The 112,520-nt window shown below is 52.6% G+C and carries 112 protein-coding genes, 5 tRNA genes and 15 pseudogenes (1 of these 132 only partly in view); 77 read left to right on the plus strand and 55 right to left on the minus strand.

Annotated features, from left to right (window positions below; translation table 11 throughout):
* From pta to nudB, 11 genes and pseudogenes are all read right to left on the minus strand, one after another.
* A protein-coding gene (gene pta / locus HT085_RS01430) for a phosphate acetyltransferase (protein ID WP_010357022.1) crosses the window boundary here: on the minus strand, positions 1-716 show its 5' end (the start). 787 nt of this gene lie to the left of the window's left edge; 716 of the gene's 1,503 nt are visible here — the first part of the coding sequence; its start codon is at positions 714-716; the stop codon falls past the left edge of the window.
* A 184-nt stretch (positions 717-900) separates the two neighbouring features.
* Entirely contained in the window at positions 901-1,959 is a 1,059-nt protein-coding gene (gene fbpC, locus HT085_RS01435) for a heme ABC transporter ATP-binding protein FbpC (protein WP_003687540.1), read from the minus strand.
* A gap of 20 nt (positions 1,960-1,979) precedes the next feature.
* Positions 1,980-3,497: a heme ABC transporter permease FbpB gene (gene fbpB, locus HT085_RS01440; protein WP_010357027.1), complete on the minus strand. Its 1,518-nt coding sequence runs from the start codon at positions 3,495-3,497 to the stop codon at positions 1,980-1,982.
* 67 nt (positions 3,498-3,564) lie between these two features.
* Positions 3,565-4,560 carry a heme ABC transporter substrate-binding protein FbpA gene (gene fbpA / locus HT085_RS01445; protein ID WP_003687545.1) on the minus strand — a complete coding sequence of 332 codons (996 nt, stop codon included), beginning with the start codon at positions 4,558-4,560 and terminating at the stop codon, positions 3,565-3,567.
* Positions 4,561-4,811: 251 nt separating this feature from the next.
* A pseudogene (locus HT085_RS01450) lies at positions 4,812-5,292 on the minus strand (DMP19 family protein).
* Between the two features lie 57 nt (positions 5,293-5,349).
* Complete coding sequence (argH, locus tag HT085_RS01455; RefSeq protein WP_003690712.1) at positions 5,350-6,726, minus strand: argininosuccinate lyase; 1,377 nt, start codon at positions 6,724-6,726, stop codon at positions 5,350-5,352.
* Positions 6,727-6,744: 18 nt separating this feature from the next.
* A complete protein-coding gene (galU, locus tag HT085_RS01460; RefSeq protein ID WP_003687550.1) occupies positions 6,745-7,614 on the minus strand; it encodes a UTP--glucose-1-phosphate uridylyltransferase GalU in 870 nt (289 codons plus the stop codon).
* Between the two features lie 27 nt (positions 7,615-7,641).
* Positions 7,642-8,241, minus strand: a complete 600-nt coding sequence (rdgB, locus tag HT085_RS01465) for an RdgB/HAM1 family non-canonical purine NTP pyrophosphatase (RefSeq protein WP_003690713.1) — start codon at positions 8,239-8,241, stop codon at positions 7,642-7,644.
* A complete protein-coding gene (locus HT085_RS01470) occupies positions 8,234-8,467 on the minus strand; it encodes an NGO_0222 family membrane protein (protein ID WP_003687552.1) in 234 nt (77 codons plus the stop codon). The genes rdgB and HT085_RS01470 overlap by 8 nt, the downstream gene beginning before the upstream one ends.
* Before the next feature lie 107 nt (positions 8,468-8,574).
* Positions 8,575-9,108 (minus strand): inorganic diphosphatase, encoded by a 534-nt coding sequence (locus tag HT085_RS01475; protein ID WP_003687553.1) that lies wholly within the window; start codon positions 9,106-9,108, stop codon positions 8,575-8,577.
* A 101-nt stretch (positions 9,109-9,209) separates the two neighbouring features.
* Positions 9,210-9,668: a dihydroneopterin triphosphate diphosphatase gene (gene nudB, locus HT085_RS01480; protein WP_003687554.1), complete on the minus strand. Its 459-nt coding sequence runs from the start codon at positions 9,666-9,668 to the stop codon at positions 9,210-9,212.
* Between the two features lie 210 nt (positions 9,669-9,878).
* Between nudB and HT085_RS01485 the strand changes: the two genes are divergently transcribed.
* The 9 genes and pseudogenes from HT085_RS01485 (at position 9,879) to HT085_RS01530 (ending at position 14,276) form a co-directional block, all read left to right on the plus strand.
* Positions 9,879-9,955, plus strand: a tRNA-Pro gene (locus HT085_RS01485).
* Between the two features lie 262 nt (positions 9,956-10,217).
* Positions 10,218-12,103 (plus strand): annotated as a pseudogene (gene mafB, locus HT085_RS01490) (polymorphic toxin MafB class 2).
* A 30-nt stretch (positions 12,104-12,133) separates the two neighbouring features.
* A complete protein-coding gene (locus HT085_RS01500; protein ID WP_002232153.1) occupies positions 12,134-12,553 on the plus strand; it encodes a hypothetical protein in 420 nt (139 codons plus the stop codon).
* Between the two features lie 77 nt (positions 12,554-12,630).
* Positions 12,631-12,714: pseudogene (locus tag HT085_RS12235) on the plus strand (polymorphic toxin type 17 domain-containing protein); the annotation flags it as partial.
* The gene (gene imm31, locus HT085_RS01510; protein WP_002232149.1) at positions 12,711-12,953 is read left to right on the plus strand and encodes an Imm31 family immunity protein; all 243 of its coding nucleotides are present in this window, start codon (positions 12,711-12,713) and stop codon (positions 12,951-12,953) included. The pseudogene HT085_RS12235 and the gene imm31, both read left to right, overlap by 4 nt.
* A gap of 77 nt (positions 12,954-13,030) precedes the next feature.
* Positions 13,031-13,276 (plus strand): HNH endonuclease, encoded by a 246-nt coding sequence (locus HT085_RS01515; RefSeq protein WP_002237787.1) that lies wholly within the window; start codon positions 13,031-13,033, stop codon positions 13,274-13,276.
* A 2-nt stretch (positions 13,277-13,278) separates the two neighbouring features.
* Entirely contained in the window at positions 13,279-13,665 is a 387-nt protein-coding gene (locus HT085_RS01520; protein WP_002245502.1) for a hypothetical protein, read from the plus strand.
* An 86-nt stretch (positions 13,666-13,751) separates the two neighbouring features.
* A pseudogene (locus HT085_RS01525) lies at positions 13,752-13,883 on the plus strand (HNH endonuclease); the annotation flags it as partial.
* 2 nt (positions 13,884-13,885) lie between these two features.
* Positions 13,886-14,276: pseudogene (locus HT085_RS01530) on the plus strand (hypothetical protein).
* Between the two features lie 39 nt (positions 14,277-14,315).
* On the opposite strand, the gene HT085_RS01535 reads toward HT085_RS01530, so the two are convergent.
* From HT085_RS01535 to ampD, 8 genes are all read right to left on the minus strand, one after another.
* Entirely contained in the window at positions 14,316-15,773 is a 1,458-nt protein-coding gene (locus HT085_RS01535; protein ID WP_003687562.1) for a TrkH family potassium uptake protein, read from the minus strand.
* A gap of 14 nt (positions 15,774-15,787) precedes the next feature.
* Positions 15,788-16,618, minus strand: a complete 831-nt coding sequence (locus HT085_RS01540; RefSeq protein WP_003687564.1) for a symmetrical bis(5'-nucleosyl)-tetraphosphatase — start codon at positions 16,616-16,618, stop codon at positions 15,788-15,790.
* Positions 16,619-16,694: 76 nt separating this feature from the next.
* Entirely contained in the window at positions 16,695-17,084 is a 390-nt protein-coding gene (locus tag HT085_RS01545) for a RidA family protein (protein ID WP_003687566.1), read from the minus strand.
* 146 nt (positions 17,085-17,230) lie between these two features.
* Entirely contained in the window at positions 17,231-17,758 is a 528-nt protein-coding gene (gene nspA / locus HT085_RS01550) for an outer membrane beta-barrel protein NspA (RefSeq protein WP_003690719.1), read from the minus strand.
* A 442-nt stretch (positions 17,759-18,200) separates the two neighbouring features.
* Entirely contained in the window at positions 18,201-19,376 is a 1,176-nt protein-coding gene (gene hemW, locus HT085_RS01555; protein WP_003690720.1) for a radical SAM family heme chaperone HemW, read from the minus strand.
* Positions 19,377-19,432: 56 nt separating this feature from the next.
* Positions 19,433-21,904 (minus strand): NAD-dependent DNA ligase LigA, encoded by a 2,472-nt coding sequence (gene ligA, locus HT085_RS01560; protein ID WP_012503417.1) that lies wholly within the window; start codon positions 21,902-21,904, stop codon positions 19,433-19,435.
* 133 nt (positions 21,905-22,037) lie between these two features.
* On the minus strand, positions 22,038-23,324 hold the full coding sequence (locus HT085_RS01565) for a cell division protein ZipA C-terminal FtsZ-binding domain-containing protein (protein WP_003687577.1): 1,287 nt from the start codon (positions 23,322-23,324) through the stop codon (positions 22,038-22,040).
* Positions 23,325-23,517: 193 nt separating this feature from the next.
* A complete protein-coding gene (ampD, locus tag HT085_RS01570; RefSeq protein ID WP_003687579.1) occupies positions 23,518-24,090 on the minus strand; it encodes a 1,6-anhydro-N-acetylmuramyl-L-alanine amidase AmpD in 573 nt (190 codons plus the stop codon).
* Positions 24,091-24,173: 83 nt separating this feature from the next.
* Here ampD and mltG point away from each other — a divergent pair, with 83 nt between their 5' ends.
* From mltG to accD, 12 genes and pseudogenes are all read left to right on the plus strand, one after another.
* Positions 24,174-25,169, plus strand: coding sequence for an endolytic transglycosylase MltG (mltG, locus tag HT085_RS01575; RefSeq protein ID WP_003687581.1), 996 nt, complete (start codon positions 24,174-24,176; stop codon positions 25,167-25,169).
* 59 nt (positions 25,170-25,228) lie between these two features.
* Positions 25,229-25,849: a dTMP kinase gene (tmk, locus tag HT085_RS01580; RefSeq protein ID WP_003690722.1), complete on the plus strand. Its 621-nt coding sequence runs from the start codon at positions 25,229-25,231 to the stop codon at positions 25,847-25,849.
* A 221-nt stretch (positions 25,850-26,070) separates the two neighbouring features.
* Positions 26,071-27,351 carry a malic enzyme-like NAD(P)-binding protein gene (locus HT085_RS01585; protein ID WP_003690724.1) on the plus strand — a complete coding sequence of 427 codons (1,281 nt, stop codon included), beginning with the start codon at positions 26,071-26,073 and terminating at the stop codon, positions 27,349-27,351.
* A 401-nt stretch (positions 27,352-27,752) separates the two neighbouring features.
* The gene (lpxK, locus tag HT085_RS01595) at positions 27,753-28,784 is read left to right on the plus strand and encodes a tetraacyldisaccharide 4'-kinase (RefSeq protein WP_003687587.1); all 1,032 of its coding nucleotides are present in this window, start codon (positions 27,753-27,755) and stop codon (positions 28,782-28,784) included.
* 205 nt (positions 28,785-28,989) lie between these two features.
* On the plus strand, positions 28,990-29,523 hold the full coding sequence (locus HT085_RS01600; RefSeq protein ID WP_010357100.1) for a DUF2059 domain-containing protein: 534 nt from the start codon (positions 28,990-28,992) through the stop codon (positions 29,521-29,523).
* Positions 29,508-29,615, plus strand: a pseudogene (locus tag HT085_RS01605) (IS5/IS1182 family transposase); the annotation flags it as partial. The gene HT085_RS01600 and the pseudogene HT085_RS01605, both read left to right, overlap by 16 nt.
* Before the next feature lie 129 nt (positions 29,616-29,744).
* A complete protein-coding gene (locus HT085_RS01610; RefSeq protein WP_002221286.1) occupies positions 29,745-29,927 on the plus strand; it encodes a Trm112 family protein in 183 nt (60 codons plus the stop codon).
* Positions 29,924-30,685, plus strand: coding sequence for a 3-deoxy-manno-octulosonate cytidylyltransferase (kdsB, locus tag HT085_RS01615; RefSeq protein WP_003690726.1), 762 nt, complete (start codon positions 29,924-29,926; stop codon positions 30,683-30,685). Before HT085_RS01610 ends, kdsB begins: the two co-directional genes overlap by 4 nt.
* Before the next feature lie 22 nt (positions 30,686-30,707).
* Positions 30,708-31,223, plus strand: a pseudogene (locus HT085_RS11650) (3-deoxy-manno-octulosonate cytidylyltransferase).
* Positions 31,224-31,379: 156 nt separating this feature from the next.
* A tRNA-Ser gene (locus tag HT085_RS01630) sits at positions 31,380-31,472 on the plus strand.
* Between the two features lie 273 nt (positions 31,473-31,745).
* On the plus strand, positions 31,746-32,531 hold the full coding sequence (gene trpA, locus HT085_RS01635; RefSeq protein ID WP_003694852.1) for a tryptophan synthase subunit alpha: 786 nt from the start codon (positions 31,746-31,748) through the stop codon (positions 32,529-32,531).
* A gap of 36 nt (positions 32,532-32,567) precedes the next feature.
* On the plus strand, positions 32,568-33,440 hold the full coding sequence (gene accD / locus HT085_RS01640) for an acetyl-CoA carboxylase, carboxyltransferase subunit beta (protein ID WP_003687594.1): 873 nt from the start codon (positions 32,568-32,570) through the stop codon (positions 33,438-33,440).
* Positions 33,441-33,499: 59 nt separating this feature from the next.
* Here the strand turns inward: accD and HT085_RS01645 are convergent, their stop codons facing one another.
* Positions 33,500-34,111, minus strand: a complete 612-nt coding sequence (locus HT085_RS01645) for a CNP1-like family protein (RefSeq protein WP_003690729.1) — start codon at positions 34,109-34,111, stop codon at positions 33,500-33,502.
* 107 nt (positions 34,112-34,218) lie between these two features.
* On the opposite strand from HT085_RS01645, the gene HT085_RS01650 reads away from it, so the two are divergent.
* A complete protein-coding gene (locus tag HT085_RS01650) occupies positions 34,219-34,443 on the plus strand; it encodes a sulfurtransferase TusA family protein (protein WP_003690730.1) in 225 nt (74 codons plus the stop codon).
* A 30-nt stretch (positions 34,444-34,473) separates the two neighbouring features.
* Positions 34,474-34,857: pseudogene (locus HT085_RS01655) on the plus strand (NMCC_0638 family (lipo)protein); the annotation flags it as partial.
* Positions 34,858-34,860: 3 nt separating this feature from the next.
* Here the strand turns inward: HT085_RS01655 and HT085_RS11535 are convergent.
* Positions 34,861-35,669, minus strand: a pseudogene (locus HT085_RS11535) (transposase); the annotation flags it as partial.
* Between the two features lie 237 nt (positions 35,670-35,906).
* Here HT085_RS11535 and HT085_RS12120 point away from each other — a divergent pair.
* Together HT085_RS12120 and pyrC are read left to right on the plus strand one after the other, a co-directional pair.
* A pseudogene (locus HT085_RS12120) lies at positions 35,907-36,104 on the plus strand (NMCC_0638 family (lipo)protein); the annotation flags it as partial.
* A 60-nt stretch (positions 36,105-36,164) separates the two neighbouring features.
* Entirely contained in the window at positions 36,165-37,199 is a 1,035-nt protein-coding gene (pyrC, locus tag HT085_RS01670) for a dihydroorotase (protein ID WP_003690734.1), read from the plus strand.
* A gap of 78 nt (positions 37,200-37,277) precedes the next feature.
* Here the strand turns inward: pyrC and nusB are convergent, their stop codons facing one another.
* The 3 genes from nusB to HT085_RS01685 all read right to left on the minus strand — a co-directional run bounded on the left by nusB (position 37,278) and on the right by HT085_RS01685 (position 38,627).
* A complete protein-coding gene (gene nusB / locus HT085_RS01675) occupies positions 37,278-37,703 on the minus strand; it encodes a transcription antitermination factor NusB (protein ID WP_002241285.1) in 426 nt (141 codons plus the stop codon).
* Positions 37,704-37,780: 77 nt separating this feature from the next.
* Positions 37,781-38,257, minus strand: coding sequence for a 6,7-dimethyl-8-ribityllumazine synthase (ribH, locus tag HT085_RS01680; RefSeq protein ID WP_003687601.1), 477 nt, complete (start codon positions 38,255-38,257; stop codon positions 37,781-37,783).
* Between the two features lie 46 nt (positions 38,258-38,303).
* Positions 38,304-38,627 (minus strand): DUF2185 domain-containing protein, encoded by a 324-nt coding sequence (locus HT085_RS01685; RefSeq protein ID WP_002238889.1) that lies wholly within the window; start codon positions 38,625-38,627, stop codon positions 38,304-38,306.
* Positions 38,628-38,794: 167 nt separating this feature from the next.
* On the opposite strand from HT085_RS01685, the gene rnc reads away from it, so the two are divergent.
* The 3 genes and pseudogenes from rnc to lbpA all read left to right on the plus strand — a co-directional run.
* Positions 38,795-39,514: a ribonuclease III gene (rnc, locus tag HT085_RS01690; protein ID WP_012503422.1), complete on the plus strand. Its 720-nt coding sequence runs from the start codon at positions 38,795-38,797 to the stop codon at positions 39,512-39,514.
* A gap of 46 nt (positions 39,515-39,560) precedes the next feature.
* Positions 39,561-40,484 carry a GTPase Era gene (gene era, locus HT085_RS01695; RefSeq protein WP_025455773.1) on the plus strand — a complete coding sequence of 308 codons (924 nt, stop codon included), beginning with the start codon at positions 39,561-39,563 and terminating at the stop codon, positions 40,482-40,484.
* Between the two features lie 154 nt (positions 40,485-40,638).
* Positions 40,639-42,942: pseudogene (gene lbpA / locus HT085_RS01700) on the plus strand (lactoferrin/transferrin-binding protein LbpA); the annotation flags it as partial.
* Between the two features lie 473 nt (positions 42,943-43,415).
* Here the strand turns inward: lbpA and HT085_RS01705 are convergent.
* From HT085_RS01705 to rsmA, 12 genes are all read right to left on the minus strand, one after another.
* Positions 43,416-44,042, minus strand: coding sequence for a phosphoribosylanthranilate isomerase (locus HT085_RS01705; RefSeq protein ID WP_003687611.1), 627 nt, complete (start codon positions 44,040-44,042; stop codon positions 43,416-43,418).
* 58 nt (positions 44,043-44,100) lie between these two features.
* Positions 44,101-44,592 carry a transcription elongation factor GreB gene (greB, locus tag HT085_RS01710; protein WP_003687613.1) on the minus strand — a complete coding sequence of 164 codons (492 nt, stop codon included), beginning with the start codon at positions 44,590-44,592 and terminating at the stop codon, positions 44,101-44,103.
* A 99-nt stretch (positions 44,593-44,691) separates the two neighbouring features.
* Positions 44,692-46,236 (minus strand): amidophosphoribosyltransferase, encoded by a 1,545-nt coding sequence (purF, locus tag HT085_RS01715; RefSeq protein WP_003690741.1) that lies wholly within the window; start codon positions 46,234-46,236, stop codon positions 44,692-44,694.
* A 193-nt stretch (positions 46,237-46,429) separates the two neighbouring features.
* On the minus strand, positions 46,430-46,927 hold the full coding sequence (locus tag HT085_RS01720) for a CvpA family protein (RefSeq protein WP_003687616.1): 498 nt from the start codon (positions 46,925-46,927) through the stop codon (positions 46,430-46,432).
* Positions 46,920-47,960 carry a cell division protein FtsN gene (ftsN, locus tag HT085_RS01725; protein ID WP_003690743.1) on the minus strand — a complete coding sequence of 347 codons (1,041 nt, stop codon included), beginning with the start codon at positions 47,958-47,960 and terminating at the stop codon, positions 46,920-46,922. Before ftsN ends, HT085_RS01720 begins: the two co-directional genes overlap by 8 nt.
* Positions 47,961-47,973: 13 nt before the next feature.
* Complete coding sequence (gene folC / locus HT085_RS01730) at positions 47,974-49,248, minus strand: bifunctional tetrahydrofolate synthase/dihydrofolate synthase (protein ID WP_003687619.1); 1,275 nt, start codon at positions 49,246-49,248, stop codon at positions 47,974-47,976.
* A 30-nt stretch (positions 49,249-49,278) separates the two neighbouring features.
* A complete protein-coding gene (locus HT085_RS01735; protein ID WP_003687622.1) occupies positions 49,279-49,719 on the minus strand; it encodes a protein YgfX in 441 nt (146 codons plus the stop codon).
* A gap of 4 nt (positions 49,720-49,723) precedes the next feature.
* Entirely contained in the window at positions 49,724-50,083 is a 360-nt protein-coding gene (locus tag HT085_RS01740) for a hypothetical protein (protein ID WP_003687624.1), read from the minus strand.
* 72 nt (positions 50,084-50,155) lie between these two features.
* Positions 50,156-50,884, minus strand: a complete 729-nt coding sequence (locus HT085_RS01745) for an amino acid ABC transporter ATP-binding protein (protein WP_010357138.1) — start codon at positions 50,882-50,884, stop codon at positions 50,156-50,158.
* 41 nt (positions 50,885-50,925) lie between these two features.
* Positions 50,926-51,381, minus strand: coding sequence for a hypothetical protein (locus tag HT085_RS01750; RefSeq protein WP_003690747.1), 456 nt, complete (start codon positions 51,379-51,381; stop codon positions 50,926-50,928).
* Between the two features lie 111 nt (positions 51,382-51,492).
* The gene (locus HT085_RS01755) at positions 51,493-52,062 is read right to left on the minus strand and encodes a nucleotidyltransferase family protein (RefSeq protein WP_003687630.1); all 570 of its coding nucleotides are present in this window, start codon (positions 52,060-52,062) and stop codon (positions 51,493-51,495) included.
* Positions 52,063-52,076: 14 nt separating this feature from the next.
* Positions 52,077-52,856: a 16S rRNA (adenine(1518)-N(6)/adenine(1519)-N(6))-dimethyltransferase RsmA gene (rsmA, locus tag HT085_RS01760; protein WP_003690749.1), complete on the minus strand. Its 780-nt coding sequence runs from the start codon at positions 52,854-52,856 to the stop codon at positions 52,077-52,079.
* A gap of 344 nt (positions 52,857-53,200) precedes the next feature.
* Between rsmA and HT085_RS01765 the strand changes: the two genes are divergently transcribed.
* Both HT085_RS01765 and trpB read left to right on the plus strand, forming a co-directional pair.
* Positions 53,201-53,761: a uracil-DNA glycosylase family protein gene (locus HT085_RS01765; RefSeq protein ID WP_231592910.1), complete on the plus strand. Its 561-nt coding sequence runs from the start codon at positions 53,201-53,203 to the stop codon at positions 53,759-53,761.
* 82 nt (positions 53,762-53,843) lie between these two features.
* On the plus strand, positions 53,844-55,046 hold the full coding sequence (gene trpB, locus HT085_RS01770) for a tryptophan synthase subunit beta (RefSeq protein ID WP_003690751.1): 1,203 nt from the start codon (positions 53,844-53,846) through the stop codon (positions 55,044-55,046).
* Positions 55,047-55,121: 75 nt separating this feature from the next.
* Here trpB and HT085_RS01775 read toward each other — a convergent pair whose 3' ends face one another.
* Together HT085_RS01775 and HT085_RS01780 are read right to left on the minus strand one after the other, a co-directional pair.
* The gene (locus HT085_RS01775) at positions 55,122-59,903 is read right to left on the minus strand and encodes a S6 family peptidase (protein WP_106274935.1); all 4,782 of its coding nucleotides are present in this window, start codon (positions 59,901-59,903) and stop codon (positions 55,122-55,124) included.
* A gap of 78 nt (positions 59,904-59,981) precedes the next feature.
* Positions 59,982-60,257: a hypothetical protein gene (locus HT085_RS01780; protein ID WP_153707850.1), complete on the minus strand. Its 276-nt coding sequence runs from the start codon at positions 60,255-60,257 to the stop codon at positions 59,982-59,984.
* A 31-nt stretch (positions 60,258-60,288) separates the two neighbouring features.
* Between HT085_RS01780 and HT085_RS01785 the strand changes: the two genes are divergently transcribed.
* Complete coding sequence (locus HT085_RS01785) at positions 60,289-62,508, plus strand: DNA internalization-related competence protein ComEC/Rec2 (protein WP_154236097.1); 2,220 nt, start codon at positions 60,289-60,291, stop codon at positions 62,506-62,508.
* 69 nt (positions 62,509-62,577) lie between these two features.
* On the opposite strand, the gene HT085_RS01790 is transcribed toward HT085_RS01785, so the two are convergent.
* Positions 62,578-63,381, minus strand: coding sequence for an outer membrane protein assembly factor BamD (locus tag HT085_RS01790; RefSeq protein WP_003687645.1), 804 nt, complete (start codon positions 63,379-63,381; stop codon positions 62,578-62,580).
* On the opposite strand from HT085_RS01790, the gene rluD reads away from it, so the two are divergent.
* Positions 63,380-64,504: a 23S rRNA pseudouridine(1911/1915/1917) synthase RluD gene (gene rluD / locus HT085_RS01795; RefSeq protein WP_172763932.1), complete on the plus strand. Its 1,125-nt coding sequence runs from the start codon at positions 63,380-63,382 to the stop codon at positions 64,502-64,504. The genes HT085_RS01790 and rluD overlap by 2 nt on opposite strands.
* A gap of 152 nt (positions 64,505-64,656) precedes the next feature.
* Here the strand turns inward: rluD and HT085_RS01800 are convergent.
* Both HT085_RS01800 and HT085_RS11540 read right to left on the minus strand, forming a co-directional pair.
* Positions 64,657-65,604: pseudogene (locus HT085_RS01800) on the minus strand (bile acid:sodium symporter family protein).
* 76 nt (positions 65,605-65,680) lie between these two features.
* The gene (locus tag HT085_RS11540) at positions 65,681-65,905 is read right to left on the minus strand and encodes a hypothetical protein (protein WP_225577482.1); all 225 of its coding nucleotides are present in this window, start codon (positions 65,903-65,905) and stop codon (positions 65,681-65,683) included.
* A gap of 152 nt (positions 65,906-66,057) precedes the next feature.
* Here HT085_RS11540 and pgeF point away from each other — a divergent pair, with 152 nt between their 5' ends.
* The 5 genes from pgeF to HT085_RS01825 all read left to right on the plus strand — a co-directional run bounded on the left by pgeF (position 66,058) and on the right by HT085_RS01825 (position 69,499).
* A complete protein-coding gene (pgeF, locus tag HT085_RS01805; protein WP_003690756.1) occupies positions 66,058-66,837 on the plus strand; it encodes a peptidoglycan editing factor PgeF in 780 nt (259 codons plus the stop codon).
* Positions 66,838-66,888: 51 nt separating this feature from the next.
* Entirely contained in the window at positions 66,889-67,368 is a 480-nt protein-coding gene (locus HT085_RS01810) for an LPS-assembly lipoprotein LptE (RefSeq protein ID WP_003690758.1), read from the plus strand.
* A 1-nt stretch (position 67,369) separates the two neighbouring features.
* Complete coding sequence (gene holA / locus HT085_RS01815; protein WP_003690761.1) at positions 67,370-68,368, plus strand: DNA polymerase III subunit delta; 999 nt, start codon at positions 67,370-67,372, stop codon at positions 68,366-68,368.
* Between the two features lie 120 nt (positions 68,369-68,488).
* Positions 68,489-68,908 (plus strand): hypothetical protein, encoded by a 420-nt coding sequence (locus tag HT085_RS01820; protein WP_002217668.1) that lies wholly within the window; start codon positions 68,489-68,491, stop codon positions 68,906-68,908.
* Between the two features lie 75 nt (positions 68,909-68,983).
* Complete coding sequence (locus HT085_RS01825) at positions 68,984-69,499, plus strand: RDD family protein (RefSeq protein ID WP_033908763.1); 516 nt, start codon at positions 68,984-68,986, stop codon at positions 69,497-69,499.
* Between the two features lie 90 nt (positions 69,500-69,589).
* Here HT085_RS01825 and HT085_RS01830 read toward each other — a convergent pair whose 3' ends face one another.
* Positions 69,590-70,474 carry a YicC/YloC family endoribonuclease gene (locus tag HT085_RS01830; RefSeq protein WP_003687657.1) on the minus strand — a complete coding sequence of 295 codons (885 nt, stop codon included), beginning with the start codon at positions 70,472-70,474 and terminating at the stop codon, positions 69,590-69,592.
* A 99-nt stretch (positions 70,475-70,573) separates the two neighbouring features.
* Between HT085_RS01830 and HT085_RS01835 the strand changes: the two genes are divergently transcribed.
* On the plus strand, positions 70,574-71,050 hold the full coding sequence (locus HT085_RS01835) for a TIGR00645 family protein (protein ID WP_003687659.1): 477 nt from the start codon (positions 70,574-70,576) through the stop codon (positions 71,048-71,050).
* Between the two features lie 156 nt (positions 71,051-71,206).
* Here HT085_RS01835 and rpoH read toward each other — a convergent pair whose 3' ends face one another.
* From rpoH to HT085_RS01850, 3 genes and pseudogenes are all read right to left on the minus strand, one after another.
* Positions 71,207-72,070 carry an RNA polymerase sigma factor RpoH gene (gene rpoH, locus HT085_RS01840; RefSeq protein ID WP_014580118.1) on the minus strand — a complete coding sequence of 288 codons (864 nt, stop codon included), beginning with the start codon at positions 72,068-72,070 and terminating at the stop codon, positions 71,207-71,209.
* Between the two features lie 263 nt (positions 72,071-72,333).
* The gene (gene lnt, locus HT085_RS01845) at positions 72,334-73,872 is read right to left on the minus strand and encodes an apolipoprotein N-acyltransferase (RefSeq protein ID WP_003687663.1); all 1,539 of its coding nucleotides are present in this window, start codon (positions 73,870-73,872) and stop codon (positions 72,334-72,336) included.
* Positions 73,873-73,940: 68 nt separating this feature from the next.
* Positions 73,941-74,681, minus strand: a pseudogene (locus tag HT085_RS01850) (DUF808 family protein).
* 203 nt (positions 74,682-74,884) lie between these two features.
* Here HT085_RS01850 and HT085_RS01855 point away from each other — a divergent pair.
* The gene (locus HT085_RS01855) at positions 74,885-76,606 is read left to right on the plus strand and encodes a potassium/proton antiporter (protein WP_033909013.1); all 1,722 of its coding nucleotides are present in this window, start codon (positions 74,885-74,887) and stop codon (positions 76,604-76,606) included.
* Here the strand turns inward: HT085_RS01855 and HT085_RS01860 are convergent.
* The 3 genes from HT085_RS01860 to tgt form a co-directional block, all read right to left on the minus strand.
* Entirely contained in the window at positions 76,603-77,070 is a 468-nt protein-coding gene (locus HT085_RS01860) for a cytochrome c2 (protein ID WP_003690768.1), read from the minus strand. The two genes, HT085_RS01855 and HT085_RS01860, sit on opposite strands and share 4 nt — an antisense overlap.
* Before the next feature lie 190 nt (positions 77,071-77,260).
* Positions 77,261-78,343, minus strand: coding sequence for a ferrochelatase (gene hemH / locus HT085_RS01865; RefSeq protein ID WP_003690770.1), 1,083 nt, complete (start codon positions 78,341-78,343; stop codon positions 77,261-77,263).
* 9 nt (positions 78,344-78,352) lie between these two features.
* Positions 78,353-79,468, minus strand: a complete 1,116-nt coding sequence (gene tgt / locus HT085_RS01870; protein WP_003690771.1) for a tRNA guanosine(34) transglycosylase Tgt — start codon at positions 79,466-79,468, stop codon at positions 78,353-78,355.
* Positions 79,469-79,646: 178 nt separating this feature from the next.
* Between tgt and HT085_RS01875 the strand changes: the two genes are divergently transcribed.
* From HT085_RS01875 to HT085_RS02010, 29 genes and pseudogenes are all read left to right on the plus strand, one after another.
* Positions 79,647-79,723, plus strand: a tRNA-Val gene (locus HT085_RS01875).
* A gap of 52 nt (positions 79,724-79,775) precedes the next feature.
* Positions 79,776-81,689: a threonine--tRNA ligase gene (gene thrS / locus HT085_RS01880; RefSeq protein WP_003700993.1), complete on the plus strand. Its 1,914-nt coding sequence runs from the start codon at positions 79,776-79,778 to the stop codon at positions 81,687-81,689.
* A gap of 17 nt (positions 81,690-81,706) precedes the next feature.
* Entirely contained in the window at positions 81,707-82,228 is a 522-nt protein-coding gene (infC, locus tag HT085_RS01885) for a translation initiation factor IF-3 (protein WP_010951024.1), read from the plus strand.
* 146 nt (positions 82,229-82,374) lie between these two features.
* Positions 82,375-82,572, plus strand: coding sequence for a 50S ribosomal protein L35 (gene rpmI, locus HT085_RS01890; protein WP_002232040.1), 198 nt, complete (start codon positions 82,375-82,377; stop codon positions 82,570-82,572).
* A gap of 12 nt (positions 82,573-82,584) precedes the next feature.
* The gene (gene rplT / locus HT085_RS01895) at positions 82,585-82,944 is read left to right on the plus strand and encodes a 50S ribosomal protein L20 (protein WP_002214103.1); all 360 of its coding nucleotides are present in this window, start codon (positions 82,585-82,587) and stop codon (positions 82,942-82,944) included.
* 240 nt (positions 82,945-83,184) lie between these two features.
* Entirely contained in the window at positions 83,185-84,174 is a 990-nt protein-coding gene (gene pheS / locus HT085_RS01900; RefSeq protein WP_010951025.1) for a phenylalanine--tRNA ligase subunit alpha, read from the plus strand.
* Between the two features lie 16 nt (positions 84,175-84,190).
* Positions 84,191-84,604 (plus strand): very short patch repair endonuclease, encoded by a 414-nt coding sequence (locus tag HT085_RS01905; RefSeq protein ID WP_003690774.1) that lies wholly within the window; start codon positions 84,191-84,193, stop codon positions 84,602-84,604.
* Positions 84,605-84,710: 106 nt separating this feature from the next.
* Positions 84,711-84,920, plus strand: a pseudogene (locus HT085_RS11655) (DNA cytosine methyltransferase); the annotation flags it as partial.
* Positions 84,913-85,203, plus strand: coding sequence for a hypothetical protein (locus tag HT085_RS01915; RefSeq protein WP_003704415.1), 291 nt, complete (start codon positions 84,913-84,915; stop codon positions 85,201-85,203). The pseudogene HT085_RS11655 and the gene HT085_RS01915, both read left to right, overlap by 8 nt.
* Before the next feature lie 5 nt (positions 85,204-85,208).
* A complete protein-coding gene (locus tag HT085_RS01920; protein ID WP_003706646.1) occupies positions 85,209-85,958 on the plus strand; it encodes an HNH endonuclease in 750 nt (249 codons plus the stop codon).
* Positions 85,959-86,048: 90 nt separating this feature from the next.
* Positions 86,049-88,412, plus strand: coding sequence for a phenylalanine--tRNA ligase subunit beta (gene pheT / locus HT085_RS01925; protein ID WP_003687684.1), 2,364 nt, complete (start codon positions 86,049-86,051; stop codon positions 88,410-88,412).
* A gap of 73 nt (positions 88,413-88,485) precedes the next feature.
* Entirely contained in the window at positions 88,486-88,788 is a 303-nt protein-coding gene (locus tag HT085_RS01930; RefSeq protein WP_003687686.1) for an integration host factor subunit alpha, read from the plus strand.
* Entirely contained in the window at positions 88,772-89,080 is a 309-nt protein-coding gene (locus HT085_RS01935; RefSeq protein WP_003690777.1) for a hypothetical protein, read from the plus strand. Before HT085_RS01930 ends, HT085_RS01935 begins: the two co-directional genes overlap by 17 nt.
* A 175-nt stretch (positions 89,081-89,255) precedes the next feature.
* Positions 89,256-89,741, plus strand: a complete 486-nt coding sequence (locus HT085_RS01940; RefSeq protein WP_003687689.1) for an FxsA family protein — start codon at positions 89,256-89,258, stop codon at positions 89,739-89,741.
* A gap of 191 nt (positions 89,742-89,932) precedes the next feature.
* On the plus strand, positions 89,933-90,157 hold the full coding sequence (locus HT085_RS11660; RefSeq protein ID WP_003687691.1) for a hypothetical protein: 225 nt from the start codon (positions 89,933-89,935) through the stop codon (positions 90,155-90,157).
* Positions 90,158-90,374: 217 nt separating this feature from the next.
* Positions 90,375-91,676, plus strand: a complete 1,302-nt coding sequence (gene bioA / locus HT085_RS01945) for an adenosylmethionine--8-amino-7-oxononanoate transaminase (RefSeq protein ID WP_003687694.1) — start codon at positions 90,375-90,377, stop codon at positions 91,674-91,676.
* Complete coding sequence (gene bioD / locus HT085_RS01950; protein ID WP_003690778.1) at positions 91,673-92,320, plus strand: dethiobiotin synthase; 648 nt, start codon at positions 91,673-91,675, stop codon at positions 92,318-92,320. Before bioA ends, bioD begins: the two co-directional genes overlap by 4 nt.
* A gap of 14 nt (positions 92,321-92,334) precedes the next feature.
* The gene (locus HT085_RS01955; protein ID WP_010357240.1) at positions 92,335-92,811 is read left to right on the plus strand and encodes a chorismate--pyruvate lyase family protein; all 477 of its coding nucleotides are present in this window, start codon (positions 92,335-92,337) and stop codon (positions 92,809-92,811) included.
* 19 nt (positions 92,812-92,830) lie between these two features.
* Positions 92,831-92,926, plus strand: coding sequence for an HNH/endonuclease VII fold putative polymorphic toxin (locus tag HT085_RS12240; RefSeq protein ID WP_157147422.1), 96 nt, complete (start codon positions 92,831-92,833; stop codon positions 92,924-92,926).
* 8 nt (positions 92,927-92,934) lie between these two features.
* On the plus strand, positions 92,935-93,342 hold the full coding sequence (locus tag HT085_RS01965) for a hypothetical protein (protein ID WP_003687699.1): 408 nt from the start codon (positions 92,935-92,937) through the stop codon (positions 93,340-93,342).
* On the plus strand, positions 93,332-94,222 hold the full coding sequence (gene ubiA / locus HT085_RS01970; RefSeq protein ID WP_003687700.1) for a 4-hydroxybenzoate octaprenyltransferase: 891 nt from the start codon (positions 93,332-93,334) through the stop codon (positions 94,220-94,222). Before HT085_RS01965 ends, ubiA begins: the two co-directional genes overlap by 11 nt.
* Positions 94,223-94,406: 184 nt before the next feature.
* Positions 94,407-94,856 (plus strand): PTS IIA-like nitrogen regulatory protein PtsN, encoded by a 450-nt coding sequence (gene ptsN, locus HT085_RS01975; protein WP_003687701.1) that lies wholly within the window; start codon positions 94,407-94,409, stop codon positions 94,854-94,856.
* 3 nt (positions 94,857-94,859) lie between these two features.
* Positions 94,860-95,822: an HPr(Ser) kinase/phosphatase gene (gene hprK / locus HT085_RS01980; RefSeq protein WP_003687702.1), complete on the plus strand. Its 963-nt coding sequence runs from the start codon at positions 94,860-94,862 to the stop codon at positions 95,820-95,822.
* Positions 95,803-96,657, plus strand: coding sequence for an RNase adapter RapZ (rapZ, locus tag HT085_RS01985; protein ID WP_003687703.1), 855 nt, complete (start codon positions 95,803-95,805; stop codon positions 96,655-96,657). Before hprK ends, rapZ begins: the two co-directional genes overlap by 20 nt.
* Before the next feature lie 80 nt (positions 96,658-96,737).
* Positions 96,738-97,679, plus strand: a complete 942-nt coding sequence (gene ylqF, locus HT085_RS01990) for a ribosome biogenesis GTPase YlqF (protein ID WP_003687704.1) — start codon at positions 96,738-96,740, stop codon at positions 97,677-97,679.
* A 100-nt stretch (positions 97,680-97,779) separates the two neighbouring features.
* Entirely contained in the window at positions 97,780-98,382 is a 603-nt protein-coding gene (gene scpB, locus HT085_RS01995) for an SMC-Scp complex subunit ScpB (RefSeq protein WP_002235622.1), read from the plus strand.
* A gap of 183 nt (positions 98,383-98,565) precedes the next feature.
* Positions 98,566-100,239, plus strand: a complete 1,674-nt coding sequence (gene recN / locus HT085_RS02000) for a DNA repair protein RecN (protein ID WP_003687706.1) — start codon at positions 98,566-98,568, stop codon at positions 100,237-100,239.
* A 110-nt stretch (positions 100,240-100,349) separates the two neighbouring features.
* Positions 100,350-100,426: transfer RNA gene (locus tag HT085_RS02005), tRNA-Arg, on the plus strand.
* A 17-nt stretch (positions 100,427-100,443) separates the two neighbouring features.
* Positions 100,444-100,518 (plus strand) — tRNA-Glu (locus HT085_RS02010).
* Between the two features lie 521 nt (positions 100,519-101,039).
* On the opposite strand, the gene mnmC1 is transcribed toward HT085_RS02010, so the two are convergent.
* The gene (gene mnmC1, locus HT085_RS02015) at positions 101,040-102,659 is read right to left on the minus strand and encodes an FAD-dependent 5-carboxymethylaminomethyl-2-thiouridine(34) oxidoreductase MnmC1 (protein ID WP_003687708.1); all 1,620 of its coding nucleotides are present in this window, start codon (positions 102,657-102,659) and stop codon (positions 101,040-101,042) included.
* Positions 102,660-102,778: 119 nt separating this feature from the next.
* Here mnmC1 and HT085_RS02020 point away from each other — a divergent pair, with 119 nt between their 5' ends.
* The 3 genes from HT085_RS02020 to HT085_RS02030 all read left to right on the plus strand — a co-directional run bounded on the left by HT085_RS02020 (position 102,779) and on the right by HT085_RS02030 (position 104,626).
* The gene (locus HT085_RS02020; protein ID WP_003687709.1) at positions 102,779-103,147 is read left to right on the plus strand and encodes a gamma-butyrobetaine hydroxylase family protein; all 369 of its coding nucleotides are present in this window, start codon (positions 102,779-102,781) and stop codon (positions 103,145-103,147) included.
* A gap of 42 nt (positions 103,148-103,189) precedes the next feature.
* A complete protein-coding gene (gene ubiE / locus HT085_RS02025) occupies positions 103,190-103,927 on the plus strand; it encodes a bifunctional demethylmenaquinone methyltransferase/2-methoxy-6-polyprenyl-1,4-benzoquinol methylase UbiE (RefSeq protein ID WP_003687710.1) in 738 nt (245 codons plus the stop codon).
* 219 nt (positions 103,928-104,146) lie between these two features.
* The gene (locus tag HT085_RS02030; protein WP_003687711.1) at positions 104,147-104,626 is read left to right on the plus strand and encodes an NGO0322 family iron-responsive protein; all 480 of its coding nucleotides are present in this window, start codon (positions 104,147-104,149) and stop codon (positions 104,624-104,626) included.
* Between the two features lie 127 nt (positions 104,627-104,753).
* On the opposite strand, the gene folK is transcribed toward HT085_RS02030, so the two are convergent.
* The 5 genes and pseudogenes from folK to HT085_RS02055 all read right to left on the minus strand — a co-directional run bounded on the left by folK (position 104,754) and on the right by HT085_RS02055 (position 107,697).
* Complete coding sequence (gene folK, locus HT085_RS02035) at positions 104,754-105,248, minus strand: 2-amino-4-hydroxy-6-hydroxymethyldihydropteridine diphosphokinase (RefSeq protein ID WP_003687713.1); 495 nt, start codon at positions 105,246-105,248, stop codon at positions 104,754-104,756.
* A gap of 9 nt (positions 105,249-105,257) precedes the next feature.
* On the minus strand, positions 105,258-105,632 hold the full coding sequence (locus HT085_RS02040; protein ID WP_003687714.1) for a SirB2 family protein: 375 nt from the start codon (positions 105,630-105,632) through the stop codon (positions 105,258-105,260).
* A 53-nt stretch (positions 105,633-105,685) separates the two neighbouring features.
* Positions 105,686-106,252, minus strand: a pseudogene (mnmM, locus tag HT085_RS02045) (tRNA 5-(aminomethyl)-2-thiouridylate-methyltransferase MnmM).
* A gap of 84 nt (positions 106,253-106,336) precedes the next feature.
* Positions 106,337-106,630: an RNA chaperone Hfq gene (hfq, locus tag HT085_RS02050; protein ID WP_003687717.1), complete on the minus strand. Its 294-nt coding sequence runs from the start codon at positions 106,628-106,630 to the stop codon at positions 106,337-106,339.
* Positions 106,631-106,758: 128 nt separating this feature from the next.
* Entirely contained in the window at positions 106,759-107,697 is a 939-nt protein-coding gene (locus HT085_RS02055; RefSeq protein WP_003687718.1) for a serine hydrolase, read from the minus strand.
* 320 nt (positions 107,698-108,017) lie between these two features.
* Between HT085_RS02055 and HT085_RS02060 the strand changes: the two genes are divergently transcribed.
* The 5 genes from HT085_RS02060 to HT085_RS02075 all read left to right on the plus strand — a co-directional run bounded on the left by HT085_RS02060 (position 108,018) and on the right by HT085_RS02075 (position 110,156).
* Positions 108,018-108,458, plus strand: coding sequence for a peroxiredoxin (locus HT085_RS02060; RefSeq protein WP_010357251.1), 441 nt, complete (start codon positions 108,018-108,020; stop codon positions 108,456-108,458).
* Between the two features lie 51 nt (positions 108,459-108,509).
* Positions 108,510-109,385, plus strand: a complete 876-nt coding sequence (xerD, locus tag HT085_RS02065) for a site-specific tyrosine recombinase XerD (RefSeq protein ID WP_003690783.1) — start codon at positions 108,510-108,512, stop codon at positions 109,383-109,385.
* Between the two features lie 171 nt (positions 109,386-109,556).
* On the plus strand, positions 109,557-109,757 hold the full coding sequence (locus tag HT085_RS02070; protein ID WP_002214037.1) for a bacterioferritin-associated ferredoxin: 201 nt from the start codon (positions 109,557-109,559) through the stop codon (positions 109,755-109,757).
* A 13-nt stretch (positions 109,758-109,770) separates the two neighbouring features.
* Positions 109,771-109,905, plus strand: a complete 135-nt coding sequence (locus HT085_RS12010) for a hypothetical protein (protein WP_255294322.1) — start codon at positions 109,771-109,773, stop codon at positions 109,903-109,905.
* A 17-nt stretch (positions 109,906-109,922) separates the two neighbouring features.
* Positions 109,923-110,156: a glutaredoxin family protein gene (locus HT085_RS02075; protein WP_003687723.1), complete on the plus strand. Its 234-nt coding sequence runs from the start codon at positions 109,923-109,925 to the stop codon at positions 110,154-110,156.
* Positions 110,157-110,526: 370 nt separating this feature from the next.
* On the opposite strand, the gene rfbD is transcribed toward HT085_RS02075, so the two are convergent.
* On the minus strand, positions 110,527-111,390 hold the full coding sequence (gene rfbD, locus HT085_RS02080) for a dTDP-4-dehydrorhamnose reductase (RefSeq protein ID WP_003687726.1): 864 nt from the start codon (positions 111,388-111,390) through the stop codon (positions 110,527-110,529).
* A gap of 192 nt (positions 111,391-111,582) precedes the next feature.
* Between rfbD and HT085_RS02085 the strand changes: the two genes are divergently transcribed.
* Entirely contained in the window at positions 111,583-112,446 is an 864-nt protein-coding gene (locus HT085_RS02085) for a phosphoribosylaminoimidazolesuccinocarboxamide synthase (protein WP_010359866.1), read from the plus strand.
* The last annotated feature ends 74 nt before the right edge of the window (positions 112,447-112,520 follow it).

Here is a 112,520-nt window from a genome sequence, read left to right on the forward strand (position 1 = left end):
TCGGGCAGGCTGATGCCGCGTTCTTTGGCAACGGCTTCGACTTCTTCGCGTTTGGCAAGCAGGACGCAGCGGGCAATGCCTTTTTCGTGGCAGATGGCGGCGGCTTGGACGGTGCGGGGTTCTGCGCCTTCAGGCAGGACGATGCGTTTGCCGGCTTGGCGGGCGAAGTCGATCAGGTTGTAGCGGAATTGCGCCGGCGACAGGCGTTTTGCTTCGCGGCCTGCCAATACGGATACGTCTTTCAGCGCGTCGCTCGAACCGAAGAAGGTCAGGCCGGTTTTCTCGGCTGCCGCTTCGGCAACGGAGGCTGCCGCACCGTCCACGACAAAACCTTCCAATACGCCCGGCGCGGCGGCGAAGAACTGTTTGGCAAGGTTCAATTGGTGTGCCAGCGCGTCGGCATCGGTATTGTCGGAACGGACGGCGAAGACGGCTGCCGCGTCAAGGGACAATGCCAGTTCGACGTTTTTGCCTGCGAGATAGATTTTGTCGGCATCGGGCGCGATGCCTTCGATGACGAGGTTGGCGGCATCGAGTGCGGCAACTTTGCCGACCAGTGCGTCGAACCAGTCGTCGCTTTTGCCTTGCGCGAGCAGGGTTTCGGCGGTTGCGTCAACGGCTTGGAAAACTTGTGCGTCCAGTGCTTTTGCAAAGGCTTGTGCGGCGGCGGAGGTGTTCAGTCCGGCAGATACGGGTACGACGAGTACTTTTGCCATAATATATCCTTTCGTATGCTGCGGTGTGCGGCATATGTGGTTGGAAGGGGCGGCATATGGGCAGAAACGGCTGCCTGCGTGCCGTGCGTGCCGTGTTTGGCTTGGGGCGCGCAGGTTGAATATAGCAAACAAATTCTGTTTCCAACAAGATAAATATCCGCAGGCTTGTGGATGCTGCCGCCTTTCAGAGGGTATTTCCGGGGAAGAACAGGGCGGGACCGTCCAAATGGAGGACGGCGGAAATGCCGTCTGACAGGGTGGGGGCGGAAGGGAGGTTGAGCGTGAGGACGGTTTGTCCGGCCCTGAGGCTGATTTCGGTATGCCGCGCTTTGGGCGTGGTTTTGAGAACCACGGCGTGAATGGAGGCGGCGGGTGCGGAATGGGGGTGAAGGCTGAACTGTTCCGGACGGATGAGCAGTGTACCGCGCGTGCCTGCGGGTGCGCCGCTTTGGACGGGCAGGCGGCCCAATCTGCAATCGGCGGTGCCGTCGGCGTTGAGCGCGGCGGGGAACACGATGCCTTCGCCGATAAACAGGGCGGCATCAAGGTCGGCAGGTTGTCGGTACAATTCGTGAGGGCTTGCGGTTTGGAGGATGCGCCCCTGTTTCATCACGGCAATCCGGTCGGCGTATTGCAGGGCTTCTTCGCGGTCGTGGCTGACAAAAACGGCGGATTTTCCGTTGGCGCGCAGGGCGGCAATCATGTCTTCGCGAATCTGGCGGCGCAACTGTTCGTCCAGCGCGCTGAAGGGTTCGTCCAACAAAATCAGTTCGGGGTCGGGGGCGAGGGCGCGGGCGAGGGCGACGCGCTGTTGTTGTCCGCCCGAAAGTTCGTGCGGATAGCGTCCGGCAAGTTCGGAAATGCCGGTCAATTCCAACATGGCTTCGATGCGCTGTCGCTCTTGCGCCGTCCTGCCTTTGCCGTTGCCGAGACCGTAGGCGATATTGCGGTAAACGGTCAGGTGGGGGAACAGCACGCCTTCCTGTACGAGGTAACCCAAACGGCGTTCGCGGACGGGAAGGTTGGTATTTTTCGAGAAGATGGTTTTGCCGGAAAGCGAAATTTCGCCGGAATCGGGTTGTTCGAAACCGGCAAGGCAGCGTAAAAGGGTGGTTTTGCCGCAGCCGGACGCGCCGATGATAAAGAGAATTTCGCCCGGGTCGAGGCTGAGCGAAATGTCGTTTAAAACCGGGGTGTTTTGAAAACTTTTGGACAGGTGTCCGATGTGCAGGGCGGCGGTCATAGCGGTGCTTCCTCAAGCTGTTATTTGAAGGCGTATTTCTTCAGCAGGAATACGGGTATGCCGGAAAATAATACCAGCATCAGCGCGTAAGGGGCGGCGGCGGCGTATTGTGCGTCCGATGTGTATTCCCAAACGGCGGTGGAGAGCGTGTGGACATCGTCGGCGGTCAGCAGCAGGGTGGCGGTCAACTCTTTCATCAGCTTGAGGAAGACGAGTGCGAATGCGGCGGTAATGCCGGGCAGGATGGACGGCAGTACCAACGTCCTGAAAATAAAGAAGTGTCCGCGCCCCAATGTTGCGCCGACCTGTTCCATCCCTTTGGGGAGTTGTTCCAAGGAAGTCCTCAGGGTGGTTTGCGCCATCGGCAGGTAAAGCATGAAATAGGCAAGGATGACGACGATAAAGGTTTGGTAAACGGCAGGGGTGTAGTTGATGCTGAAATAAACCAAGGATAGGGCGATAACCAAACCGGGGACGGCGTGCAGTAAAAACGGCAGCCTGTCTATCCAAACGGTTAAAAAATTGCGATAGCGAACCGATGCCCAAACAAGGGGCAAGGCACATAATATAGTCAAAATCGCACCTAAAGCCGATACGCTTAAGGAACGGATAAAGGCATCAAATACGGATACGAGCGCGAATGTGCCGGAAGTGCCGACCATCATCCAATGTATCAATACGCCAAAGGGGATAATAATGCCCAAAATCAACAAGCTGCTTAAAAAAACAATCGCGCCGATCTGACCGGGCAGTTTGAGGGTTTTGACGGGATAAGGACGGGCAACGCCTTTGCCGCTGTGGTAAATCTTGGCTTTGCCGCGAAATATGCTTTCTCCAAATACGACGATGCCGCACACCGCCGTCAAAACAGCGGAAAGCAGGGCGGCGGTATTGTTGTTGTAGGACATTTCGTATTCTTGGAAAATGGCAGTGGTAAAAGTGGGGTAGTTCAAAATGGATACCGCGCCAAATTCGACCAGCATATGCAGGGCGATCAGTAACACGCTGCTGCCGATGGCGGGTTTGAGCTGTGGGAGGATGGCGGAAAAAAAGGTTTGCAGGCGGCTTTTGCCCAAGGACAGGCTGACTTCTTCGTAAGACAGGCTGATGCGTTTGAGTGCCGCCTCGACGGGCAGGTAGGCGAGCGGAAACGAGGACAGGCTCATAATCATCACTGTCCCCCAAAAGCCTTCGACGCGGAAGGTCAGGCTGATCCAGGTGAAACAGCTGACAAATGCGGGGATGCACAAAGGCAGGGTGATTGCCGTCTGAAAAAAGGTTTTGCCGAAGAAGCGGTAACGTTGGAACAAAAGGGCGCAGGCAATGCCCAAAACAATGGAAATCAGGGTAACGCCCGCCATCATCGTCAAGGTGTTGGAGAGCAAATCCCACATACGCGGGCGGAACAACAGTTCGACGGCGCGGTTGATGCCGACCTGCCACGAACGCATAGCGACATATAAAAAAGGCAGGGTAAGCGGCAGGGCGATCAGTAGGATGAGGCCGGTAAGCCAAATGGGTATTTTTTTAGGAGACATAGTGTTTTTCATCGGCAAAACGGGCGGACAGTATAAATGTCCGCCCGTTTGACAATCCGAAAACGGCTTATTTCATACCGGCTTGCTCAAGCAGCCGGGTGGCGTGTTCTTTTTCGGAAACAGTGGTGGCGGACACTTGGGGTGCTTCCAACTTGGCGATGGGTTCCAAATTGAAGGTGGATACCACGTGCGGATTCAAAGGATATTCGGCACGGACGGCGGTCAGGGCGCGCTGTCCTTCCTTGCCGGCGAGGAAGGCGACGAATTTTTTCGCCTCATCCTTGTTTTGGGAGGATTTTAACACGGCTGCGCCGGAATAGGTAACGAGTGCGCCGGGATCTCTGTGGCGGACGAAATTCAGGCGGGTGTGGACATTTTGTACGCCTTTTTCACGCGCGAAAGCGTGCCAGTAGTAGTTGTTGATGAGGGCGGCATCGATTTCGCCGTTTTCAACCGCTTGAAGGGCGACGGAGTTTTTAGCGTAAGGCTTGCCGTATTCTTTCAGGCCTTTGAGCCATTTCAATGCGGCCGCTTCGCCTTTCAGTTTGACGATGGCGACAATCTGTTCCAAGAACGCGCCGGAAGTGGGGACGTAACCGATGCGGTTTTTCCATTTCGGCGTGGCGTAATTCAGGACGGATTTTTCCAAATCTTTTTCAGACAGTTTGCGGGTGTCGTAAACGACGACGCGCGAACGTCCGCTCAGTGCCACCCAGTCTTTTTTGGCGGCAACCGGCACGCCTTTGCCGCGTGTTTCGTTGATGGTGGAGGCGGGCAGGGGCTCTAGGAGGTTGGCTGCGGAAAGGGTGGCGAGTGCCGGGATTTGTTCGGAATAGAATACGTCGGCGGGGCTTCGGCTGCCTTCTTCTTTGATTTGGCCGGCAAGCTGGTCGCCTTTGGCACTGTTGAGTTTGACTTTGATGCCGGTAGCCCGGGTAAAGGCATCTGCAACGGCTTGTGCCGCTTCTTTGTGTTGGCCGTTGTACACGGTAATGTCTGCCAGCGCGGGGGTGGCGGCGGTCAGGGCTGCGGCAAGCAGTGCGTATCGGATAGATGTTTTCATATCGATTTTCTCCTAAATGAATGAGGGTGTATACCTTGTTAAGACATAACGGGGTGTAGTGTATTCCTTCTTTTTTATAAATGCAAATAATTATTTTTTAAATTTGTTATTATCCGATCCGGTTATTGTTTGTTCTGACTTGTATTTTTTCCGTGCATCGCGCCCGTAAGGCGGAAGCGGCGGGCAATGCGTGGCGGAATGTGGGTAAAGGCGGCATTTTGATTTGTCGGAATGCTGGAGAACCTCTCCCTTTAAAACGCCGTCTGAACAAGGTTGCCGGAATAGTATTGCCATCCCGGCAGATACAGTTTGTCGGGATCTTGCCAATATTGTTCATCCAGACTGTTCGGCAGCGAGGCGGTTTTGTTGTCGAGATGTTTTGTTAATCCACTATATATCCCACATTTCTTTTAGGTTTTTACCTTCCGATTGGAGGTGGCGGATTTCTTTTCCCAATGCGTCTGCCGCCCGATGGATCAGCATTGCGCTGTGTACCGCGCCGATTTTTTTCAGAACGGAACAAGTCTTTTCGGCGGCGGGAAAACCCCAGTTGCAGACAAATTGCAGTATGCCGCCGTTGCCGATGTCGGCTTCCGCCCGCCAAATCAAAACCAGCTCCTGTTCCCGTCCGTCCATGCTTTCGAGTTTGCCGTCATGCTGTTCAAAAAGTTTGTCCACCGCCTGCCGCATCATCTGCTCGAAGCGGTCGGCTTGGGTATCCGTATCGGTCATAATATTCTTGCCTTTTAAAAATGCCGTCTGAACATTTCTTCAGACGGCATTTGGGGGTTAAGCTGACATTTCCCGCCAGCGTTTGACTTGGAGGCGTACCTGTTCGGGCGCGGTGCCGCCCAAGTGGTTGCGCGCGTTGAGGCTGCCTTCGGGTGTCAGAACGCCGTACACGTCGTCTGAAATCAGCTTGCTGAAGCCTTGCAGGGCTTCGAGCGGCAATTCGCTCAAATCAACGCCGGCTTCATCGGCGTGGCGCACGGCTTGGGCAACGACTTCGTGGGCATCGCGGAAGGGCATACCTTTTTTGACCAGATAATCCGCCAAGTCGGTGGCGGTGGCAAAACCCTGCATCACGGCGGCGCGCATATTGCCGGGTTTGACGGTTACGCCGCGCATCATATCGGCGTAAATCCGCAGCGTGTCGATGAGCGTGTCGGCGGTGTCAAACAGCGGTTCTTTGTCTTCCTGATTGTCTTTGTTGTATGCCAAGGGCTGCGATTTCATCAGGGTAATCAGGCCGATAAGGTGTCCGATGACTCGGCCGGATTTACCGCGCACGAGTTCGGGTACGTCGGGGTTTTTCTTTTGCGGCATGATGGACGAACCCGTACAGAAGCGGTCGGCGATGTCGATAAAGCCGAAACGCGGACTCATCCACAAAATCAATTCTTCAGACAGGCGGCTCAAGTGAACCATAACCAGCGAGGCGGCGGCGGTGAACTCAATGGCAAAATCGCGGTCGGATACGGCATCGAGCGAGTTCTGGCAGATTTGTTCGAAACCCAACAATTCGGCGGTGATTTCGCGCTGAATCGGATAGGTCGTACCGGCAAGGGCGGCAGCGCCGAGCGGCATACGGTTGACGCGTTTGCGACAGTCGGCCATGCGTTCGAAATCGCGTCCGAGCATTTCGACGTAGGCGAGCATGTGGTGTCCGAAGCTGACCGGCTGGGCGACTTGCAGATGGGTAAAACCGGGCATGACGGTTTCGGCGTTTTGTTCCGCCAAATCCAATAATGCCGTCTGAAGGTTTTGAATCAGGTTTTGGATAACGGTAATCTGGTCGCGCAGCCAAAGGCGGATGTCGGTGGCGACTTGGTCGTTGCGGCTGCGGCCGGTGTGCAGGCGTTTGCCCGCGTCGCCGATTTTGTCGGTCAGGCGGCGTTCGATGTTCATGTGGACATCTTCCAAATCGAGCGGCCATTCGATTTTGCCGCTGCGGATTTCTTCGAGGATTTCCGACATGCCCCGACGGATGTCGGTCAGATCGTTTTCACTCAGCACACCCGACCGGGTCAGCATCTGCGCGTGGGCGAGCGAGCCTTGGATGTCCCATTCGGCAAGGCGTTGGTCGAAACCGATGGAGGCGGTGTATTGTTTGACGAGTTCGGAAACGGGTTCGTTGAAACGTCCGGACCAGGTTTTGTCGTGCATAAGGATTCCTTGATGGGGTTATTCGGTGCGGTATTTTTCCAAAAGGCGGCGGAAGGGTTCGCCGGTTTCGGGGTGTTTTAAACCGTAGGCGACGGTGGCTTCGAGATAGCCGAGTTTGCTGCCGCAGTCGTAGCGCGTGCCTTCAAAGGGGTGCGCCAAGACAAATTCGTGATCGAGCAGCTTGGCGATGCCGTCTGTAAGCTGGATTTCGTTGCCCGCGCCGCGCGGCAGGCCGGTTAAAAGGTCGAAAATGCGCGGGGTGAGGATGTAGCGTCCGACAACGGCAAGGTTGGAGGGCGCGTCTTCGGGCTTGGGTTTTTCGACAATGCCGGTAATGCGTTGGAACTGTTTGAGCTGTTCGGTTTCGACGATGCCGTATGAGCCGGTTTGCGACGGTTCGACGGTTTCTACGCCCAAAATGCTGTTACCGCTGCGCCCGTACACTTCGACCATTTGTTTGAGCGCGCCTTTGGGCGCATCGATTAAGTCGTCGGCAAGGATGACGGCGAAGGGTTCGTCGCCGATGGCGGCGCGGGCGCACAAGACGGCGTGTCCCAATCCCAGTGCTTCCGCCTGACGGATGTAGAGGCAGGTAATGTTCGGCGGCAGGATGTTGCGGACGTGTTCCAACAATTTGTCTTTATGGCGCATTTCCAACTTAGTTTCGAGTTCGTATGCCTTGTCGAAATGGTCTTCGATGCTGCGCTTGTTGCGCCCGGTAACAAACACCATTTCCGTGCAGCCGGCTTCCACGGCTTCTTCTACGGCGTATTGGATCAGCGGCTTGTCGACGATGGGCAGCATTTCTTTCGGGTTGGCCTTGGTGGCGGGCAGGAAGCGGGTTCCCATCCCTGCAACGGGGAAGACGGCTTTTTTTATCGGTTTCATTCTTTTTCCTTTGTATTGTTTTGATGTTTAAAGGGCGAGTTTGCGGATTAAATCGGCGAGTGCCTGCGCGCGGTGGCTTTCGCGGTTTTTGACCTCCGAATCCAATTCGGCGGCGGTTTTGCCGTGTTCGGGCAGATAAAAATACGGGTCGTAACCGAAACCGTTTTGCCCGAGCGGCGTGTCGTGCCATTGTCCGTGCCATATGCCCTCGGCGATAATCGGGCGCGGGTCGTCTTTATGACGGACAAAAACCAATACGCAGACATAAGAACAACTTTTGTCGGCCTTGCCGGCAAGTTCGGCGGCAAGTTTCAGGTTGTTGGCGGTATCGGATTTGGGATTGCTGCCGGCGTAACGTGCGGAATGGATGCCCGGCGCGCCGTTTAGGGCGGCGGCACAGATGCCGCTGTCGTCGGCGAGTGCGGGCAGCCCGCTGTGTCCGGCGGCGTGCCGGGCTTTTGCCAGCGCGTTTTCGACAAAGGTGGGATAGGGTTCGGGGCATTCGGGTATGCCGAATGGGGATTGCGGCAATACGGTGATGCCGTAAGGTTTGAATAAGTTGCCGAATTCTTTGAGCTTGCCGGCATTGCCGCTTGCCAAAACGATTTTTTCCGGTTTTTCAGACATAGCGGTTTCCCTGTGATGAAGATGGGGCGGCGCGTAGGGATTTGTGCCGCAGGTAGAGGGCGAGTGCGCCGATTTGCCCGAACAGCGCGCCGAATGCGAAAAGGAAGGACGCGACGGCGAAGGCTTTGCTGCCGGCGGTCAGCAGATAAGCACCCAAGAGGACGGGCAGCATAAATGCCAGTGTGAACAAGGCAACAGACAACAGATAGATTTTTCGGCGGTTCATGGCGTTCGGTCGGAAACGGGATGTTCGGATTATAGCCGATTAGGACGGCATTCCCTAGAGGCTGGAAAAATGCCGTCTGAAGCGGCGTTCAGACGGCATGGCGGGCATTATGCCTGTTTGTTCCAACGTTCGATGGATTCTTTGATGACTTTTTTCGCTTCTTCCGCACCGCCCCAGGATTCGACTTTGGTCGTACCCGCTTTTTTCAGGTCTTTGTAGTGGTTGAAGTGGAACTCGATTTGTTTGATGAGCTGTTGCGGCAAATCGGACAAAGTTTTGTAGGCGTTGCCGTTATTGCGGTCGTCGGCAGGTACGCAGACGATTTTGTCGTCCACTTCGCCGTCGTCGACGAATTTCATCACGCCGATAACGCGCGCTTCCAAGAATACGCCGGTTGCCAGAGGTTGTTCGGTAACGAGCAACACGTCCAATTCATCGCCGTCTTCGTCCAAAGTTTGGGGGATGAAGCCGTAGTTGGTCGGTTTGGCGAAGATGGCGGGTTCGATGCGGTCGAGTTGGAATGCGGCGAGTTTGCGGTTCCACTCGATTTTGTGGTTGCTGCCGGCGGGGATTTCGTTGACGACGTTGATGATGCCGCCGTCCACGTCGCCCGGGGTCAGGATTTGGTTGAAGTCTGCCATTTGGTTTCCTTTATTTGGGAAGGTTTGAAGTTTGAAAGTATAGCACAAACGTCCGGCTGGAAATGCGTCCGATGCCGTCTGAAAGGGAAACCGGGCGCGTGTTACCGTTTGCCCAAAAACCTGCCCAGTTCCAAAATCGCGCGCCTGTTGGACGGGGAAAACACTTTTTCCGCCGCTTCTTCCAAGCCGAACCAGCCGTAGGAGACGTGTTCCTCGGGTTGCAGGACGACGGGCGTATCGCGCGGGATTTCGGCCCGGAAGACGTGTTCGCGGTTTTCAAACACGCCTTTGGGGTAGCGGTGCCGCCAGTGGTGGTAGATTTCGTAAACCGTGCTGTCGTGCCGGTCTTGGAGCTGCCCGTCCTCCAGCAGGATGCCGGTTTCTTCCCAAACTTCGCGCCTTGCCGTTTGGGCGACGGTTTCGCCCGGTTCGAGGCTGCCGGTTACCGACTGCCAAAATCCTTTCGGATGCGTGCGTTCGATGAGCAGGATGCCGCCGTCCCCGCTATAAAGGACGACCAGTGCGGAAACGGGGTATTTGAGCGGTTTTGCCATCGGCATCTTTCGGCGGGCTGCGGTAATGAAGGGGCGGATTATAGCAAACGCCGCACGTTATGGCGTTTATCCTTTTCCGTATCCTTTTTTCTGCACGGATGGGACGCGCCGGTGTTTGCCGGTAAATTTTCCTTTGTGTCAAAAAGATAAGGGCGGTTGTGATTTTAATGCTTGCCAAAGTGACGGGCGGAAACTATAATCCGCGACTTACCGAGTCGGAGTGTGGCGCAGTCTGGTAGCGCACTTGCATGGGGTGCAAGGGGTCGAAGGTTCGAATCCTTTCACTCCGACCAAAAATTCCGAAAGCCGCTTTCAAAAGCGGCTTTTTTGCCGTCCGTATGATTATGATGTAGAGTACGCGGCGACAGACATTCAAATGCCGTCCGAAAACCGTTCAGACGGCATCTCTTTATCTTAATAGTGGATTAACAAAAATCAGGACAAGGCGACGAAGCCGCAGACAGTACAAATAGTACGGCAAGGCGAGGCAACGCCGTACTGGTTTAAATTTAATCCACTATAGTTTCATTCCGTACCATCTTAAGGAACATCAAATTGGGCATTTCCCGCAAAATATCCCTTATTCTGTCCATACTGGCAGTGTGCCTGCCGATGCATGCACACGCCTCAGATTTGGCAAACGATCCCTTTATCCGGCAGGTTCTCGACCGTCAGCATTTCGAACCCGACGGGAAATACCACCTATTCGGCAGCAGGGGGGAGCTTGCCGAGCGCAGCGGCCATATCGGATTGGGAAACATACAAAGCCATCAGTTGGGCAACCTGATGATTCAACAGGCGGCCATTAAAGGAAATATCGGCTACATTGTCCGCTTTTCCGATCACGGGCACGAAGTCCATTCCCCCTTCGACAACCATGCCTCACATTCCGATTCTGACGAAGCCGGTAGTCCCGTTGACGGATTCAGCCTTTACCGCATCCATTGGGACGGATACGAACACCATCCCGCCGACGGCTATGACGGGCCACAGGGCGGCGGCTATCCCGCTCCCAAAGGCGCGAGGGATATATACAGCTACGACATAAAAGGCGTTGCCCAAAATATCCGCCTCAACCTGACCGACAACCGCAGCACCGGACAACGGCTTGCCGACCGTTTCCACAATGCCGGCGCTATGCTGACGCAAGGAGTAGGCGACGGATTCAAACGCGCCACCCGATACAGCCCCGAGCTGGACAGATCGGGCAATGCCGCCGAAGCTTTCAACGGCACTGCAGATATCGTCAAAAACATCATCGGCGCGGCAGGAGAAATTGTCGGCGCAGGCGATGCCGTGCAGGGTATAAGCGAAGGCTCAAACATTGCTGTCATGCACGGCTTGGGTCTGCTTTCCACCGAAAACAAGATGGCGCGCATCAACGATTTGGCAGATATGGCGCAACTCAAAGACTATGCCGCAGCAGCCATCCGCGATTGGGCAGTCCAAAATCCCAATGCCGCACAAGGCATAGAAGCCGTCAGCAATATCTTTACGGCAGTCATCCCCGTCAAAGGGATTGGAGCTGTTCGGGGAAAATACGGCTTGGGCGGCATCACGGCACATCCTGTCAAGCGGTCGCAGATGGGCGCGATCGCATTGCCGAAAGGGAAATCCGCCGTCAGCGACAATTTTGCCGATGCGGCATACGCCAAATACCCGTCCCCTTACCATTCCCGAAATATCCGTTCAAACTTGGAGCAGCGTTACGGCAAAGAAAACATCACCTCCTCAACCGTGCCGCCGTCAAACGGAAAGAATGTCAAACTGGCAGACCAACGCCACCCGAAGACAGGCGTACCGTTTGACGGTAAAGGGTTTCCGAATTTTGAGAAGCACGTGAAATATGATACGAAGCTCGATATTCAAGAATTATCGGGGGCGGTATACCTAAGGCTAAGCCTGTGTTTGATGCGAAACCGAGATGGGAGGTTGATAGGAAGCTTAATAAATTGACAACTCGTGAGCAGGTGGAGAAAAATGTTCAGGAAACGAGAAGAAGGAGTCAGAGTAGTCAGTTTAAAGCCCATGCGCAACGAGAATGGGAAAATAAAACAGGGTTAGATTTTAATCATTTTATAGGTGGTGATATCAATAAGAAAGGCACAGTAACAGGAGGGCATAGTCTAACCCGTGGTGATGTACGGGTGATACAACAAACCTCGGCACCTGATAAACATGGGGTTTATCAAGCGACAGTGGAAATTAAAAAGCCTGATGGAAGTTGGGAGGTGAAAACGAAAAAAGGTGGGAAAGTGATGACCAAGCACACCATGTTCCCAAAAGATTGGGATGAGGCTAGAATTAGGGCTGAAGTTACTTCGGCTTGGGAAAGTAGAATAATGCTTAAGGATAATAAATGGCAGGGTACAAGTAAATCGGGTATTAAAATAGAAGGATTTACCGAACCTAATAGAACAGCATATCCCATTTATGAATAGTAATATTTATGAAAAATTAGGAGATTAATGATGAAAAGAATTAAGTGCTTTTGTGATAAATTTCCATCAGGAGATACATTTAGAATGTGTATCATTCTGGATGACTATGATAATAGGGTTGATTATTATGTAGGAATATATGATTACATTACGTCTACCTTAATGAGCGATATTTACTATCGATCCACGATTGATGAGCATTTCAAGATTATAGAATTAATAGAAAATAATCCAAATGAAATTTATGATGATGGCGGTGGTCAACAATTTTGCCTAGAATTTCATCATGATAAGGTCATTTTTTATCACAATGAATTTGATGAAGAAGATGGTTATCCAGTATTAAGCTGTTCGCTGCATACTTTTAAAACTGCTTTAATTGCTTGGAATGCTTTTTTGCAATTGCCTAAAAGTATTCATTCGGTGGTGGAGACTGTGATTGAGGAATAAGCATAATTAGCTTAATGAATAGAATCAGCGATATAGATTGGACTGCAAATCCACGCTTATACGCTGTGCCATGATTAACAGGAAGAGAGCAACTTGGATGGGCTAGTAGGGATGGTAAGCATTTAAATATATCAATTGATGGAAAGATTACACACAAATGACTAATTTAAAATTAGATTTCTACTCTGAAGTTATTATAAAAGATTCTTGCCCTAATGATTTGTTAGAAAATGGTGAGACTATTAAAGGAAAAAAAGGAGTGGTATTAGGTATAAGCGAAGAAGATGGTATAATCTATGGCTATACTATTTTACTTTTTGATATAAAATATTGTATATATATAGATAAGAAATATATTATACCGACTGGAAAAAAATTCTCTCGCGATGATTTTTATTAGCTAATTTAAGTAATTTAAGCAAGTTTTTTAGATACTGAAACTGGTAATTATGTTTATGTAAGCATAAGGAGTTCAGATTGAAGGATTCTACAGGGCAAATGAGGCTGGCAACCAAGGATTTGGCGGAAGCCATTAAACGAGGAGAAGTACGTAGTTCTGCTTTTACAACAAAGCAACTAAAGGCAATCGAAAAAGGCAAAGACAAAATCCCTAGCTACACTTGGCATCATCATCAAGATACAGGGAGAATGCAGCTTGTGCCTGAATGGGAACATTCTAAAACCGGTCACATAGGAGGGACGGCAATGGGGAAGGGTAAATAATTATGTGGAAAATTTATAAAGAAAATAGCACCGACTTAAATTTTGCCATAGGCAGTATATATTGCCAAGCAATCAATCTTACCGAATTTAAAATGTGGGTCGAAAAAATCATAAGGGAAGTGGATTTAGATGAAATTCCAAATTATTTTTTTGATTTGATAGATTTTCAATCACTATACGATCTGATTGATATTATAGGATTTGTTCCCGAAAATAACTTATCAAAAAATCAGGATAATGCATTAACCGGTATTGCTTTTTTAAGGGGGATAGATGTCTACGATCCTCCCATTTCAAAAGAAAAAGCATTAAAAGCCTTAGAAAAACATCCTGAAATTTATCAGAAGTTTCAGCATTTCTTTCCGTTTGTAGAGCTGCCTCCGCTTTAAACAGTCAAAATGCCGTCTGAAACGATATTCGGCTTTCAGACGGCATTTTTGATATAAAGCGGATAACCAAAGAAATGTTTGACGGCAAAGGAACATCTGAAATACCAAATTACACTTGGCATCATCATCAAGATACAGGAAGGATGCAATTGATTCGTGAAGACTCGCATCATGATACCGACCATATCGGTTGGAGAGCGATGAGTAAAGGAAAGTAACTATGTGGAAAATCATAAAAGAGGATAGTGATGATTTAGGATTTGCAATTAAATGCTTATTCTCTCAATCTATTGATTTAAATGAATTCAAGTTATGGATTGAACAAGTAATACGCGATATGCCCATCGAGGACATCCCTTTTTATATTTTTGACTTGGCGGATTTCAATGGGGGAATTGGAGACATTGACAATATTGTAGGTTTTGTTTCGAGTTACAGCCTATCAAAATCGAAAAAAAATGCCTTGACAGGCATTGCCTTCTTAAGGGGGATAGATGTCTATAGACCCTCCCGTTTCAAAAGAAAAAGCATTAAAAGCCTTAGAGAAATATCCTGAAATTTATCATAAATTTAAACGGTTCTTTCCTTTTGTAGAGCTTCCGCTTCTTTAAAGGACAATATGCCGTCTGAAAAGTTTTCAGACGGCATTTTTATTTCTTCCAGTAGGCGGGGGTGAAGAGGATGAAGACGGTGAAGATTTCCAGCCTGCCCAAGAGCATTGCGGTAACGCAGATCCATTTCTGCATCACGTCCAAACCGGCGTAATTGCCGGCGGGCCCGACTTCGCCCAGTCCGGGGCCGGCGTTGGTAATGCAGGCGATGACGGCGGTAAAGGCGGTGGTAAATTCCATACCGCTCGCCATCAGCAGGAAGCTGAAGAGGACGACGGTCATAAAGTAGATGAAGATGAAGGACATAACGGTCAGCGCGAGGCGGTCGGGTATGGCTTTGCCGCTGATTTTGACGGTGCGGACGGCTTTGGGGTGCAGCAGCACCATCATTTCGCGCAGGCTGAATTTGAACAGGACGAGGGCGCGTATGGTTTTGATGCCGCCGCCGGTCGAGCCGGAGCTGGCGAGGATGTTGGCGAGGAAAAACATCCACAGGGAAATCAGGAGCGGCCATTGTGCGAAGTCGGTGTTGGACAGCCCGTTTGCCAATCCGATGGAGACGAAGTTGAAGGCGGTGTAGCGCAGGGATTCGCCGAAGCCGGCGTAATGGCCGGTGTGCCACAGGTACAGGGCGGCGGCAAGGATGCTGCCGGAGAGCAGCAGCAGCATCGTCCGGCATTCTTCGTCTTTCCAATAGGTTTTGAGGCTGCGGCTGTTGAGGGCGGCGAAATGGCTGGCAAAATTGATGCCGCCGAAAATAGTGAAAACGATGATGACTGCTTCGATGAGGGGGGAGTTGTAATAACCGATGCTGGCATCGTGGGTGGAAAACCCGCCCAGCGAGAGGGTTGCCAGCGCGTGACAGACGGCATCGAACCAACCCATCCCGGCAAAATGCAGGCAGGCTGCCGCGAGGATGGTGATCAGGGTGTAGCCGAACCAGAGTTTTTTCGCCACTTGGGAAATGCGCGGCGACATTTTGCTTTCTTTGTCAATGCCGGGGATTTCGGCTTTGAATAACTGCGTGCCGCCTACGCCGAGCATAGGCAGGATGGCGACGGCAAGGACGATGATGCCCATCCCGCCCAGCCAGTTGAGCATATGCCGCCAAAAGTTGACGGAGGGGGCGAGCCCGTCGACGTGGGGGATGACGGTCGCGCCGGTGGTGGTCAGTCCCGACATCGATTCAAAAAATGCGTCGGTAAAGCCCATATTCGGGAAATACAGGTACATCGGCATCGCAGCCATAGCGGCAAACGCCAGCCACAACATCAGGACGAGGGTGAAGCCGTCGCGCGGGCGCAGTTCGCGCCTGAACCGGAGGGTGGCGAGCCGGACGATGCACGAGCCGGAAAGGGTAACGGTCGCGGTGGTGGCGAATGCGGTGTACGCGCCGTCCGAAAAGGCGTAGGAAAGGGCGGCGGGTATCAGCAGGATAAAGGAAAACAGCATACCCAGTCGGGAGAGGACGTGGGCGATGGGCAGGATTTTGTGCATAGTGGGGCGGTCCGTTATTTTGCGAAGCTTTTCCAGTCTATGCCGCCGGCGGCTTGGACTTGGGTAATTTCTTCCGTTTCGAGGTTGACGGCGGTCAGCTGCCCGCCCCACAGCGCGCCGGTGTCCAGCGAGATGACGTTGTCGGCATTCGTGTAGCCCAGCGAGGACCAGTGTCCGAAGATGATGGTGTGGTCGAGGTTTTGCCGATCGGGGGCTTTGAACCACGGGCGCAGGTAAGGCGGCATTTTTTTCACTGTGGATTTGTAGTCGAAATCCAGTTCGTTTTTAAAGGTCAGGGCGCGCATCCGCGTGAAGGCGTTGACGATGAAGCGCAGGCGGGCATAGCCTTCCAAACCTTCGTCCCATGCGGCCGGTTTGTTGCCGTACATTTTGGAGAAGAATTTGACGTATTTTTTGCCGCGCAGTTCGGCTTCGGCTTCTCCGGCGAGCGATTCGGCTTTGGCTATGCGCCATTGCGGCAGGATGCCGGCGTGTATCATCACGCGGCCGCCCTCGCGTATCAAAAGCGGTTGCGCGCGCAGCCAGTCGAGCATTTTTCCGCCGTCGGGGTGTTTGAGTATGGGTTCGATTGTGTCGCTGCGTTTGAGCGCGCCTTCGCCGCAGCCGACGGCGAGCAGGTACAGGTCGTGGTTGCCGAGGACGATTTGCACGCTGTTTTCGTGCCGGATGCAGAATTGCAGCGTTTCGAGGGATTTCGGGCCGCGGTTGACGATGTCGCCCGTCAGCCAGAGGGTGTCCGTGCCGTGGTTGAAGCCGATTTTGCCGAGCAGCGCGGTCAGTTCGTCGAAACAGCCTTGGATGTCGCCGATTGCGTAATGTGCCATTGCGGGTGTTGTGAAGTGGGAAAGTGTTGCGGTTCGGACGGCACGGTTGGAAATCTTATGCCGTCCGAACGTGGAATTATGCGTTCAAAACGAGGACGGCTTCCGCTTCGACCTGCACGCCTTTGGGCAGCGAGGCAACGCCGACGGCGGCGCGGGCGGGGAACGGCTCGGTGATAAATTCCGCCATCACTTCGTTGAAGACGGCAAAATTGCCCAAGTCGGTCAGGTAGGCGTTGAGTTTGACGATGTCGTCCAGCGAACCGCCTGCCGCTTCGGCGACGGCCTGCAGGTTTTGGAACACTTGGCGCGCTTCGGTGTGGAAATCGCCGTTGCCGACCACAGTCATCGTGGCGGGATCGAGCGGAATCTGACCGCTCATGTAAACGGTGCCGCCGGCGCGCACGGCCTGGCTGTATGCGCCGATGGCGGCGGGGGCTTTGTCGGTATGGATGACGGTTTTGGACATTTCGGATTCCTCAAAAAATAGGGCGGCAGAAGCCGCAGCGTTCGGGATTATCGTACAAAACCGCCGGCTTGTGTAGTTTTAGGCGGTATATGTGCCGGAAACAAAAAACCGCCGAAGGCTCGGCGGTTTGCGGAATAACGCGTATATCAGAATTTGACGCGCACGCCGGCGGACAGTTCGCCGGAACGGACGTTTTTGACATTGTTGACTTTGCCGATGTAGTTGTAGCGGTAGCCGGCATCCAGATCGACATTGGGTGTAACGGCATAGCTTACGCCCGCCAATACGCCGAGGCCGGCGGAGGTTTTGCTGAAGCTGTCGCTGCCGCCCAAGTGGGCGGAAGCGCGGTTGAGGCTCAAGCGCGCGCCGAAATACGGTTTGACGGGCGATTGGGTGTCGAAGTCGTAAATGACGGACGCGCCGATGCTGTAAAGTTTGAAATCGGTGGATGGGGCTTGTTTATAGTTTTTGTAGCGCGTGTAATCGACGGCGAAGCGGAGGTCGTTGATGCGGTAGCCTGCGGAGATGCGCGGGCTGAAGCCTTTGGCAGAACCTAAAGAGCTTGAGGCTTTGGCGTGTGCGGCATCGGCTTGGACGTAAAAGCCGGATGCGCCTTCCGCCAGTGCGGCGGCCGGGAGTGCGAGGGCAATCAGTGCGGCAAGTGCTTTTTTCATATTTTGGTTCCTTTATGGTCAGGGAGAAAAATTGTTAATAATCCGTTAAAGAATCCTGCCGTATTATACTGAAATTTTCTTTTTGCATCGTAATATTTTCAATGCCTCAAGATACGCGGCGGCATCCGGCTGCTTTGCCGACGGCAAAGCCGTTAACCCGCGCGTTGCCCTTAAACGGCGGCATCACGCGGCGGATGGGTGAAACTTGCAAACGGTTTGGAAAAAACCGCAAAGGCGGGGCGGCGGCATTTGTCAGATTGTTGCAGGCGCAGGCGTACGGTTTTTTGTGTGCGGCGTTACCTTAGGCGTCGGACATTTCCGGCGGCGGCTGTGCCGTCTGAAACGCCCGGCGGGGGATGCGGCTGCGTTTCCCATCGATAGGCATATTTGCCGGCCGCGTTCGGGGCGGGTTTTACCCGGGCGGCCGCCGATTTGTTTGCGCTTATAAAAAACACTGCAACAAATCGTTTAAAAACAAGCGTCCTTTTTCGGTCGGGCGGAATACGGTCGGGTCGGTTTCCAGCAGGCCTTTTTGCCTTGCCGTTTCGATTTGCACCATGATTTTGGCGGCGGGTACGCCCGTGCGCTCCTGCAACATCGCGGCGGGTACGCCGTCGGTCAGGCGCAGGGCGTTCATCATGAATTCGAACGGCAAATCTTCGGCGGCGACGGTTTTGCGTTCGACGGCTTCGCCCGGCTGACTTTGCATTAAGGCGAGGTAGTCGTTGGGGTGGCGGCGGCGGACGGTGCGCTCGATGCGGTCGGGATAGGAGATTTTGCCGTGCGCGCCCGCGCCTATGCCCAAATAATCGCCGAACTGCCAGTAGTTCAAATTGTGGCGGCACTGCATGGTGGGTTTCGCAAAAGCCGATGTTTCGTAGTGGATAAAACCCGCGCCTTCCAGTGTGCCGTGTACCGCGTCTTCGATGTCGAGCGCCGCTTCGTCTTGCGGCAAACCTTTCGGCGGCGTATGACCGAACGGCGTGTTCGGCTCCATCGTCAGATGATATGCGCTGATGTGGGTTGCGTCTGTGGCGATGGCGGTTTGCACGTCGTCCAATGCCGTCTGAACGGTTTGGTTCGGCAGGGAGTACATCAAGTCGATATTGACTTTATCAAATAATTTTAAGGCGGTATCGATAGCGGTTAAGGCTTCTTTGCCATTGTGGACGCGCCCCAGCCTTGAGAGCATATCGTCGTTGAAACTCTGTACGCCGATAGAAAGCCGCGTGATGCCTGCGTCTTTAAATCCTTGAAACTTCTCGATTTCAAATGTACCCGGATTGGCTTCCAACGTAATTTCCGCTTCGGGCTGCAAGCGCAACAGCGAACGCACGCCGCTTAACAAACGGTCAATCGATTCCGCCTGAAACAGGCTGGGCGTACCGCCGCCGAAAAATATCGTTTCCACCGGCCTGCCCCAAATATTGGGCAATTCAAGCTGCAAGTCGGTCAGCAGCGCGTCGATATAGGCGGCTTCGGGCAATCCGTTTTTCAGGCTGTGGGAATTGAAGTCGCAATACGGGCATTTTTTGATGCACCACGGGATGTGGATATAGAGCGACAGGGGCGGCAGGGCGGTGAGTCGGGTGCGGTTTGGAAAGGAAATGGTGTGCATGGTGCGGTTCGGAAAAGTGGACGATGCCGTCTGAAGGCGGTTCGGACGGCATGGGTTCAGCAGAGCAGGGTAAGCAGTTCGGCTTCGCTGAGGACGGAAACGCCCAAGGCATTGGCTTTTTCCAGCTTGCTGCCCGCGGCTTCTCCGGCGACGACGTAGTCGGTTTTTTTGGACACGCTGCCGGACACTTTGCCGCCTGCGGCTTCGATTAGGGCTTGGGCTTGGTCGCGTTTGAAGGTGGGCAGGGTGCCGGTTAACACAAAGGTTTTGCCTGCCACGGCTTTATTGATGCCGTCTGAACCTTGCGCCGCCTCGTCTTCAGACGGCATTTGCGCGAAGAAGGTTTTTAGGTTTTCGAGCAGGGCGGTGTTTTGCGCTTTGCTGCGCCACGCCTGCCAGTCGGCAGGGAGGGCTTTGTCGTTTTGCAGTCCTTCTATACTTTGTCCGGCGAGTTCCCATAAGGCTTGGGCTTTGTTTTCGCTGATTTTGAAACCGGGCAGGCGGGTAATCCAGCGTTGCGGCCCGGCATATTGTGCGGCAGGCAGGCTGACGGCTTGGGCTTGCGGGGCAACGCCTGCGGCGAGCAGCTCGTCTATCATCGCCTGCTGTTCGGCTTGGGCGAAGAAGTGGGCAATGGAACGCGCCACTACCGTGCCGATGTCGGGCAGGCAGGCGAGGACGGGTTCGGGGGCGCGGCGGACGCGTTCCAATGTGCCGAATGCCTGCGCCAGCGTTTTGGCGGTGCGTTCGCCGACGTGGCGGATGCCGAGCGCGAACAGGAAGCGGGCAAGTTCGGGCGTTTTGCCGGATTCTATGCCTGCGAGGATGTTTTGCGCCCACTTGGTCGGTTGTTTTTTGCCGTTTTGGGTATTGTATTTAGACAGGTCGCCTGAAACCGTTTCTGCGTCGCCGTTTTCGTTTTCAGATGACCCTTTATCCGCCGTTTCCTTCATTTTTTGCAGGGTCGGAATATCGATGCGGTAGAGGTCGGCGAAATGGCGGACGAGGTCTTGGGCGACCAGCTGTTCGATTTGTTTTTCACCCAAGCCGTCGATGTCCATCGCTTTGCGCGAGGCGAAGTGGATTAAGCCTTGCGCGCGTTGTGCCTGACAAAGCATACCGCCGCTGCATCGGGCGACGGCTTCGCCTTCTTCGCGTTCGATTTCGCTGCGGCAGATGGGGCAGCGGGCCGGCAGGCGGTAGGGCTTATGGAGCGGAACGGATTCGGTTTGCTTGGCGGACGGTGTTTCGGCAAACAGGTCGTCCTGCTGATGCCCGATGCCGTCTGAAACGGCAACGGCGGTTTCCTGCATCGGGCGGCGTTCGAAAATCACGCGCACGACTTCGGGAATCACGTCTCCGGCGCGGCGCACGACGACGGTATCGCCGACGCGCACGTCTTTGCGCGATACTTCGTCCTGATTGTGCAGGGTGGCGTTGGTAACGGTTACGCCGCCGACGAATACGGGTTGCAGGCGGGCAACCGGCGTTACCGCGCCCGTCCTGCCGATTTGCACGTCAATCGCTTCGACAATGGTCAGGGCTTCTTCGGCAGGGAATTTGTGGGCAACCGCCCAACGCGGCGCGCGGGAGATGAAGCCGAGTTCGCGCTGTTGCGCCAAGCTGTTGACTTTGACCACCATGCCGTCGATTTCGTAGGGCAGTTCGGGGCGTTTTTGCTGCATGTGTTCGTAAAACGCCAATACTTCGCCGATATTTTTGAAACAGCCGAAATTGCCATTGGGCAGACTGAAGCCGAGTTCTTGGAAATAGGCGAGTTCTTGGATGTGTTCTTCAGCTTCGAAACCGCCTTGCTGACGGGCAATCGAATAGGGGAAAAAGTGCAGTTTGCGTTGCGCGGTGATGCGCGAATCGAGTTGGCGCAGGCTGCCGGCGGCGGCGTTGCGCGGATTGGCAAAGGGTTTTTGCCCGTTTTCGGCTTGGCGTTTATTGAGCCCGGCAAAGTCGGCTTTGAGCATCAGCACTTCGCCGCGTACCTCGATGAGTTCGGGCACGTTTTCGCCGTGCAGCCGCAGGGGGATGTTGGATACGGTTTTGACGTTTCGGGTAACGTCTTCGCCCGTCGTGCCGTCGCCGCGCGTTGCCGCCTGCACCAATACGCCGTCGCGGTAGAGCAGGCTGATGGCGAGGCCGTCGAATTTGGGTTCGATAACGTATTCGGGATTGCCGCCGTCCAAGCCGTCGCGCACGCGTTGGTCGAAGGCGTACATTTCGGCATGGTCGAACACGCCGTTTTCATCTTGCGGGGAAAAGGCGTTGGTCAGCGACAGCATCGGCACTTCGTGGCGCACTTCGGCAAAGCCTGCCAAAGGCTCGCCGCCGACGCGCTGGGTCGGGCTGTCGGGCAGCTTGAGCTCGGGATGGTTTCGTTCCAACGCTTCGAGTTCGCGGAACAGGCGGTCGTATTCGGCATCGGGTATGCTGGGCGCGTCGAGGGTGTAGTATTCGTAGGCGTAGCGGTTGAGGAGGTCGGTGAGTTCGTGTATGCGTTGTGCGGTCGGGTTCATGGATTCGTACAGGTTCAGACGGCATGGACAAATGCCGTCTGAACGGTAAAACGTGTTGGAAATGGTCGGATTTTACCTGAAAACAAAAGGCGGATGCACCGTTGCCGATGTATCCGCCTTTGTGTTTGCGGAGTTATGAAAACAGGCGCAGGGCGGTTTTGCCGCCCGGTTCGATACCGACTTTGAGCATCTCGGACTGACGCGCCAATACATAAGTGCGTACGTCTTTGAGCCATTGGGTCGAAACTTCTTCCATTTTGTCGTTGACCAGATTCAGGTTCAACTGACCGGACAGGCGTACCGCCAAATCCATAAACAAATCGTCGAAGGTTTTTTCGCCTGCCGGAGAGTGCGGGATGTCGAGCAGCATACTGAAGCCTTTGTAGGACTGGTTGTCCAAAAGGGCATTGGTAAACGGCTCGTTGTTGAGCGAGCAGATGGAGAACATGGTCGAGCCCGACGTGTCGGTATAGTGGAACGCGCCGTCGTCTTCCAAAACGAAACCCACGCCCGTTACGGCGGAACGCAGTTCTACGCCGCTGATGCTGGTCGGCGAAACCAAATGGATGGCGATGGTCTGGTCGACGCGCGCGCAGAATGCGTCCAGTGCGGAAGCCACTTCGATAAAGGCGGCAAGGTCGGTGTGCAGCGTCTGACCGCCCATGCTTTGTGCGAATGCGTCCGCCTGGCGGTTGAATGCGGAGAGTTCTTCCTGCGAGGCAAGTCCGTTGCGGCTGACTGCCTGGATACCCACGATAAATGCCTGATAGCGGATGCCCGGGATGGGTTCGGCAATCTGGAAATGGTCGTCCATGGTGCAGCCGACAATCTGGTAGCGGCAGCGGTTGGAAAGGCGCGGCAGTGCGTGCAGTTCTTTGGCTTCGGTCAGCGCGATATAGGAGATGAAGTCGAAGCGCACGTCAAACCAGGGCAGCTCGACCTTCGACAGCTCTTTGAGCGTAATCAGCGGTTTTGCCGGCGTTTGCGGAACGGGAACGGGTTTTGCCGGCGCGTCGGCAGGTTTCGGTGCGGAATGTCCGGTTTGGGGTTCGGAAACGGTGTGGGCGGAGTTGCCGATAATGCCGATTTCTTCCAAGGCGGTTTCGATTTCGGTTTTGAACGGGGAGGCTTTTGCCTGTTTCTGCTTGGCGATGTAGACGGCATCCTGTTCTTGCAGGTTGCGCATGGCGGAGTCTTGGGGTTTGGCCGGTTTTTTGACCGCCGGTTGGGGTTTCGGCATCATGACTGGCCCGCCGGACGGTTTGCCGTCGCGGACATGGCTGGTTTTGCTGTTGAGCAGGGCATCTTTGTCGGAGTGTCCGAACTGGTCGCGCACTTTTTTGCGGTATTGGTTTTCCTGATACATATTGTAGGCGACAACGGCGAGGACGGCGGCGAGGAACAGTACGATGTAAATCATGGCAATCACTTTAAATTTCGGGATGCAGGATGCGCAAAGTGCGGGTACTGCGGTTAAATCGGGCTTGCGTTTCCGGCAGTCTGACGGAACGGCCGGTTATAACGTTTGAATTATAACGAAAATTGCAGGGTCTGACAGCAGTGTGTCGAAATAAGCGGAAATTTTCCGAAATGCCGTCTGAAATCTGTGGTTTTCAGACGGCATTTCTGTCCACGGGAAACCCTTTTTCCCGTATCCGCCGCCAGTCGAAAAAATGGCCGGGGTCGGTTTTGCGGCCGGGTGCGATGTCTTGGTGTCCCGTTACCGCCGTGATGGGGTAGCGGCGGCAGAGGGCTGCCAACAGTGTTTCGAGCGAACGGTATTGCGCTTCGGCAAACGGTTCGAAATCGCAGCCTTCCAGTTCGATGCCGATGGAAAACGCGTTGCACTTCTCCCGCCCCCGAAACGAGGATGCGCCGGCGTGGTACGCCATGTCGCCGCATGATACGAACTGCACCGTTTCGCCGTCGCGTGCAATCAGGAAATGGCTGGACACGTGCAAAGTGTGTATCAGGCTGAAGAACGGATGTCCGTCGGGGTCGAGCCGGTTGGCAAACAGCTTTTCCACCGCATCCGTGCCGTATTCGAACGGCGGCAGCGAAATGTTGTGCAGCACGATCAGGGAAACCGTTTCTCCCGTTTCCCTCGGGCTGAAATTGGGCGACGGGGTATGGCGTATGCTTTGAAGCCAGCCGTTTTGCCAGTGTGCTCCGGCGTGATTGTCCATGATGTTCTTCCTGTCCGGCGGGCAATTTGGGTTATACTGTCGCCCGAATTTTAAGACGTATTCCGAATGCTGGGAATCCTACCATGTTGAAAAAAATGTTGAAATGGACTGCCGTTTTTTTGACCGTATCGGCAGCCGTTTTCGCCGCGCTGCTTTTTGTCCCTAAAGACAACGGCAGGGCATACCGAATCAAGATTGCCAAAAATCAGGGTATTTCGTCGGTCGGCAGGAAACTTGCCGAAGACCGCATCGTGTTCAGCAGGCATGTTTTGACGGCGGCGGCCTACGTTTTGGGTGTGCACAACAGGCTGCATACGGGGACGTACAGATTGCCTTCGGAAGTGTCTGCTTGGGATATCTTGCAGAAAATGCGCGGCGGCAGGCCGGATTCCGTTACCGTGCAGATTATCGAAGGTTCGCGTTTTTCGCATATGAGGAAAGTCATCGACGCAACGCCCGACATCGGACACGACACCAAAGGCTGGAGCAATGAAAAACTGATGGCGGAAGTTGCGCCCGATGCCTTCAGCGGCAATCCTGAAGGGCAGTTTTTTCCCGACAGCTACGAAATCGATGCGGGCGGCAGCGATTTGCAGATTTACCAAACCGCCTACAAGGCGATGCAACGCCGCCTGAACGAGGCATGGGCAGGCAGGCAGGACGGGCTGCCTTATAAAAACCCTTATGAAATGCTGATTATGGCGAGCCTGATCGAAAAGGAAACGGGGCATGAGGCCGACCGCGACCATGTCGCTTCCGTCTTCGTCAACCGCCTGAAAATCGGTATGCGCCTGCAAACCGACCCGTCCGTGATTTACGGCATGGGTGCGGCATACAAGGGCAAAATCCGTAAAGCCGACCTGCGCCGCGACACGCCGTACAACACCTATACGCGCGGCGGCCTGCCGCCAACCCCGATTGCGCTGCCCGGCAAGGCGGCACTCGATGCCGCCGCCCACCCGTCCGGCGAAAAATACCTGTATTTCGTGTCCAAAATGGACGGCACGGGCTTGAGCCAGTTCAGCCATGATTTGACCGAACACAACGCCGCCGTCCGCAAATATATTTTGAAAAAATAAACCATGCCGTCTGAAAAGTTTGTGTTTTCAGACGGCATACCCTTACCGGAACTGCAAGCATGAAACCGCAATTCATCACTTTGGACGGCATAGACGGTGTCGGAAAATCCACCAACCTTGCCGTCATCAAGGCATGGTTTGAACGGAGGGGGCTGCCCGTGCTGTTCACGCGCGAGCCGGGCGGAACGCCGGTCGGTGAGGCCTTGCGCGAAATCCTGCTCAACCCTGAAACCAAAGCCGGTTTGCGTGCGGAAACACTGATGATGTTCGCCGCGCGTATGCAGCACATCGAGGAAGTCATCCTGCCCGCGCTTTCAGACGGCATCCATGTCGTGTCCGACCGTTTTACCGATGCGACCTTCGCCTATCAGGGCGGCGGGCGGGGGATGCCGTCTGAAGACATTGAAATTTTGGAACATTGGGTGCAGGGCGGTTTGCGCCCCGATTTGACCCTGCTGTTGGATGTGCCGCTGGAAGTATCGATGGCGCGTATCGGACAGGCGCGCGAGAAAGACCGGTTCGAGCAGGAGCAGGCGGATTTCTTTATGCGTGTGCGCGGCGTTTATCTCGACCGAGCCGCCGCCTGTCCCGAACGGTACGCCGTTATCGACAGTAACCGCAGCTTGGATGAAGTCAGAAACAGCATAGAAAAAGTGTTGGACGGACATTTCGGCTGTTGATGCGGCAAATATTGAAACAAGCGCATCCGCCCGCGCCGAAAACCAAACGGCAGTGCCGCAGGTGAAAATGGCGGTATGCGCCAAACTTTCGGCATGATAGAATTACGCTCGGTTACAAGGCAGGATGCGTCGGCAATATTAACGAACCGCCCGTAACATGATGACCCGAAAGCGTTTCGGACAGTTCGATTCAAATCTTTTTCTCGCAACAGGATTGACACATGGAAAACTCATTGAAAGAAGCCGCCCTCAAGTTCCACGAATTACCCGTTCCGGGCAAAATTTCCGTTACCCCGACCAAATCTCTGGCGACCGACAAAGATTTGGCGTTGGCGTACTCTCCGGGCGTAGCCGCCCCCTGTATGGAAATCCATGCCGATCCGCAAAATGCCTACAAATACACCGCCAAAGGCAACTTGGTCGCCGTCATTTCCAACGGTACGGCCGTTTTGGGCTTGGGCGACATCGGCGCGCTGGCGGGCAAACCCGTGATGGAAGGCAAAGGCGTATTGTTCAAAAAATTCGCCGGTGTGGACGTGTTCGACATCGAAATCGACGAAAAAGACCCGCAAAAACTGGTGGACATCATCGCCGCTTTGGAGCCGACCTTCGGCGGCATCAACCTCGAAGACATCAAAGCACCCGAGTGTTTCTACATCGAACGCGAATTACGCAAACGCTGCAAAATCCCCGTATTTCATGATGACCAGCACGGCACGGCCATCATTACCGCCGCCGCCGTATTGAACGCCCTGCGTTATACCGGCCGTAAAATCGAAGAAGCGACTTTGGTGTGCTCCGGCGCAGGTGCCGCCGCGATTGCCTGCCTGAACCAACTGCTGGATTTGGGCTTGAAACGTGAAAACGTAACCGTTTGCGACTCCAAAGGCGTGATTTACCAAACCCGCGAAGACAAAGACCGCATGGACGAATCCAAAAAATTCTACGCCGTTGAAGACAACGGCCGGCGCGTACTTGCCGATGCGGTTAAAGGCAAAGACATCTTCTTGGGCCTCTCCGGCGCAAACCTGCTGACGCCTGAAATGTTGAACACGATGAACGAAAAACCCATCGTGTTCGCCATGGCCAACCCGAATCCGGAAATCCTGCCGCCGCTGGCGAAAGAAACCCGTCCGGACGTGGTTATCGGTACCGGCCGCTCCGACTTCCCGAACCAAGTGAACAACGTATTGTGCTTCCCGTTCATCTTCCGGGGCGCGTTGGATGTCGGCGCAACCACCATCAACGAAGAAATGAAACGCGCCTGCGTGTATGCTTTGGCAGATTTGGCGATGGAAGAAGTAACCGAAGAAGTGGTTGCCGCTTACGGTAAGAAATTCGAATTCGGCGCGGAATACCTGATTCCTACTCCGTTCGATTCCCGCCTGCTGCCTCGCGTCGCTACGGCTGCCGCCAAAGCAGCGATGGAAAGCGGCGTGGCAACCCGTCCGATTGCAGATTTGGAAGCTTACGCTGCCAAGTTGGGCGAATGGAAGCTGTAAGCCGTTTGTGGTTAAAATGCCGTCTGAACTGTTTTCAGGCGGCATTTTGTTGTCAGATTGATAAATGAAAGATACTGGAAAATGAAAGAGATGAAACCTGTCCGTTATCATATTGGCGATATACCCGAAACTTCAAAACAAACCGCCCCCGGTCATGACGACAGGGCAGTGGGTGTTGACGATGATTGTTTTCATGATTCCTTTGGTCAATATCGTTATGTTTTTTGTTTGGGCGTTCGGCAGAGGCAACCCCAACCGTGCCAATTTCTGTAAAGCACTGTTCTTATTTACCTTGTTGGTTCGCTTATCGGTTTGATTTTCATATTGCTTATAGGTGGGTCTGCATCGGGTACGCATTATTAATGTGCCGGCTGATTCTGCTTCGAAGATTTGTATCGAATATGCCAAATTTTTTTAAATTTCATACCGTTATCGAACGGCATTGGCAAAAACCTTATCCGGTTTTGTCTTTTCTGCTCAAGCCGCTTTCCGGGCTGTTTGCCAAAATTGCGGCAAAATGGCGGGCGGATTTTTTATCGGGAAAACGGCAAAGCGAAAAGCTGTCCGTGCCTGTGGTCGTGGTCGGCAACATCCACGCGGGCGGGACGGGCAAAACGCCGATTGCCGCCGCGCTGGTGTCGGGCTTGCAGGAAAAAGGTGTCAAGGTCGGCATCATCAGCCGAGGCTACGGGCGCAAGAGCAAGGCGGTTTATGTATTGAATGCCGCGAGCCGTGCGGAAGATGCGGGCGACGAGCCTTTGCTGCTGTTCCGTAAAACAGGTGCGCCGACGGCAGTGGGCAGCAGCCGTGTGGAGGCAGGCAGGGCGTTGCTGGCAGCGCATCCGGAGCTTGAATTGATTGTGGCGGACGACGGTTTGCAGCATTACGCCCTGCAACGCGATGTGGAAATCGCGGTGTTTCCGGCGGCGGATACGGGGCGTACGGATTTGGACTTGCTGCCCAACGGCAATTTGCGCGAACCTTTGTCGAGATTGGAAAGCGTGGATGCGGTGGTGGTCGGCGGCAGGGCGGCGGATGGTTTTATGCCGTCTGAACATTTGTTCGGCAGCCGTATTGAGGCGGGTGCGGTTTACCGTTTGAACCGTCCGTCTGAAAAACTGGATATTTCGACATTGTCAGGGAAGCGCGTCGCAGCGGTTGCCGGTATCGCCAGGCCGCAGCGTTTCTTCGATACTCTGACACACATGGGCATCCGCCTTGACCAAACGGTTGCTCTGCCCGACCATGCCGATATTTTCAATCGGGATTTGCCGCCTGCCGATGTGGTGCTGGTAACTGAAAAAGATGCGGTCAAATTTTCAGACGGCATTTGCACCGATAATGTTTGGGTGCTGCCGGTTTGTGCGATAATCGAACCTGATTTGGCGGAGTTTGTGCTGGAGCGGTTGGAGGGTGTACCGAAGGCCGTCTGAAAGCGCGGTTTGGACGAAGTGATAACGGACTGGAATAAGAACGCCCTACGCCGTCATTCCCGCGCAGGCGGGAATCTAAGTCTCGAATTTTCAGGAATGCCTAGGAGACTTCAGAAATCCCAAATCTCCGGATTTCCACTTGGGCAGGAATGAGAAAGCCGGTTGTATTTTTTATCTGCATTAATCATTCGTTAAAGGAGTGGATATGAAGCTGAAAACCTTGTTATTGCCCTTCGCCGCACTGGCATTGTGTGCCAACGCATTTGCCGCCCCGCCCGGCGACGCGTCGTTGGCACGTTGGCTGGATACGCAGAATTTCGACCGGGATATAGAAAAAAATATGATTGAAGGCTTTAATGCCGGATTTAAACCGTATGCGGACAAAGCCCTTGCCGAAATGCCGGAAGCGAAAAAAGATCAGGCGGCAGAAGCCTTTAATCGTTATCGTGAGAATGTTTTGAAAGATTTGATTACGCCCGAAGTGAAACAGGCTGTCCGCAATACCTTATTGAAGAATGCCCGTGAAATATACACGCAAGAAGAAATTGACGGCATGATTGCCTTTTACGGTTCGCCTGTCGGTCAGTCCGTGGTTGCCAAAAATCCGCGCTTAATCAAGAAATCGATGAGTGAAATAGCGGTATCTTGGACTGCATTGTCAGGGAAAATCGCGCGACATCATCTGCCCGAGTTTACGGAAGAGTTACGGCGCATCATCTGCGGCGGTATAGTGGATTAAATTTAAATCAGGACAAGGCGGCGAAGCCGCAGACCGTACAAATAGTACGGCAAGGCGAGGCAACGCCGTACCGGTTTAAATTTAATCCACTATAAAAATCCCGATGCGGGCTGCAAGCAGGCCGGACAGCTTGGGAAAAGGTATCAGAAGTAAATAATAGCCGCCTGAAATATTGCGGAGGGCATCCGATTGATTAAACCATCAAACCCGAAAGCAACCTTATGGAAAAAAAATTCTTAGACATCCTCGTCTGCCCCGTTACCAAAGGCAGGCTGGAATATCATCAGGACAAACAGGAATTGTGGAGCCGTCAGGCGAAGCTTGCCTATCCGATTAAAGACGGCATTCCCTATATGCTGGAAAACGAAGCACGAGCGTTGAGCGAAGAGGAACTCAAAGCATGACCGAATTCGTCGTATTGATTCCGGCGCGGCTGGATTCGTCGCGCCTGCCCGGAAAAGCCTTGGCGGACATTCACGGCAAACCGATGGTCGTGCGCGTTGCCGAACAGGCGGCAAAAAGCAAAGCCGCGCGCGTCGTCGTCGCCACCGATCATCCCGACATTCAGACGGCCTGTCAGGCGCACGGTATCGAAGTCGTCATGACTTCAAACCGGCACGAAAGCGGCACGACGCGCCTTGCCGAAGCCGCCGCCGCGCTGAAGCTGCCGCCGCATTTGATTGTTGTGAACGTACAGGGCGACGAGCCGCTGATTGCCCCCGAACTCATCGACCGCACCGCCGAAGTACTCGTCGAAAACAACGTCCAAATGGCGACCGCCGGCCACGAATTGCACGATTTCGACGAATTGATGAATCCCAATGCCGTCAAAGTCGTCCTCGACAAAAACGGCAACGCCATCTACTTCAGCCGTGCCCCGATTCCCTATCCGCGCGATGCGATGCGTGCCGGAAAACGCGAAATGCCGTCTGAAACCGCCGTCCTACGCCATATCGGCATTTACGCCTACCGCGTCGGCTTCCTGCAACGCTATGCCGAAATGAGCGTCTCGCCGCTGGAAACCATCGAATCGCTGGAACAACTGCGCGTCCTGTGGCACGGCTACCCCATCGCCGTCGAAACCGCCAAAGAAGCCCCCGCCGCCGGTGTGGATACGCAGGAAGATTTGGACAGGGTTCGCGCTGTATTTCAGACCGTATAAAACAGGTTCAAAGGGAAAAGATATGCAGCAACATATTGAAAAGTGGCAACACTTGAGCCGTGAAGAACAGAAAATCCTTGCCGAAGTATGGGGTCTCGTGCAAAACGATGATCAGGAGGTTCACTATGAAATGCTCAAATTGAACGCACCTGATGAAGTCAGCGGTGAATTTTGGTTCAGAATGGCAGAAACACTCAGCACCCTGCCGCCCAATCGTTCCCTCGACCTTAGAATGAACGGCGGCAGGCTGTCGACCGCCGTATCCATCCTTTCCGTCATGATTGAAGACAATCCCGACATACCGCAGCTTTGGGCGTAAAAAATTACCGCCCTCAATTATTTGGTACACGGACACAAAGCCCGTGCCGACGGTTTGGTACAACAGCCCGACAAAGCGGCAGAAGCCAACGAGGAGGAATACCTGACCAAAGCCCTGTCGCAAAACCTGCTGTCAACATTGGATGCCGCACTTGCACGTTTTCCTGAAGACGCGTGGTTTCAGGAAATCAAACAGGATGCACAAAAGCATTTTGCTTGAGGACGTGGCGGTCAGGAATATTTCCATTCAGGAAGAAAAGAAGTGCCTAATTGGGTATAATCAGGGTAAATCTTATTTTATTTCAGAAGATTAATATTTGTTTTCCGTTTTTCCTTGACGGTATCGGAAAAGTTGATTATAGTTACAGCTTCCTTAGGAGTAATGGCTGAGAGGCTGAAGGCACTTCCCTGCTAAGGAAGCATGTGGGATCAACCTGCATCGAGGGTTCGAATCCCTCTTACTCCGCCAGATAAAAAAATAGACGCTGTGTTTTACAGCGTCTATTTTTTTATGCAATTTTATAGCGGGTTGGCGCAAACCCGGTATGGTATTGCCCTGTCTTGATTCTGAATTTTGTTAATCCGAGATGTTTGCCGTTTATTTTTGCCTCGTTCAAACGGCGGCTCTGATCTGCGCGGTTTCTGTTTGCCGTATTCGCCTACCCGTACCGCAAATGTTATACTGGGAAAAATTCACCGATTGTATTTTACGGCGTATTTGCCGATAGGATGGAAGAGACAAATGAGCAGAATCCGGCAGGCTTTTGCCGCTTTGGATGGCGGAAAGGCATTGATTCCCTATATTGCGGTGGGCGATCCCGATATTCGGACAACTTTGGCATTGATGCACGGCATGGTTGCAAGCGGTGCGGATATTTTGGAGTTGGGCGTGCCGTTTTCCGATCCGATGGCGGACGGGCCGGTTATTCAGCGTGCGGCGGAGCGGGCGTTGGCAAACGGGATTTCGCTGCGCGATGTCTTGGATGTCGTCAGAAAATTCCGTGAAACCGACACGCAAACGCCGGTTGTTTTGATGGGATATTTGAATCCCATACATAAGATGGGTTATCGGGAGTTTGCTCAGGAAGCCGCAAAGGCGGGGGTGGACGGCGTGTTGACGGTGGATTCCCCCATCGAAACCATCGATTCTTTATATCGCGAGCTGAAGGATAACGAGGTCGACTGTATTTTCCTGATTGCGCCGACGACGACGGAAGACCGTATTAAAACCATTGCCGAGCTGGCAGGCGGATTTGTCTATTATGTTTCGCTCAAGGGCGTAACGGGCGCGGCAAGTTTGGATACGGATGAGGTTTCGCGTAAAATAGAGTATTTGCGTCAGTATATCGATATTCCCATCGGTGTCGGTTTCGGCATCAGCAATGCGGAAAGCGCGCGCAAAATCGGCCGGGTTGCCGCCGCGATCATTGTCGGCAGCCGGATTGTGAAAGAGATTGAAAACAATGCGGGCAACGAGGCTGCCGCCGTCGGTGCTTTGGTCAAAGAGTTAAAGGATGCCGTGCGCTGATTCTGTCGCGCATTCTAAATGTTTTAGGAGTTGTCCATGAGCTGGTTAGATAAAATCCTGCCACCCAAAATCAAGAATCGTGGGAAAGACGGTTCTTCCAATGTTCCCGAGGGTTTGTGGCGCAAATGCCCGTCTTGTTCGGCAACCGTTTATTCGACCGAGTTGCAGCAGAACAATCAGGTCTGCCCGAAATGCAACCACCACAATCCGTTATCGGCGCGCCAGCGTTTGAACCTGCTTTTGGATGAGGAAGGCAGGGAGGAAGTTGCGGGTAATGTCAAACCGACCGATCCTTTGAAGTTTAAAGACAGCAAAAAATATCCGGACCGTTTGAGTGCGGCACGCAAGCTGACCGGGGAAGATGACGCGCTGGTGGTGATGAAGGGGATGATGAACGGTCTGCCCGTCGTCGTTGCCGCGTTTGAATTCCGCTTTATCGGCGGTTCGATGGGTTCGGTTGTGGGCGAGCGTTTCGTACAGGGTGTCCGCCGTGCGGTTGCCGATAATTGTCCGTTTGTCTGTGTGGCGGCTTCCGGCGGCGCGCGTATGCAGGAGGGTGTAAACTCGCTGATGCAGATGACGAAAACCAGTGCCGCGCTGCATTTGCTGACGGAAAAACGCCTGCCGTTTATATCGGTGTTGACCGATCCGACTATGGGCGGCGTATCTGCCAGCTTCGCATTTTTAGGCGATGTCGTGCTTGCCGAACCGAACGCGCTGATCGGTTTTGCCGGTCCGCGCGTGATTGAGCAGACGGTGCGCGAAACGCTGCCGGAAGGCTTCCAACGCGCCGAGTTTCTGCTGGAAAAAGGCGCGATCGACCAGATTGTCGACCGCCGCGATATGAAGCGGCGCATCAGTGATTTGATTACGCTGTTGTGCCGTCAGGACAAAGTTTCCGCCACCTGATGGCTGATGAATCGAATGCCGTCTGAAACCGATGTTTCAGACGGCATTTTTGTGTCTGGTTATTTGTCGTGCGGCTTCATCGACGGGGCATAGCGTCCGGCACGTTCTTTCAGGCGTTGTACCAAACCTTGCGTGTCGGCGGGTACGCCGCCCTCGCAGAATGCCTGATACAGGACGGCGCGCAATGCGTCGTTGCGCCCAAGTGTGCCGCCTATCGGTTTCCATTCGGCGTTTCGGGGCTGTATCCAGCGGCTGTTGACCGTATCGCCGTATCCGAATACTTTGTAGGAGGAAAGTTTGCCGTTGCCGAACCCGATGGAGGAGAGGGCGCAGAATATGCCTTCGGCAGTCAGGTTGTCGTAGCCTTTGTCGGAGCGGATATTGAGAATGTAGCGGATGCTGCCGTCGGGCGCGGGCATAATTTGCAGGCTGTCGAGCAGGATTTTCGGCTGTTTGCCGTAATTTTCATCCACATAAATGTCAAACCAGCCGTCCGAGTGCGCATCGGGCAGAGGCGGCAGTTCGGCGGTATGTTCTTTAAATTCGCGGGCGGCGGCTTCTTCGGGCGTTTCGCGGTAGCGGGTGTTGATCGGCGTGTCTTTTTGGCTGAAGCCGGCGGCAAGGGACGTGCCGACAGTCAGGGTCAGAATCAGAAGGATGGCGCGGCGCATAAGTTTCTCCAAATTGAAAACGGCTTTATTTTATGGTTTGGCGGGAAGGGCTGCAAGCAATCGGGGTATAATCTGACCTGATTTTCATTTTAAAGCGGTGTCGAACCATGAACAGCGAAACTTTAGACGTAACCGGATTGAAATGTCCCCTGCCGATTTTGCGGGCAAAAAAGGCTTTGGCGCAAATGCGGCAGGGCGAGGTATTGACCGTTCTGGCGACCGACGGCGGCGCGCCGGGGGACTTTGAGGCTTTTTGCCGCCAAACCGGTCATGTGCTGTTGGATTCTTCCGAACAGGACGGCGTGTTCACACTGGTCGTCAAGCACAAATAAATGCCGTCTGAAATGCGGATGTCCTGATTGATGTTATTGCTGTCGGCATTTGTGCTTGCTGCGTGTAATGCCCAAAACCGGCAATCCGGTGTACGGCATCAGGATTTTGCACGCGTAGCCGTCGATTTGTTTCGGAGTGCCTGCGTCCTGACTCAAGGTAGTTTCGAACCGGTTTCCAAGTTTGCCGCTGTCGGACATTTTGTCCCTGTCGGAAAGGAAGACCTGTCCCGTCTGCCGCCCGCTGTTGCAGAACCCGATGTACAGGCGTTGTGGACGCTTGAACGCGATGGCGGCATTTATTATTTGAGCCTGACGCGCGACAGTTGCAGTGTGAAAGCCGAGCGGGCAGACAGTGCCGCGCTTTTGGAACATTTCTCAGGGCTTGTCCGACAGCCGCCGAAAAATGCCAATATATAGTCAATTAAAATCAAAATAGGACAGTAGTGCATCGTCAAATCGGGCGTAATCAGACAAAACGGTTCGCAGATACCGCTTAATATTCGCCCACACTTTCTCAATCGGGTTGGGCTCGGGCGAACAAGGTGCGGGAGGCAATACCTTATGTCCCAATTTTTCCGCCGTTCCCCGTAAGGCACCCATACGGCGAAATCGCGCATTATCTGAAATAATCACCGATTTTTGAGCCAATGCGGGCAGTAGGCATTGCTGAAACCGCGCTTCAAAAAAGACCCCGGCCACCGTATTTTGACAAACCATCGGAGCAATCGGCCGGTTGCCGACTTGTGCGGACACCAAAGATAAGCGCCGGTATCTTTTCCCACTTATCCGCGCTTTCGCCATTTGCCCTTTCAGGCTGCGGGCATAGGGGCGGAACAGGCGGCGGTCGAATCCTGTTTCATCCGGACAAACGCGTTGGCAGTCGGAAAATCCGGCCGGCCGTGTCAAATAATGCGTTACTTTGGCCGGGTCTTGTTCTTTGTAAGCGGCGGTCTTTTTTTGCGCGCCATCCGCATCTGTTTGGGCGCATGGCAAACGGCGGCTGCCGTACAATCAAAATGTTTGGCGATTTCATGCAGACAGGCATCCGGATGCCGCCCGACATATCGAGCCGGTTTTTGCCTATCCGATTTGGCGGCATTTAGGCCGGTAACTTGATGTTTTAGGCTGCCTGTTTGTTTTTTAAGGCGAATCCGCAGGTAAAGCGTGTTTCTTGACAAGTTAAACGTTGCTGCGGTTTGGCCGGTGTTTTTGCATTGTCCGTAATATAGCGGATTAACAAAAACCGGTACGGCGTTGCCCCGCCCCGGCCCAAAGGGAACGGTTCCCTAAGGTGATGGAGCGCCGGGCGGATCGGTTCCGTACCATTCGTACTGCCTGCGGCCCGCCGCCTTGTCCTGATTTTTGTTAATCCGCTATGGTTTAAAGCTTTGTTTCTTAAGTCCGCAGAGTATGCCATGGTTAAACCTTCAACGTCGAGTGTTGTACTATTTTGTTTTTAATTGAATATAGAATTGAGGGCGGAACAGTCGGTGCAGGCACCGTTTGAAACCAGGCAAATCAGCTATGCCTGGCGGGAATCGGGCAGCCCTGAAGAAACCGTATTGACCGCACAAACCGCCGATTCCCCGGATTTACCCGTACAGGCAGTATTGAACCTAACGCACCGTTCCCATAACGGGAAACCCCTAATTCTCCCCTGACTTCAGACGGCATAAAGTCGGCATGCCGTCTGGAAACCAAAAATCTAAAAAGGAACAACCATGCAAACCCTGACCATCATCCGACCCGACGATATGCACCTGCACCTGCGCGACGGCGACGCGCTCAAAGCCGTTGCCCCTTATACCGCCCGCCAGATGGGGCGCGCCGTCATCATGCCCAACCTCAAACCGCCAGTCGTCAGCGTAGCCGACGCGCTTGCCTACAAAGCGCGCATTATGGCGGCGTTGCCCGAAGGCAGCGCGTTTGAGCCGCTGATGACGCTTTACCTGACCGACCAAGCCACGCCCGAACTCGTGCGCGAAGCCAAAGCCGCCGGCATCGTCGCCTTCAAACTCTACCCCGCAGGCGCGACCACCAATTCCGATTCCGGCGTAACCGACCTGTTCAAGCTCATCCCCGTGTTGGAAGAAATGGCAAAACAGGGCATCCTGTTCCTCGTTCACGGCGAAGTAACCGACCCCGAAATCGACATTTTCGACCGCGAAGCCGCCTTTATCGGGCGCGTGATGAAACCCGTTTTGGCGCAAGTGCCGAATCTCAAAGTCGTGTTCGAACACATCACCACCGCCGAAGCCGCCCGCCTCGTTTTGGAAGCGGGCGACAACGTTGCCGCCTCCGTGACCCCGCAACACCTCCTGCTCAACCGCAACGACCTCTTGGTCGGCGGTGTGCGCCCCCATCATTTCTGCCTGCCCGTCCTCAAGCGCGAAACCCACCGTCAGGCATTGGTCGCCGCCGTTACCGGCGAGAAGGCGCACAAATTCTTCCTCGGCACCGACTCCGCGCCGCACGCCAAATCCGCCAAAGAAAACGCCTGCGGCTGCGCCGGTATGTTCAGCGCGATGACCGCTATCGAGCTTTACGCCGAAGTGTTTGAAAAAGCAGGCGCGTTGGACAAACTCGAAGCCTTCGCCTCGGAAAACGGCGCAAGGTTCTACGGCATTCCGGAAAACGCCGACACGATTACCCTTGTCAAACAAAGCCAAACCGTTCCCGCAAGCGTCCCTTACGGCGACGGCGAACTTGTCCCGATGCGCGCGGGCGGCGAAATCGGCTGGACGGTGCAGTATTGATTGAACGGTCAAGCAAAATGCCGTCTGAAAGGTTTTCAGACGGCATTTGTGTATTTTCCGATTCGGATTTTCCGAGTATCAACGGCGTTTGGGTTCGTCTGGGCGGATTTGGGCGGCGAGTTTGTCGAGGATGCCGTTGACGAATTTGTGCCCGTCCGTGCCGCCGAAGGTTTTGGTAACTTCGATGGCTTCGTTGATAATGACGGGGTAGGGCGTTTCGGGCATAGCGGAAAGCTCGTGGCAGGCGGTCAGCAAAACGGCGCGTTCGATGGGGTTGAGGTCTTTTTCGTCCCTGTCGAGCAGCGGGCGGATTTTTTGGATGTAGTCCGCTGCGTTGGTTTGTGTGCCGAAGAAGAGTTTGTTGAACAATTCTTCGTCCGCTTTGGCAAAGTCGGACATTTCGCGGATGTTTTTAGCAATTTCGGGCGCGGCGGTGCGGTTGATAAGGGATTGGTAAACGGCTTGTACGGCAAGCTCGCGGGAACGGCGGCGGGCTGTTTTCATGATTTTTCCTTGAAACGGTTGGGCGGCACGGTATGCCGTCTGAAACGGAAAGGGCGCATCGGTGTACGCCCTGTTTGTTATTCTTCGTCTTCAAACTGTTCTTCGAGCAGAAGGTTGACGAGGTTGGCGCATTCTACGGCGACTTTGGCGGCATCCGAGGCTTTTTCTCCAATCCGTTCAATTGCCTGCGCGTCGTTTTCGGTGGTCAGGACGGCGTTGGCAATCGGGATGTTGTAGTCGAGTGCGACGCGGCCGATCCCTGCGCCGGATTCGTTGGCAACCAGCTCGAAATGGTAGGTTTCGCCACGGATGACGACGCCGATGGCAATCAGTGCGTCAAATTTTTCGGAAGAGGCAAAGTTCATCAGCGCGATGGGGATTTCAAGCGCGCCGGGTACGGTGGCGACGGTGATGTTTTCGTCTGCTACGCCCAATTCTTGGAGGGTGCGGCAGCAGACTTTGAGCATTTGGCTGCCGATTTCGTTGGTGAAGCGTGCCTGTACGATGCCGATGCGGAGGTGTTTGCCGTCGAGGTTGGGGGCGATGGTGTTCATTGGGTGTCCTTTGGTATTCGGGGTTTCGGAATGCCGTCTGAAGGTTTCAGTCTTGCGGCTGCCAGTCGGCAACGGTTTGGAATGTGCCGTCTTCGGCAAGCTCCCACGCGCTGCCTTCGGGTTGGGAAAGCAGTGCGGCGGTTTCAGGGTTGGTTTTGGTGATGTCGGCGAGGCTGACGATGCTGAAGTTGTCGGGGTCGTCGGTGTATTCGTCGGTTTCGTCGCCGCTGAAGAAACGCCAGCCGCTGTCGTTTTCAAAAACGGGGGCTTCGCGGTAAAGGAAGCCGACGGGCCGGTTTTGTTTGGCGACGGTGTTGGTGGCGATGCAGCGGTCGAGTGCCGAGGAAAGTGCTTGTGCAAATGCGTTCATTGCGGGAATACGTTGGGGGGGAAACTTGCGGATTTTACCACGATTCCCGCGTTGTCGGCAGACGGCGGCGGTTTGGTGGTACAATGTGCGCCGTTTGCAGCCTTAAGGTGTTTCTGTATTTTTGGAGTATGGAAACGCATTCGGGCTGTTTTTTGCGGAAGACGGTAATGAAAGACGATGTTTTGAAACGGCAGGCACATACTGCGATACAGAAAAAGTTAGGCTACGCGTTCCGCGATATGTCGCTTTTGCGGCGGGCTTTGACCCACAGGAGCCATCATGCGAAGCACAACGAACGGTTCGAGTTTGTCGGCGATTCGATTTTGAATTATACGGTGGCGCGGATGCTGTTTGACGCGTTTCCGAAGTTGACCGAGGGCGAGTTGTCGCGGTTGAGGGCGAGTCTGGTCAATGAGGGCGTGCTGGCGGAAATGGCGGCGGAAATGAATGTCGGCGACGGTCTGTATTTGGGGGCGGGCGAGTTGAAGAGCGGCGGCTTCAGACGGCCTTCGATACTGGCGGACGCGATGGAGGCGATGTTTGCCGCCGTCAGCTTCGATGCCGATTTCAACACGGCGGAAAAGGTGGTGCGCCATTTGTTTGCAGAACGCGTCCGGCGCGCCGATTTCCAAAATCAGGCAAAAGACGGCAAAACTGCTTTGCAGGAGGCGTTGCAGGCGCGCCGTTTCGCCTTGCCGAAATACCGCATCGAAGAGCAAATCGGCCATGCCAACGACAGTATGTTTGTCATTTCCTGCGATTTGGGCGAACTGGGTTTCGTGTGCCGTGCCAAAGGGACGAGCCGCAAGGCGGCGGAACAGGAGGCGGCGAAAGAGGCTTTGAAATGGCTGGAAGAGAAGCTGCCGCTGAAGAAGAAAAAGAAATGAGGCGGCGCGTGAATATGCCGTCTGAAATGTGGATATGAAAGCGAATATGGATATTGAAACCTTCCTTGCAGGGGAACGCGCCGCCGGCGGATACCGTTGCGGCTTCGTGGCGATTGTCGGTCGTCCGAACGTGGGCAAATCAACGCTGATGAACCATCTCATCGGTCAGAAAATCAGTATTACCAGCAAAAAGGCGCAGACGACGCGCAACCGCGTAACGGGGATTTATACCGACGATACCGCGCAGTTCGTGTTTGTCGATACGCCGGGCTTTCAAACCGACCACCGCAACGCGCTCAACGACAGGCTGAATCAAAATGTTACCGAGGCGCTCGGCGGTGTGGATGTGGTGGTTTTCGTCGTGGAGGCGATGCGCCTTACCGATGCCGACCGCGTCGTGTTGAAACAACTGCCCAAGCACACGCCGGTCATTTTAGTGATCAACAAAATCGACAAGGACAAGGCGAAAGACCGTTACGCGCTGGAGGCGTTTGTTGCCCAAGTGCGCGCCGAATTTGAATTTGCGGCGGCGGAGGCGGTCAGTGCGAAACACGGTTTGCGGATTGCCAACCTGTTGGAGCTGCTCAAGCCGTATCTGCCCGAAAGCGTACCGATGTATCCCGAAGACATGGTTACGGACAAATCGGCGCGTTTTTTGGCGATGGAAATCGTGCGTGAAAAACTCTTCCGCTATTTGGGCGAGGAGCTGCCTTATGCGATGAACGTCGAAGTGGAGCAGTTTGAAGAGGGAGACGGTTTGAACCGCATCTACATCGCCGTTTTGGTCGACAAAGAAAGCCAAAAGGCGATTTTGATCGGTAAAGGCGGGGAGCGTTTGAAAAAAATTTCCACCGAAGCGCGGCTGGATATGGAAAAACTGTTTGATAACAAAGTATTTTTGAAGGTCTGGGTCAAAGTCAAATCCGGTTGGGCAGACGACATTCGCTTCCTGCGCGAGCTGGGTTTGTAGTTTTTCTTGCTGAACTTTACGCAAATGCCGTCTGAACAGGTTTCGGACGGCATTTTGTTTCAATCGGGAATATCTTTGTTAAAAACGGGTTGATATTATCTGTGCATATTATAGCGGATTAACAAAAACCGGTACGGCGTTGCCCCGCCCCGGCACCAAAGAGGCGGCAGACCTGATTTCAGACGGCAAAAGCCGGGGGATACAGGCAAAAACCGCTTACGGCAGTAAAAACCGCCAATTTATGAAGTCGCTCGGCGCGGGGTTCAGCAAAGACGGTTGGGAAGGGCTGCTAATCCGAACCGAACGCCAAGGGCGGGAAACGCGCCCGCACGGCGATATTGCGGACGGGGTGGAATACGGCATAGACCGTTTGGACGCGTTCCGCCAGACATACGATATTAAACGCAAGACAACAGAGCCATTTTTCTTAGTAGAGGGCGAGAATACACTCAAGCCCGTGGCAAAATTGGCGGGCTACGGGATATATTTGAACCGCCAGCTCAACCGCTGGGTAAAAGAACGTATTGAACAAAATCAGCCTTTAAGTGCTGAAGAAGAGGCGCAGGTGCGGGAGGCGCAGGCGCGCCACGAAAACCTGTCCGCCCAAGCCTACACGGGCGGCGGCAGGATATTGCCCGATCCGATGGATTACCGCAGCGGCTCTTGGCTTGCCAAGCTGGGCTACCGCTTCGGCGGCAGGCATTATGTCGGCGGCGTGTTTGAGGATACCAAACAGCGTTACGACATCCGCGATATGACGGAAAAACAGTATTACGGTACGGACGAGGCGGAAAAGTTTAGAGACAAGAGCGGGGTGTACGACGGCGACGATTTCCGCGACGGCTTGTATTTTGTGCCGAATATAGAAGAGTGGAAGGGCGATAAAAATTTGGTCAAGGGCATAGGTTTGAAATATTCCCGCACCAAATTTATTGACGAACATCACCGCCGCCGCCGTATGGGTTTGCTGTACCGTTATGAAAATGAGAAATACTCGGACAACTGGGCGGATAAGGCGGTGTTGTCGTTTGACAAACAGGGCGTGGCAACCGACAACAACACGCTGAAGCTGAATTGCGCCGTGTATCCTGCCGTGGACAAATCCTGCCGCGCGTCGGCGGACAAACCGTATTCCTACGACAGCAGCGACCGTTTCCACTACCGCGAACAGCACAATGTTTTGAATGCCTCGTTTGAGAAGTCGCTGAAAAACAAATGGACGAAACACCATCTGACTTTGGGCTTCGGTTACGATGCTTCCAAAGCGATCTCCCGCCCCGAACAGCTTTCCCACAATGCGGCAAGGATTTCGGAATCCACGGGATTCGATGAAAAGAATCAAGATAAGTACCGTTTGGGTAAGCCCGAAGTCGTCGAAGGGTCGGTCTGCGGCTACATCGAAACCCTGCGTTGCCGCAAATGCGTGCCAAGAAAAATCAACGGCAGCAATATCCACATTTCTTTGAACGACCGTTTTTCAATCGGCAAATATTTTGATTTCAGCTTGGGCGGCAGGTATGACCGGCAAAACTTCACCACGTCGGAAGAACTCGTCCGCAGCGGGCGGTATGCCGACCGTTCGTGGAACAGCGGCATCGTGTTCAAACCGAACCGGCATTTTTCCGTGTCTTACCGCGCCTCCAGCGGCTTCAGAACGCCTTCCTTCCAAGAACTTTTCGGGATAGACATTTATCACGATTATCCGAAAGGCTGGCAGCGTCCCGCCCTGAAATCGGAAAAGGCAGCCAACCGGGAAATCGGTTTGCAGTGGAAGGGCGATTTCGGCTTTTTGGAAATCAGCAGTTTCCGCAACCGTTATACCGATATGATTGCCGTTGCCGATCAAAAAACCAAATTGCCGGATTCAGCAGGACGATTGACAGAGATTGATATACGCGATTATTACAATGCCCAAAATATGTCGCTTCAAGGCATCAACATCTTGGGGAAAATCGACTGGAACGGCGTATACGGCAAACTGCCCGAAGGCCTGTACACCACATTGGCGTACAACCGTATCAAACCGAAATCGGTATCCAACCGGCCGGACTTGTCCCTCCGCAGCTATGCTTTGGATGCGGTACAGCCGTCGCGTTATGTTTTGGGGTTCGGATACGACCAGCCCGAGGGGAAATGGGGCGCAAACATTATGCTGACCTATTCCAAAGGGAAAAACCCTGACGAGCTTGCTTATCTGGCAGGCGATCAAAAACGATATTCGGCAGGAAGGGTTACGTCTTCTTGGAAAACGGCAGATGTTTCCGCTTATCTGAATCTGAAAAAACGGCTGACCTTGAGGGCGGCTATCTACAATATCGGCAACTACCGCTACGTTACTTGGGAATCCTTGCGCCAGACTGCGGAAAGCACGGCAAACCGGCACGGCGGCGACAGCAACTATGGAAGGTATGCCGCACCGGGCAGGAACTTCAGCCTCGCGCTCGAAATGAAGTTTTAAAGGAAATGCCGTCTGGAAGCTTGATCTGCACCCCAAAAGTCGGACTAAACCGCCAACTGATTAAGGTGCAGGTTTTTTTGATTCAATATAAACAAGATTTCCGCCGTCATTCCCGCGCAGGCGGGAATCCGGACATTCAATGCTAAGGCAATTTATCGGAAATGACTGAAACTCAAAAAACCGGATTCCCACTTTCGTGGGAATGACGCGATTAGAGTTTCAAAATTTATTCTAAATAGCTGAAGCTCAATGAACCGGGTTCCCGCCTGCGCGGGAATGACGGGATTAAGTTTTCAAAATTCATCAGAAATTATTGATTTAATGGCATAAATTTTTGAGATTATAGTGGATTAACAAAAATCAGGACAAGGCGGCGAGCCGCAGACAGTACAAATAGTACGGCAAGGCGAGGCAACGCCGTACTGGTTTTTGTTAATCCACTATAAGTCATTCCGGCGGCAATTTTTGTTGCTTTAACGGGATAGGCGGTTGGCGGTTGCGATAAAGGCGGCGACTTTGGCGGGGTCTTTTTTGCCTTTAGACGCTTCCACGCCGCCGGATACGTCGACCGCTTCCGCTCCGGTGATGCGGACGGCTTCGCCGACGTTTTCAGGGGTCAGCCCGCCGGCAAGCACCCACGGCTTGCCCGAATATTCCGCCAACAGCGTCCAGTCGAAGCGGTGTCCGGTGCCGCCGTATTCCGAAGGGTGATAGGCATCGAACAGCAGTGCCTGAGCGTTGGGGAAGCGCGTGGCGGCGTTTCGGATGTCTGATGCCGTCTGAACACGAATGGCTTTAATATAGGGGCGGTCGAACTGCCGGCAGAATGCATCGTCTTCGTCGCCGTGGAATTGGATGATGTGTATCGGCACTTCGGCAAGGATGCGGCGGATGTTTTGCGCGCTTTCGTTGACGAAAAGGGCGACAACGCTGACAAACGGCGGCAGTGCGGCGGCGATTTTTTGTGCTTTAATGATGTCGATAGCGCGGGGGCTTTGGGGGTAAAAAACCAGTCCCAATGCGTCTGCGCCGGCGTGGGCGGCATACAGTGCGTCTTCCGGTGTGGTGATGCCGCAGATTTTGGTGCGGATTTTCCTCATTCGGTATTCCTTTATTTGGGAAACGGTGCGCTTGTGCCGTTTCAGACGGCATTCCCGATCAGTCGATTTTGATGTATTCGACAGAAAGGATTTCAATTTCCTCACGGCCTTCCGGCGTGTTCAAAACCACTTCGTCGCCTTCGCGCGCTTTAATTAGGCAACGCGCCAACGGCGAAATCCAAGAAATTTTGTTTTGCGCGGTATCGATTTCATCGACGCCGACGATTTTGACGGTTTGCTCGCGCCCGTCGCCGCGCAACAGACCGACGGTCGCGCCGAAAAATACTTGGTCGGTCGCTTCGCGCAATTCGGGATCGACGACGACGGCAGCCTCCAAACGTTTGGTCAGGAAACGGATGCGGCGGTCGATTTCGCGCATACGGCGTTTGCCGTAAAGATAGTCGCCGTTTTCGCTGCGGTCGCCGTTGCCTGCCGCCCAGTTGACGATTTGGACGATTTCGGGGCGTTCTTTATTGACCAGTTGATAAAGCTCGTCTTTCAATGCCTGCCAGCCGGCGGGCGTAATGTAGTTTTTGGTTTCGGTACTCATATTGTGTGCGGATGAAACGGGAAATGTGATGCCGATATGGGAAATGCCGTCTGAAAACCCAACGTTCGGATTTCAGACGGCATCGCGGTTTGGGAAGCCTTATTCTTCGTCGCCCGCATCGCTGATGCTGATGCTGTGTTCCATCCTGCTCGGGTGGATTTTCAGACCGGCGCAGCCGGATTTCTCGGCAGACAGGCGGTCGAGGTAGGCATCATCGATGTCGCCGGTCCGATAAATGCCGTTGAAACAGGACGAATCGAAGGATTCGATTTTCGGGTTGAGTGCTTTGACGACGGCTTCCAAATCGCCCAAGTCTTGAAACACGATGCCGTCCGCGCCGATTTCGGCGGCGATTTCCGCCGCGCTGCGCCCGTTGGCAATCAACTCTTCGCGCGTGGGCATATCGATGCCGTACACATTGGGATAGCGCACTTCGGGCGCGGCGGAGGCGATATAGACTTTGCGCGCGCCCGCCGCGCGTACCATTTCGACGATTTCGCGGCTGGTCGTCCCGCGCACGATGGAGTCGTCCACCAGCAACACGCTTTTGCCTGCAAATTCGGTTTCCATCGGGCTGAGTTTTTGGCGCACGGATTTTTTGCGCGTCGACTGACCGGGCATGATAAAGGTGCGGCCGATATAGCGGTTTTTAATCAAACCCTCGCGGTAGGGTTTGTTGAGGTGGACGGCAAGCTCCATTGCACTGGGGCGGCTGGTATCGGGAATGGGCATCACGACGTCGATGCCGTCCACGGGCAGCTCGCGTTTGATTTTTTCCGCCAAGGACACGCCCATATCCAAGCGCGACTGGTAAACGGACACGCCGTCAATCACAGAGTCGGGGCGGGCAAAATAAACATATTCAAAAAGGCAGGGGCTGAGTTTGGCGCGGTCGCTGCATTGTCGGGCGATGATTGTGCCGTTAAAGCCGACAAATACCGCTTCGCCCGGCCGGATATCGCGTTCCAAATCGTAGGCAAGCGCGTTGAAGGCGACGGATTCGGAGGCGACGGCATAGGATTTCCTGCCTTCGCTGTCGGTTTGCGAACCCAATGCCAGCGGGCGGATGCCGTAAGGATCACGGAAGGCGAGCATACCGTAGCCCGCAATCATGGCAACCACGCCGTATGCACCGCGCACCAGGCGGTGGACTTCGGCAACGGCGTTGAAAATATTGTCGGCATTGAGCCGGTGCGGGTCGGCGTTTTTAGAGACTTCGCGGCGCAATTCGTGCGCGAATACGTTGAGCAAAACTTCGGAATCGGAGCCGGTGTTGATGTGGCGCAGGTGTTTGTTACACACGTTTTCATACAGTTCGGCAGTGTTGGTGAGGTTGCCGTTGTGCGCCAAAACGATGCCGAAAGGCGAGCTGACGTAGAAAGGCTGCGCCTCCGCGCTGCTGCCGGCGTTGCCCGCCGTGGGATAACGGACGTGGGCGATGCCGGCGTTGCCGGTCAAATCGCGCATATTGCGCGTGCGGAACACTTCGCTCACCATCCCTTTGCCTTTGTGCATATGGAAGGTACCGCCTTCCGCCGTTGCAATGCCCGCCGCATCCTGCCCCCTGTGCTGCAACATCTGCAAACCGTCGTACAGAAGCTGGTTCACGGGTTCATGACTGACCAAACCTAATACGCCGCACATATCGTCTTCTCCGATTCGAGGTTTAAGGGTGAAACGGAATTATAAAGCAAACGGCGGCTTTTTGCCCGAATTGTTGACAATATTTGTGTAAAGTCAGGCAGGTGCGCTTTGTCTGTCGGGGTGTGTCAAGGAAAGAAAAGGCGTTTCGGACGGCATAAATCAGGTATGCTGTCTGAAACGCCACGTATGCGGATTAGTCGTCGTCGAGGGATTCGGGTGCGTTGTCCGTATGGTTTAACACCGCTTCGGAAAGCGATACGAAAAACGGTACGGTATAGGACTGTTGCCATTCTTCGGTATCGGGCAGGTCGGTTTTTGAAGCAAGCATGATCAGCAGGGTAACAATCAAAACGCCTTTCAATGCACCGAATACACCGCCCAAAATGCGGTTGGCAAAGCCCAGACCGACCGCCGAAACTGCGCCGGTCAGCAGCGAACGGAGCATTTTCTGGATCAGACAGGCAATGACGAACAGGGAAATGAATGACAGAGCCAATGCAAACAGGCGGGGTTGGAACGAGGCAAAGGCGAGGTCGGCGAAGGGTGCGGCAAAGAGTTTGGCAAAAAAGAAGGAAACCACCCATGCCACCATCGAACCTGCTTCCGCAATCACGCCGCGCATCGTGGAAATGACGATGCAGGCGGCGATGACGGCGGAGGCGAGGAGGTCGGCAATGGGGAGGCTATTCATTCGTTACCTGGCCGGCGATGCCGTGCACGCGCAGTTTGTTCAAATCGCGTTCGGCATCCCTTGCGTTTTTATAGTTGCTTGATTTGACGCGGTAAACTTTGCCGTTGTCGGTCATGATTTCGGTGATGGTCGAATCGATACCCGCCGCCTTCATTTTGCGCTGGAGGCTCAAGGCGCGTTCTTTTTCGGCATAACCTGCCTGAATGGCGGCTTTTTTGCCCGCCTTGCCGGATTTTTCCTTCTCGGCGGTTTTGGTTTTGTCCGCTTTGTCGGTTTTTTGCGCCGTTTCGTGTTTTTTGCCGTCCGAACGGTCTTTTTCGGCTGTCTTTTTGCCTTCAGCCTTGTCGGCTTTTTTCGCTTCTTTTACCGCGCTGTCGGATTTTGCCGTATCCGGTTTGGTTTTTTCGGCAGCAGTTTTCGGTTTGTCGGCAACTTTTTCGGCGGTTTTGGTTTCTTTGGCTTTGGGCTTGGCTTCGGCAGTGCGTTCCGCTTTTTGCGGTTTGGGTTCGGCAGTGCGTTTCGGTTTTTCAACCGCTACCGTATCCGTACTGTCGGCAGTTGCCGACACTTTTTCGGCAGCGCGTTGTTTTGCCTGCTTCGGTTCGGTTTTGGCGGTTTCTGCCTGTTGCAGTTTCTCGGATTCTTCCAAACCTTTGATGTTGCTGTCTTCGAGCCGGTCGTTAATCAGCACCAGCGGCGCGCCTACGTTTTCAGGCTCGCTGATTTCGCTGTCGGCGGCAGAAGGCTTGTCTTCGCCTGCCAAGTCCTGCGGTTTGTCGGCGGCGGTTTCCCCGTTTTCGGCGGCGGATTTCAAGGCAGGGGTTTGTGCCGTGTTTGCCGTTTGGCTTTCCGTTGCGCCGGTTTCGCCGGCCTGCGGTGCGGGATTGCTGTCGGCAGGATCGGAACTGAGTGCGGCTGCCAGCAGGATGCAGGAGGCGGCAACCAGGGAGCTTGCCGTTACGAGGCGGCGGCGGTTGCGCCGTTTCAGCTGTTCGTAACCGGTCAGGACTTCGTTTTGTTTGTTTTCGGACATAGAAGTTTCCTTTTCACAGTACCGACATTACGTCGGCGACGGTATGAAATGAGCCGAATACGACGATTCTGTCGTCTTCGCCCGCTTTTGAGGCTGCCGCCCGGTACGCGTCGCGGACGGCGGCGAATGTCTGTATGTTTTCGATGTGGTGTTGTTCCAATTTGGCTTTCAGTGCATCCGCCGTCATACCGCGCGGCACGTCCAAAGGCGCGATATACCACTCGTCAAACTGGTCTTTAACGGTTTCCGACACGCCGTCTATGTCTTTGTCGGACAGCATACTGAACACGGCGGTGCGCTTTTGCGCGTAGGCAAGGTTGATTAGGTTGCGGCGCAGGGCGCGGGCGGCGTGGGGGTTGTGTCCGACATCCAATACGGTCAGCGGCCGGCCGGGCAGGACTTGGAAGCGTCCGGGATTTTCAACCAGCAGCAGCCCGCGTTTGATTGCACCAATGTCCACCGGCAGTCTGTCGTCGAGGCATTCCAATACGGTCAACGCGCAGGCGGCGTTAGAAAGCTGGTATGCGCCGCGCAATGCGGGGAAGGGCAGGGCATTGCGGTTGCGTGCGGGACCGTCTGAATGCTGCGGCCGGAAGCGGTAGTTCCATTGGATGTTTTCCATCGCGTGAAACTCGAAATCGCGCTGTACCATCAGCAGTTTCGCGCCTATGGCTTCGGCGTGTGCGACCAATGATGCGGGCGCGGGGTTTTGACCGCAGATGGCGGGTTTGCCGCTGCGGAACACGCCTGCCTTTTCAAAGCCGACCTGTTCGACCGTATCGCCCAAAAATGCCTGATGGTCCAAATCCACACTAGTAACCACCGCGCAATCGCCGTCAAACGCGTTGACCGCGTCCAAACGTCCGCCCAAGCCGACTTCCAATATCATTACATCCACTTGTTCGCGTATGAAAATGTCGACAGCCGCCAAGGCATTGAATTCAAAATAAGTCAGCGATATTTCGCCGCGCGCGGCTTCGATGCGCTCGAAAGAGGCAATAATCGTATCGTCCGAAACGGGTTCGGCGTTGATGGCGATGCGTTCGTTGTAATGCAATAAATGCGGGCTGGTCAGCGTGCCGGTTTTGAAGCCTGCCTGTTTGTAAATCTGTGTCAGGTAGGCGCAGACCGAACCTTTGCCGTTTGTTCCCGCGACGACGACGACGGGGCATTGCGGTGTCAGGTTCATGCGCTTTTTTACTTCGCTTACGCGCTCCAAACCCATGTCGATCAAACCGCCGCTGTGGGCGGTTTCCAAATGCGAGAGCCAGTCTTGTAATGTTTTCATGAGTGTTTCGTTTTCAAATGCCGTCTGAAATCAGTCTGATGTATCGGTTTCGGCGGTTTTTTTCGGCTGCCGCCAAAGCACCCAGACTTTCAGCCGCCGGTAGGATTCTTTGTCCGTCATGTCGGGCATGATGCATTGGCGGACGGTTTTGCCGCCTGTGTCCCATTGTAAGAATAAGGCATAAGGCGTAACCATACTGCTGCCCGCAAGTGTTGCCGCTGTTTTGTCTTTGCCGGATACGATTTCCGCCCGTCCGTCGCGGTCTATGGTAATGGCGGTTATGGCATGGCGGTGTTTCAGATTCGTTATCCTGAGCGAGTATGCGTAACTTGCCGCCAAAGCCGCCAAACCGAACCACATCATCCGGCCGTAAAACCAAGTCAGGCAGACGGCAATGGAAGCCGAGTGGAGTGATACGGTCAGGATGTTCAGGATGCGGGACGGCCTCAATGCCGTCTGAAAGGCGCGCATGGCGTTACATCATATTGTCGAACACGGGCGTGATGTTCAAATCCGCTTCTTCCATATCCAAAACCATATCGTGGATTTCAATGTCGAAAAATTCCCAAAACGCCTTCAGCCCCATATCTTGCGGCCATTTGTCCTTGTCGATGTCCCAACCTGCCAGCTCCGCCTCAAAAATCTGCCGGTAGCGTTCGTCGAAGTAGGAAACGACGGCTTCCGGTTCGTCGAACTGCGGAACGAGGAAGACGGAACAGTCGGCGCGAAGCTGTTCTATGGTCAGGTCGGGCATATTTTCGTCGGTGCTTTTGAGCCATTCCAAAAAGCGCGCGGTCGGCTTGAGGACGGCGGCGGTGCGGTCAACAAAATACATGGTGTGCTTTCTCAATCATCTTGCGGTGTCGGGCTATGCCGTCTGAACGTTCGGTTTTCAGACGGCATAGCATCAATGGGTCATGACTTGTTGCAGGAACTGCTTGGCGCGTTCGTGTTTCGGGTTGGTGAAAAACGCTTCCGGCGTTTCGTCTTCAAGGATTTGCCCTTTATCGACGAAAATCACGCGGTCGGCAACTTCGCGGGCAAACCCCATTTCGTGGGTTACGCACATCATCGTCATGCCGCTTTCCGCCAAGTCTTTCATCACTTTCAACACTTCGCCGACCATTTCGGGGTCGAGTGCGGAAGTCGGCTCGTCAAACAGCATCACGCGCGGCTCCATCGCCAGCCCGCGCGCAATCGCCACGCGTTGCTGCTGGCCGCCGGAAAGTTGGGAAGGGAAGGCGTCTTTTTTGTGTGCCAGTCCGACGCGTTCCAAAAGCTCCATTGCCTTTTTCTCCGCCTGTTCCGCATTTTGCCCCTTAACCTTCATCGGTGCGAGGGTGATGTTGTCCAACACGGTCAGGTGCGGGTAGAGGTTGAAACTTTGAAACACAAAGCCGACTTCTTCGCGGATTTTGTTCAAATCGGTTTTGGGGTCGGCAACGTTGACGCCGTCCACCCAAATCTCGCCGCTTTCGATGCTTTCAAGCTGGTTGACGGTGCGGATGAGTGTGGATTTGCCGCTGCCCGAAGGCCCGCAGACGACGACCACTTCGCCTTTTTTGATTTCCAAGTTTACGCCGTTGATGACGTGCAGGTCTTTGAAATGTTTGTGTACGTTTTTGAATTTGATCATAGTGTCCATTCTTTTCGGGCAGTCTGAATCCGTCTGGCTGATTAAGGGTAAAACTTATTCAAATCGGCAACCAATTTGGTTAACTCTTCCTGATTCGGCTTATTCATGCCCCGGTAAACTTTGACGTAGCCTTTGTCGTTTTTCATATTCACGACATAGATGACGAAACGTGTGCCGTTGAATCCTTTTTCCGCATCGCAGGTGTAGTACGTCACACCCCCGCTTTCCGCTTTTTCCAGTACGCAGTCGTTTTTGCGGTAACCTTGCTCCTTCGCTATCCAATCCCGCGCAAATGAAGCCCTGTACGCGTCCGGCACGCGGACTTGGTCGACCAATAAATCATGATCGGGATTTTGGGAATAACCGTAATGGAAAACGGCGTTTGAACCGTTCAATTGCGCCTCCGGCATTTGATAACGCCGGTTTTGGAAAAACGCATCGTTCGGGTTCATGCAGGCAGTTAAAAGAAAAGTCAGGAGTGCGGCTGTGTATTTCATAGTTTGTTCACTCGGGCGGTTAAAGGAAAAGTCAGGAATACGTTTGTGTATTTTATGGTTTATTCTCTTAGTAAACAGTTATAAACGGTTTCAAGGCGGCTTGCCGGCAATTCAACGCACGAAATTCCGTTTGTACGCCATATGGTTTTCAATATTGGCTTTGGCATCTTTTTCATCCCAAACCTGCAATTCCCACGGATAGTAGAAATTGCTGCTGTTTTTGAAATAAATGTGTATGCCGATATAGCCGCCGGCATCGCGCAAATACCAGTTTTTCAAGCCGTATTCTGTTTTCCAGCCGTCAAGTTTTTCTAAAATCCCGGCGACTGTTTCAGACGGCCAAATCAGCCGCGCGCCGAAAATATCGTTCAGGATGTTGTTGGTCGGATATTGGGTGCCGCGTGCCAGATAGCGGTTGATTTTATCATGTATGCTTTCTGCGGTTTTCACGCGGTAGAAAAAGTCTATGCCGCGCGTATCGGCAAAGGCTAAATAATCGTTAACTGCTTCGTGCAAATTAAGGCGGTAAGACAAAATATGTTCGGTCGGAACGTTTTTGAGCGTGTGGCTCAAATTGATTTTCCGCACTTTGCCGGTTTCAAAATAATCCTGCGAATATTGTGCGTGCAGGCGGTTGATTTCGCGGATCAAACGCTCGGTTTTCTGCAGGTTGCTTTCCATCGCCGCGTCCCTTTTCAGACGGCCTTGTCCGCCAGATAATTGCTCAACGCCACATATTTCTCCGGCGCGATGTGTTCGGCACGGTCTTGCGGACTGATGCCGACTGCCTGCAAATCATCGTCGTCGGCAAGCTCTTTCAGATTGTTGCGTATGGTTTTGCGGCGTTGGCGGAAGGCGAGTTTCACCAGTTTGGCGAAATGCTCGAAATCGTCCGCCTTGCCGATACGGTGTTTCACCGGAATCATGCGCACCACTGCGGAATCGATTTTCGGCGCGGGATCGAACGATTCGGGCGGCACGTCAATCAGCAGCTCCATATCGAAGAAATATTGCAGCATCACACCCAAGCGACCGTAGTCGTTGCTTTTCGGCGCGGCAACCATGCGCTCGACCACTTCTTTTTGCAACATAAAGTGCATATCGGCGACATCGTCCGCCACCTCCGCCAGTTTGAACAAAAGCGGCGTGGAGATGTTATACGGCAGGTTGCCGACGATTTTCTTTTTGCCTGAGATGCCGTTGAAATCAAACTGCAACACGTCGCCTTCGTGAATCACCAGTTTATCCGCAAACGGCAGCGTTTTCAGACGGCATACGATGTCGCGGTCGATTTCGACAACGTGCAGGCGGTTCAGCTTTTTCGCCAAAGGTTCGGTAATTGCCGCCAAACCCGGGCCGATTTCAATCACGACATCATCCGCCTGCGGGCGCACGGCGTTGACAATATCGCCGATAATCCGCGTGTCCTGCAAAAAATTCTGCCCGAAACGCTTGCGGGCTTTGTGTTCTTTCATCGTGTTTCCTCTTCGGTTGAAACCCCGCCCTTTAGGGCGGCAGGATCAGACTCTGTTTGGGCGGGGCGTAACCCCTTCCAAATCAGGACGACACATAGGGCGGTGCTTTATGTGTCGTCCTGTGTGTTGGAACATAAATGTGTTTACAGTATCCGTTTGATGTCGGCATTGTAACCGAAAACGGCAGGGCGTGATAATGCTGTTTGAAGGCTTGCCGTGTTTGGCGGTTTGGTGCAAACCGGCTGTCTGCCGCTTTGCCTGTTGGAGGATTGAACGTGTCTGAAAATCTGCTTGAAATCGAAACCCATCCCTTCGATCCCGTGTTGCCGCCGAAGGCTGCGGTCATGATGATGGGGACGTTTCCGCCCAAGGAAGACAAACGCGCGATGCAGTTTCATTATCCGAATTTCCAAAACGATATGTGGCGCGTTTACGGGCTGGTGTTTTTTAACGATGCGGCGCATTTCCGGATGCCGTCCCACGGGGAGGCTGCGCACTCTGAAAAAGCGTTTGACGCGGAGAAAATCAAGGCGTTTTTGCACGAACGGGGGATTGCGTCCTGTCCGACCGTGTTGAAGGCGGCAAGGGAACACGGCAATGCGTCCGACAAGTTTTTAAAGGTAGTTGAAACCGTCGATTTGGCGGCGGTGTTGGCGAAAATACCAGACTGCCGCCATATTTGTACGACAGGCGGCAAGGCGACGGAAATCCTGCTCGATATTCAGGGCGGCGGCATCAAAATGCCGAAAACGGGCGAAACCGTGCCGTTTCCGTTTGCCGGACGGGATTTGACACTGACGCGCCTGCCTTCGACTTCGCGCGCCTATCCTTTGAGTTTGGCGAAAAAGGCAGCGGCGTATCGGGCGTTTTTCGAAATGGCGGGCTTGTGTGAAAAGCAGTTATAATTGCCGACAATTTCCCGTTCAGACGGCATGTTTGAAAAAACGGAAATGCCGTCTGAAAACCTGAAGCATAAGGAAGAATCCGATGAAGAACTACCACGCGCCCGACGAAAAGGGCTTTTTCGGCGAACACGGCGGGCTTTATGTTTCCGAAACCCTGATTCCCGCTTTGAAAGAGCTGGAACAGGCCTACAACGAAGCGAAAAACGATCCTGAATTTTGGGCGGAGTTCCGCCGCGATTTGAAACATTATGTCGGCAGGCCCAGCCCCGTTTACCACGCCGCGCGGTTGTCCGAGCATTTGGGCGGCGCGCAAATCTGGTTGAAGCGCGAAGACTTGAACCACACCGGCGCGCACAAGGTCAACAACACCATCGGTCAGGCATTGCTTGCCCGCCGTATGGGCAAAAAACGCGTCATCGCCGAAACCGGCGCGGGTCAGCACGGCGTGGCTTCTGCCACCGTCGCCGCACGTTTCGGCATGACTTGCGACGTGTACATGGGTGCGGACGATATTCAACGCCAAATGCCGAATGTGTTCCGTATGAAGCTGCTTGGTGCGAATGTCATCGGCGTTGACAGTGGCAGCCGTACTTTGAAAGACGCGATGAACGAAGCGATGCGCGAATGGGTCGCCCGAGTGGACGATACGTTCTACATCATCGGCACCGCCGCCGGCCCCGCGCCGTATCCCGAAATGGTGCGTGATTTCCAATGCGTCATCGGCAACGAAGCCAAAGCGCAGATGCAGGAAGCTATCGGCAGACAGCCCGACGTCGCCGTTGCCTGCGTCGGCGGCGGCTCGAACGCCATCGGTTTGTTCTATCCCTATATCGAAGAAGAAAACGTACGTTTGGTCGGCGTAGAAGCAGGCGGTTTGGGCGTGGATACGCCTGACCACGCCGCGCCGATTACTTCGGGCGCACCGATTGGCGTACTGCACGGCTTCCGCAGCTATCTGATGCAGGACGAAAACGGCCAAGTCTTGGGGACGCACTCTGTTTCCGCAGGCTTGGATTACCCCGGCATCGGCCCGGAACACAGCCATCTGCACGACATCAAGCGCGTCGAATACACCGTTGCCAAAGATGACGAAGCACTCGAAGCCTTTGACTTGCTCTGCCGATTCGAGGGCATCATCCCCGCGCTCGAATCCAGCCACGCCGTTGCTTGGGCGGTGAAAAACGCGCCGAAAATGGGTAAAGACCAAGTGATTTTGGTCAACCTGTCGGGTCGCGGCGACAAAGACATCAATACCGTGGCGAAACTCAAAGGCATTGAGCTGTAGCTTTGTTAGTCTGATAAAAATGCCGTCCGAAGCTTGAGTTCAGACGGCATTTTATTTTGCTATGAATTTGGTATTTTAGAAACGAATCTGTATTTTAATTTGTCCGGATTTTTGTTTTTCCAATTGTTTGCCTTTTGTAATACTGCCATTTACGTTTAATGTAACATTACGGTACAGTAACGCGGCGCCTGCTGAATATTGCTGTTGATTATCTGCTTTATAGGCGAAGGATTTACCGCCCACATTCACGCCGCCTTTGCCATAATTGGCAAAGTAAGCTGCAGATAACAAGGGTTTTACGGTAAGGTTGCCGACTTTAAACCGATAAGCAAAATCCAGTCCGGCCGTTAGTGTTTTCACTGCCATAGAACTTACTTTAACACTGTCGTCACCCAACTTGTAATCTGCAGATGACAGGCGGCTGTAACGGATACCCGCACTAGGGACAATCTCGAATTGATTGATTTTCAGCGTATTGCCCAAAGTAAGGCCGGTTTGGATGCTTGTTCGGTTAAAGTTTGCTTTTTGCTGCGTTTGTAACCGGCTTCTCAAGCTGCCCGCACCAATATCGCCGGCCACATACCAAGCATCATTTAAATAATACTTACCATAAAGGTTGGCTTGCACAAAAGTATTTTTGCCGCCCGCCTGATCAAAAGTATGCTGACTGTCAGAGTAAGTCAATACTCCGCCTATCTGCATATTTTCGGACAAGCTGCGGTCAATGCCGATTTGTGTTTGCGTGCGTTTCGAACTAAACCGGCGATATTGTGCGGAAGCATAATCACGGCCATAACCGGTGTTTGACATCCAAACACTGTTTTTTTCGGCATCAGCGCGTGATTTTTGTGCAATGTGCCGTGTTAATGAAGCACCTGTATCCAACAAGATAGATTGCGTGCTTGCCATTGTGTCAGATAAAGCCGAGTTAGTATTGGTGCTGACTGCATCGGCTTGCGCGGCGGCTTGGGTTCGCGGCTGCGCGGCTCTTGGTTGCAAACTCACTGCCTCAACTTTTTCATGAAGTTCCGTATTGTCTTGAGGCTGTTTGTCTGATGTGTCAACCGATTCGGATACATCTTCATCTTCCAACGCATCCAAGGGGATTTCTTCATAATCATTTTCATACCAGTCCGGATTATGCAAGGCCCTGGGTGCTGCGTAAGCTGATGAATCAAATGATGGCGAGGGCGGTGCCGGCAGAGTAGATCTGCGTCCGCGACGTTTCGGACGGTCTTGGGAAACTGCCATATAATCCTGCGGTGCGGCACGGCGTTTGCGGCGTTGCGGCTGGGATTGGGCTGTTTGACGGTGCTCTTCTTCCTCAGCTTTTCGTTTCGCGGATTCTGCCGCTTTGCGTTTTGCTTCCTGGCGATGTGCAAGTTCGGCAGCTTGGTGTTTTGCCTCTTCGGCTTCGGCTTTTCGGCGCGCAGCCAATGCTTGAGCCTCACGTTCGGCTTCTGCCCTTTGTTTTGCCAACAACTCTGCCGCTTTGCGTTCTTCCTGCTGTCGGCGCGCAAGTTCTGCTTGGGCTTGGGCAATTTCCACATTGTTTTGCTGTACCGAACGGTGTCCGCGGCGTTTCGGACGGTCTTGGGAAACTGCCATATAATCCTGCGGTGCGGCACGGCGTTTGCGGCGTTGCGGCTGGGATTGGGCTGTTTGACGGCGTTCCTCTTCCCCGGCCCTTTGTTTTGCCGACAACTCTGCCGATTTACGCCCTGCTTCTGCTTGCTGACGCTTCACTTGCTCCGCTTTTGCTTGTTGGCGTTTTGCTTCTTCGGCTTGATTTGCCTGCGGGCTGGGCGGTGCGACGACAATATCTTGAGGTTTGGCAATTTGTGCACCGTCCGTTTGTGTTGCCTTTTGTGCTTGAGAAGCCGTGTTTGCGGCAGGAGACGGGGCCGGCTTGACTGGGCGGCGGTTCCCGGCATAAGGATTGTACAACCGGGTAATACCGTTTTCTGTTTTGATTGTATAACGCAATGCGCCTAAATCGACGTAATGATTTGCCAAGGAAACAAAAAGGCGGGAGCGGTCTTGTACGGATGATGCATCAAAGAGATCCAGCCCTTCCTGATTAGGTTCGCCTGTTTTATTTTGAACATGGAGCTGATAATGGCCGGATGCGGATTCCTTCACAAGCACTTTATCCCCAAGATTTTTCGCCAAGTCCGTCAGATAATGAAAATGCCCGTTACCGGATAAATGATTGATTTTGATCGTGTGGTATTTATTTGCACTTTGCGCATCGGAAGCGTTGTTCAAATGAATATGGCTATCCGCCAATGACAGATTGTGTACTTGGCTGTCGCCGGTCAAATGCCATTTGCTATGTTGGTTTAGGCTGACACGGCTGTTTCCTTGCCCTTGAATTTGCCCCCATAATGCAGCCTTGCCCAAGACCAATGCCGCATTCTGACTCAAATTCACATTGCCGTTAATCCGTGTCGCATCAAAGCTGTTTAAAGCCTTATCGGATAAGTTGCCTGTGTTGCAGGTAACGTAACCGGTATAGTCCGAGCGCACGCAAACCTCATCGCCGTTTTTGTAACCCAAATTTACTTTGGCGTTGTCTGTTGCGGTGATGTTGGCGGTGATGTCGGATACATTTCTTCCGGAAGAGAATGATGCGGATTGGTTAACCGCAATTTCTGCGGCTTTGAATGTGCGGTTTATCCAGTCGTCTTCAAATACGACTTCATTGTTTTTGGAGAAATGTGCGTCTTTTCGGGCTGAAGATTTGTTCACAAAATCTCTTGCGTGTGGTGTTGGACGACCTGATAACAAGACATTGCCTTGAGTTACGCTTATTTTTCCGTTTAAATTCGCGCCGCCTGTTAACAAGAAACGGTTTTGCGCGCTTTTGCCATTGAAATTAAGGTTTAATGCCCCGTTATGTCCTTTTTCGTTTTCTTCGCCAAAGAAACCGCTAAAACCGCTAATACGCTGATTGTTTTTGTGGTTCATCGCGTTTTTCTTGGCTTCTTCTTGCGTATATCCCATAAAGACCCAGTCGTTATTTTCTGCTACACCGTTCTCGGGCATCGGTGCGTTCACGTTGCCGCCGGATTTTAGGGCGTAATAACGATAGTTTTTGTAATAAAGATCTTTGCCTTGTGGGATGGGTCGCCTTGGTCGGTAATAATAACTATAATCATCTTCATCATAGTCATTTTGTATGCTATGTACCGAAAGGCTGTTCGGATTGGTAATTAAAGATTTACCCGTTAGTGTGATTGTGGAGGCGTGGTCTGTGTTGTGGTTGACAATGCGCGCGCCTTCATCCACGTTGCGGATGTGTTCAAAAGTCAAGTCATTGCCATTGGCATCCAAACGACCGCCACGGAAACCGAAATATAGGTTATCGGGATTAATCTGATTTGAACTATTTAATACCAATGTACCGCGTCCGCTGACAATGCCGACTTGGGAGAAAGCCTGAACTTTTTTGTCGGCATCGGCTTTTTGATTCAGAATAACCGTACCGTCGCCGACCTTTAATTGCCCTTGGTTAACGCCTGTGCCGTTTATTTCCAAAGTGCCTTTGCCGATTTTTGCCAATCTGTCGCCATTCGGATTTTTGACTTGCCAAACGACTTTTTTGCCGTCGGCAACATCAATCCCCGCACCTAACCAAGTGATGTCATTATTTGCACCTTTGACTGTGTAATCGCCTTTGAAAAACAGGCCGCCCGCGCCTTGGTTGATGTTTTGATCCAATACCAAAGTGCCGTTGTCTTCAAAGGTAACATTTTGTCCGTTGTTCGCATCTCCTTCATTGTTGGCAAGCCTTACCGCTGTCGAACCGATATGGCTGTTTGTACCCGTGGTTTTCCAATGATGTTCTCCATTACCTTTGACGGTGCCGGCGTTATCGTGTTGTTTGATTTTATCTGCAAATTCTTTTTTATAGATATTCCATTCTTGCCATGATTTTTTTCCGTAACCTGCCCAATAATCGTAAGTTCCCAAAAAGACCCATTGATTTTTTTGTTTGTCAAAAGCAAATAACGGAGAGCCGCTATCGCCCAACACGCCGTAATTTGTTAACGCATCTTGCGAAAGTGCTTGTTTAAGTTCTTCTGCCGAATACTGTTTATTATGATTACCAAAGCCGATCAAACCTTCGGTATTCATTGTTTGGTCAATATTAATATCTTTATAAGGCGTACCTGCAATGGCATAACGATAGGCTTGTGAAAGATCGCGCAAATCGTAGCCTTTTTCATTTCCTTCTTGATGATAAACCCCTTTTTCATAAACTAATTGCCTGCCCGCACCGATTCTGACAAAAGAGGAAAAACGGTTTTTATCTTTGTAGGTATCCAATCCGCCGCCGGCATCAGTTGGTGCAATCGGTGCCACTTCGGTTACAAACTTATTAAAACGCGCCATATTATAATCTTCGAGGCGGCCTAAATTGCTCGCACCCCAAGCTTTATGGGGTTCATAGTTATTTTGTTCGACAACGCGGTATTCATTTTCTTTGTCGGCTACATCATTATGACCGTTGTATTGGCCGTAATAAAAAGTATGGACTTCTGCTTTGGCGTGTTTGACGCTGACGGCATATTGGGGATCGACTACCGTTGCTATGCGTTTGTTGACATCTGCAACGCTAAAATCAATCATCGGTACGTTGGATAATGCGTTGCCGATGTTTTGACCTCGTTTGTTTTTCACTGATAAATCGGTTGCGCCGACAAAAAATTTGCCTTTGTTTTCTGCAAAGTCACGGAATATTTGATAATCGACATCGTCTCTCACCAATGCCGCTTCTGAGTATGGCGTAAGGGCATAGGCAAGAAAGATGGATAAGGATATGGCGTTAATTTTAAAACGTTTGGCTTTCATAAGGTTTTACCGTTTTAATAGCGATAATGTTTTGCATTTTACGCCGGTTGGGTGGTGTTGAGTATTTTTTTGTGTAACTCATTCATTTTGGTGTTTTATTGCCAATTTAAAAAAGAATCCTGATGTTTTTATTTCCGCTTTCTTTGTTCTGTTATTCAAGCGAAGGTGGGAAGCCGGTTTTTGTGGTTCGGTTCTTTCCGATAAATTTCTGCGGCTTTTTGTCTTTGGATTCCCGCTTTTGCGGGAATGACGATGGAAAGTTTGCCGTTGTCTCGGATAATACTGAGGCTTTTCGTTTGCATTCTTATCATTTTCAAATCTTGTTATGACGGTTTTATGGCTTTGCTTTATCATCGTTTGTTTTTTATATCGGGAGTGGGGAGACGTGTTCCGTCGTTGGTTTTTGCCGTGTTGGGTTGTCGGCGTGGCAGTTTCGTTCGCACTGTCGGTTGTACCGCATTGGCCGTTTTGGTTGGCGGCTTTTGCGGTTTTGGCTGTGCTTGCAAGGCGTTTTGCGTTTGCCGGTCTGATGCTGTGCGTGTTGGCGGGCGCGGCTTACGGCGTATTCAGAACGGAAGCGGCACTGTCTTCGCAATGGCGGGCGGAGGCGGTTTCAGGCGTGCCTTTGACGGTGGAAGTGACGGATATGCCGAGGTCGGACGGGCGGCGCGTGCAGTTTGCGGCAAAGGCTGTGGACAGCGGCGGTCGGACGTTTGATTTGCTGCTGTCGGACTACAAACGGCGCGAATGGGCGGTCGGGAGCAGATGGCGGATAACGGCACGCGTGCACCCCGTCGTCGGGGAGTTGAACCTGCGCGGTTTGAACCGTGAGGCGTGGGCATTATCCAACGGGGTAGGCGGCGTGGGGACGGTCGGTGCGGACAGGGTTTTGCTGCATGGCGGAAGCGGTTGGGGGATTGCGGTTTGGCGCAGCCGCATCAGCCGCAATTGGCGGCAGGCGGATGCGGACGGCGGGCTTTCAGACGGCATCGGGCTGATGCGCGCGTTGAGCGTGGGCGAACAGTCGGCATTGCGCCCCGGATTGTGGCAGGCGTTCCGGCCGTTGGGGCTGACGCATTTGGTCAGTATCTCGGGTTTGCACGTTACGATGGTGGCGGTGCTGTTTGCGTGGCTGGCGAAGCGGCTGCTTGCCTGTTCCCCGCGCCTTCCCGCCCGGCCGCGCGCGTGGGTTTTGGCGGCGGGGTGTGCGGGCGCGCTGTTTTACGCGCTGCTTGCCGGTTTTTCCGTGCCGACGCAGCGCAGTGTTTTGATGTTGGCGGCGTTCGCGTGGGCGTGGCGCAGGGGAAGACTGTCGGCGTGGGCGACGTGGTGGCAGGCGTTGGCGGCGGTGCTGCTGTTCGACCCTTTGGCGGTTTTGGGTGTCGGTACTTGGCTGTCTTTCGGTTTGGTGGCGGCCCTGATATGGGCGTGTGCAGGGCGTTTGTACGAGGGGAAACGGCAAACCGCCGTGCGCGGGCAGTGGGCGGCTTCGGTGTTGTCTCTGGTTTTGCTCGGTTATCTGTTTGCCTCGCTGCCTTTGGTCAGCCCTTTGGTCAATGCGGTGTCGATACCGTGGTTTTCTTGGGTGTTGACCCCGCTGGCGTTGCTGGGTTCGGTCGTGCCGTTTGCGCCGCTTCAGCAGGCGGGGGCATTTTTGGCGGAATACACTTTGCGGTTTTTGGTGTGGCTTGCCGATGTGTCGCCTGAGTTTGCCGTTGCCGCCGCACCTTTGCCGCTGCTGGTGTTGGCGGTGTGTGCCGCTTTGCTGTTGCTGCTGCCGCGCGGCTTGGGTTTGCGTCCGTGGGCGGTGTTGCTGTTGGCAGGGTTTGTATCCTACCGTCCTGAAGCAGTACCTGAAAACGAAGCTGCGGTTACGGTTTGGGATGCGGGGCAGGGCTTGTCGGTGCTTGTGCGGACGGCAAACCGCCATCTGCTTTTCGATACGGGAACGGTAGCGGCGGCACAAACGGGTATCGTGCCGAGTTTGAATGCGGCGGGTGTCCGCCGTTTGGACAAGCTGGTTCTGTCGCATCACGACAGCGACCACGACGGCGGCTTTCAGGCAGTCGGCAAGATACCGAACGGCGGGATTTATGCCGGACAGCCGGAATTTTATGAGGGGGCGCGGCATTGTGCGGAACAGCGTTGGCAATGGGACGGCGTGGATTTCGAGTTTTTGAGGCCGTCTGAACGCAAAAATATCGATGATAATGGGAAAAGTTGTGTTTTGCGTGTTGTGGCGGGCGGTGCGGCACTGCTGGTAACGGGAGATTTGGATACGAAAGGTGAGGCGGAGTTGGTTAAAAAATACGGCTCAAACCTGTACAGCCAGGTGTTGGTGTTGGGGCATCACGGCAGCAATACGTCCTCGTCGGGCGTGTTCCTCAATGCCGTTTCGCCCGAATATGCCGTTGCTTCAAGCGGTTATGCCAACGCCTACAAGCATCCGACCGAAGCGGTGCAGAACCGTGTCCGCGCACACGGCATCAAGTTGTTGCGGACGGATTTGTCGGGCGCGCTGCAATTCGGCTTGGGACGCGGAGGCGTAAAGGCTCAACGTTTGAGAGTGTATAAATTCTATTGGCAGAAAAAACCGTTTGAGTGAACGGGAAGGCTGGTGCCGGAACGGAAAATGCCGTCTGAAAGGGCTTCAGACGGCATTTCGAGGATGGGCTTAATGCCAGTAACGCCACCAGGGCATATCGTCGGGCTGCCAAGCGTGCGTCAAAAACGGGCTTTTCGGGAAGTTGGTTTCCAATACGCGGCGCGTATCGGCGGCAAGCTGGGGCTTGTCCAACTTCTTGTAGGCAAGTTCCAATATGGCCAGTGATTCTTCGACATAGCGTGTATTTTGATAGCTGCCGATAATTTTTTTGGCGCGGTTGGCGGCGGCGATATATGCGCCGCGTTTCATGTAGTAACGCGCCACCGACATTTCATTGCCGCCCAAAGCATCGACCAGTTTGACCATGCGTGCGGTCGCATCGGCGGCGTATTTGCTGTTCGGGAAGCGTTGGACGAGTTCCGCAAACGCCTGGTACGCTTCGCGGTTGGCTTTCGGGTCGCGGTCGGACCAGTCTTGCGAGGCCAGTTTGTTCAGGAAGGACTGATCTTCGTTAAACAGCACCAAGCCGCGCAGGTACAGCGCGTAATCCATGTTCGGATGCTGCGGATGGAGGCGGCGGAAGCGTTCGATTGCCGCCAGAGCCTTGTCTTTTTCATCGTCTTTATAATAGGCGTATGCGGTATCCAGTTGGGATTGCCGGGCATGGCGGCTGGTGGGGAAGCGCGATTCCAAGATTTCGTATAACTTGACAGCCCGCGTATAATTGCTGCTGTTCAATTCGTCCTGGGCTTCGGCATAGAGCTTCTCCACACTCCAATCTTGGGTAATCTGGGCATCTTTATCGGCCGTACCTTGAGTGGCACAGGCACTCAGTGCCAAACCTAATGAAACCGTTAAAAGAATTTTTTTCATGCAGAATACTTCCTTTGATAATGAATCCGATTATAGCGACGATTCAGACTTTGCGTCAGCTTCCGGAACTGAAAACCGTATCGGTCTGACCGTTCCGCCCGAGCTTGCCGGCGGGCGGCTGGATGCGGTGTTGGCGAAACTTCTGCCCGACTATTCGCGCAGCCGCCTGACATCATGGATTAAAGAAGGCGCGGTTATTGTAAACGATAAACCTTCGCAACCCAAAGACAAAATGATAGGCGGCGAGCAAATTTGTGTAACCGTCCGTCCGAGTGAGGAAAATCTGGCGTTTGTTCCGGAGCCTATGGATTTGGATATTGTTTACGAAGACGATACCGTCATCGTCGTCAACAAACCGGCCGGACTGGTGGTGCATCCGGCGGCGGGCAACTGGACGGGGACGCTGCTCAACGGCCTGTTGGCGCATTGCCCCGAGCTGTCCCAAATTCCGCGCGCGGGCATCGTACACCGTTTGGACAAAGAAACCAGCGGGCTGATGGTGGTTGCCAAAACCCTGCCGGCGCAAAATTCCCTCGTGAGGCAGCTTCAAGAACGCACGGTCAAACGCATCTACCGCGCCGTCGCCAACGGCATCGTCCCCTTCGACGGTAAAATCGAAACCCAAATCGGACGCGATCCGCACAACCGCCTGAAAATGGCAGCCGTCAAATTCGGCGGCAAGCCTGCCGTAACCCACGTCAAAGTGTTGGAACGCTATCTTGCCCACAGCTACATCGAATGCTCGCTCGGAACGGGCAGGACGCACCAAATCCGCGTCCATATGCGCGAGGCCAGCCATCCGCTTGCCGGCGACCCGGTTTACGGCAACCCGCGCCATCCGTGCGGCGACACGGTGAAAGAAGCCGTTAAAAGTTTGGGCGCGCGTCAGGCATTGCACGCCTACCGCTTGAGTTTTACCCATCCGGAAAGCGGCGAAACCGTTTCGTTTGAGGCACCGATTCCGGACGACATATATCATTTGTTGTCCGTCCTCCGTCTTGAAGCCGGTTTGGATTCGTCTTTGAGCAATGAAGAGGAATGGCAGGACAAATTCGGCGCGGACGACGATGACGATTGGAACGAAGACGACTACGATGTCGAAGTGGTTTATGTAAGGGAGTGAGGCGGCTTGAAAGGCGGGGCGAACGCAGGCAGCCGAACCGGAGCAGCCGGGCAATCGTCCCCGCCGATTTCAAACAAAGGCCGTCTGAAGGGGCCGGGCAGAAACCGCCGGTTTCGTTTGCCCCGTTCAGACGGCATTATGATGAAAGGCGTTTAGGGTTTTTTATGTTTACCGGCTTTGGCCGCCCAATAAGTTGCCAGCAGCGAGCCGGAGATATTGTGCCACACGCTGAACAATGCGCCCGGAACGGCAACGACCGGCGCGGCGGCAAAGTGTGCGGCGGCAAGCGCGGCGGCCAGGCCCGAGTTTTGCATACCGACTTCGATGGCCAGCGTTTTTTGTGCATCATAAGGCAGGCCGGTCCATTTGGCGGCAAAGAAGCCGAGCAGGTAGCCGATGCCGTTGCGGAGTGCGACAACCGCAAAAATCAGCAGGCCGCTTTCCATAATCTTGCCTTTGCTTGCCCCGACTACCGCGCCGATAATCAGCACGATGGCGGCAACGGAAACCAGCGGCAGCGCATCGGTCGGCTTTTCGGTTTTACTGCCCAAAACCTTATGGACAATCAAACCCAAAACAATGGGGAGCAAAACCATTTTGACGATGGACATCAACATACCGGCCGCTTGGATTTCCAGCATTTCACCGGCAAGCATCAGGAAGATGGCGGGAGTCAGCAATGGGGAAATCAGGGTGGAAACAGACGTAACGGCAACCGACAAAGCCACATTGCCGCGCGCCAGATAGGTCATCACATTGGAAGCCGTACCGCCCGGGCAGCAGCCGACCAAAATCACGCCGACCGCGATTTCGGCAGGCAGGTTCAACAGTTTGGACGGCAGCCAGGCGGTTGCCGGCATAATGGCGAATTGTGCGATTACGCCGATGATGACGGCTTTGGGATGTTTGAACAAAATATCGAAGTCGGAAGGTTTGAGCGTCAAACCCATACCGAACATAATAATGCCCAACAGCCAAGGAATATAAGGCCCCGCCCATTTGAAGGTGTCGGGCGCGAAAAAAGCGGCGGCGGCAAAGAGCGAGGTTCAGAGGGAAAATGTTTTTCCGATAAAGCTGCTGATTTTACTGAGGATATTCATAATAATGCGTTGCGTGTTTGTTTTTAAGGGAAGGCAAGCATACACGCCTTAACCTTAATTTGCAAAATGACCGCGCCTAAACAATGCCGTCTGAAAGTGGAGATTGGTTTTCAGACGGCATCGCCCGAGAGGTGTCGGAAATGGACTTTATCCCCATTCCTTTTCGGTTGAAACCCGTCTGTTTATAGCGATAGAATCTAATCGGAGGGCAGCCTCGTTCGGGCAACACGCAGTGCGGTGCTTGATGTGCCGTCCCCTGTTGAAGCATATAAAGCTCGGAGAAAGTATATAAGGGCATCATTCCCGCACCGGCAAGAATCCAAACCCGAACGTTTGAAAACAATCCCGAATCTCCGAATTCCCGCCTGTGCGGGAATGACGAAAAAACAAGCATCCATTTGCCCCGAAGGCAGTTAATCAACCCTTTCCGCCGCACACCTATTCCAATATCCAATGAAAACCATCACAGAAACCCTAAATCTCGCCCCGAAAGGCAAAAACTTCCTGACCGCCGATTGGCCCGCGCCCGCCAATGTGAAAACCCTGATTACCACGCGCAACGGCGGCGTGAGCCAAGGTGCGTATCAGAGTTTGAACCTCGGTACGCACGTCGGCGACGACCCTGAAACCGTGCGCCGCAACCGCGAAATCGTGCAACAGCAGGTCGGATTGCCCGTTGCCTATCTCAATCAAATCCACAGCACCATTGTCGTCAATGCTGCCGAAGCATTGGACGGCACGCCCGATGCCGACGCTTCCGTGGACGACACGGGTAAAGCCGTCTGTGCCGTGATGACTGCAGACTGTCTGCCCGTTCTATTTTGCGACAGGGCAGGTACGGCGGTTGCCGCCGCACACGCGGGCTGGAGCGGTTTGGCGGGCGGCGTATTGCAAAACACCATTGCCGCGATGAAGGTTCCGCCTGTCGAAATTATGGCGTATCTCGGCCCTGCCATCAGTGCGGATGCGTTTGAAGTCGGGCAGGACGTGTTTGATGCGTTCTGCACGTCCATGCCCGAAGCCGCTGCTGCATTTGAACCCATCGGCGGCGGCAAATTCCTTGCCGACCTCTACGCGCTCGCCCGCCTGATTCTGAAGCGCGAAGGCGTGGGCGGCGTGTACGGCGGCACGCATTGTACGGTTTTGGAACGGGATATTTTCTTTTCCTACCGCCGCGACGGAGCGACGGGGCGTATGGCGAGCCTGATTTGGCTGGACGGCAATGCCGTCTGAACACGCCGCTGATATAATCTACCGACTTTATGCTTTTGAGAAAGGCAAGCGATGAACAAAATATTCCTTACTGCCGCAGCCTTGATGCTGGGCGCGTGCGGTTTCCACCTGAAAGGTGCAGACGGCATTTCTCCGCCGCTGACCTACCGGAGCTGGCACATCGAAGGCGGACAGGCATTGCAGTTTCCTTTGGAAACCGCGCTGTATCAGGCTTCGGGCAGGGTGGACGATGCTGCCGGCGCGCAGATGACCCTGCGTATAGACAGCGTTTCCCAAAACAAGGAAACCTATACCGTTACCCGTGCGGCAGTCATCAACGAATATCTTTTGATATTGACGGTTGAAGCGCAGGTATTGAAACGCGGCGAGCCGGTCGGCAAACCGATGACCGTGTCCGTCCGCCGCATTTTGGATTATGCCGACAACGAAATTTTGGGCAAACAGGAAGAAGAAGAAACCCTGTGGGCGGAAATGCGGCAGGATGTTGCCGAACAGATTGTCCGCCGCCTGACCTTTCTGAAGGCGGAATGACGTGGCGGCACATATCGGACGCATCGATACGGACGCGCCTTTGAAACCTCTGTACGTCATCCACGGCGAGGAAGAACTGCTGCGTATCGAGGCAGTGGACGCATTGAGGGCGGCGGCGAAGAAGCAGGGTTATCTCAACCGCGAAGCCTATACCGCCGACGCGTCTTTCGATTGGAACGAACTGCTGCAAACCGCAGGCAGTGCGGGTCTGTTTGCCGATTTGAAACTGTTGGAATTGCATATCCCCAACGGAAAACCCGGCAAAAACGGCGGCGAGGCATTGCAGGATTTTGCCGCCCGACTGCCGGAAGATACGGTAACGCTGGTTTTGCTGCCCAAACTGGAGAAAACCCGGCTCCAGTCCAAATGGTTTGCCGCATTGGCGGCAAAGGGGGAAGTATGGGAAGCCAAACCGGTCGGTGCGGCGGCTTTGCCCCAATGGATACGCGGACGGCTGGACAAAATCGGTTTGGGTATCGAGGCAGACGCATTGGCACTGTTTGCCGAGCGCGTGGAAGGCAATCTGTTGGCGGCACGTCAGGAAATCGACAAGCTCGCGCTGCTGTATCCGAAAGGGCATGCCGTCAATATCGATGAGGCGCAAACCGCCGTTGCCAATGTTGCCCGCTTCGACGCGTTCCAACTGGCAGGCGCGTGGATGAAGGGCGATGTCCCGCGCGTATGCAGGCTGTTGGACGGGTTGGAGGAAGAAGGCGAAGAACCGGTGCTGCTTCTGTGGGCGGTTGCCGAAGACGTGCGGACGCTGATTCGGCTTGCCGCTGCCCTGAAACAGGGGCAGAGCATCCAATCCGTCCGCAACAGCCTCAGGCTTTGGGGCGACAAACAGACGCTCGCACCGCTTGCGGTCAAGCGGATTTCCGTCGTCCGCCTGCTTGACGCGCTCAAAACCTGCGCCCAAATCGACCGAATCATCAAAGGCGCGGAAGACGGCGACGCATGGACGGTATTCAAACAGCTTGTCGTGTCGCTGGCGGAATAAAGCGGTAATCCCCAAAATCCGAAAATACTGTAAAATACCGTTAATCCTGAAAAGTATTCACCAATCCGTCCGAAAACATTTCAGACGGCACGACCACCTCAATAAAGGAACATCAACCCTATGGACAATAAGACCAAACTGCGCTTGGGCGGCCTGATTTTACTGACCACCGCCGTTTTAAGCCTCATTATCGTATTGATTGTCGATTCCTGGCCGCTTGCCATCCTGCTTGCCGCCGTCATCGTCGCCGCCGCTGCGGGCGGCTTTGTTTGGACATCCCGCCGACAGCAACGCCAGTTTATCGAACGTCTGAAAAAATTCGACATCGATCCCGAAAAAGGCAGAATCAACGAGGCAAACCTGCGCCGTATGTACCACAGCGGCGGACAACACCAGAAAGATGCGATTACCCTGATCTGCCTGTCGCAAAAATGTTCGGTGGACGAGGCGCACGCTATGTTCAAAAAACGCCCGACACGTCAGGAAATCAATCAAATGGCGGCAAAACAGTCGCGCGGTCAGAAACGTCCGCACCGTTAACCGCCGCAAGGCATCTTTGCACAAATGCCGTCTGAAGTCTGTTGGCGTTTCAGACGGCATATTCCGATTGAAAAGATGATGATACTGAAAACCGCCCCGCTCAAACGCCGCTTTGCCGCCATACTGTATGAGATGCTGCTGGTCGGTGCGGCGACCTGTTTGGCAGCATTGCTTGCCGGTATTGCCGCCATTTTTCTGAATCCCGTTTCTATCGCGGTTTCTGCATTGGTAACGAGTATCCTGATAATGGGAGCATGGTGGCTTTATTTCCGCGCCAACTGGCACGGTCAGGGGCAGACCTTGGCGATGAGGACATGGAAAATCGGCTTGTGCGACCTTAACGGCATACAGCCGTCTTTGCACCTGCTGCGCCTGCGCTTTATTTGGGCGTGCATATTCATCGTCTTCATTCCTATGCTTGCTTATGCCGGATTGCGCCACTTCCTCGGCATTCCGCCCAAGGGCGCGGCCGGCGCGGCATTGGTTTGGCTGATTTTGCCGTGGGGGTTCGCCCTGCTGAATCCCGACCGGCAGTTTCTGTATGACTTCCTTGCCGGAACGAGGTTGGTGGATGTGAAAGAACAATCTTGAATTGCTTGCAACAGAGGTTTTCAGCCGATCAAGAATGCCGTCTGAAAAAAGTTTCAGACGGCATTGTCATGTTTGGAGAGAAAGGCAGGGCTATTCGATATTCTGCACCTGTTCGCGCATCTGTTCGATCAGGACTTTCAGCTCGACCGAGGCTTGGGTGCATTCGGTAGCGATGGATTTGCTGCCCAAAGTGTTGGCTTCGCGGTTCAGTTCCTGCATCAGGAAGTCCAACCGTTTGCCGCTGCTGCCTTTGTGTTCGGTAACGATACGGCGCACTTCGGCAATGTGGGTGCGCAGGCGGCTGAATTCTTCGTCGATGTCGGATTTTTGGATAAAGAGGGCAAATTCCTGTTGCAGCCTGTCGTTGTCGATGCTGCCGACGGCTTCGGCAAGGCGGGTGCGGATTTTTTCTTTATGCGCTTCCACCAGCGCGGGGAAGATTTCGCTCAAAGCATCGATGATTTCTTCCATGTTTTTAATGCGTTGTAACAGGTGTTCGCCCAATTTTTTCCCTTCACGCCGACGTGCGGCGGTAAAGTCTTTTAGTGCTTTGTCGGCCAGTTCGACAATGGTTTTCGCCAATGCTTCCGTATTTTCCTTTTGGCTTGCCAATACGCCCGGAAAGCGCAAAATATCAGCAACGCCCAGTTTTGCCAAATCATAATGTTTGCGGAGGTTTTTGTTGATTTCGGCAAGCTGTCCGACCAGAACGCGATTCAGTTCCAAAGACTGATTGCCGTTTTCCGCATCTTGAATTTGGATTTTGCATTCGACTTTGCCGCGCGCCAGATGGGATGAAATCTGCTCGCGGATGCCGTTTTCCAAATGGCGCAAATCGTCGGGCATCCTGATTTGAATGTCCAAAAAGCGGTGGTTGACGGCGCGGATGTCGAGGTTGATGCGTTTGCTGCCGCACTCTGCCGCCGCGTTGGCAAAGCCGGTCATGCTGTGGATGCGGATATTTCCGCTGCTCATGTCGTTCTCCGAAGTTCGTTAAAATGGAATCAATATATCACATCTGTATGGCGGCAAGCGTTTTCGGGTGTGAAAAATTGAAGATTTCGCAGCGGTAGATTGGAATCACGCGCTTTTGTTGCTGCAAGGAAGGGAAATGTATCAAGCAAAATCTCCAAAACCCGAACAGGCTATGGGTTTTTTGCCAAAATGATTTTTGCAAGCCGTTGGCTGCAAGTGCCGATTTATGCGGGGCTGACTGTTGTACGGGCGATTTGTGCCTATAAGTTTTTGAAATCGTTGAAGCATCTGGTCATGAATTTGGATGTGTCGGACGAAAACGCCATCATGCTCGCTGTTTTAAATCTGATTGATGTGGTTATGATTGCGAATTTGCTGACCATGGTGCAGATTGGCGGGTATGAGTCGTTCGTATCCCGGTTGCGTATCGACGACCATCCTGACCGGCCCGAGTGGTTGAGCCATGTGAATGCACCGGTATTGAAGGTAAGGCTGTCGATGTCGATTATCGGTATTCATCCATCCATTTGCTCCAAACATTTATCAATTCCGCCAATCTGTCGGAAAAGCAGCTGATGTGGCAGTGTCTGGTGCATGTCTGCTTTTTGATTTTGGCGATTGCGATGGCTTGGGCGGATAAAATCGTGTACGGCACGACGCACAAACCGCATTGATGTTTACCAAATAAAATACCCGACAAATTGTTTTGTCGGGTATTTTATTGTGTATATTTCAAACCGCTTCGGCTTCTTCGGTCAGGAAACCGCGCAGTTTCTGCATGGCTTTCGCTTCAATCTGGCGGATGCGCTCGGCAGATACGCCGTATTCGGCGGCAAGCTGGTGCAGCGTCAGTCCGCCGTCGTCTTGAAGCCAGCGGCTTTCCACAATGCGGCGGCTCCTGTCGTCCAATTGCGCCAAGGCGTTTTGCAGGCCTTCGGTTTGCAGGGCGTAATGCGCCTGTTTCGATAGTTGTCGGCTCGGTTCGGAATCGTGGTCGGCAAGCCAGTCGATGGGGGCGAAACTGTCCTCGTCGTCGCTGTTGTCTGCCATGATGGCGATGTCGTGTCCCGTCATGCGCTGTTCCATTTCCAGAACTTCGGAAAGTTTGACACCCAAATCGTCGGCGATGTCTTGTGCCTCTTTGGGAGACAGGACATTAAGGTTTTTACGCATGCTGCGCAGGTTGAAAAACAGCTTGCGTTGCGGTTTGGTGGTGGCAACGCGGACAAGGCGCCAGTTCCTCAGGATGAATTCGTGAATTTCCGCTTTAATCCAATGCACGGCAAATGAAAACAGGCGTGCACCTCGACCGGGCTCGTAGCGTTTGACCGCCTTCATCAGACCGATATTTCCTTCCTGAATCAGGTCGGCCTGATTCAGCCCGTAGCCGTCATAGCCGCGCGCGATGGAAACGACGACGCGCAGGTGGGACAGGATGAGTTGTTTGGCGGCGTTGAGGTCGCCCTTTATCCGGCGTTCGGCGAGGCGGGTTTCTTCTTCCTGGGACAGCATCGGGATGCTGTTGACGGTGTGGATGTATTGTTCGAGGCTGCCGTTGCCGCTTTGGATGGCGGGTAATGCGAAAGCGTTATTCATTTGGGGCATTTCCTTTCGGCTGAAACTGCGTATCGGCGGTTTGGTGTGTTGGGATGCAGTATATCACTGCTTGGCTTGTATTTTGTATGTTTGGCAGGAGATATACGCTAAGGTTTGAAAGACAGGAAAATTTTGTAAGGCAAGTTTGATTGATTTTGTAAACCTGATAGCTCAATTCGATTTTAGAATTATATTACATACGTGGTTGTATGTAAACGGCCGGTTTGAAAAAAGACAGCCCGTCCGGACGGACTGTGCAGGTATCAGTGTTCTTTGTTTCGGAAGATGAAAAGAATCAGTGCGGCTAGGGTCAATATGCCCATCAACCACCATGAACTGCCGGTTTTCATATAGGGCGTTTCGCCGATGTAGCCTTTGATGTGTCCTTCTAATACGGTTTCCGTATCGGGTTGGGCTTGGGCGATGATGTTGCCTTTGGGGGAGATGATGGCGGTTGCGCCGGTGTTGGTGGCGCGGACCATATAGCGTCCGAGTTCCATAGCCCGCGCCTGCGATTGTTGGAGGTGCTGGTACATGGCGTTGGATTTTCCATACCACGCCATATTGCTGACATTGGCAAGCAGTGTGGCGTCTTTGGCGGCGGCAATCAGTTCGTCGCCGAATCCGTCTTCGTAGCAGATGTTGAAGGCGATTTTTTGGTTTTTCATCATCATGGCGGATTGCTTGCCGCCGCCTTTGCGGAAGTCGGAAAGGGGCATGTCCATCATTTTGTAAAGCGGTGTGGTCAGGAGGGGCAGCGGTTTGTATTCGCCGAAGGGGACGAGGTGGTTTTTGGCGTAGTAAGGGATGCCGTCCTGATTGTTTTCCTGATAGCCGGTCAGGTTGATGACGGCGTTTTCGTAACCGTTGCCGTCCGAAGTGTATTGGCTGATGCCGACGGCGAGCGCGCTGCCGTTGTTTTGCGCCTGTTCGGCGAATTGCGCCAGTATGTTTTCCGGCAGGTTTTGGCGCATGATGGGAATGGCGGTTTCGGGCAGGATGACGATGTCGGCAGTGGTTTTGCCGACCTGTTCGTAATATTTCTGTATGGTCGGGATGACTTGGTCTTCACGCCATTTGAGGGTTTGGGCGATGTTGCCCTGAAGCAGGGCGACGGTGCTGCGGCTGCCGTCGGGGCGGGTGAAGTCGGTTTGTTGGGCGGTGTAGCCTGCGGCAAGCAGGGCGGCAATCAGAATGGCCGGAAGCAGGCGTTTGCCCGAACGTGCGGTGTTGTCGATCGCCAAAACCAGCCAGACACCGAGAAAGGCGGTTGCCAGTGTAACCATGTGGATGCCGCCCAAGGGGGCGAAACCCGCCAGCGGGCTGTCCGGGGTGATTTGGGAGTAGCCGATTGCGCCCCAGCCGAATCCGGTCAGGAAACGCTCGCGGGCAAACTCGGTCAGCGTCCACAGGATGGGCAGTACCAGACCGGTCTTTATGCCCTGGGGCAGGGTAAATTTTTTCCACAGCCAGAAACACAGTGCCGGATAAAGGGCAAGGTAGGCGGGCAGCAGGAAGGTCAGCGGTACGGCATAGAGGTCGGGCAGGCCGGAAACGTCGTGCAGGGCAGTGTGTATCCAGTAGAACTGTGCCGTGTATGCGGTCAGACCGAACAGGTAGGCGGAAGAGGCGGCAAAACGCGGACGCAGTTCGATGAGGCGGACGAAGGCGCCGAAAATCAAGGGCATCAGCCAAAAGTGGTAGTAGGGTGCGAAGGCGAAGGGGGTGGCGGCGGCAAAAAGGATGAGCAAAGGCCAGTAGAGGGCGGGGTGCTGCCAGTATTTGTCCAGTTTGGAAAACATATTCGTCTGTCTGTTCGGAATATGCCGTCTGAACGTCTTTCAGACGGCATCGGTATTTGAAAAAGGAATCAATGCCTGCCGAAACGATTCATCAGCGACAAGGCGGGGCGCAGGCAATCGAACCGGAAAGCGGCCCGACAACGAGGTTGGCGGAATACTCTGTCCAGCCAGCGTTCCAGTGTTGCGCGTGCAGGAAATCGTGCAAAAGGCCGAGGTTGTGGGCGGCGCATCAGCAGCATGCCCAAGTCGTCGAGTTTGACGATGACGGCGACGATTCCGTACACCAAAACAGTCATGCCGATGCCGATTGCCGCCATCACGAGCGAGCGCGTCATCAGGCTGTATTGTTCGACCACGCACAGCGCGATGATGATGATTTCTGCGGACAGGATAAAGTCGGTACGGATTGCACCTTTGATTTTAGCCTGCTCGTTAACCGCCGTTTCGCCGCCGTCATCGTGCGCGTCATGTCGGTGCAGAAACTTGTGCAGCAGCTTTTCCACGCCCTCAAAGCACAAATAAATCCCGCCTGCCGTCAAAAGCGGCGTAATGAGTTGCGGCAGGAAGGCGGAAAGCAGCAGAGCCGCAGACACCAAAACCGGCTTGTTGGCAAAAGAACCTTTCGCCACCGGCCAAACAATCGGCAACTCGCGTTCTGCCGATACGCCTGTAACCCGGTTGGCATTGGGTGCCAAATCGTCGCCGGCCACGCCGGCGGTTTTCTTTGCGGCGGCTTTGGTCATCAGGGCAACATCGTCCAAAACGGCGGCGATGTAGTCCGGCAGAGTAAATAGTGAGGCAAATGCCATAAAAAATCCTGAAATGCGGCGCAAAGTCCGACATTATATAGGAGAACGCGGGTTTGGGCGGTATCAGGCGGCATGAAACAGGAAAATGCCGTCTGAAGGCGGTGGCGGACATGAAATAAAGTTTCGTGAGAAGAAAATGCCGTGTTACAATCTTTCGATTCTAATTTCATGAATTTTAAGGGGGAGCCGTTGGCGTGGATTGGATGAACAGCCTGTTTCTGCTGGGTGGCGCACTGTTGTTCCTGAGCGTGGTTTCGACCACTTTGTCCGCACGTTTGGGAATGCCTTTGCTGCTGGTGTTTCTTGCCGTCGGCATGCTGGCGGGCGAGGAAGGCGTTGGCGGCATTGCCTTCAATAATGTCGTGATGGCGAATTTCATCAGCCAGCTTGCTTTGGCGGTTATTCTGCTCGACGGCGGTTTGCGGACGCAGCTTTCCAGTTTTCGGATTGCGTTGAAGCCCGCGTCGGTACTCGCTTCGTGGGGCGTGTTTGCCACTGTGCTTCCGCTGGGACTGTTTGCAACTTTTTATCTCGGTTTGGATTGGAAGTTCGGCGTGCTGATGGCGGCGATTGTCGGTTCGACCGATGCCGGCGCGGTATTCAGCCTTTTGCGCAACAGCGGCGTGCGTTTGAACGAACGGGTGCAGGCGACTTTGGAAATCGAATCGGGTGCGAACGACCCGATGGCGGTTTTTTTGGTTACGGCACTGATTACCATGATTATGCAGCCGGCGGAATCGGGTGCGGCAGCGTTTGTCCGGATGCTTGCGCTGCAAATCGGTTTCGGTCTGCTGACGGGTTGGGCGGGCGGAAAGATATTGGCAAAGCTGGTACGCCGTCTGAATCTTGCGGAAGGTCTGTACGCGCTGATGATTGTGTCGGGCGGGCTGCTTGTGTTTGCGTTTACCAATACCATAGGCGGCAGCGGCTTTTTGGCGGTTTACCTTGCCGGCATCATTGTCGGTAACCAGCGCAACCGTGCGACGGAACACGTTTTGCGTGTGATGGACGGTTTGGCTTGGCTGGCGCAGGCAACTTTGTTCGTCATGCTCGGTCTGCTGGTTTCTCCCGCCGGCGTGTTGGACAGGGCGGCGGAAGCCTTGGCGATTGCGGCGTTCCTGATGCTGGTCGCGCGTCCGCTGGCAGTGTTCGGCGGTTTGTGGAAATTCAATTACAGCCTGCGTGAAAAGGCGTATATCAGTTGGTTGGGCTTGCGAGGAGCCGTACCGATTTCGCTGGCGATGATGCCGCTGGTGATGGGCGTTCCCAATTCGCACCTGCTGTTTGATGTGGCGTTTGCCGTGGTGGTGCTGTCGCTGCTGATTCAGGGAACGACGATTCCTGTGATGGCGCGGCTGTTGAAGGTTGCCATGCCCAACAAGCCCGAACCGAAAGATACGCATGATATTTGGCTGGCGGAAAAGGAAATTGTCAGAATGTCGGCGTTTAAAGTGGTTGCCGAATCTGAAGCGGAGGGACACCATCCCGATACGGTCGAACCGATTTCCGATTCGTTTGACGCACGCTGTTTCGCATTGATACGCAACGGCAGCCGAATCGAAATGCAGTCCGACACCGTGCTTCAGGCGGAGGATTTGGCGTGGTACATCCTGCCCGACGGCAAGGTCGATAAAATGGCGAAATACTTTACCGAGACGGGTATCGGCGTCCGTGAAAATTTTGATTTCTTCGGTGAGTTTGTCGTTTCGCCGGCAGCACGTTCGGGCGATTTGGCACTTGCTTACGGTTTGAAGCTGGAAGCGGGCGAAGAGGGTTTGAGCCTTGCCGAGCTTTTCGATAAGCGTTCCGACAGTCAGGAGCCGGTCGAGGGCGACCGTATTGACATCGGCGGCTTTATGCTGACCGCGAAGGAGGTTGACGGGGACGGCAATATCGGGTCTATGGGTCTGAAAGTACCGCGTTAGAAAGGTTTGGTTTGAATGCCGTCTGAAGCCGGATTGCCGGTTTCGGACGGCATTTTGTCTGTTTGGTTTTTTTTGCCTTTTGCCTGTTTTACGTCTTTTTCGGTAACGCTTCCGCCGCCGTTGTCAAAGGCGTTCATGATATAAGTGGCGACGGCGGCAATGTCCGCATCGCTGATGGCGGTTGCGGGCATGAATCCGTTGTAGGTTTTGCCGTTGACTTTGATTGTACCGTTGATGCCTTTGACCATGCTGTGCAGCAGCACCTGCGGTTTTTTCATGATGAAGTCGGAGCGGTAGAGCGGCGGAAACATGGTTCCGCGGCCTTCGCCCTTTTTGCCGTGGCAGGCGATGCAGTTGGATTCGTACACTTTTTGCCCTTTTGTCATGATGCTGTTGTCGGCGGCAGAAGCGGCGGCGCAGAGGCAGCACAAGATGAAGGCGGTCGGCAGTCGGGTTGTGTTCATTGGCGTTTCCTTAATGTTTGAAACCTTGTTGTTGATTTTGCGTAGCGGGTGAAAGGTTTTTTTGCCGAATCGGTAGTAAGGTTGCACTTGATGTGCTGTCCGGCATAGATGCCATCATACGCTAAAGTAGCGGGAAAATGCCGTCTGAACACGGCGTTCAGACGGCATTTTAGACATGGCTCAAACAGTTTCAACGCCAGCCGCCAAGGTTTTCTTCGGCAAGTGCGACGAGTGCGTCTATCCAGTCGGGGTTGTCGTTGAGGCAGGGGATGTAGCGGTAGTTTTTTCCGCCCGCTTCATAAAACTGTTCCCGCCCCGTCAGGGCGATTTCTTCCATGGTTTCCAAGCAGTCTGCCAAAAAGCCCGGGCAGAATACGTCCAGCTCGGTTACCCCCTGTTTGGGCAGTTTGCCGAACAAATCCTGCGTGCTCGGTGTAACCCATTTTGCCCTGCCGAATTGGCTTTGGAACGATACGGTATATTCGTCTTCGGTCAGTTCCAGTGCTTCGGCAAGCAGTTTGGCGGTGTGGCGGCACTCGTCGGGATAGGGGTCGCCGAGGTCGTAGTGCTTCTGCGGTACGCCGTGAAAACTCAACATCAGTTTTTTCCCACGCCCGTGTTCCGCCCAATATCGGAGGATGTGGTTTTTCATCGCATCAATGTAGCCGGCATCATCATAAAAGCGCGAAATGGTGCGGACGCTCATTTGGTTGCGTTGCAGCAGCAGTTGTTCGCACACTTTATCTACCGCCGCTCCGCTGCTGGAAGCGGTATATTGCGGATATAGGGGAATCGCAAGCAATCTGCCTACACCTTGGGATTTCAGCTCCGCCAATACATCCGCTATCGAAGGATTGCCGTAAGTCATGGCGTGGCGGACGATGAGGTCGGGCATACGTTCGGCAAGCGCGGCAGCTTGGCGTGCTGTGTAAACTTCTAGGGGCGAACCTTCCTTAAACCAGATTTTTTCATAGGCGTGCGCGCTTTTTTTGGGGCGGAACGTCAGTACCAGGCCATGCAGAATGGGATACCACAGCCATTTGGGCAGTTCGACGATGCGCCGGTCGGTCAGAAAGGATTTCAGATAAGGGCGTACCGCCTGTGCGGTCGGTGCGTCGGGTGTGCCGAGGTTCAACAGCAAAACGGCGGTACGGTTTTGTTGCGTATAGGAAAGGGAGGGTTCTGGAAGGAATGGAAGCATGATCGGTTTCTGAAAAATAGTGCAGGTAGGGTAAAGCGGCAAAATGCTGTCTGAAGCGGCTTCAGACGGCATTGCCGGGAATCAGTCCACGCCGCGCGCGCGGTTTTCGTGGAATTGCGCCTGCCAGTCGGCAAATTTGCCTTGTTCGACGGCATCGCGCATTTCCGCCATAATGACTTGGTAGAAATGCAGGTTGTGGATGGTGTTCAATTGCGCGCCCAAGATTTCGCCGGCGCGGTGCAGATGGTGCAGGTAGGCGCGGCTGAAGTTTTGGCAGGCGTAGCAGGTGCAGCTTTCGTCTATCGGACGCTTGTCGGGCTTGTGTTTGGCGTTTTTGATTTTCAAATCGCCGAAACGGGTAAACAGCCAGCCGTTGCGCGCATTGCGGGTGGGCATCACGCAGTCGAACATATCGATGCCGTGCGCCACGCCGTACACGAGGTCTTCCGGCGTGCCTACGCCCATCAGGTAATGCGGTTTGTGTTCGGGCAGCATCGGGCCGACGGCGTGCAGCATACGGTACATTTCGGGCTTGGGTTCGCCGACGGACAAACCGCCGACGGCAAGGCCGGGAAAATCAAATTCCTCCAAACCGCGCAAAGATTCTTCGCGCAAATCCTCATACATCGCGCCTTGCACGATGCCGAACAGCGCGTTCGGGTTTTTCAAATCTTCAAAGGCTTTTTTGCTCCGTTCCGCCCAGCGCAAGCTCATTTGCAGGGATTTTCGCGCCTGTTCGCGCGTTGTTTCGCCCGGCGTGCATTCGTCCAACTGCATCGCGATATCCGAGTTCAAAACCGTTTGGATTTTCATGGAAATTTCAGGTGATAAAAACAGCTTGTCGCCGTTAATCGGGCTTTTAAACGTACAGCCTTCTTCGGTCAGCTTGCGCATATCCGACAAAGAAAAAACCTGAAAACCGCCCGAGTCGGTCAGAATCGGTTTGTCCCAGCCGATAAAACCGTGAAGCCCTCCAAACTGTTCGACGACCTCCAAACCCGGACGCAGCCACAAATGATAAGTGTTGCCCAAAATAATTTGCGCCTTGATGTCGTGCAGGTTTTGCGGGTTCATCGCTTTGACCGAACCGTAAGTACCGACCGGCATGAAAACCGGCGTTTCGATTTTTCCGTGGTTCAACTCCAGCGTGCCGCGTCGGGCGAGACCGTCTTTTTTGTGTAAAGTAAATTTAAGCATAAGATTGAATGTAAGTTGGGCGACAGGGGTCGAAATATATTTTAAAAGACGGCATTATAAATGAATTCCCACGGTTTTTCAGACGGTATCCCCAAATCTTGCCACAATGTTGCATAAAGAAATGCACATCTCTCTTGCAAAAATTAAAACGACCCGATAAAATACAAAAATTCTTTGAAGGCACGTGGCTCAGTTGGTTAGAGCACCACCTTGACATGGTGGGGGTCGTTGGTTCGAATCCAATCGTGCCTACCAAATTCCCATAACGGCATTTATGCCGTTATTTTTTAATCTTTCGGAGCGTTTGATGTTGAATATTACCTTGCCGGACTGTTCAGTCCGCCAATACGAATCCCCCGTTACCGTGGCTCAAATTGCTGCGTCTATCGGTGCCGGTTTGGCGAAGGCGGCGGTGGCAGGCAAGGTAAACGGCAAATTGGTCGATGCGTGCGACCCGATTGTTGAGGATTCTGCTGTTCAAATCATTACTCCGAAAGATCAGGAAGGCATCGAAATCATCCGCCATTCCTGCGCACATCTTGTCGGGCATGCCGTCAAGCAACTCTATCCTAATGCAAAAATGGTTATCGGCCCCGTCATTGAAGAGGGCTTTTATTACGACATCGCCACGGAAAAACCGTTTACACCGGAAGATGTTGCCGCCATTGAAGCGCGTATGAAAGAATTGATTGCCCAAGATTATGATGTGGTCAAAATCATGACTCCGCGTGCGGAGGCGATTAAAATTTTTCAAGAGCGCGGCGAAGAATACAAACTGCGCCTGATTGAAGATATGCCCGAAGTTGAAGCAATGGGTATGTATCATCATCAGGAATATGTCGATATGTGCCGCGGTCCGCACGTTCCGAACACCCGCTTCCTGAAAAACTTCAAGCTGACCAAGCTGGCAGGCGCATATTGGCGCGGCGACAGCAATAATGAAATGCTGCAACGTATTTATGGCACTGCTTGGGCGACGAAAGACGAATTAAAAGACTATATCCAACGCATTGAAGAAGCAGAAAAACGTGACCACCGCAAATTGGGCAAGCAACTGGATTTGTTCCACTTGCAGGACGAAGCGCCGGGTATGGTGTTTTGGCATCCCAAAGGTTGGGCTTTGTGGCGGACTATCGAGCAGCATATGCGTAAAGAGCTGAACGCCGCCGGTTATAAAGAGGTCAAAACGCCTCAAATTATGGATAAAACCTTTTGGGAAAAATCCGGCCACTGGGACAACTACAAAGACAATATGTTCGTAACCAGTTCGGAAAAACGCGAATATGCGGTTAAACCGATGAACTGTCCGGGTCATGTTCAAATTTTCAACAACGGTTTGCGTTCATATCGAGATTTGCCGATGCGTTTGGCGGAATTCGGTTCTTGCCACCGCAACGAGCCGAGCGGCGCACTGCACGGTCTGATGAGGGTTCGCGGTTTTGTGCAGGATGATGCGCATATTTTTTGTACCGAAGATCAAATCGTCAGCGAGGCTCGTGCGTTCAATGAATTGTTGGTTCGCATCTACAAACAGTTCGGTTTCCATGATGTATCCGTCAGGCTTTCCCTTCGCCCTGAAAAACGCGCAGGTTCAGACGACGTGTGGGATAAGGCAGAGCAGGGTTTGCGCGAGGCATTGACTGCCTGCGGCGTGGAATGGGGCGAATTGCCGGGCGAGGGTGCGTTTTACGGGCCTAAAATCGAATATCACGTCAAAGATGCCTTGGGTCGTTCTTGGCAATGCGGTACATTACAACTGGATTTCGTCTTGCCGGAACGCTTGGATGCAGAATATGTAACAGAAAACAACGACCGAGCGCGGCCTGTTATGTTGCATCGCGCCATTTTAGGTTCTTTGGAGCGGTTTGTCGGCATTCTGATTGAGAACCATGCAGGCTCTTTCCCGTTATGGCTTGCACCGGTTCAAATGGTGATTATGAACATCACCGAAAATCAGGCAGATTATTGTCGGGAAGTTGCTGCCAAATTGCAGGCGGCAGGCTTCCGCGCCGAGTTGGATTTGCGTAATGAAAAAATCGGTTACAAAATCCGCGACAACAGCCAATACCGTTTCCCTTATCAAATCGTTATCGGCGATAAAGAGAAACAAGAAAACAAAGTTGCGGTACGCCGCAAAGCGGAAGACTTGGGTTCTTTGGATTTGGATGATTTCATTGCGCAATTGCAGCAAGAAATCACTGATGCCCTCGTCAATCATTAATTTTTATAGGAGTATTCATCATCGCTCAAGAACGCGAAGCACGAATCAACGGTGAAATTACCGCCAAAGAAGTGCGTTTAATCAGTGAGTCAGGCGAACAGCTTGGTGTCGTTTCAGTTCGTGAAGCTTTGGCTATGGCCGAAGGGCAGGATGTCGATTTGGTAGAGATTTCCCCAACTGCTAAACCTCCTGTGTGCAAACTGATGGATTACGGTAAATACAAATACCAACAAGCCAAGAAGCGCGACGAAGCCAAGAAAAACCAAAAGCAGGTGCAAATCAAGGAAATCAAATTCCGTCCGGGTACAGATGAGGGCGATTATCAAATCAAGATGCGCAACATCAACCGCTTCCTTGCCGACGGCGATAAAGTCAAAGTGACATTGCGTTTCCGCGGCCGTGAAATGGCTCACCAGCAACTCGGCGCGCAACTTTTGGAACGTGTAAAAGAAGATTTGGCTGAAGTGGCGCAAATCGAGTCCTTTCCCAAAATGGAAGGCCGTCAAATGGTGATGATGATTGCGCCGAAGAAAAAATAAAGCTATAATTTTCCGCTTACTCCGATTGCCGCTTCGGAGTAAGTTTTCAATTGCGGCAAAAAACCGTGGCATTGTGGGTTCAAGTGTTTGAAACCGATGTTTTAAAACCCCCTAATGCCTTATCCGATAACGAATGGAGTTTTCCCATGCCTAAAATGAAAACCAAGTCTAGCGCGAAAAAACGCTTTAAAGTACTGGGTAACGGCGGTGTGAAACGCGCTCATGCGTTCAAACGCCACATCTTGACTAAAAAGACCACCAAAAACAAACGCCAACTGCGCGGTACCTCTATGGTAAATGATCGCGATTTGGCTTCTGTTGCTAAAATGTTACCCTACGCTTAAGGAGTTTAGAATATGCCACGCGTAAAACGCGGTGTTACCGCCCGTGCCCGTCACCAAAAAATCTTCGCGTTAGCCAAAGGCTATCGTGGTCGTCGTAAAAACGTTTACCGCGTTGCCAAGCAGGCGGTAATGAAAGCTGGTCAATACGCATACCGTGACCGCCGCCAACGCAAACGCCAATTCCGTCAATTGTGGATTGTTCGTATCAATGCAGGTGCGCGTGAAAACGGGTTGTCTTACAGCAAATTTATGAACGGTCTGAAACGCGCCTCTATCGAAATCGACCGCAAAGTATTGGCTGATTTGGCCGTGTTCGATAAAGCCGCTTTTGCACAATTGGTTGAAAAAGCCAAAGCTGCTTTGGCTGCTTAATCCAAAAAATTGAAAAGGAAGCTGCGGCTTCCTTTTTTCTTTGTTTGCGGAAATTCTATGTGATTGATTTTCTTTCTTTAAAGTCTATTTTTTTAAATAAATTTGCGTTAAAATACAGAAAATTTATCCAATGGATTGGCCGTGAAGAAAATAAGGTCGTCTGAAGAGTCTGATATGTCAGGCTATACAGGCGGCCTCGTTGTTTCAGGTGGCATATCATTAATTGACAGGCTTGATATTATGGAAAATGTAAACCGTATCGTTGCAGAAGGCATTGCCGCAGTAGAAGCTGCGCAAGACTTCAACGCTCTAGAACAAATCAAAGCCCGTTATCTTGGCAAAACCGGCGAGTTGACCGGACTTCTGAAAACTTTGGGGCAAATGTCGCCTGAAGAGCGCAAAACCATAGGTGCGCATATCAATGAATGCAAAAACCGGTTTCAGACGGCTTTTAATGCCAAACGCGATGCCCTCAACGAAGCCAAGCTGCAAGCCCGACTTGCCGCCGAAGCCCTCGACATTACCCTGCCCGGACGCGCTCAGGAAGGCGGCAGCCTGCATCCCGTAACCCTGACCTTGCAACGTGTGGTCGAACTCTTTCACGGAATGGGTTTCGAAGTGGCGGACGGGCCTGAAATCGAAGACGATTTTCACAATTTCCAAGCCCTGAACATCCCTGCAAACCATCCTGCCCGTGCGATGCAGGATACGTTTTACGTTGAAAACGGCGATGTTTTGCGTACGCACACTTCCCCGATTCAAATCCGCTATATGCTCGATAAAAAAGAGCCGCCCATCCGCATTATCGCCCCCGGCCGCGTTTACCGTGTGGACAGCGATGCCACGCACTCGCCTATGTTCCATCAGGCCGAGGGTTTGTGGGTAGAAGAGGGCGTAACTTTTGCCGACTTAAAAGCAGTGTTCACTGACTTTATCCGTCGCTTCTTTGAACGCGATGACCTACAAGTGCGTTTCCGTCCGTCTTTCTTCCCGTTTACCGAGCCTTCTGCCGAAATCGACATCATGGGAGAAAACGGCAAATGGTTGGAAGTAGGCGGTTGCGGTATGGTACATCCTAATGTGTTGAAAAATGTCAATATCGACCCTGAAAAATATACCGGTTTCGCTTTCGGTATTGGTCTCGACCGCTTTGCCATGTTGCGCTACAACGTCAATGACCTGCGCTTGTTCTTCGATAACGATTTGAACTTCTTGAAGCAGTTTGAATAAATCTCAAATAAACCCAATGGATAAATTAACCCCGGAGCAGCGCAAAAAATGTATGCAGTCCAACAAAAGTACAGGGACGAAACCCGAGCTTGTGTTGGCGAAGGCAATGTGGGCTTTGGGGCTCAGGTATCGGAAAAATAGCGGAAGCATTTTTGGAAAACCTGATTTTTCATTTAAAAAATATAAAGTTGCCGTATTTGTCGATGGGGAATTCTGGCACGGTAAGGATTGGGAACAGAAAAAAGCGGTAATAAAGGGAAATCGTGAGTTTTGGATTGCCAAAATTGAGCGCAATATCCAAAGGGATATAGAAGTAACAGGCCGTCTGAAAGCCGAGGGCTGGACGGTTTTACGTTTTTGGAGTAACGATGTCGTCAAAAATACAACCTGCTGTGCCGAAAAAGTCAAAGAAATCATCCAAACAAGATGAATTGATTTACAAAAACAAGATTAAGGAAGATGGGCAGGATGAACGGTTAAAAGAAAAAGCAGCACAATACCGCCTTTTTGAAAACAACGATACTTTTCAGACGGCCTTGAAACCCAAATTTACCTTTATCGACTTGTTCGCAGGTATCGGGGGCTTCCGCATCGCGATGCAGAACTTGGGCGGGGAATACGTGTTTTCGAGCGAGTGGGACGAAAAAGCCAAACTGACGTACGAAGCCAATTTCGGAGAAGTGCCGTTTGGCGATATTACTTTGGAAGAAATCAAACAATACATTCCGAAGCAATTTGATGTGCTGTGTGGGTTTACCTTATCAAAATAAAGATTTTAGAAATATGAGGCTTTCTGATTATATTTTGAATAATAAAATAAATATAAATAATTTATCTGATAAACAGGTACAAGAAATTATTGACTATTTTTCTTCAGAAATAGACGACTGGTTATTGGCAAGCGAGAAGGAGTTAAAAGATTATGATGTATACCTATACAAATTAGTACTAGATGGACAGCAATATGTTCAGGGAATAAGAAAATCTGTATTGTACGATTTCCTTATGGAAAATCAGAAAGATAGCTGATAAAAATGAAAAAATGGACTAGAGATGAAACCCTGGTTGCCCTTTATCTTTATTACATCATTCCTTTTCAAAAGGTTAGTAAGGACAATCCTGTTATTCAAGAATATGCTGAAATACTGGGCAGGACACCGTCCGCACTCGGTATGAAGATAGGAAATTTGGGTCGTTTAGATCCTACGCTGAAAGTCAAAAATATTTCGGGATTAAGTAATGGCAGTAAAATGGATGTTGTCGTATGGAATGAGTTTTCAGGAGATTGGGAGCAACTTAATAAAGAATTTGAGGGAGTCATTTCCCAATACCAATCAAATGATGAGAATAGTAATATTGAAATAGAATCACCTGAGATTCCAAAGGGAAGGGAAAGGTTTGCAAGAATATCAGTACGCGTCAATCAGGGCTTTTTCCGTTCCAGTGTTTTGGCAGCATACAATAATCAATGTTGTATTACTGGATTAAAACAACCTGAATTGTTAGTTGCTAGTCATATCAAACCCTGGGGGGAAGATAAGGATAACCGTTTAAACCCAAGGAATGGGCTATGTTTGAATGCGTTACATGACAAAGCTTTTGATAGGGGGTTGTTAGGAATAGATGAAAATTTCAAAATTATATTTTCTCCACTACTGGCAAAAACAGAAGGATTTGATGATTTATTTAAACCATATGAAAATCGGATGATAAGACTGCCTGAAAGACTAAACCCAAGTCTGGAATTTTTAAAATTTCACAGAGAAAATATTTTTCAGAGTTGAGTAAATATCAACATTAACCAGAATTCTAAAACAGACTGTCTGAACGAAAATTGATAAAACAAAAGTTAATTAATTGATTGAGAACATAACATGCAATTCTCCTACTCATGGCTGAAAACCCAAGCCAATCCTGATCTTTCTGCCGATAAACTGGAACATCTTTTGACCATGGCCGGTTTGGAAGTGGAAGAAATCGATACTGCCGCCCCTGCTTTCAGTGGCGTGGTTGTTGCCGAAGTAAAATCTGTTGAAAAACATCCTGATGCAGACCGTTTGAACGTTACTCAAGTTGATGCCGGTACGGGCGAGTTGGTTCAGATTGTTTGTGGTGCGCCGAATGTCAAGCCGGGCATTAAAGTGCCGTGTTCGTTGCCGGTTGCCGTTTTGCCGGGCAATTTTAAAATTAAGCCGACTAAAATGCGCGGCGTACCATCAAACGGTATGCTGTGTTCGACCAATGAACTGGGTTTGCCTGATGATGGTGTAGACGGCCTGCACATTCTGCCTGAAGATGCGCCTGTCGGTACCAACATCCGCGAATACTTGGATTTGGACGATATGCTGTTTACGTTGAAAATTACGCCTAACCGCGCTGATTGCTTGAGTGTTAAGGGCATTGCGCGTGAGGTTTCTGCGTTGACTCAATGTGCGTTTACGCCTGTTGAAATTCAGACGGCCCCTATCGGCAGTGAGAAAAAACAGGCTGTCCGTATTGATGCACCGGCTGACTGCGGCCGTTTTATCAGCCGCGTTATTGAAAATGTCAACGCGAAAGCGGCTACTCCTGATTGGATGAAACAACGTTTGGAACGCAGCGGTATCCGCAGCATTTCCGCATTGGTGGACATTGGCAACTATGTGATGCTGGAAATCGGTCAGCCTATGCATGTTTTCGATGCTGATAAGCTGTCGGGCAGTTTGATTGTCCGCCGTGCTCAAAATGGCGAGACTTTGGCGTGTCTGAATGAGAAGACGGTTACTTTGGCTGACAATACACTGGTGGTCGCTGATGAAAAAGGTGCGTTGAGCTTGGCCGGCTTGATGGGTGGCGCGGCGAGCGCGGTTTCAGACGGCACGCAAAATATCGTGCTGGAAGCGGCTTGGTTTGAGCCCGAAATCATCGTCGGCAAATCGCGCCAATACGGTTTCGGTTCGGATTCGTCGTTCCGCTTCGAGCGCGGCGTGGATTACCGTTTGCAGGCGGATGCCATTGAACGCGCCACCGAATTGGTTTTGCAGATTTGCGGCGGTGCGGCAGGCGAGATGGTGGAAGCACAAGGTAAATTGCCCGAAGCCAAGCAGGTCGGATTGCGTTTGGGTCGTCTGAAAACCGTGTTGGGCGTGGACATTCCTGCCGAACAGGTGGAAACCATTTTGCAACACTTGGGTCTGCAGCCTGAGAAAACGGCGGAAGGCTTCCGCATTACCGCGCCGAGCTTCCGTTTCGACATCGAAATTGAGGCTGATTTGATTGAAGAAATCGGACGCGTTTACGGCTATGAAAACATCCCCGACGATTACACGTCAGGCCGTCTGAAAATGTCGGAACTGCCCGAAACACGCCGTCCGCGTTTTGCCGTTTACAACGAAATGGCGGCGCGCGGCTACCGCGAAGTGATCAGCTATGCCTTCGTTGACGAGCAGTGGGAACTCGATTTTGCCGCCAACGCCGCCCCCATCCGCCTGCAAAACCCGCTGGCGGCGCAATATGCCGTGATGCGTTCTACGTTGATTGGCGGCTTAGTGGAAATTTTGCAAAACAACCTGAACCGCAAGCAAAACCGCGTGCGCGTGTTTGAAATCGCCTGCGTGTTCGGCAAAGGTTCAGACGGCCGGTTTGTCCAAAACGAACGCATCGGCGGTCTGTGGTACGGCGCGGCGATGCCCGAACAATGGGGTGAGAAAACGCGCAATGCGGATTTTTACGACATCAAGGCGGACGTGGAAAATCTGTTGAAAAACAAAGCGGTCGAGTTCGTTAAAACCGGACATCCCGCCCTGCATCCCGGACGTGCCGCCAATATCGTTTCAGACGGCAAAGTCATCGGCTTTGTCGGCGAACTGCATCCGAAATGGCTGCAAAAATACGACCTGCCGCAAGCGCCGCTGGTATTTGAAATCGATATGGCGGCTGTGTTGGAATGCGGGAAAACGCGCTATCGGGCCGTATCGAAATTCCAGCCGGTGCGCCGCGATTTGGCGTTTGTGATGCCGGAAGTTATGAATCATGATGATTTACTGCTTGTCTTGAAAGGCGCAGCAAACAAGTTGGTACAGGAAATCAGCGTGTTTGACGTGTATCGCGGCACGGGTCTGCCCGAAGGGATGAAGAGCGTGGCGGTTAAAGTGATTTTGCAGGATATGGAAAACACGCTGACGGATGAGGCGGTCGAGCCGCTTATTGGAAAACTGATTGGCGTGGCAACGGAGGCAGGGGCGCGGCTTCGCAGTTAAAAAATAAATATTCGCTTGAATTTTAAATAAAAATTGGTAATAATCCACAACTGTTACAACAGAAGGTAATCATATGACACTAACTAAAGCAGAACTGGCCGATATTTTGGTGGATAAAGTCAGCAACGTCACCAAAAACGATGCCAAAGAAATTGTCGAACTCTTTTTTGAAGAAATCCGCAGCACTTTGGCAAGCGGCGAAGAAATCAAAATTTCCGGTTTCGGAAATTTCCAGTTGCGCGACAAGCCGCAACGCCCGGGCCGTAATCCGAAAACCGGCGAGGAAGTGCCGATTACCGCCCGCCGCGTGGTAACTTTCCATGCCAGCCAGAAACTCAAAGGCATGGTGGAACACTACTATGACAAACAACGTTGATTTGACGATTCCTGCAAAACGCTATTTCACGCTGGACGAGTTGTGCGGACTGTTGCAAATCAGCCCCTATGGTTTTGCGCAATGGCAACATGATCACGGTGTGGTTGTCGGTTACGGCGGAGAACGCTACACCCGTTTGGATGTGGTGAAACTGTTGAAACTGAAGAGCACGTTTGCACCGTATGCAGAAGGTGCGGAATCGGGTTCGGACGGCAACCGTCCGGTTACGCTTCAGGAAATCGGAGACGGTCTGAAAGACCTGTTGGAGGATTTGGATAAGGAGTTGTGCTGATTTGAGACCGGTTGCAGGTATGCAGCCGGTTTTGTTTTACACGCTAAAAATAATTATTGCGTGATTTCACATTGTTTCGGCTTGAAGCACATGGTTTTGTAATCATTTACAGGCAGCTCGCTTGGAATCCTGTTCGGGCGGTTTGCTGTTTACTTAAATATAAGGATGACGGTCAATGAGATTTTTCGGTATCGGTTTTTTGGTGCTGCTGTTTTTGGAAATTATGTCGATTGTGTGGGTTGCCGATTGGCTGGGCGGCGGTTGGACGCTGTTTCTAATGGCGGCAACCTTTGCCGCCGGTGTGCTGATGCTCAGGCATACGGGGCTGTCCGGTCTTTTATTGGCTGGCGCGGCGGTAAAAAGTAGTGGGAAGGTATCTGTTTATCAGATGTTGTGGCCTATCCGTTATACGGTGGCGGCGGTGTGTCTGATGAGTCCGGGATTCGTATCCTCGGTGTTGGCGGTATTGCTGCTGCTGCCGTTTAAGGGAGGGGCAGTGTTGCAGGCAGGAGGTGCGGAAAATTTTTTCAACATGAACCAATCGGGCAGAAAAGAGGGATTTTTCCACGATGACGATATTATCGAGGGAGAATATACGGTTGAAGAGCCTTACGGCGGCAATCGTTCCCGAAACGCCATCGAACACAAAAAAGACGAATAAATATGAATGGAATGCCGTCTGAAGGTTCAGACGGCATTTTTCCGGTTTGAAAATATAGTGGATTAACAAAAACCAGTACGGCAAGGCGAGGCAACGCCGTACTGGTTTTTGTTAATCCACTATAAATTTAATCCACTATAAAATAGGGCTGTAACCTTCAATCGGAATTTGTTGCCTGCGGGATATACGGTATGAGTGTTTGGGATATATGGGACAGGATGGTGGAAATCTATCATAAGTATAAGAAGCCGTGCCTGGTTTTAGCAGTGGATTTTGTGATGGGTATGGTATTCATAGAGCCGAATGAGGAGCCGTGCATCGGCAGATGCTATGCGCCTATGCCGGAGTCCCCTGATTTTGCCAACGCTGTTGCGATGGCTGTTGCTATGATCTGTATCGTATTTATCTATGATTGATTGAAGCGTTGGGCGGAGGCTGTGTGAAACGGTATTGGGCGTTGGGTCGTCTGATTCCAATCAGGCTTGAGGAATGCGAAACGGTGTGCGCTTATGTTGCGGACGATTTGTTTCGCGGTTTTTCGCCCGAAACGGATGGAAAGGTGTGGGAAGCGGTCTGTCGGAGTAGAATACGCTTTTTGCGTTTGAATGCAGTAATAAGAAAAGAGAGAAACTTATGCCGTCTGAACATCAACACACATCATCATTACTTAATTTCGACCGTACCCATCTGCTCCATCCCTATACTTCCATGACCGATCCGCTTCCCGTTTATCCTGTCAAACGTGCAGAAGGGGTGTTTATCGAATTGGCGGACGGCACGCGGCTGATTGACGGGATGTCGTCTTGGTGGTGTGCGATACACGGTTACAATCATCCCGTTTTGAATCAGGCGGTTGAGAATCAGATGAAACAAATGGCGCACGTGATGTTCGGCGGCCTGACGCACGAGCCGGCGGTGGAGCTGGGCAAGTTGTTGGTCGGGATTTTGCCGCAGGGGCTGGACCGTATTTTTTATGCGGATTCGGGTTCGGTTTCGGTAGAAGTCGCGTTGAAAATGGCGGTGCAATACCAGCAGGCGCGGGGTCTGACGGCGAAGCAGAATATTGCGACGGTACGGCGCGGGTATCACGGCGATACTTGGAACGCGATGTCCGTTTGTGATCCGGAAACGGGGATGCACCATATTTTCGGCAGCGCGTTGCCGCAGCGTTATTTTGTCGATAATCCGAAAAACCGTTTCGACGATGAATGGGACGGGGCGGATTTGCAGCCTGTCCGCGCCTTGTTTGAAGCGCATCATGTGGATATTGCCGCCTTTATTTTAGAACCGGTCGTGCAAGGCGCGGGCGGCATGTATTTTTATCATCCGCAGTATCTTCGCGGCTTGCGCGATTTGTGCGACGAATTTGATATCGTGTTGATTTTTGACGAAATCGCCACCGGATTCGGGCGCACGGGCAAGATGTTTGCCTGCGAACACGCGGAGGTCGTGCCGGATATTATGTGTATCGGCAAGGGTTTGAGCGGCGGCTATATGACGCTGGCGGCGGCAATCACTTCGCAAAAAGTTACCGAAACGATTTCACGCGGCGAAGCGGGCGTGTTTATGCACGGCCCGACATTTATGGCGAACCCGCTGGCGTGTGCCGTTGCCTGTGCTTCGGTCAAGCTGCTTTTATCCCAAGACTGGCAGGCAAATATCCGCCGTATCGAAAGCATCTTAAAAGGCCGTCTGAAAGCCGCGTGGGACATTCGCGGCGTGAAAGACGTGCGCGTTTTGGGTGCTATCGGCGTGATAGAGTTGGAAAAAGGCGTGGATATGGCGCGTTTTCAAGCGGATTGTGTGGCGCAGGGCATTTGGGTACGCCCGTTCGGCAGGCTGGTGTATCTGATGCCGCCCTATATCATTTCAGACGGCATTTTGACCAAACTTGCCGATAAAACCGTGCAAATCTTGAAGGAACACAGCAAATGAAAGGCGTTTACTTCGTCAGCGGTATAGACACGGACATCGGCAAAACCGTCGCCACCGGTATGTTGGCAAAACAATTGTTGCAGCAGGGCAAAAGCGTGATTACGCAAAAGCCCGTGCAAACCGGTTGCCAAGACATCGCCGAAGACATCGCCGTCCACCGTAAAATCATGGGCATACCCATGCAGGAAGCTGATGAACAGCGTCTGACTATGCCTGAAATCTTCAGCCATCCCGCCTCGCCCCACCTTGCCGCCCGACTGGACGGCAGGGGTTTGGACTTGGACAAAATCCGCACCGCCACACAAGAATTGGCGGCGCAGTACGAAGTCGTTTTGGTCGAAGGCGCGGGCGGGTTGATGGTACCACTGACGGAAAAGCTGTTAACCATTGATCATATTCAGCAACAGGCTTATCCCGTCATCCTTGTTACCAGCGGACGGCTGGGAAGCATTAATCACACCCTGCTCAGTTTCGTCGTGCTCAAACAATACGGCATTCGCCTGCACAGCCTCGTGTTTAACCACATCCACGACAGCCGCGACGCACACGTCGCCCAAGACAGCCTGAACTATCTGCAATGCCGTCTGAAAGCCGATTTTCCCGAAGCGGAATGGATGGAGTTGGCAAAAACAGGCGCGGTATAAAGATTGGGAAAGATATGGAACACCTATTTGGGAAATGGCTGCCCGACTTGCCCGCCCCCGTTTCAGACGGCATCGACCTGCCGATGAGCCGGTTATTGAAAGCCCGGTCGCTGACCGCCGCATTGTGCGCCTTGCCGCATACATTTTCGGTGGAACTGCTGAAACTGGGCGAAGCGGAAACGGAATACGGACGGCGGAGGGTGCGCGATGTGCTTCTGAAACTGGACGGCACTGCTGTTGTGCAGGCACGAAGCGCGTGCAGCGTCGGTTCGGCGTTTTGGCAAAACATTTTGGACTGCGGCACACGCCCTTTGGGCGAGCGTCTGTTTCAAGCCGATTTGGAAGGGGCGCGTTCGGCGTTTGAGTTTGCCGTTTCCAGTGAAGGATGCGGACGGTACTTTGCCGCGCGGCGTTCTCGGTTTTCCCATCAAGGCGAGGAAATGCTGCTGACCGAGTATTTTCTGCCCGAACTGAAACGCTTTATCGGATAAAATACCGTTTTTTCAAGCTGTGCGGCAACCTGCATCTAAACCACATTTTAATATAAGAGACTCCAATTTAGATACAGGACATGTCGATGGTACTCACGGACACTATAATTTTTAGTAAGAAATATGAATATAATAGAAATAATAAGTAGGAATCGTTTTCTAAAACAAATATATCCTAGTGGCATAATGGATATTTCACTAGTCTCTTTTTCAACTGACTTGTCTAATTGTATTTTAACTATCCGAACAAGTACAAAGCCTTCTGTAGAAATCGAAAAATGGGGGCTGTGGCTAAAAGATTATGATACAGTTGAAATTGAATTAAGAAATAGCTTTATTAAAGGAATGAAATGTCAAAATTGGTCGCATAACAATAGAAATATATGCCAAGTAGAAATAAAGAACCAAGAAGATGGTCTAAAAATAATAAGATTTTACGACAATAATTCAAATTGGTTATTGGAACTAGAAGTTTATGGATTAGTTTTCCAAGGGTGTAAGACTTATATGAAAGAGGGTTATGAATCTTAAATCCCCTTTATTTTTACGACTGTCCGATCGTTTGGACGTTTATATCAGACTGATGAGGGCGGACAAGCCCATTGGGACGCTGCTTTTACTGTGGCCGACCTACTGGGCATTGTGGCTGGCTTCAGACGGCATTCCCGATTTGGCGGTATTGGCGGCGTTTACAATCGGCACGTTTTTAATGCGCAGTGCCGGCTGCGTCATCAACGACTTTGCCGACCGCGATTTTGACGGTGCTGTCGAGCGCACCAAAAACCGTCCGTTCGCACAGGGCAGGGTCAAGAAAAAAGAAGCCCTGCTGCTGACGGCATTTTTGTGTCTGCTTGCCGCATTGTGCCTGATTCCGCTGAATCATCTGACATGGCTGATGAGCCTGCCCGCGCTGTTCCTTGCGCTGACTTACCCGTTTACCAAACGCTTTTTTCCGATTCCCCAATTTTATCTGGGACTTGCCTTTTCCTTCGGCATCCCGATGGCGTTTGCCGCAGTGGGCAACAGCGTTCCCGTTGAAGCGTGGATACTCTTTGCCGCCAATGTTTTATGGACACTGGCTTACGATACCGTCTATGCAATGGCGGACAAAGAGGACGATTTGAAAATCGGCATCAAAACCTCCGCCGTCACGTTCGGGCGTTACGACATCGCCGCCGTTATGCTGTGTCATGGCGGCTTTACCCTGCTGATGGCAGTATTGGGTGCGGTTATCGGTGCGGCATGGGCATATTGGACGGCAATCCCCATCGTCCTGCTGCTGCAATACCGCCAATATGCCGCCATCAAAAGCCGCGTCCGGCAAATCTGTTTTGAAACGTTTTTGGCAAACAACAGAATCGGTTGGGTGTGGTTTGCCGCTATTTTTGCCCATACGTTTTTCGCGAAATAAGGCAGGGCAATGCCGTCTGAAGAACCGTAAACTGCTTTGGACGGCATTTCTATCTGTGCCGAAAAGCGTTAAAATATGTTTTTGAAACGCTGTGTTATGTCAGCCCGTACCGTATGCGGGATTGAGGTTTGCCCCGGCAGTCGGTACAATCCTTCTGTTTTGCGATGTCTGAAAAGAGAAGCTTATGAGCCTTATCGGCGAAATTTTGCCTTTGTCCCATATTGTTTTGGATATGGAGGTGGGCAGTAAAAAAAGGCTGTTTGAGGAAGCGGGCCTGCTTTTGGAACGCGAATCCTCATTGTCCCATGCTGATGTTTTCGAATGTCTTTTTGCCCGTGAAAAACTCGGTTCGACCGGTTTGGGGCAGGGTGTCGCCATCCCCCACGGCCGCCACGCGAGCGTGAAGCAGGCGACGGGCGCGTTCATCCGTACGCGCGAACCCGTCGGATTCGACGCGCCTGACGGCAAACCGGTTTCACTGGTTTTTATCTTGCTGGTGCCGGAAAACGCAACGGGCGAGCATTTGGAAGTCTTATCCAAACTGGCCGGCAAGTTTTCCCAAAAAAGCATCAGAGAATCGCTGATGACGGTTGCTTCTGCGGAAGAAGCCCGCGCCATCCTGACCGAAGAATAAAATATGCCCAGTATCTCCGTCCGCCGCCTGTTTGACGACAACCAATACAAGTTGCAACTTGCCTGGGCCGCCGGCAATTCGGGTGCGGACAACCGTATCGGCGTAGAGGCGGACAAGCCCGTCCTCGCCCTGGTCGGACACCTGAATTTCATCCATCCCAACCAAATCCAAGTGGTCGGTTTGGCGGAGTCGGAATATCTGAACCGCCTCGAATCGGGGGAGACGGGTTATCAGTTCGGAGACCTGTTCGATATTTCCATGTCTTTGGTCATTGTGGCAAACGATTTGCCGGTTTCCCCGGGGCTGCGCGACTACTGCCACAAAAACGACATCCCCCTGTTGACTTCCAAACTCGAAAGCCCTTATCTGATGGATGTGTTGCGGATTTACCTGCAACGCACCTTGGCAGCATCGTCCGTCAAACACGGCGTATTTCTCGATGTGTTTGAAATCGGCGTGCTGATTACCGGACATTCTGGTTTGGGTAAGAGCGAATTGGCATTGGAACTGATTTCGCGCGGCCATAGCCTGATTGCCGACGATGCGGTCGAGCTGTTCCGCATCGGTCCGGAAACATTGGAAGGGCGTTGTTCGCCTATGCTGCGCGATTTTTTGGAAGTGCGCGGCTTGGGGATACTCAATATCCGCCATATTTTCGGCGAAACTTCCATCCGCCCCAAAAAAATCCTGCAACTCATTATCAATTTGGTCGAGGCGGACGACGAGTATATGAAGCAGCTCGACCGGTTGAGCATCCGCACCGAAACCGAATCCATCCTCAACGTCAACGTCCGTTCGGTTACGCTGCCCGTCGCCGTCGGACGCAACCTTGCCGTTTTGGTTGAGGCGGCGGTACGCAATTACATTTTGCAGTTGCGCGGCAAAGACAGTACGCGCGAATTTTTGGAACGCCATCAGACGCAACTTAAAGAAAACGAACAGAATCATGAAAATCGTCCTGATTAGCGGGCTTTCCGGCTCGGGCAAATCCGTTGCACTGCGCCAAATGGAAGATTTGGGCTATTTTTGCGTGGACAACCTGCCCTTGGAAATGCTGCCGTCGCTGGTGTCGTACCATATCGAACGTGCGGACGAAACCGAATTGGCGGTCAGCGTCGATGTGCGTTCCGGCATAGACATTGCCCAAGCGCGCGAGCAGATTGCCTATCTGCGCGGACTCGGACACAGGGTGGAAGTTTTGTTTGTCGAGGCGGAAGAGGCCGTGCTGGTCCGCCGCTTTTCCGAAACCCGGCGCGGACATCCTTTGAGCAATCAGGATATGACGCTGTTGGAAAGCCTGAAAAAAGAGCGCGAATGGCTGTTCCCGCTTAAGGAAATCGCCTACTGTATCGACACTTCCAAGATGAATGCCCAACAGCTCCGCCATGCAGTCCGGCAGTGGCTGAAGGTTGAGCGTACCGGACTGCTGGTGGTTTTGGAGTCCTTCGGGTTCAAATACGGTGTGCCGAACAACGCCGATTTTATGTTCGATATGCGCAGTCTGCCCAACCCGTATTACGATCCCGAGTTGAGGCCTTACACCGGTATGGACAAGCCCGTTTGGGATTATTTGGACGGACAGCCGTTGGCGCAGGAAATGGTTGACGGCATCGAAAGGTTTGTTACGCGTTGGTTGCCGCGTTTGGAGGATGAAAGCAGGAGCTACGTTACCGTCGCCATCGGCTGTACCGGCGGGCAGCATCGTTCGGTCTATATTGTCGAAAAACTCGCCCGAAGGTTGAAAGGGCGTTATGAATTGCTGATACGGCACAGGCAGGCGCAAAACCTGTCGGGCCGCTAATCCCGTCAAACCATTATGCCGTCTGAAACCCCGTCCGCCGTTTCAGACGGCATTTCAAATATTGAGAAGAAAGAACAGACATGGCAATCCAATGGTTTCCCGGCCATATGAACAAGGCAAGAAAAGCCATCGCCGAGCGTGCCAAAAGCGTTGATATGGTGATTGAAATGCTGGACGCGCGTATGCCCGCCTCCAGCGAAAATCCACTGTTGGCGCAGCTTTCCAAAGGTAAGCCCAAACTCAAAATTTTAAACAAGCAAGACCTTGCCGACCCTGAACGCACAAAGGTCTGGCTTGACCACTACAACAGCCGCCCCGACACCCGGGCCATCGCCCTCGATTCCTCCGAAACCGGCGCACACGGCAAAATCACCCAAGCCTGCCGCGCGATGATTCCCCACCGGCAAGGCATAGACAAACCCCTGCGCGTTTTGATTTGCGGCATTCCCAACGTCGGCAAATCCACCCTCATCAATGGAATGATAGGCAAAAAATCCGCCAAAACCGGCAACGAACCCGGCATTACCAAAGCCGAACAACGCCTTTTCCTTGCCGACGACTTCTGGCTGTACGACACCCCGGGAATGCTGTGGCCGAAAATCATCGTCGAAGAAAGCGGCTACAACCTCGCCGCCGGCGGCGCAGTCGGACGCAACGCATTGGACGAAGAAGAAGTCGCCCTCGAACTTTTAGACTACCTCCGCCGCCACTACCTCCCTATGCTGCAAGAACGCTACCAAGCCGACAAAGACCCCAGCAGCCACTGGGACGACAACTCGTGGCTCGAATGGATAGCCAAAAAACGCGGCGCAGTCCTCAGCGGCGGACGGGTCAACTACCAAAAAGCCGCCGAAAACATCCTCACGGACTTCCGCGAAGGCAAAATCGGCAGAATCACCCTTGAAACACCGAACCAATGGGAAACTTGGCTTAAAAAAGCACGTCAGAAAGAAGCCGAACTCAAAGCCATTCGCGAAGCCAGAAAAGCAGAGCGCAAAGGGCAGAAGCCTTCGGAAGCATAAAGAATGCCGTCTGAAAAATATTTTTCAGGCAGCTTCTCTCTACTCCAACCGATTTCAGACGGCATATCCAAACCCATGCCGTTTCAGCACGGATACCCGTATGACCGACAAAATTTCTCCCGACGCGCTGATTGAAGCCGCACTGCTGACCCAAACCGAACCGCTGACCGAAAAATCTATGCGCGAACTGTGTGTGCCGCCGTTGTCGCAAGACAAACTGATTGATGTGTTGGCGCAGTTGAAAACGCGTTGGCAGGATAGGGCGTTGCAACTGGTGCATACGCAGGAGGGCTGGCGTTTTCAGATTGTTCAGACGGCATTCGAGCGGCTGGGCAGCCTGCAAGAACAGCGTGCGCCGCGCTACTCCCGCGCCGTGATGGAAACACTGGCGATTATCGCCTACCAGCAGCCCGTAACGCGCGGCGACATCGAAGGTATACGCGGCGTGGCGGTGTCGCAGAACGTGATGCAGACCTTGCAGGATCGGGGGTGGATTGAAGTCATCGGACATCGGGACACATTGGGAAAACCCGCATTGTGGGCAACAACGGCAACTTTTCTCAGCGATTTGCGCTTGGACGGTTTGGAAGAACTGCCGCCGCTGACCGAACTGGGCGAACTGGTTTTGCCCGATTTGATAGAAATGCCGCCTACGGATGAAGAAGAGCCGGAAACCGTACCGTCCGATACCCTGCCCAACTGAAATTCCAAATGCCGTCTGAAACGCACATTGCTTCAGACGGCATTGCAACAAATAAGCAGATAAAAACAAACACTAAGCAAAATTAAGGAAAAACTTATTTTTAATTTAAAAAATCTTAGATATAATTCGTATATCTAAAGTTGATATTGCTTTTGTCGGTAGAATTGCTAAGGAATCCTCACAATGCTTCTAACACTTTCTTTGCGTGATTTTGTCATTGTCGAAAATCTGAATCTGGATTTTCAAAGCGGTTTTACCGTTTTGACCGGCGAGACCGGCGCGGGCAAGTCCATTACTTTGGATGCGATTGGTCTGCTGTTGGGCGATAAGGCCGATTACAGCCAAGTCCGCAGCGGCGCAAAAGAAGCGCAGTTGTCGGCATTGTTCGATATTTCCCATTTGCCTGCTTTAAAAGCAGAATTGCGTGAACAAGGGCTGTTGGATGAGGGCGGGGAAGAACTCAGTATCCGCCGCATTATCGATGCCAAAGGCAAAAGCCGCAGTTTTATCAACAATCAGGCGGCTACCTTGGCGCAACTCAAAGCCGTCGGCGGGCAGCTTATCGACATCCACGGGCAAAACGACCATCATTCGCTTAATCAGGAAGCTGCCCAGCGCGAATTGTTGGACGCATTTGTGGGCGGCAGGGTGCAGGCGGAAACCGTCAGGCAGCTTTATCAAAACTGGGCCAATGCGAAAAAAGCCCTCCAAGAGGCGCAGGAACACGCCGATGCCGTCATTATCGAGCGGGAGCGTCTGGAATGGCAGTTTAACGAACTGAATCAGTTGGACATTAAACAAGGCGAATGGGAAGCTCTCAGCCAAAGCCACGACAGCCTTGCCCATTCTGCCGAATTGTTGCAGGCCGCCGAAGAAGTCGGAAGCAAGATTGACGGCGACAACGGCATCCAACGCCATATCTATCAATGTCAAAAACTATTGGCCAATCTGCAAAACATCGAGCCGCGCTTTGCCGAGAGCCTGAATATGTTGGCAAGCATCGAGGCCGAATTGGGCGAAATCAGTGCCAATATGCGCGATGTGGCAGGACACAGTGACATCAACCCCAATGAATTGGCGGCACAGGAACAGCGTATGGGTGAACTGATGGGGATGGCGCGGAAATACCGGATTGAACCCGAAGAGTTGCCTGCCAAGTTGGCAGAAATCGAAGAACGCCTGCAAAGTCTTCAAGCTGCCGCTGATTTGGACGCGCTCGAGCATAATGTTGCCCACAATTTTGCCGAATATCAGGAAGCTGCCCACATCCTTTCTGCCATGCGCCATCAGGCGGCAGGGCGTTTGAGTAGCGAAACGACCGAGCATATGCAACACCTTGCCATGAAAGGCGCGCGTTTCGACATCGTCCTGTTGCCTTCGTCGCCGACGGCACACGGTTTGGAGCAGGTTCAATTTCAAGTTGCCGCTAACAAAGGCAATCCGCCCCGCCCGCTGAACAAAGTCGCCTCCGGCGGCGAATTGGCGCGTATCAGCCTTGCCTTACAGGTTGTTGCCAGCCAATATACCCAAGTTCCCACCCTGATTTTTGATGAGGTCGATACCGGTATTGGAGGGGGAGTGGCTGAAATGGTCGGCAAGGCATTACGTGCGTTGGGCAGAAAACATCAGGTGCTTGCCGTTACCCATCTTCCGCAAGTCGCATCCTGCGGAGAAAACCACTGGCGGGTGCGCAAGCACAGCGAGGGAGAGCAAACCGTCAGCGAAATCAGTATATTGGATGAAATACAACGGATCGAAGAGGTTGCCCGTATGTTGGGCGGAGAAGTTATTACCGATACGACGCGGCAACATGCGGCAGAATTGCTGCAACTTGCGTCGAAAAATAGTTTATTTTAAAATCAATCAGTTACAAAAATAACTGAAAATAGAAGTCTAAAATAATAGACAGGACTCAGATAAATCCGTATTATCACGCTTTCTTAATCACTTGAACAAGTGATTGTGTCGCACCCGTAGCTCAGTTGGATAGAGTATCTGGCTACGAACCAGAGGGTCGGGCGTTCGAATCGCTCCGGGTGCGCCAGTAAGAAAATACAATATGCGCCCATCGTCTAGCGGTTAGGACATCGCCCTTTCACGGCGGTAACCGGGGTTCGATTCCCCGTGGGCGTGCCAATTCAAAATGCCTCCGATTATATCGGAGGCATTTCTCATTTCTCATTTCTCATTTCTCATTTCTCATTTCTCATTTCTCATTTCTCATTTCTCATTTCTCATTTCTCATTTCTCATTTCTCATTTCTCATTTCTCATTTCTCATTTCTCATTTCTCATTTCTCATTTCTCATACTATTGAGTCCTCGAGAAGGGAAATAAAAATTAACATCCTTATATATTGAGTTCCTGAGAAGGGAAGATTAACAAAAATTAACGCCCTTTGCTTCATACAAGTAACAGGGCTTTTTCATCCCTTCCTTATCTAACAGGGGGTACAGAAACCGAAGCGGCTGGCAGGGTTAAGGAAGTCTTCGAATGTTACGGAAAATTCATCTTGGACAGCAAAGGCAATTTGTTAGGCATTCCTTACTCCTTATTTTGGGAAGAAAACGTTATGGGTGTTTTCGATATTTTACCGTGAGGATTGGTATGTTTATTTGAATATGATTTTTTGTGGTCGGGACGGCATGCGGCAAAGGCTTAAGGAATCAGGTTCTGCCTTCTGACGATGGCGCGGATGACGGTGCGGTTGGGGTGTAGGGCGTGGCGCAGGCGTTGTGAAAAGAGATGGGGCAAGCCTAGGATTTCGGCGGCAACGGCGGCGGCGCAGATGGGGGCGGTGGCAAGCCCGCGTGTGCCGTGGGCGGTATTGGTGTAGGCATTGGGCAGATATGGGCATGTGGTGTCGATGCGGTAGTTTTTGTCCAGTGCAAGTTTGGCGTAAGTCTGCCGCATGGCGGCAATGTCGCCGAGTGCGCCGACGACGGGGAGGTGGTCGGGGCTGTCGCAGCGTATGGCGGCGTGCCCTTGGTGTTTTTGGGGGTTTGGGTTGGCGGCAAACAATGATTCGGCAAGGGCGGGGTTAAGGTGTGCCAATGCTTGGCGGTTTGAGGCTTCTTCGGCTTCGTTCCATCCGGTATTGCTGCTGTTGGGAATAAAACTCGCGCCGTAGCAGTGCAGTCCGTGCCACGACGGGCTGATGTAGCTTTCGCCTGAAACGGCGCAACGCAGTTGTTCGGAAAACGGGGTGGACGGTGTGAGTCCGGTTTGTCCGCGTATTTGCCTGAGGGGTAGGGCGGCGAGGTTGGTTTCGGGCAGGCAGGGGCTGTGCGCGCCGGTGCAGTAGATGATGTGTGTGGCGGTAAATGTGCCGTTTGGCGTGCTTGCAATCCACTTTTCTCCGTCGTGGGAAATGCCGGTTAACGTTGTGTTTTCATATAGTTCGATCAGCGGATGGCTGAGGAGGGTGCGGACGAATGCGGGCGGATTGAGCCATACGCCGTGTTGCCAGTAGAGTCCGCATAATGGTTCGGCGTAGGGCGTGTTCAGCGGGATGCCGGCGATTTTTTCGGCTTCTGCAGACGTGATGCTGCGGTAGAGGTGGTTATGGTGTTTTTGCAAACCCAATTCGTGATTGCGTTGTTGTTCGGTGCGGCTGTAATTGAGGTGGATGATGCCGTTGCCGCCCCAAGTGTCGGAGTCGGGCAGGATGTGTCCGAGCAGGCGTTTGGTGTAGCCGTAGCCGGCAAGCAGCAGTTCGGTCTGTCCGGTGTCGTGCGGCGAGATTTTGGCGTAAAGCAGCCCTTGCCGGTTGCCGCTGGCGGCTTGAGCGGCTTTTCGGGCTTCCAATACGGTAACGGAAATGCCGTGTGATGCTAAGGCGTGGGCGGTCGATGCGCCGGCAATGCCTGCACCGATGACGAGGACGTGTTCCGGTTTTTTCCGTTCGGATGTTTGTGGAAGTGCAAACCAGGGTTTGTCGGACTTGCTTTCGGTTTGCGGGATGGCTTCGGTCTGCCAGGAAATGTGGTGGAAGTGTTCGTGCAGGCGGCGGGTGCGTGAAGGGGGAACCAGCCAGAAGCGGACATCGGGCAGGATGTGTTCGATGAGGTTGATGCTGTCGAACTGGAGGCACTGGGTTGCCTGATCCAAACGGTGCTTCAGACGGCATTCCGAGTCCGAAGCATCTTGTGCGGTTTGAAAATCGGGAATCTGATTATCGGGGAGGCAGACAATCAGGTTGAGCGGGTGTGCGTGTTTGCGGATGGTTTGGTCGAGTGTGCGGATGTCGGGAATGCCGTCCCATACGAGATTGTCCATATCAATGCCGTCTGAAGTGTGGGTTTGAATATCGGTATCGGGATAAAGCTGTTAAAATACGCGCCGTTTAAAGGCACGCGTACGCCTGCCGGATATTGTATGCCGAACCGAGGTGTTTTTTGAATAATATTCCTGTTGAAATCCGTTTGTTGAAAAACCGTGCCGTGTTGGTTTTGACTTATGGGGACGAACCTAAAAATCTGCCTGCCGAATTTTTACGCGTCTATTCGCCGAGTGCGGAAGTGCGCGGACACGGCGTGGGACAGGATGTTTTGCAGACCGGTAAGGCGGATGTGCAGATTACGGATTTGCAGCCTGTCGGACAGTATGCGCTGAAAATCAGTTTTTCGGACGGGCACGACAGCGGTCTTTACGATTGGGCGTATCTGCACAGACTGGCATACGGATACGATGCGATGTGGCAGGAATATTTGGACAAATTGGCGGCGGCGGGCGCGTCGCGTTTTGAAAAGCAATCAGATTGTTAAGTTTGGGATGCCGTAGGGCGGTATCAGGGAGGTGGTTAGAATATGGGCGGACAAAAAACGCATTTCGGGTTCAGCACGGTCAACGAAGATGAGAAAGCCGGAAAAGTGGCGGAAGTGTTTCACTCCGTCGCCAAAAACTACGACATTATGAATGATGTGATGTCGGCAGGGCTGCACCGCGTATGGAAGCATTTTACCATCCATACGGCGCACCTGAAAAAAGGCGATAAAGTGTTGGACATTGCGGGCGGTACGGGCGATTTGTCGCGCGGTTGGGCGAAACGGGTCGGCAAGGAAGGCGAGGTTTGGCTGACCGATATTAATTCTTCTATGCTGACCGTCGGGCGCGACCGTCTGTTGAACGAAGGCATGATTTTACCCGTGTCGCTTGCCGATGCGGAAAAACTGCCTTTCCCCGACAATTATTTCAACTTGGTCTCCGTGGCGTTCGGCTTGCGGAACATGACGTATAAAGATGCCGCGCTTAAGGAAATGTACCGTGTTTTGAAACCGGGCGGTACGTTGCTGGTGTTGGAGTTTTCCAAAATCTACAAGCCGCTCGAAGGCGCATACGATTTTTATTCTTTCAAGCTGTTGCCGGTAATGGGCAGGCTGATTGCCAAAGATGCGGACAGCTACCAGTATCTCGCCGAATCCATCCGTATGCACCCCGATCAGGAAACTTTGAAACAGATGATGCTGGATGCAGGCTTCGACAGCGTGGATTATCACAATATGAGTGCGGGCATCGTCGCGCTGCATAAGGGCGTGAAATTTTAAACGGACTGCCTGTGAAGCCAATGCCGTCTGAACACGTTTCAGACGGCATTTTTGTATTTTTTGAGACAAAGGTTTTAAATCTTAAAAATTAATTCATATATTTATCAATAATTTATAAACTTTTTAAAAAATAGGAACAATTATCATTTGTAAAATTGGGAGATGTCTGTATAATGCAGTCAATCCAGTAAACAACGCAGCAGACGAAAGGAGGGAAAAATGCCGGAAAGTATTTTCAAACAGATTTCCTCCGATATTTTGAGGCTGCACCGTGATTCTGTTTATTCGTTGCTTGCCACTTCCGGCTGCAACTGTCAGGTGCATGAAGCGGCATATGTCAATATTGACGGCAAATATTATATTGCGCTTTCGTGCGAACCCGAGGTGGGGGAAGTTGAAACAGGTATTTTGTTGATTGAAGATGAAAGCCGCAACCTTCGTTTGAGCTGGGTCGGTAGTGCGAGGGAGCTCGACCGCAAGGATAATGCCTACAAACGCGCCCTGTCCGCGTTGTCCAGAAAGCTGGGGCGGTGTAAGGACAAGCTGCATACGGCGGTTCAGCCGTTTTTGTTGGAGCTGGTGCCGGAGAAAGGCAGATTTTCTGTCGGTGATGAAGAAGTTTGGATTTCTCGAAACGATTTAGTGAGGGCCTTATATCCTGTCGGGTACAGTATGCGGCAGGCAGTGTTGCAGATTTAAAGTTTTGGTAGTGGTTTGTGTTCCTTTTGCGCCCCTTTCTCAAGGGGCGATTTTTTTTGCACGCGTGTTGGCGGCAAAGGAAAAATGCCGTCTGAAACCGGTGTTCGGACGGCATCCGCGTGCGGAATTACCTGTCCGGTAAAAGACGGATGCCTTGATTGCCCAGCCGTTTTGACAATTCGACAACCTTTCCGTATTTTCCCAAAATAAAATCAGGGAGGATTTCTGCCAAAGGGCGTATGACGAAACTGCGTTCGTGCGCGCGCGGATGCGGCAGGGTAAGGCGGGGGTCGTCGCTGGAGATGCCGTCAAAGTCGATAATGTCCAAATCCAATGTGCGCGGTGCATTGCGGAAACTGCGTTCGCGTCCGAAATCGGCTTCGATACGGTTGAGTTCGGCAAGCAGGGCAATGCCGTCCAAGGTGGTGGAAACGGTGCAGACGGCATTGATGAAATCGGGCTGATTGTCGTAACCGACGGGTGCGGTCATATACAGTGAGGAAGCCTGTTCAAGCCGGATGTCAGGATGGGACGAGAGCGCGTCTAATGCGCCGCGTATTTGTTGTGCGGGGTTGTCAAGGTTGCTGCCCAAGGCGATGACGGCAAAATGTCTGTTGTTCATGGCAGTGTTTCAGAATGGCAGGACTTTGGTTTTGGCAAGGTAAACGATGCAGGCGATGCAACACATAGCGAGCAGGTAAACGGTGTAGAACTTGGTCGAACGCGGACGGGCGCGCATCATTACCATGCCCAGTGCGATGTAGGCGAACAGGAGCAGGATTTTTGTGCCGAGCCAAGGCGCGTTGAACGGGGAGAAATGGGTAATCTTCATCAGCCACAATCCCGTAAACAGCAGCATCGTGTCGTTGAGGTGGGGCAGTGCTTTCCAAAAGCCGACCAAGGGCTTTTCTGGATTTTTCCAAAGTAGGAAAAAACGGATGTTGAATACCAAAATGGTGATGGTAACGAAGATTTGATGGCTGTATTTGACAATCAGATACTGCATGGTCGGCTCGTATCAAAATAAGGGTTAGAATCGGCTTATTTTACCGCAAACAGTTATTTTTGACGCAGTTTTTCAAATGCCAAAAGATAGGGTGGGCTATTCTTCCGGTTGGTAAAGCCGTAACGTAAAACGGCAAACTGTTCTTGAGGCAGGTTTTTTGCCCATTGTCCGACGGCTTCTGCCTCCTGTTTGCCGTTTTCGTGTCCCGGATAGAGGACGGCAATAAGCATACCGTCTTCTTTCAGCAGGGAGAGGGTTGCTCAAAGGGCGGGAATGCTGGTTTCCTTGTCGGTGGTCAGATTCTTGTCGCCTCCGGGCAACCAGCCGAAATTGAAAACGGCTGCATCCAGCGGCTCCGGAATATATTGCTTCAGGTTTTCATGTCCGTCCAAGATGAGCCGTACATTGCTGTAACCTGCTTCCTGCAGACGGCATCGGGTGTTGTTCAGGGCTTGCGGCTGGATGTCGAATGCCCACACTTTCCCCCTGTTGCCTGCGGTTTGTGCGAGGAAAAGGGTGTCGTGTCCGTTGCCGGCGGTGCCGTCCAGCGCATTGCCGCCTTCGGGAAGTGCCTCCCGCAAAAGGCAATGGGCGAATGGAAGGATGTTTTTCAATAATATTTTTAAATGCCGCCTGAAAATAAAAATACCTTACCGTTGTCCGGTAAGGTATTGAAAGATATGACACGTCATGCTTCGTGCGGATTATTCGGCAGGCTGCTGGACGGTTTCCACTTGGACAAGGGTCGAAGCCGGTGCGGCTTGGGGTTTGTTTTCATGTTGGAGGTTGACGGAGCGAGCCGGTACGATGGTGGAAATGGCGTGTTTGTAAACCATTTGGGTTACGGAAGTGTTTCTCAGAAGAACGACGTATTGGTCGAAAGATTCGACCTGACCTTGCAATTTGATACCGTTAACTAAGTAAATCGAAACCGGAACATGCTCTTTACGCAATGCGTTCAGGAAGGGATCTTGCAACATTTGTCCTTTAGCTGTCATATTTTTTAACTCCGCTATTATGATTGTGAAATCGGGCAGATGCCCTGTGCGTGTCGAATTGTAGCCTGGAATAGGAAAAATTACCAATTTTTTTGTGTTTGGGCGGTTTTCCGCCGGGCATTTGTATGTCAGGAGCGTTGCTGCAGCATCCACGATTCGATTTTGCGGGCGTCGTTGACGCGTGTGGCGGATGTGGGCGAGTTCAGCAATACGATGGTAACGGGTTGGTTTTGAATGTTGGCTTTGACAACCATAGACCTGCCTGCCTCGCGGATGTAGCCGGTTTTCTGCAATTCGATGTTCCACATGCCTTCCCTGACCAGGGCATTGGAGTTTTTATAGTTTTGCTGCCCGTTTTTGGTTTGTACCGAGGCGTAGTTGGAAGTCGAGTTGGTGCGGATTTGCGGATATTGGGCGGCGGCGTTGACCATGAGGCTCAGGTCTTTGGCGGTGGAAACGTTTTGGAAGTTGAGTCCGGTCGGTTCGTAAAAGCGGCTGCCGTACATGCCCAGGCTTTGGGCTTTGCGGTTCATGGCGGCGACAAATGCGCCCATGCCGCCGGGGTAGGTTCTGCCCAATGCATGGGTGGCGCGGTTTTCGCTGCTCATCAGGCTAAGGTGCAGCAGTTCTTTACGTGTAAGTGCCGTACCTATGGCAAGACGGCTGCCGGTCCCTTTGAGGCGGTCGATTTCGTCGGGTGTGATGGTAACGGTTTCGTTCATGTCCAAGTTTGCATCCAAAACGACCATCGCGCTCATGAGCTTGGAAATGGAGGCAATGGGCATAATCCTGTCGGCGTTTTTCTGATACAGTATTTGCCCTGTTTTGTTGTTGACGACCAGTGCGGATTGGGAGGACAGAATCAGCCCGCCCGTAATGGCCTGGGTATCGGCGGGATATATCGTGCTTTCGGCGAATATTTCTATCGGATCGGAGGAGGTAAGCATGTTCTGTTCTAAAAATTGCCCTAAAATGTCGTTGTCGGCAAAAAGGTGGGCTGACGGCAGGGAAAGGCAGAGGCCGAGCAGCAGCGATGAGGGCAGGCGTTTCAGGGTGCGGATGGACATTTTTGGTTCCGTATTTTTGAGTATTGGCGTTATTTTGTTGAAAAAACAGCCATCTGTAAAGTATGTCGTCTGACAGGAGACTGCCCGTAGGCGGGCGGTCTTGTTGTGTTTTTGGAGTTGGGTTTTATAACATTCTGTTTTTAAATCGGAACATATTTTGTGGTTTGACATGGATATTTTTCATGCCGTCGTGTGTCGGTTTGGATGTTTCCGGCGGTTGAATCCTTGTCCTTTGGGGCGGTAGAATCGGGGTTGGTTTGGCAATTGCGGCGGTGCGTCTGCGTGCCGTTTTGAATAATGGGAATATCGGGAGTAGGACTATGGATATGAAATATGAATTTACCCTGCCTTCGAGCAGCGGTGCGGATTTTCATTCGGCAGAACATCTGCCTTTGGTCGTGTATTTTTATCCGAAAGACAGTACGCCGGGCTGTACGACGGAAGGCTTGGATTTTAATGCGCGTTTGGAACAGTTTGAGGCATTGGGTTATACCGTGGTCGGTATTTCCCGCGACGGCGTAAAGGCGCATCAGAATTTTTGCGCCAAGCAGGGTTTCCGGTTCGAGCTGTTGAGCGACAAGGATGAAACGGTGTGCCGCCTGTTTGATGTCATCAAATTGAAAAAACTGTATGGGAAAGAGTCGTTAGGCATCGAGCGCAGTACGTTCGTTCTGAACAAGGACGGCGAAATTGTCCGGGAGTGGCGGAAAGTCAAAGTGGCGGGTCATGCACAGGAAGTGTTGGAAACGCTTTCCCGATGATGTGAACCATGCCGTCTGAAGAAGATTCAGACGGCATTGGTTTGGAACGTTATGGAAAACGGTTTGATTGACAGGCTGCTGGAAACTTTGTGGTTGGATCGGCGGCTCAGTCGGAATACTTTGGACAGCTACCGGCGGGATTTGGAAAAGATCGCCCGCCGGCTGTCTTTGTGCGGCAGAACGCTGAAGGATGCGGACGAAGCAGATTTGGCGGCGGCGGTTTATGTTGACGGGGAGCAACGGAGTTCGCAGGCACGCGCACTGTCGGCGTGCAAACGCCTGTATGTGTGGATGGAACGGGAAGGGATGAGGGCGGACAATCCCACCCGCCTGCTGAAACCGCCAAAAATCGACAGAAACATCCCGACACTGATTACAGAACAGCAGATTTCCCGACTGCTTGCCGCACCGGATACCGACACGCCGCACGGTTTGCGGGATAAGGCCCTGCTCGAATTGATGTACGCGACCGGCTTGCGCGTCAGCGAGGCGGTCGGGCTGAATTTCGGCAATGTGGATTTGGACAGGGGTTGTATTACCACGCTGGGCAAGGGCGATAAGCAGAGGATGGTCCCGATGGGACAGGAGTCAGCGTATTGGGTGGAACGCTATTATACGGAGGCACGCCCGCTTCTGCTGAAAGGCAGGAGTTGCGACGCATTGTTTGTCAGTCAGAAAAAAACGGGCATTTCCCGGCAGTTGGCGTGGATGATTGTCAAAGAATATGCCGGCAGGGCAGGCATCGGGCACATCAGCCCGCACAGCCTGCGCCACGCCTTTGCCACGCATCTGGTGCGGCACGGATTGGATTTGCGCGTAGTTCAGGATATGTTGGGACACGCCGATTTGAACACGACTCAGATTTATACCCATGTTGCCAATGTGCGGCTGCATAGCGTGGTTAAGGAACACCATTCCCGAAACTGAGGCTTCTGCTTCGGTTTAATAAGAAATCAATCGAAAATGCAAACTTGATAAAAAATTACCAAGACAAACCGTGTATGCCGACCTTGCAATGCGAACCGTTTTTATTTATATTTGCATACGATAATAAAAGCCGCTATCGGTACGATAGTTTGAGAACACACGGAGCACAAAATGTTTGTCTGCATCTGCAATGCCGTTACCGACCATCAAATCAAGGAAACCATCGCTGCCGGCGCGACCACAATGGGCGATTTGCAGTCGCAATTGGGCGTGGCGAGCTGCTGCGGCTGCTGCGGGGAGCTTGCCGCTTCGTTTCTGACGGCGCACAACGCGCAACCGACGGTTACGGCGGGTATCAACGTTCAAGCGTAAAACGGTTTTGGAAATGCCGTCTGAACTGTTCAGACGGCATTTTTGCTGTTTTTGGCAGGACTTGAGTATCATCTTCCTCGAAGACATTGTTTTTTCCCAAATAGACCATGATTCTGCTGCGTCTAAGGCTTTGGCGTGTGCAAATTGACAGATAAGGAAACGCGGATGAAATTGACCTTGATGTTTCGTGAATATTGCAGCTTGTGCCACAAAATGCGCGATGCACTCAAACCTTTTCAGGATGAATACGGGTTCGGGCTGGAAGTGGTCGATGTGGATGAAAATCCTGTTTTGGAAGAAAAATACAATGAGCTGATTCCCGTTTTGTTGGCGGGAGATGAGGAAATTTGCCACTGGTTTTTGGATGAGGACAGGTTGAAACAGTTTCTCGAACGGTAAAAAATGCCGTCTGAAGCAGGACTTCAGACGGCATTTTTTCAAATCAACGTTCTTTACGTTTTTGTGGGGCTGATGACCTGCCGGTAAAGGAAGCACGTTTGGATGCCTGGTAAATTGCCAATCTTCTACGGTGTTGCATATTGACCCTTTCTTTATTTTATTTGTCGGTTGGGAGAATTCTTAATTTATTGATTTTTTCAATAAAAATTAGAAAATTTATTGTGAGATGTCATTGTTGGCAATCATATCATGTTTTGCTGTTGATGGAAGCATGATTGTGTAAAGATGATATGTGTTTGTGTAATCAGTAGATTTTATAAGAAAACCGCCAAGGCGGTGCTTGGCGGAGGAAACGGAGGGGCGGGCGGCATCAGAGCAGCTTGGAAACGACCTGTGCAAGGGCTTTTTGCCAGTCTGACGGTTTGATGCCGAAGTCGTTTTCGATTTTGCGGCAGTCCAAAATGCTGTATGCGGGCCTGGGGGCGGCAGCCGCAGAGCCTTCATCCGAAACGGCTTTCAGTTCGGGAACGGGAAAAGAGGCATCCTGTTGCAATGCCGTCTGAAAGATGTGCCGGGCAAATTCGTACCAGGATACGGATTTGCCGCCGGCGTAGTGGTAAATGCCGCGAACGGGATTGGACTGCTGCAACAGGCGGATGATGGCGGCGGACAAGTCGCCGGCATAGGTCGGGCAGCCGATTTGGTTGTGGACGGCGGACAGCGGGGAACGTTCCCGCGCAAGGTTCAGCATCGTGCGGACAAAGTTGTCCCCGTATTCGCTAAACAGCCAAGAAGTCCGCAGGATAAGGCTGTCGGGATTGGCAGACAGTGCGAGCAGTTCGCCGGCGGTTTTGGATTGTCCGTATACATTGGAAGGGTTGGTAAAGTCGCTTTCCTGATGGGGTATTTTCCCTTTTCCGTCAAAGACATAGTCGGTTGAGATGTGGATGAATCGGGCATGGGCGCGATGTGCTGCCAAGGCAAGGTTGTAAACGGCGGAAGCATTGACGGCAAATGCCGCTGCCGCATCGCCTTCCGCTTTGTCGACGGCAGTATAGGCAGCCGTGTTGACAATAGCGTCGGGTTGGAAACTTTTGACCATGTTGCAGACGGCATCGGCATCGGTAATGTCTAGGGATGCGGAATCCGTCGCAATGGTTTCCCAGTCTTCAGGAAGACGGTCGCGCAGGCAGTGTGCCAGTTGGCTTTTCGAGCCTGTCAATAGGATTCTCATGAGGTATTTCCTTTGGTGAAAGTGTATTGTAGGACTTGCTGTCGGTATTATAGTGCCAAAACTTTGCCGACGGTTGACGGGTTGGCTTTTTGTGCCATGGGTATTGTTTTGCGCCGACTTCGGCTAGAATATCGGTTTGCGATTCAAACCTGTCGGGTCGGTATTTTCAAGATATTTTCAGGGGGGTGCGAAATGAGTGAGATTGGTTTGGTAAAGATTTATTCCGGAAAAGTGCGCGATTTATATGAAATCGACGATAAACGTATGCTGATGGTCGCTTCCGACCGCCTGTCCGCGTTTGATGTGATTTTGGACGCCCCGGTTCCGGGTAAGGGCGAAATCCTGACGCAGATTTCCAATTTTTGGTTTAAAAAACTGGCGCATATTATGCCCAACCATTTCACCGGCGATACCGTGTACGATGTTTTGCCTGAAAACGAAGCCAAAGCTTTGGAAAAACGCGCCGTTGTAGCTAAAAAACTCACTCCGGTGAAAGTGGAGGCCATTGTGCGCGGTTATCTGGCAGGCAGCGGTTGGAAAGATTATCAAAAAACCGGCTCGGTTTGCGGTATTCGGCTGCCCGAAGGTATGCGGGAAGCGCAACAACTACCCGAAGTGATTTTTACGCCCTCAACTAAAGCCGCAGTCGGCGATCACGATGAAAACATCAGCTTTGAAGAATGCGGACGCATTATCGGTAAAGAATTGGCGGAAGAAGTGCGCGACAAAGCGGTTCGGCTTTACACCGAAGCGGCGGAATATGCCAAATCGCGCGGCATCATCATTTGCGATACCAAATTTGAATTCGGTTTGGATGAAGAAGGTACGCTGACGCTGATGGATGAGGTATTGACTCCCGATTCGAGCCGCTTCTGGCCGGCGGATCAATATGAAGTCGGCATCAATCCGCCGTCTTTTGACAAACAATTCGTCCGCGACTGGCTGGAACAAAGCGGTTGGAACAAAAAAGCCCCTGCGCCTAAAGTGCCTGCCGATGTAATTCGGAAAACGGTCGAGAAATATCAGGAAGCATTGACTTTACTGACACAAGATTGATTTTGAAGACTGAAGGCCGTCTGAAAAGGATATGTTTCAGACGGCCTTTTTATTGTATCAATACTGGATTTTAA

The organism is Neisseria gonorrhoeae, assembly GCF_013030075.1.
In the GTDB taxonomy this organism is placed as follows: Bacteria; Pseudomonadota; Gammaproteobacteria; order Burkholderiales; family Neisseriaceae; genus Neisseria; species Neisseria gonorrhoeae.

Coding starts and splice junctions, on each gene's coding strand:
- HT085_RS02030 (WP_003687711.1), top strand. CDS start 104,147: ATGCCGGAAAGTATTTTCAAACAGATTTCCTCCGATATTTTGAGGCTG.
- ubiA (WP_003687700.1), top strand. CDS start 93,332: ATGAATCTTAAATCCCCTTTATTTTTACGACTGTCCGATCGTTTGGAC.
- rluD (WP_172763932.1), top strand. CDS start 63,380: ATGCAGAATACTTCCTTTGATAATGAATCCGATTATAGCGACGATTCA.
- HT085_RS01650 (WP_003690730.1), top strand. CDS start 34,219: ATGAACAGCGAAACTTTAGACGTAACCGGATTGAAATGTCCCCTGCCG.
- argH (WP_003690712.1), bottom strand. CDS start 6,726: ATGCACGACAAAACCTGGTCCGGACGTTTCAACGAACCCGTTTCCGAA.
- rapZ (WP_003687703.1), top strand. CDS start 95,803: ATGAAAATCGTCCTGATTAGCGGGCTTTCCGGCTCGGGCAAATCCGTT.
- HT085_RS01915 (WP_003704415.1), top strand. CDS start 84,913: ATGTGCTGTGTGGGTTTACCTTATCAAAATAAAGATTTTAGAAATATG.
- HT085_RS01810 (WP_003690758.1), top strand. CDS start 66,889: ATGAACAAAATATTCCTTACTGCCGCAGCCTTGATGCTGGGCGCGTGC.
- HT085_RS01930 (WP_003687686.1), top strand. CDS start 88,486: ATGACACTAACTAAAGCAGAACTGGCCGATATTTTGGTGGATAAAGTC.
- nudB (WP_003687554.1), bottom strand. CDS start 9,668: ATGCCGATGGCAAAACCGCTCAAATACCCCGTTTCCGCACTGGTCGTC.
- folC (WP_003687619.1), bottom strand. CDS start 49,248: ATGAAAACATTACAAGACTGGCTCTCGCATTTGGAAACCGCCCACAGC.
- HT085_RS02075 (WP_003687723.1), top strand. CDS start 109,923: ATGAAATTGACCTTGATGTTTCGTGAATATTGCAGCTTGTGCCACAAA.
- recN (WP_003687706.1), top strand. CDS start 98,566: ATGCTTCTAACACTTTCTTTGCGTGATTTTGTCATTGTCGAAAATCTG.
- hprK (WP_003687702.1), top strand. CDS start 94,860: ATGCCCAGTATCTCCGTCCGCCGCCTGTTTGACGACAACCAATACAAG.
- HT085_RS01705 (WP_003687611.1), bottom strand. CDS start 44,042: ATGAGGAAAATCCGCACCAAAATCTGCGGCATCACCACACCGGAAGAC.
- rfbD (WP_003687726.1), bottom strand. CDS start 111,390: ATGAGAATCCTATTGACAGGCTCGAAAAGCCAACTGGCACACTGCCTG.
- lnt (WP_003687663.1), bottom strand. CDS start 73,872: ATGTTTTCCAAACTGGACAAATACTGGCAGCACCCCGCCCTCTACTGG.
- HT085_RS01685 (WP_002238889.1), bottom strand. CDS start 38,627: ATGAACGCATTTGCACAAGCACTTTCCTCGGCACTCGACCGCTGCATC.
- pgeF (WP_003690756.1), top strand. CDS start 66,058: ATGAAAACCATCACAGAAACCCTAAATCTCGCCCCGAAAGGCAAAAAC.
- ampD (WP_003687579.1), bottom strand. CDS start 24,090: ATGGACAATCACGCCGGAGCACACTGGCAAAACGGCTGGCTTCAAAGC.
- HT085_RS01500 (WP_002232153.1), top strand. CDS start 12,134: ATGAAAAGAATTAAGTGCTTTTGTGATAAATTTCCATCAGGAGATACA.
- HT085_RS01585 (WP_003690724.1), top strand. CDS start 26,071: ATGGAAAACTCATTGAAAGAAGCCGCCCTCAAGTTCCACGAATTACCC.
- HT085_RS01905 (WP_003690774.1), top strand. CDS start 84,191: ATGGATAAATTAACCCCGGAGCAGCGCAAAAAATGTATGCAGTCCAAC.
- hemW (WP_003690720.1), bottom strand. CDS start 19,376: ATGCACACCATTTCCTTTCCAAACCGCACCCGACTCACCGCCCTGCCG.
- HT085_RS01565 (WP_003687577.1), bottom strand. CDS start 23,324: ATGATTTACATCGTACTGTTCCTCGCCGCCGTCCTCGCCGTTGTCGCC.
- HT085_RS02055 (WP_003687718.1), bottom strand. CDS start 107,697: ATGTCCATCCGCACCCTGAAACGCCTGCCCTCATCGCTGCTGCTCGGC.
- ribH (WP_003687601.1), bottom strand. CDS start 38,257: ATGAACACCATCGCCCCCAACCTCGACGGCAAACACCTCCGCATCGGC.
- HT085_RS02060 (WP_010357251.1), top strand. CDS start 108,018: ATGGATATGAAATATGAATTTACCCTGCCTTCGAGCAGCGGTGCGGAT.
- HT085_RS01540 (WP_003687564.1), bottom strand. CDS start 16,618: ATGGCACATTACGCAATCGGCGACATCCAAGGCTGTTTCGACGAACTG.
- nusB (WP_002241285.1), bottom strand. CDS start 37,703: ATGAAAACAGCCCGCCGCCGTTCCCGCGAGCTTGCCGTACAAGCCGTT.
- HT085_RS01610 (WP_002221286.1), top strand. CDS start 29,745: ATGGAAAAAAAATTCTTAGACATCCTCGTCTGCCCCGTTACCAAAGGC.
- HT085_RS01775 (WP_106274935.1), bottom strand. CDS start 59,903: ATGAAAGCCAAACGTTTTAAAATTAACGCCATATCCTTATCCATCTTT.
- HT085_RS01475 (WP_003687553.1), bottom strand. CDS start 9,108: ATGGCAGACTTCAACCAAATCCTGACCCCGGGCGACGTGGACGGCGGC.
- nspA (WP_003690719.1), bottom strand. CDS start 17,758: ATGAAAAAAGCACTTGCCGCACTGATTGCCCTCGCACTCCCGGCCGCC.
- HT085_RS01740 (WP_003687624.1), bottom strand. CDS start 50,083: ATGTATTTTGTTGACCGCACCGCCGCCGTCCTCAAGCCGACCGCGCGC.
- greB (WP_003687613.1), bottom strand. CDS start 44,592: ATGAGTACCGAAACCAAAAACTACATTACGCCCGCCGGCTGGCAGGCA.
- lpxK (WP_003687587.1), top strand. CDS start 27,753: ATGCCAAATTTTTTTAAATTTCATACCGTTATCGAACGGCATTGGCAA.
- HT085_RS01535 (WP_003687562.1), bottom strand. CDS start 15,773: ATGCACAAAATCCTGCCCATCGCCCACGTCCTCTCCCGACTGGGTATG.
- hfq (WP_003687717.1), bottom strand. CDS start 106,630: ATGACAGCTAAAGGACAAATGTTGCAAGATCCCTTCCTGAACGCATTG.
- tgt (WP_003690771.1), bottom strand. CDS start 79,468: ATGCTTAAATTTACTTTACACAAAAAAGACGGTCTCGCCCGACGCGGC.
- ligA (WP_012503417.1), bottom strand. CDS start 21,904: ATGAACCCGACCGCACAACGCATACACGAACTCACCGACCTCCTCAAC.
- era (WP_025455773.1), top strand. CDS start 39,561: ATGGATATTGAAACCTTCCTTGCAGGGGAACGCGCCGCCGGCGGATAC.
- HT085_RS01855 (WP_033909013.1), top strand. CDS start 74,885: ATGAACAGCCTGTTTCTGCTGGGTGGCGCACTGTTGTTCCTGAGCGTG.
- HT085_RS12010 (WP_255294322.1), top strand. CDS start 109,771: ATGCCGTCTGAACTGTTCAGACGGCATTTTTGCTGTTTTTGGCAGGAC.
- rdgB (WP_003690713.1), bottom strand. CDS start 8,241: ATGTCTGAAAAACCGGAAAAAATCGTTTTGGCAAGCGGCAATGCCGGC.
- HT085_RS01780 (WP_153707850.1), bottom strand. CDS start 60,257: ATGATAAAGCAAAGCCATAAAACCGTCATAACAAGATTTGAAAATGAT.
- HT085_RS01920 (WP_003706646.1), top strand. CDS start 85,209: ATGAAAAAATGGACTAGAGATGAAACCCTGGTTGCCCTTTATCTTTAT.
- mnmC1 (WP_003687708.1), bottom strand. CDS start 102,659: ATGGACAATCTCGTATGGGACGGCATTCCCGACATCCGCACACTCGAC.
- HT085_RS01750 (WP_003690747.1), bottom strand. CDS start 51,381: ATGAAATACACAGCCGCACTCCTGACTTTTCTTTTAACTGCCTGCATG.
- HT085_RS01545 (WP_003687566.1), bottom strand. CDS start 17,084: ATGTCCAAAACCGTCATCCATACCGACAAAGCCCCCGCCGCCATCGGC.
- HT085_RS01735 (WP_003687622.1), bottom strand. CDS start 49,719: ATGCGCGCCTTTCAGACGGCATTGAGGCCGTCCCGCATCCTGAACATC.
- pyrC (WP_003690734.1), top strand. CDS start 36,165: ATGCAAACCCTGACCATCATCCGACCCGACGATATGCACCTGCACCTG.
- hemH (WP_003690770.1), bottom strand. CDS start 78,343: ATGCCGTCTGAAGCCGCTTCAGACAGCATTTTGCCGCTTTACCCTACC.
- HT085_RS11660 (WP_003687691.1), top strand. CDS start 89,933: ATGAGTGTTTGGGATATATGGGACAGGATGGTGGAAATCTATCATAAG.
- HT085_RS01830 (WP_003687657.1), bottom strand. CDS start 70,474: ATGAGCAGCGGAAATATCCGCATCCACAGCATGACCGGCTTTGCCAAC.
- pheT (WP_003687684.1), top strand. CDS start 86,049: ATGCAATTCTCCTACTCATGGCTGAAAACCCAAGCCAATCCTGATCTT.
- xerD (WP_003690783.1), top strand. CDS start 108,510: ATGGAAAACGGTTTGATTGACAGGCTGCTGGAAACTTTGTGGTTGGAT.
- HT085_RS01940 (WP_003687689.1), top strand. CDS start 89,256: ATGAGATTTTTCGGTATCGGTTTTTTGGTGCTGCTGTTTTTGGAAATT.
- folK (WP_003687713.1), bottom strand. CDS start 105,248: ATGAACAACAGACATTTTGCCGTCATCGCCTTGGGCAGCAACCTTGAC.
- HT085_RS02070 (WP_002214037.1), top strand. CDS start 109,557: ATGTTTGTCTGCATCTGCAATGCCGTTACCGACCATCAAATCAAGGAA.
- fbpB (WP_010357027.1), bottom strand. CDS start 3,497: ATGTCTCCTAAAAAAATACCCATTTGGCTTACCGGCCTCATCCTACTG.
- ptsN (WP_003687701.1), top strand. CDS start 94,407: ATGAGCCTTATCGGCGAAATTTTGCCTTTGTCCCATATTGTTTTGGAT.
- accD (WP_003687594.1), top strand. CDS start 32,568: ATGAGCTGGTTAGATAAAATCCTGCCACCCAAAATCAAGAATCGTGGG.
- HT085_RS01965 (WP_003687699.1), top strand. CDS start 92,935: ATGAATATAATAGAAATAATAAGTAGGAATCGTTTTCTAAAACAAATA.
- HT085_RS01745 (WP_010357138.1), bottom strand. CDS start 50,884: ATGATCAAATTCAAAAACGTACACAAACATTTCAAAGACCTGCACGTC.
- rsmA (WP_003690749.1), bottom strand. CDS start 52,856: ATGAAAGAACACAAAGCCCGCAAGCGTTTCGGGCAGAATTTTTTGCAG.
- HT085_RS01755 (WP_003687630.1), bottom strand. CDS start 52,062: ATGGAAAGCAACCTGCAGAAAACCGAGCGTTTGATCCGCGAAATCAAC.
- HT085_RS01765 (WP_231592910.1), top strand. CDS start 53,201: ATGATGATGGGGACGTTTCCGCCCAAGGAAGACAAACGCGCGATGCAG.
- HT085_RS11540 (WP_225577482.1), bottom strand. CDS start 65,905: ATGATGCCCTTATATACTTTCTCCGAGCTTTATATGCTTCAACAGGGG.
- tmk (WP_003690722.1), top strand. CDS start 25,229: ATGAAACCGCAATTCATCACTTTGGACGGCATAGACGGTGTCGGAAAA.
- HT085_RS01790 (WP_003687645.1), bottom strand. CDS start 63,381: ATGAAAAAAATTCTTTTAACGGTTTCATTAGGTTTGGCACTGAGTGCC.
- scpB (WP_002235622.1), top strand. CDS start 97,780: ATGACCGACAAAATTTCTCCCGACGCGCTGATTGAAGCCGCACTGCTG.
- rpmI (WP_002232040.1), top strand. CDS start 82,375: ATGCCTAAAATGAAAACCAAGTCTAGCGCGAAAAAACGCTTTAAAGTA.
- thrS (WP_003700993.1), top strand. CDS start 79,776: ATGTTGAATATTACCTTGCCGGACTGTTCAGTCCGCCAATACGAATCC.
- rpoH (WP_014580118.1), bottom strand. CDS start 72,070: ATGAATAACGCTTTCGCATTACCCGCCATCCAAAGCGGCAACGGCAGC.
- fbpA (WP_003687545.1), bottom strand. CDS start 4,560: ATGAAAACATCTATCCGATACGCACTGCTTGCCGCAGCCCTGACCGCC.
- fbpC (WP_003687540.1), bottom strand. CDS start 1,959: ATGACCGCCGCCCTGCACATCGGACACCTGTCCAAAAGTTTTCAAAAC.
- pheS (WP_010951025.1), top strand. CDS start 83,185: ATGGAAAATGTAAACCGTATCGTTGCAGAAGGCATTGCCGCAGTAGAA.
- kdsB (WP_003690726.1), top strand. CDS start 29,924: ATGACCGAATTCGTCGTATTGATTCCGGCGCGGCTGGATTCGTCGCGC.
- HT085_RS01520 (WP_002245502.1), top strand. CDS start 13,279: ATGTGGAAAATTTATAAAGAAAATAGCACCGACTTAAATTTTGCCATA.
- purF (WP_003690741.1), bottom strand. CDS start 46,236: ATGTGCGGCGTATTAGGTTTGGTCAGTCATGAACCCGTGAACCAGCTT.
- HT085_RS01955 (WP_010357240.1), top strand. CDS start 92,335: ATGGAACACCTATTTGGGAAATGGCTGCCCGACTTGCCCGCCCCCGTT.
- galU (WP_003687550.1), bottom strand. CDS start 7,614: ATGAAACCGATAAAAAAAGCCGTCTTCCCCGTTGCAGGGATGGGAACC.
- HT085_RS02040 (WP_003687714.1), bottom strand. CDS start 105,632: ATGCAGTATCTGATTGTCAAATACAGCCATCAAATCTTCGTTACCATC.
- rplT (WP_002214103.1), top strand. CDS start 82,585: ATGCCACGCGTAAAACGCGGTGTTACCGCCCGTGCCCGTCACCAAAAA.
- HT085_RS01720 (WP_003687616.1), bottom strand. CDS start 46,927: ATGAATAGCCTCCCCATTGCCGACCTCCTCGCCTCCGCCGTCATCGCC.
- rnc (WP_012503422.1), top strand. CDS start 38,795: ATGAAAGACGATGTTTTGAAACGGCAGGCACATACTGCGATACAGAAA.
- HT085_RS01820 (WP_002217668.1), top strand. CDS start 68,489: ATGGACAATAAGACCAAACTGCGCTTGGGCGGCCTGATTTTACTGACC.
- HT085_RS01825 (WP_033908763.1), top strand. CDS start 68,984: ATGATGATACTGAAAACCGCCCCGCTCAAACGCCGCTTTGCCGCCATA.
- HT085_RS01645 (WP_003690729.1), bottom strand. CDS start 34,111: ATGCGCCGCGCCATCCTTCTGATTCTGACCCTGACTGTCGGCACGTCC.
- bioA (WP_003687694.1), top strand. CDS start 90,375: ATGCCGTCTGAACATCAACACACATCATCATTACTTAATTTCGACCGT.
- ubiE (WP_003687710.1), top strand. CDS start 103,190: ATGGGCGGACAAAAAACGCATTTCGGGTTCAGCACGGTCAACGAAGAT.
- HT085_RS01470 (WP_003687552.1), bottom strand. CDS start 8,467: ATGAACCGCCGAAAAATCTATCTGTTGTCTGTTGCCTTGTTCACACTG.
- imm31 (WP_002232149.1), top strand. CDS start 12,711: ATGACTAATTTAAAATTAGATTTCTACTCTGAAGTTATTATAAAAGAT.
- ftsN (WP_003690743.1), bottom strand. CDS start 47,960: ATGTCCGAAAACAAACAAAACGAAGTCCTGACCGGTTACGAACAGCTG.
- trpA (WP_003694852.1), top strand. CDS start 31,746: ATGAGCAGAATCCGGCAGGCTTTTGCCGCTTTGGATGGCGGAAAGGCA.
- HT085_RS01935 (WP_003690777.1), top strand. CDS start 88,772: ATGACAAACAACGTTGATTTGACGATTCCTGCAAAACGCTATTTCACG.
- HT085_RS01600 (WP_010357100.1), top strand. CDS start 28,990: ATGAAGCTGAAAACCTTGTTATTGCCCTTCGCCGCACTGGCATTGTGT.
- trpB (WP_003690751.1), top strand. CDS start 53,844: ATGAAGAACTACCACGCGCCCGACGAAAAGGGCTTTTTCGGCGAACAC.
- bioD (WP_003690778.1), top strand. CDS start 91,673: ATGAAAGGCGTTTACTTCGTCAGCGGTATAGACACGGACATCGGCAAA.
- HT085_RS02085 (WP_010359866.1), top strand. CDS start 111,583: ATGAGTGAGATTGGTTTGGTAAAGATTTATTCCGGAAAAGTGCGCGAT.
- ylqF (WP_003687704.1), top strand. CDS start 96,738: ATGGCAATCCAATGGTTTCCCGGCCATATGAACAAGGCAAGAAAAGCC.
- HT085_RS01860 (WP_003690768.1), bottom strand. CDS start 77,070: ATGAACACAACCCGACTGCCGACCGCCTTCATCTTGTGCTGCCTCTGC.
- mltG (WP_003687581.1), top strand. CDS start 24,174: ATGTTGAAAAAAATGTTGAAATGGACTGCCGTTTTTTTGACCGTATCG.